Origin of the sequence: Roseibium alexandrii DFL-11 (genome assembly GCF_000158095.2) — a bacterium.
Classification (GTDB): Bacteria; Pseudomonadota; Alphaproteobacteria; order Rhizobiales; family Stappiaceae; genus Roseibium; species Roseibium alexandrii.
This window is the reverse complement of sequence record NZ_CM011002.1, coordinates 399600-486785: the sequence shown is the minus strand read 5'-3', so window position 1 is coordinate 486785 and position 87186 is coordinate 399600. Positions and strand designations below refer to the sequence as shown.

Below are 87186 nucleotides of genomic sequence, written 5' to 3'. Positions count from 1 at the left end.
AGACTCGAACCACCAGCGGCTTGCCGCCCGTGCGCCATCATTTTCCCAGCTGGCAGCCAGCTGATCCGGCGTGCCCACCTTGGTGCTGTTGGCGTAAACGAAATTGTTGAAGAACGGGATGATCGTCCCGCCGTCGTCTTTCGCCAGGATTGCCATCTCGCGGTACATGTCCGCGCGCTTGGCGTCGTCCAGTTCCGCTTTTGCCTGCAGCAAGAGCTTGTTGAACTGCTCATTCTGCCAATAAGACTCGTTCCAGGCTGCATCGTCCTTGTAGGCCAGCGTGTACATCACATCCGGTGTTGGACGCGCGCCCCAGGAGACCAGACAGAACGGCTTTTTCAACCACACATCGGAGTAATAGCCGTCGTTTGGTTCACGCACGACGTTGATGTTGATGCCCGCCGCTTTGGCGTGTTCTGCGTAAAGGACGGCCATATCGACGGCGCCGGCATAAACACTATCCGCCGTCGACAGGTTGATGGTAAGGCCTTCCGCGCCGGCTTTCTTCAGCAGGGACTTGGCTTGATCCGGATCATACTCGCGTTGCGGAAGATCGTCCGGCCAATACGGCTGCGCCGGGGAGTGGTGGAAGTCGTTGCCCTTGGTGGCGGCGCCGAAGGCGATCTTCTCGATGATCTCGTCGCGGTTCATCGCCAGTTTCAACGCGTTGCGCACGTCGACGTTGTCGAATGGAGCGGCATTACAATGCATCGGCATTGTGATCGCGCCCGCGGACGGGATATTATGAATTTTGATGTTCGGATTGCGCTGCAGCAGTCCCATCGTCTTCAGCTCGATCAGCGAGACTGCGTCCACGTCACCGGTCATCAGAGCGGTCTGGCGGGCATTCGGATCGTTCAGGACGATGATCTCGACCTTATCAAAATAGGCGCCTTCACGGTGCCAGCCGTCGTGCCGGCTCAGGTTGAACTGAACGCCAAACTCACCACTGTCGATCTTGTACGGACCCGTGCCATCGCCGGATTCCCAATCGATCGTGCCGTCTTCCTTGGCCGGGCAAATACAAAGGTGATAATCGGTCATCAGCCACGGGAAGTCCGCATTGCCGCCGGAAAGCGATACTACAACGGTGTAATCGCCATCCTTCTTGATGTCAGTCACACCAGCAAGAAGAGCTTTCGCGGCAGATGTCGATGCGTCTCCGCGGTGGTGGTTCAGCGACGCGATGACGTCGTCTGCCGTCAGCTTCTTGCCACTGTGGAAGCTGGCATTTTCGCTGAGTTTAAAGGTCCACTCAGAGGCATCTGCACTGGCTTCCCAACTGTCCGCCAGATCTGGTCCGAGAGAGCCGTCGCCCATGATCATCGTCAGGAAACTGCGATACGTGTGCGCCATGAAGATCATCTGGCGGGTCAAGTAGGTGCCCGGGTCATGGCTGTCCGACGTGTTTCCGTCATGCAGACCCCAGCGGAAGGTGCCACCGCTTTTCGGTTGTGCCTTGGCCTTGGTGGACCAGAGGCCCGTAGCGGTTGTCGCTGTCAGGCCTGCCAGCACGGAGTAGCGGATGAACTCACGTTTTGTGATGCCTCCGGTACGGGCCGCGCTTTCAAGGCGATTGATCATGTCTTGGTCTTTGGTTTTGGTCATCTGTCTCCCCATCTGGATTATTCAAAGCTGTCGACAGTAAAATTCCCACACGTAGCATCCGCAAATTCTTGAGTAACTGCGATGCTCGTTTGCGACATGTAGATAACAAAACACGAACTCCACCACCGCGACTACCCCTTTGGCAAAATTCAACGTTTAAAATTTTTAATGCTAACAGCGTGCCATAGAATTGTGCAAAGCAACATTACTTCAGCACAACATTGAATTTTGACCGAACGGAAAAACAAAAAAGCGCCATTATTATTATCTGCTTCGAGGCTTCTGAAAATTATTTCGGCTCCGAGCAACGAGAATTTTCCGGCAATGTCGGAAAATGCTGTTCAAGTTCGGTTTACCGCGCGTTGTCGCGCCTCATCCCGCGCATCCTGACGGAAGTGAACCACCTTCGGAGTCCCCTATGAGTGTCGCAACGCGCAGCCGAAGCGGTGGCCGTGCCGGCCGCCGTGCACTTCGCACCGCACCTGATCACCAAATGCTGCCGGGTCTCACCCGAAAGCTGCCTTTGTGCGAACCCTTGGATCAGGATCAGATTCAGCGCCTCGACGATGCCTCCATGAAAATTCTGGAAGAGGTCGGGATCATATTCCGGGACGCAATCGCACTGGACGACTGGCGCAAAGCCGGTGCCAAGGTGGAAGGAGAACGGGTTTATATTGACCGTGGCCTGGTACGCGAGCTGATCCGCACGATCCCCTCCAGCTTCACATATCACGCTCGCAACCCGGCAAAGAACGTTCCGCTTGGTGGAAACCGGTCGATGTTCGTGCCCATGACCGGAGCCCCTTTCATTCGGGATCTCGACGATGAGCGCCGCAACCCGACGCTGGACGATCTCGCGATGTTCCATAAACTCAGCCATATGCTGCCGGCGATGCACTCCAGCGCGCACCATATCGTCGAGCCGTATGATCACCCCATCAGCCACCGCCACCTGCGTATCACCTATTCATCGATCAAGTATTCGGACAAAACCTTCATGGGCATGACCACAAGCCCGAAGAATGCCGAAGACGTGGTGGAGATGTGCGCCCTCCTCTTCGGTGAGGATTACCTGGAAGATCACCCGGTCACGACCGGCAACTGCAACGGCAACTCACCTTTGGTCTGGGACGAGACAATGCTGGGGGCCATGCGGGCTTTTTCCAGACGCAACCAGCCGGTGCTGTGCTCCCCCTTCGTGCTCGGAGGCGCCAATACACCAGCCTCTGTCGTGCCCGCCGTCGCCCAGCTCAACGCCGAAGCCTTGAGCGCACTCGCCTACACCCAGGTGATCCGCAAGGGCGCACCGGCGATCTATGGCCATTACTTGTCGACAGTTTCCATGAAATCGGGCGCGCCGATGGCCGGAACACCCGAAATCAGCCTGATGAATTTTCTGATCGGGCAGCTTGCGCGCTACTACAATGTGCCCTGGCGGACCTCCGGCTCGCTCGGCGGCGCCAAGACGTTCGATGCGCAGGCAGGTTATGAGAGTGCAGCAACTTTGAGCGCTGTGATCCATGCCGGTGCCAACTACATCTGGCACGCCGCTGGCTGGAACGAAGCCGGCATGCACTGTTCAGTAGCCAAGTTCATTGTCGATGCCGAACAATGCGCCATGGCCTATCGCATGGCCGAAGGACCGCGCTGGGATGATTTCGATGAAGCGTTGTCGGCCGTCCGCGACGTCGGCCCGGGCGGTCACTATCTAGGCCATCCTCACACCCAGGAAAACTTCCAACGGGCCTTCTTCATGCCAGACATGTTCGACAACAACTCGATCGAACAGTGGAAGGCCGAGGGCGAAGTCGAGATTACAAAGCGTGCCCTTACTCAAGCTCGCAAGCTCTTGTTGGAGTATCAGGAACCGAAACTCGACGAAGCGAAGAACGAGGCTCTTTTGGACTACATCGCCCGTCGCGAACGGGAGATCCCTGCCGAAGATGCCCTGAACCAGGACTACTAATTCTTCCGCTTCCGCGACGCCTGATTGAGCCGTCTAGCGCTGATACTATTTGAAGGCATTGCCGCATGCGCATTCGAGAAATCCATGTCTACAGCCATACCCTGCCGGTCAAAGACGGGCCCTATGTCATGGCTTCGACCGTGGTGGACGTGCTGGAAACCACATTGGTCAAGATCGTCGATGAAACCGGCGCCGCTGGCTGGGGAGAGACCTGCCCGGTAGGGCCCGTCTACGCGCCCGCGCACGCCGCTGGTGCGCTGGCGGCGATCAAGGAAATCGCACCCGGCCTGATCGGCGCCGACGTAACCGGCCTGCGCGCCTTTCAGCGGCTGATGGACAAGCGGTTAAACGGACACGCCTATGCAAAGGCAGCCTTCGACATTGCAGCCCATGATCTTCTCGGGAAACGCACGGGTCTCAGTGTTGCCGACCTACTGGGCGGTGCAATGACCGAAAAAGTGCCCTCCTATTTTGCCTCGGGCGTCGGGTCGCCGGAGGATATTGCCCGGATTGCCAAGGACAAGGCAGATCAGGGCTTCAAACGCATGCAAATCAAGGTCGGCGGTCGCGCGGTCGATCTGGATATTGAGACGATCCGCAAGGTTTGGGAAGCGGTCGGCACACGGATGCGGTTGATCGTCGACGGAAACCGAGGCTGGACATCGCAAGAGGCCTTGCGCGTGAGCCGCTCCTGCCTCGACATTCCTATCGTTCTGGAACAGCCCTGCAACACGATCGAAGAGGTTGCCCGCATCCGGCATCAGCTGGGACACGGGGTCTACCTGGATGAATCGGCAACCGACATTTCGGCAGTGGTGCGCGCCATCGGCGACGGGATCTGCGATGGCTTCGGCATGAAGCTAACGCGGATCGGCGGGTTGCAACCCATGTCAGTGTTTCGCGATATTTGCGAAGCCGCGGCTCTGCCCCACACCTGCGACGACAGCTGGGGCGGCGATATCATCGCTGCGGCTTGCGTTCAGATCGCGGCCACGGTCCACCCGAAGTTCCTCGAAGGAGTCTGGATCGCCCAGCCATACATTGACAGCAACTATGACAGCCGTAACCCTGTCAACATCGTTGACGGGCATTTGAACGTCCCGGCCGGCCCTGGTCTCGGCGTGGTCCCTGATGAAGCCCTGTTCGGGGCACCTGTCGCGTCATTCTAGGCTGTTTGGACCAATCGGAGGTGTCATGCGATTTTCAAACAAAAAAGTGCTCGTGACCGGCGCCGCCGGCGGGATGGGTCATGTCATCACCAGGATGCTGCGTGATGAGGGTGCCGCCGTCGCAGTTGCTGATTTCAAGTGCAATGGCCTCTCAGCTGAGGTGGCTCTGCCCGGCGACCTGCTGGATCAGGCCTATACGGACGATCTTCCAAACGCTGCGGCCAAGGCTCTCGGGGGTCTTGACATCATCATCAACAACGCCGGAGTGATCACGCGCGGCCCGGTTACGGACACCAGCGACCGTGACTGGGATCTTTCGGTGGGCGTCAATGTCGAGGCCCCGTTCCGGATCTGCCGGGCGGGCATCCCGATCCTGGCAGAAGGTGGCGGCGGCGCCATTGTCAATCTTGCCTCCTGCTGGGGCGTTCATCCCGGTCCAAATCACGCTGTCTATTGCATGACAAAGGCGGCAATTGCCTCACTGACCCAATGCATGGGCCGGGACCATGCCCAACAAGGTGTTCGCATCAACGCGGTCTGCCCGAACGAGGTCGACACTCCGATGTTGCGCAGCGGTTTTGAAAAACGGGGGTTCGATCCTGAAACCGCGATTTACGAACTCGGCAATACCGTCCCGCTTGGCCGTGTCGCAAAACCGGATGACATTGCCGATGTCGTGCTGTTTCTGGCCTCCGATGCGGCCCGGTACATGTGCGGCGCGCTGGTCGAGGTCAATGGCGGGAAATCGGTTGCATGACACGCTTTGAAGGCAAGACGGCGCTGGTCACCGGCGGGCGCAGCGGGATCGGGAGGGCAATTGCACTTCGTCTGCGCGATGAAGGCGCCCGGGTCTTCACAGCCCAGCGCAGTGAAGACACAGAATTCGAGCATGTTTGTGCCGATTTTTCAGATAGCGCCGCACTCGCCAAAGTGATCTCGGCGGTCATAACCGCGTCAGGGCGGCTTGATGTTCTGGTCAACAATGCCGGGCTGATGCAGGAAGCCAGTGTCGAGGACATGACACTGGAAGATTGGCAGCGCAGCCTGACCGTCAATCTCACGGCCCCCTTCCTGCTTGTCAAGCACGCCCTGCCCCATTTGCGCGTCACCAAAGGCACGATCGTCAATGTGGGATCAATCGAAGGTATTGGATGCAATCCTCATCATGCCGCCTATGCGGCCTCCAAGGCAGGACTGCACGGGCTGACCCGTGCGATCGCAGTTGACCATGGCCAGGACGGCATCCGCTGCAACGCCGTTGCCCCTGGGTGGATCGACACCGACCTGAACCTCGATTTCATTTCAGCCCAGCCTGACGTGGAGGCCTTCAGACGGAACATCGGCAAAATCCATCCAGTCGGCCGCACGGGAGCCCCGAAAGAAGTGGCAGCGCTTGTTGCCTTTCTGGCTGCGGAGGAGAGCGGCTTCATCACCGGCCAGATCTATACCGTTGACGGCGGTCGCATGAGCCGGCTTAGCCTACCCTGATCGCCAAGATTGCGGCATTCTCAACTCTTAAACGCCATGCGAATAGCTTCCGACATGGTAGCTACCAGATCCTTGTCGCCGCCCTCCGAAGTGCCGATAACCAGCCGGGATACCGGCGTCCCACCAAACCCGTCCTTCTTACCAAGCTCCTGCATTTGCGAACTTATCGACGACCTGCCGAGCAAGCCGATTGCGATGCCCGCCTCGACAGCCGCGGTCACACCGGCAACACTCTGACTGGAAAAGACTATCCTGTACGGCCGACCACTTCTCTCAAGCGCAGCAATCGCGGCATCTCTCCACCAGCAGGCCCGGTCAAACAGCGCAACCGGCATCACCTCGTTCTCCAGCAATGACTGATGCTTGGCACCCACCCAACAGGTCGGGTCTTCATGGATCACTTCTTCAAAGGCTTGCGGCGTCTCAACTTCGTAGACGGCGAGATCGAGTTGCCCCTTGGCAATCATTTCCGGAAATTCCGTGCTGATCGAACAAGTCACCTCCAATTCGACTTGCGGGTGCGATTGCGCAAATGCGCCAAGGATCGCCGCAAGCTTGACCTGCCCGTGATCATCCGGGATTGCAAGCCGCAACCTGCCGCGCAAACCATCGGAAGTAATTTCGCGGAGCGCCCCATCAAGACGCCCGATTACCTCCCGCGCGACCGGTAACAATCGTTCACCTGTTTCCGATAACGACACCCCGCGCCCTGTCCGGTCAAAAACTGGACGCCCCACAACGTCTTCCAGACGCATGATCTGCAAGCTGGTGGCAGATTGCGACCGGCCGATAACCCGGGCACCTTCCGTGATGCTGCCGGTTGCCGCAACCATCAGGAAGGTCCTGAGCAAATCACTGTCGAGATTACTCATCTATTATCCCGATATCTGATATTAAAGATATTCGTTTTTCTTATGAAGGCTGCACACCTATCCTGCTCCCGTCAAGTTCAGGAGATCGACATGGCAGATCAGTCAGCCGCCTCAGTCCAACGTCCGACGCGCATGCATTTTGCCGGGGGCGGTTTTTTGCTCCTCGCGGTTATGTCATGGCTTTGGCCACGTTTCGCCTGGAATGGCGTGGTCTTCACCATTGAGGGGCTCATTGCTGTTGCCCCACTGGTCGTGCCGGGCATCCTCCTCACAGCCTGGATCATGGCCAGCGGCGCCGACAAGATCATCAGCCGGGCCTTTGAGGGGCATATGGCACGTGCCGTCTTGGCCGCCGCGGCGATCGGTGCGATCACGCCCGTGTGTGGCGTCACGGTTCTGCCCTTGATGGTCGGCCTTCTCGCAGCCGGTGTGCCGCTCGCACCCGTCATGGCTTTCTGGCTGTCTTCGCCGGTCACCGATCCGGCAATGCTTGCGACAACGGCGGCAACTCTGGGCCTTGCTTTTGCCATTGGAAAAACTGTTGCAGCCTTCGGGCTCGGCCTGTTCGGCGGCACTGTGACGGCATTTTTGACGGCCGGGCAATCCGGCCAGTCCGCTTTGCGTGATAACGGTTTGGCTTCGTCCCTCGCGACGAGATCCTGCTGCGAACTTGCCACCTTTTCGTCAGCAATCTGGCGGGACGCAAACCGGCGCGAGGCGTTCTATCGTCAGGTATTTGTCACCACACGCCTGATCCTGTCTTGCCTGATCCCGGCCTTCTTTGCCGAATTTGCCTTGAACCAGGCGCTGACGCCAGGCTCTCTCGCTGTATATGTCGGCGCCGACAAATGGTGGGCGATCCCTGCTGCCGTTTTTGTTGGGGCGCCTGCCTATATTGACGGCTACGCCGCCTTGCCGCTCACGCGCGGTCTTGTCGATAACGGCATGTCTCCGGGCGCGGCGATGGCTTTCCTCGTCTCTGGAGGCGTCGTCAGCATTTGGGGCGCACTCGCAATCTTCCCCGTGCTCAAGCTGCGGCCCTTCCTGCTCTACCTGGCGCTGGCCATCACAGGCTCGCTACTCGCCGGTTATGCCTTCGGTTTGGTCTATTGAGTTTTGAACAGCCAAAGGCTGATTGTTTTTTGGATGCTTTCGGCGTGGCACGGCTATTCTTCAGCAGCCCGCCATTCCTTCCAGCGCAATACGACATTGGCTCCGAGTTCGCGAAACGGCTGCGGCGGCAGTTTATTGGGCGAAGCCTCCGCCCCGAAATGCCGTGTGATGTCGCTCTCGATACCAAGGGTAAGTTCCGCGGCGCCCATCCCGGTCAGGGTTCCACGTGCTGTGCCGAGCCCGTTCTGAACACAGCCGGAATAGACGCCGTCCTCAAGTTCGCGCATCACGGCCACACCGTTCATAGACAGGCACAGGTGTCCGGCCCAGCTATACTTCATCTTCAGTCCGGCCAATTTCGGGAAACGCCGGTCGAACTTGTCCTGCATAACTGCGGCTGCCCGGTCGACATGCGCTTGCGTCAGCCGCATATCCGGCTTCAGAACTGCACAGGTGCGGGTGATAATCCGATTGCCTCCCTGACCGGTATCAATCCGCCTCAGGGTCGTCCCCATCGGGTCGGACGGGGTGATCCCCCAACGCGGTTGGCCACCGAGTTTCAACAAGACATCGTCGCCCAGATCCGGTGTCATGACGGCAAATAGAAACAGCTGCATCAGCCGGTTCCGTTCATAACCGAAACTTTCTAGATGACCGTTGACCGTCAGGATGATCTTACCGGTTGAGACCTTGCCTCCCGGCGTTTCAATAAGCCAGCCTGTGTCCTGTTCCGAGAACGAGGTAACCGGGCTCTCTTCAAAGACTGATACACCGGTCCGCCGGAGCCCGGCGGCCAGACCGCGGATATAGCCTGCTGGCTGCAGCATCACAGTGCCGGGCGTGTAAAGCCCGCCAAGATAGTGCCTGCTTCCCGTCAGCTCCGTCATTTGGCGCGGGTCAAGCAGTTCATAGTCTTCGCCGAGGCTGGCAAGGTGTAGCGCATAGCTCTCGTTATGAGCGGCAGCCTTCAAGCTGGCTGCACCATTTACCTTGCCCGCCGGGTCGAAATAATTCGCGTCAATCTGGTATTCATCAACCGCTTCGCGCGCGAAATGGATAGCCTGTCGGTTGAGGGCTATCAGAGACCTGTCGTCACCAGCACCGGCATAGTCCTCTGATGTCAGTTCATGCGGCAGATCGATCATGAACCCGGAATTGCGGCCGGCAGAGCTCTCTGCAACAGGCAAGGCGTCCAGCACCACCACCTTGACGCCGGGATCGATCTGGGTCAGCCGCCGGGCCGCGCTGAGCCCGGCGAACCCGGCGCCGATAATGGTAACGTCCGCAGTGATATTCTCGTCAAGACGCTGTGCCGCTATCGGTGCCGGGAGGATCCGGTTCCAGGCCGCCGGTCCTTGTAAATTCGGCAAGGTCTTTGCGGCCCGCAGCATCAGCCGACCGCCTCGTCCTCGTCATCGGACAAATCCACCCAGATTGTCTTCAGTTGGGTGTATTGGTCATGGGCAGAAAGGCTGTTGTCACGGCCACCGAACCCGGACTGCTTGTAACCTCCGAACGGCGTCGTGATGTCGCCTTCACCGAAACAGTTCACCGTGACGGTCCCTGCCCGGATGGCGCGCGCACCGCGCAAGGCCTTTTTGGTGTTGGATGTGAAGATCGATGCAGCAAGGCCATAGTCCGTGGCGTTGGCCATCGCAATCGCTTCGTCAAACCCGCGCACCGTCAGGACACTCAGGACCGGACCAAAGATTTCCTCCCTGGCGAGCGCCGAAGACGCATCCACCTCCAGCACCGTCGGCTCCACATAGGCTCCGTCATGGCTCTTGCCGCCCATCAGGACATCGGCGTCTGTTTCCAAGTAGGAACAGACCTTCTGGAAATGCGCGCTTGATACAAGCGCACCGACCCGGTGCTCCGGATCAAGCGGGTCGCCGAGCGTCCATTCGCGGGCATGGGCCAGGATGCGCTCCATCAGCGCGTCCTTGATCTCCTCTTCGACTATCAAGCGGGAGCTCGCCGAACAGTTTTCTCCCATGTTCCAGAATGCGCCATTGACCACGTGAGCTGCAACACGGTCGAGATTTTCGGCATCTCTCAGGACAACGCTGGGGTTCTTGCCGCCCATCTCGAGAACGACTTCCTTCAGATTGCTGTCAGCCGCATAGTGCAGGAACCTGCGTCCTGTTTCGGTCGACCCGGTGAAGGACACCATATCGACATCCATATGCCGTCCAAGAGGTTCGCCCACCTCCGGACCGGTGCCCGGCACCACGTTGAAAACACCACGCGGTATCCCCGCTTCCATGGCAAGTTCGGCAAGGCGCAACGCCGTCAGGGAGGTTTCTTCCGCCGGCTTGACGATCACAGAGCAGCCTGCGGCAAGCGCCGGACCGATCTTCCAGGCCAGCATTAGAAGCGGGAAGTTCCAGGGCAGCACGAGCCCGACTACGCCGACCGGCTCTCGTACAATCATTGCGATATGGTCGTCAGACGCCGGAGACACCTGATCGTAGATCTTGTCAATGGCTTCCGCGTGCCATTTCAGGCAGTGGATCGTTTCAGGAACATCGACGGTTTCGCAGTCAAAGATGGTCTTGCCGCTGTCGAGGCTTTCCATCACGGCCAGTTCCCGGCGGTTTCGGGTGATCAATTTTGCAAAACGGATCAGAACGTCCTTGCGGTCACCGGGAGGTAGCTTCGACCAGCGCCCGTCTTCAAAGGCTTCGCGCGCTTTTATAACGGCGAAGTCAACATCCTCCGAGCCGCAGGCCGCTATATCGGCCAGGGTCTCGCCCGTGGCCGGATTGACACTTGAGAATGTCTTGCCCGATTGCGCTGGCCGGTAGCTGCCGTCAATAAAGGCGTTTACTGGCAACGTGAGCTTGGTGGCCAGAGCCTTGTACTCATCACGTGTCAGAAGATCGGTCATGGTCACGCTCCCGCCGTGATGTCGGCAATTGTGGATTTCAGCACACGGACAACCTGCTCGAGCTGGCGTTTGTCGTCCTTGTTCAGCGCCTTCAGCGGCGGGCGCGGTGGCCCGGCATAAAGACCGCTCATCTCAACACCGTGTTTGACGCACTGAATGAACTTGCCGCCCTGTTCCAGGACGCGCATCAAAGGCATCATCGCCGACATGATCTTGCGCCCCTTGGTGAAATCCCCTTCAACCGCACAGGCCTTGTAAAGCGCGACGTGTTCCTCAGGCAGGAAATTTGAACCGGCGCAGACCCAGCTGCGCGCGCCCCAGGCAAAAAACTCCAGCGCCTGGTCGTCCATGCCGCAGGACATCTGGATATGCGGATAGTCCCGTGCCAGCAAATGCACCCGGTTGATGTCGCCAGAACTTTCCTTGATGGCGCAAACATTGCGGGACCGGCCAACCCGGTCGAGGAATTCCTCGCCCATATTGACGCCCATCCGGCCAGGATAATTGTAGAGCATGACCGGCAGATCTGCCGCCCTGTCGATGGTCAGGACGTTGAGCGCGTTTTCCCGCTCCGTCGGCACCGCATAAGGCGGCGTGGCAACCAGAATTGCCTCGGCATCCATCTTCGCGGCACCTTCGGCCAAAGCAATGGAATCCGGCGTCCGCATGGTGCCGGTTCCAACGATCAGCGGCAGACGTCCGGCCAGCTTGTCCTTCGTGAACAGCGCCAGTTCCAGACGCTCCTCCACCGTCTGGGTATAGTTCTCACCTGTTGAACCACCCGAAATCACGCCGTGAACGCCGCTGGCAACCAGGTGATCGATCACCTTCTCCAGTGCGTCCCAGACGACATTGCCGTCCGTATCATAGGGCGTCACGGCAGGCGTATAGATACCCTCAAAGGTTAGTCTTGGTGTCATCCAGATGGTCCCCGGCTTCAGGCGGATTTGAGTTTGGGAGGCTGGCCGAGTGGGGCTTCCAGCCCGGGCGGCATGACAAAGAGTTCGATCTGGTCGCGCGACAATGCCCAGTGTTCGAGCGCCAGTTCGGCGGCGCGGTCTTCATCGCCGTCCTCTATGGCAACGATCATTTCGTCGTGTTGCACGCTGGCCAGCTTGAGCCGCTCGTCCTTCGCACCGCGGTTCTGACGAAAGAACGTCATGCCGATACGGGTGTGATCGATTAGCAGTCGGTCAAGGCTTGCCATAAGGTAGCTGTTGCCGGCCATCCGCCCGGTGATGCGATGAAAACGATCGTTGGTCAAAGCACGCGCAGTGACATCGCCTGTGTCCATTGCCTCACGGAATGCGTCCTGTGCCGCCTTCAGCTCGTCGATCTGCATCGGTGTGGCGTTCTGCGCGGCCAGGCGCAAAATGGCGCTGTAAATCAATGGCGCGGCAAGGAAAAAGTCGCGCAGCGTGAAATGGGTCATGTCGGAGACCCGGGCGCCGCGGTTAAGCTGCAACGTGACATAGCCGTCTCCGGACAATTGCTGCAGCACTTCCCTCAAAGGAGTGCGGGACAGACCGTATAGATCGCACAATTCCGTTTCCTCCAGCGCACTGCCGGGCTTGCGTTCCAATGTCAGGATCGCTCGCTTCAGATCTTCATAGGCGACCGTCTTGGCCGTTCCACGCTGAGGGGGCATCACACCGCTCCGTTTCGATTTTGGTTGACCGATTTGTATACAATGTGAATACAATGACAACACATAAATCATACAATGATGCCCGATACTCGAAACGGGCCAAGGCGACAGGCTCCGGAGAAAAGCGACATGCCCAGAACGCGCGACGTCACCTTCCTGCTTCTCGACGATTTTTCCCACATCGCTTTTGCCTGCGCTGTCGAACCACTGCGCATCGCCAACCTGCTTCAGGGCGAGGAGATTTACCGCTGGCGGCTTGCATCGGTCGATGGAGAACGGGTCGTCTGTTCCAACAAGACCGTCACCTTGGTCGATCAGGGCCTGAAGGACTTGCCGCCGCGCAGCAGTTTGTTTCTGATTTCCGGTCAAAATGTCGGCGACCGGGCAACCTCGGACGTGCTCGCCTTTCTGAGGCGCGAACGGGCGCGCGGCACCCGGATCGGTGCCATCTGTTCCGGGGCTCATGTGCTGGCAAGCGCCGGGTTTCTGAACAACCGCCGGGCGGCCATCCACTGGTCTTTCCACGACAGCTTTCAGGAGAACTTTCCGGAAGTTGAACTGTGCCGCAACGTCTTTGTCGCCGATGAGACGTTTGTGACGGCCTCGGGCGGCACGGCAGCGACCGATCTGATGCTGCACCTGATTGGCGAAACACACGGTGAAGACCTTGCCGCAGCGATTGCCGACATGATGGTCTATTCCGGCGTCCGCCCCGCAGACGCGGCCCAGCAGATTTCCCTCCAGGCCCGCCACGGCATCCGCAATCCGCATATCGCCGAAGCCATCCGGCTGCTCAACGAGAGCGCACCCTACTACCTGCCAACCTCGGAGATCGCCCGTACGATCGGCATTTCCACGCGGCAACTGGAGCGCCTGTTCCAAAAACACCTGAAAATGTCGCCAAAACAGTTTGCCATAAACCAGAAGCTGACCAGAGCGCGGAACCTTTTGCTGCAGACGGAGCAGTCGATCTCCGAAATCGCCCTGGCGTGCGGCTACGAGTCTCCTTCGCACTTCATCCGCACCTATCAGAACCGCTTCGGCGTCACCCCGCACAACCAGCGGGTCTTCGCTGCGACACCCCTAACGGTATATCAAATAGCCTGACCTCCGCCGCAGGTCCGGTCTGGCAACGCCACCCGACCATCACCGCGGTGGATGCGGGATTGGCAACATTTTCCAGCTTTTGGGGACGGTTGAGTCGAGAAAAGACCTTCGCTGCGACTTGAACGAAGGTCTGCACTGCGGACCTTTCGGACCTTTCGCCGAGTGGGAACAACGGCCCGAAGCGGTCATTCGTTTAGAACGCGACGAATGTCCTTTTCTGTGCCAAATTGCCATTACTTCCATACATACTGAAAGTCTGCGTATTCCAGTTGATTGCTGGCACTGACTTCTGATGACTTCAAACCATTTATTGGGAGGCATAGCCAACTCATTTAATCGGCTATTTGTTCTTGCCAGACATCTTCATTGATCATGTGAACGGGTTTGCCAGCAGCGTAGGCGTTGACCTGATCGAAAATATCCGAGAATTGCAGATCGAATTCGTCTTCGGTGACATAACCGACATGCGGTGTCGGCAACACGTTTGGATGAGTCAGAAGCACGTTATCCCGATCGCGTAGTGGCTCCTGGTCGAAGACATCAACGGCCGCAAATATCCGCCCACGGGCGACTTCTGCTTCAAGAACACCTGGCGCGACAAGGCCGGATCGTGAGGTATTCACCAGGAGCGCACGGGGTTGCATGTTCGCAAGGTCGGCCTCCGTAATGAGGCCGCGCGTTTCCGGCTTCAAGCGAACATGCAAGCTTACAATATCTGAGGAGTTGAAAAACACCTCCCGGCTTTCGGCAACCCTTGCGCCATCCTTGACCGCACGCTCGCGGCCGGCGTCAGATGCCCACCATTGGACGTTCATTCCGATGGCTTCAGCATAGCCTGCAACGGCTTTGGCAATCCGGCCATACCCATAGAGCCCGAGCGTTCGGCCCCGCAGAGTACGTCCGACACCCATTTGCCATTCTCCGGCACGGATCGACGCCACCTGCTGTGGGATCTGGCGATAACTTGCCAAAATCAGCGCCAAAGTCATCTCTGCAGCAGCGTAAGACGGTGTCCCGGAATGCATGTTGGAACATAGGAGAACGCCGTTGGCAGTGCAGGCCTCAACATCGATATGCGGATAGACACTGCGCTGCGAAATCAGTTTCAGGTTTGGCAACCGCTCCAGCAAGTCCGCAGTTATTTTGGTGCGTTCGCGAAACAGGACGACGGCATCAGCTTCCTGGAGCCTTTCGGAAAGCGCACCAACGTCTTCGATATGATCGGTCCAGACTGTGACCTCGTGTTCTTTCAATTTTTGAAAACAAGGCAAACCGCGCAGCGTATCGAACCAGTCATCCAGTATGTGCACTTTCATTGACGTCACGCTCCAAACCAAAAACTAAAATCTGTTGCCCAGGTATCAAACTGATCAATTTCTCTGCCAAACAGACCCGGGAATGAAGACTTCGCCGGTGGCAAGCTTGCGCGCGGTCCGCAAAAGTCCTGCAGAGGTGACCTCAAAGTGACCGTTTTCATCCTTGTAGTCGATCACGACTTCCATCATACCCATTGGGTGTTCCAGTTTAAGGTCAGCTGGCGCACCTGGGCGCGGTTTCAGCAAACCTTCTGCAACCGTGCCAGGTGCCAAAAGACAGGCCGCAAGACACTGCGATCCGGTGACCGCCAAGGTCGGATGACATTTCCAAGGCATGAAATACCGGACACAGGCAGAACCTCCGCCCTTGGACGGAGCAAGCAGGCCGAATTTCGGCGTTACTGATTTTGTCACATCGCCGAGGCCCATGCGCTCACCTGCAATCAGGCGAACAGCCTCCATCTTCGCAAAGAGATCTTTGTTGGCATCGAGGTCCGCGGCACTTTCATACCCGGTGATCCCGAAATCGGACGCAAGGCCAATCACCATCGGCATGGCGACATCCATGCACGAAACGGTCACACCATTGATGACTTCCGTCCTGCTGCCGGTGGGAAAAAGAACACCTGTCAGGCTGCCTTCTACTTTCATGAAACGCAACTGGATTGGCGCCGCAGTTCCGGGCACACCATCGATTGCGGCATTGCCATCATACTGCACAACGCCGCCGGGTGTTTGTACAAGTTCGGAGACCAGCATCCCCGTGTTGACGGCACGGATCCGCACTTCGGTGACATCACCGGTTGGTTCCACAAGACCCATTTCAATGGCTGCAGGTCCTACACCGACCAGAATGTTGCCGCAGGACGGCTTGTAGTCGACCAGTTTTTCCTCAACACCGACCTGAGCAAAGAAGTAGTCGACGTCGGCCCAATCGTTGTCCGATTTCGACAACATCGCGATTTTTGTAGTCACGGCAGTTCCGCCGCCGATGCCGTCGATGTTGAAGGGATGCCCAGCACCAACAATCGATGTCAGAACATTGGAAAGGTCATCCAGATTTTCCGGTAGATCGCTCCGCTTGAGGTAAGGACCGCGGGAAGACCCTCCACGCATAAAAATGAATGGGGTGGAAGTTTGCATCATGACCTCACCTCCTCATGAGATAGATGACAGTTCTTTTGAATGCGGATGTGCCGGGCGTGCTGGTGGCCAAAGGCGTCAGTGGACCTGGCCAATGAAGGCCCTTTCCGAAAGACGTCTTTGGGTTGGATAAAACTCATGTCAGCGGCCACGGGAGCTTCACTACGGACTGAAGCAGTCCCGGCGGGAAATCCCGGTTCAGCAACCAAGCCATGCCGCACATGAACGCGATTCCGCAGGCGGCGTATCCAATCGCATAGACCCAGTTCCGACCGGCTCTGAATCGAATGAACGCAACAAGAAACGCGCTGAGGGCAAGGATGAAACCGACCAGGGACGTAAGCAGCAGGAGCCCCGCGAACCAGGCGAGTGTTTGCCAGAGACCTCGCTGATTGCCATCTGCGTTGCCCACTTCGCCATCACAAAAGAGAGGATCGGATTCCGGCCGGAAACGCATCTGGAAAAGCAGGATCACACAGCCGACAATGGAAACGAGGCCGACGAACTGCGGGAAGACCCGGTCAGCGGACGCATAGTCCGGAATGAGCGAGGCATTGGTGAAAGCAAAGACCAGGTAACCCAGAACCGCCAGCAGGAATATGAACGGCGCGCGCTTGGTTCCGTTCGGGATATCGCCCTCTGCGCGGATATTCTTTGACTGCTTGAGGCCGACGACAACAGAGACGACGGTAATGATGATCAAAATGATCACAATGGGCGAGAAGATGTAGTCGATCCCCTCCGAGAACCCTTTCCGGAACCGGGAGGCCGCGATCTGGACAGCCTGGTTCGTGTAGGTCTCAGCCGGATTTGAAAGAACAAACCCGATCAGAAACGCCGGGCGAGACCAGTCGAAGCGCCGCATTAAGATGCCGAGAAGGCCAATGGCAAACAGTGCCACGAGATCCATCAGGTTCTGGCCGGATTGAAACGCGGCAAACGAGATGATCATGAAGAGGAACGGCGCAAGCAATGCGAACGGGATCGTTGTAAGGCGCGCAATCACCCCGGATCCGCCAATGCAAATGATTGTTCCAACCACGTTGGCGAGTGCGAGCAGCCAGACGATCGCATAGGTGACATCAAGATTGTTCTTGAGCATCGACGGCCCGACTTCGATCTGACCGGACCCGAGCAAAGCAACGGCCCCGATGAAAACGGCCATGGATCCAGACCCCGGGATGCCAAACAGGAGCGTCGGCACGAGACCGCCGCCCTCTTTGGCATTGTTGGAGCTTTCCGGGCCGATCACGCCCCGGATGTCGCCTTTACCGAACTTGGACTTGTCCTTTGAAGTCTGCACCGTGTGCCCGTAGGCGATCCAATCCACGACAGACCCGCCAAGGCCAGGAATGACGCCGACAGTCACACCGATCAGCGAACACCGGATGCTGAGCCAGATGTTTGAAAACCAGTCACGCACACCATGGATCCAGCCACCACCGAGCATGGACCGTTCAGAAATTGCCCGGTCCTGCCGCAGCAAAGCAACGATTTCGGGTATTGCGAAGATTCCAAGACCAACGATGACAAGCTTCAACCCGTCCGTCAGATACGGCATGTCGTAGGTTGCCATCCGCAACGCCCCCGCGCTGTCGCCTTCGCCGATGGTACCAACCATCAATCCGAGGCCTGCAGCAACGATGCCTTTAATAGCGACTTGCCCTGCCAGAATGCCGACCATCGACAACCCGAACAGGGTGATCATCAGAAGTTCGGGAGTGCGGAATTCAAGAACGACCGGTCGGGCAACAAGAATGAAAACAGTCAGAAACGCAGCCCCAACCAACCCGCCGAACAACGACGACGCAAAGGCAGCAGACAAGGCACGCGCCGCCTCCCCTTTCTTTGCAAGCGGAAATCCGTCGAGAACGGTTGCCTGCGACGCAGACGATCCGGGAATGCCCATCAACACCGACGCGAACGTGTCGGACGTAGGAACCACAGCGACCATACCGATCATGAGCGCAAGCCCCAAAACCGGGTCCATCCCGAACATGAAGGGCAGCAGAAGCGACAGTCCCGCAATACCGCCAAGACCCGGGAAAACGCCAACACAGAGGCCCATGACCACACCGAGAACCAGGTAGCCTAGAACCGCAGGTTGGAAAATCATCGCAGACGCCTGGGCGAGCGCAGGCATAGCGGTACCGAGAATGTCCACTGGATCGTCTCTGATTTTAGTTTGGGAAATGAACCCGCCCGATCACACTCGGGCGGGTATTTGGAAAAGTGCCGTTATTTCAGAGATACGCCGTAGCGATCCTGGAGCCATCCAACGATAAATTCTTTCGCGCTGGTCGGCACTTCAGTTGCACTCTTCAGAGCTGCATCCGCTTTGGCCCCTGTCATCTGCGGATACTTGCCGAGACGCCCAGCGGAGATTTCGGCGAAATCACCGCGCGCTTTGACAGCTTCAAACGCCTTGGCATAGGTGTTGATCGCGTCCTCAGATGCTCCGTTTGGCAAGAACACCATTTTCTGTGCCGGGAAGCCTGCGATGAAGAACGCCTTCCATGCATCCCACTTTTCACCGCTTGTTTCGCAGCCATCGGTTGCCTCGCAAACTTCCTTGAAAGTCGGCATGTCCGGGAAGGTTGGATCTCGGACAATATTGCCCTCATCATCCAAGGCACCCCAGCTCATCATCGGAACGGCTGTTCCAGCTTCAACGAGTGGCGTTACACCTTTTAGATAGGATGAGGACGTTTGGTAGTCGATGTTGGCTTCACCCCGTTCGAACATCAAACGGCCGTCGCCGCGGCCTTTGATACCGAACACTGGCTCAACATTGAGACCAAGCATTTCCCAGGCGAGAAGCGGAACGAGATCAAGACGGGTAGCGCCCTGTGATCCATAGATGAAGTCCGTTTCGCGCAGTGCGCTCGCATCGTTGCCATTCATCTTTTCAGCAAGATCCGGCGGCAGGTAGGCGACGCCACCTGTGCCTGATGCGAGAACCACATTCCAATCCTTGTACTCGTACCGGACACGCGGATCGCCGAGCAGATATGGAAACTGCGTTGAGCCTGAAGACCCGAAAATCAGCGTTCCGTCACTGTCAGAGTATTCTTGTCCCTGGAACCAGTTAGCACCCTTTGTGGATCCGGCACCTGGCATGAACTTCACAACCACGGTCGGCTGTCCGGGCAGCGCTTCACTCAAAAGAGGTGCGTAGAAGTTTGCCCATTTTGCAGACCCACCCGTTTCAGAAAACGGGATAACCCACTCAACAGTTTTTCCGGTGAGATCGAGACCTTCCGCAAGCACCTGAGAAGGGGCAAGGGTGCAGGTAGCAAATGCCACACTCAGCGCAAGGCGCTGTGTAAGCTTCTTCAAAACCATAATTTCCTCCCAATGGCGCAGCAGTTTTGGTTTGACTGCCGCACATTCAGGCCACTCAAAAGCAGCTTGATGCCCTCAGATTTCCCTGCGAAGCTTGCAATAAGCTTTCATCGAAAAGAAAAAGAAACAAGTGATGCGGATTGCCCTCGTCGAAGACAACGTCAACCTTGCAAAGGGAATTGCCTATCAGCTCCGGGACGCCGGGCACTCGGTGGATGTGCTTCACCACGGCGACGATGCTGATACTTTCCTGAGGCAGGAAACGGGCGATCTCGTTATTTTGGATATCAACTTACCAGGTAAAAGCGGCCTGGATCTTCTTGCAGATCTCCGGGAACGGAGTGACCCGCGCCCGGTCATACTTCTGACTGCCCGATCTGAAACACAGGATCGGGTAAAAGGGTTGGATGCAGGCGCAGACGACTACCTAGTAAAGCCATTCGAAATGGAAGAACTGGCCGCGCGTATCCGCGCACTCGGACGCAGAAACACGGCTGTATCTCCATCTCTGGTGAATGTGGGACCTCTGAAATTCGACGCGGGTAGCATGCAGTTGTTTGACGGTGATGTTGCACTGGAGGTCCCGAGGCGGGAACTGTCCTTGCTCTCCGCTTTAATCCAGGCAAACGGGCGAACCCTGTCAAAGGCCAGTCTGCTGGATCAGCTTTATGGAGCTGGAAGTGAAACCGATGAAAAGGTGATCGAAGTCTATGTCTCGCGCCTGAGAAAACGGCTTTCGTCGTTCGACATCAACATCCAGGTTCATCGCGGAATTGGATATTCGTTGAACAGAGCGTCTTGATGAAACGGTCCTATTCCCTACGCCTACGGCTGACCCTGATCATCCTACTGCCTCTTTTGTTGGTCGCGGGGCTCGCCGGCGTCTGGCAGCTTAACAATGCGCGTTCAACGGCGAGCGACGTATTCGACCGCAGCCTGCAGTCTGCAGCTCTTGCAGTTACCAACGACGTCGCGCTTTCCGGCGGTGATGCCTTAGTTGCCAACACGCGAAAAATCCTTTCCGATACGTCCGGCGGACGGGTCTATTATCACGTCTACGCGCCAGACGGCGTCATCGTCGCAGGCTATGCGACGCCTCCAGTCGGCATCCCCACCAGTGCAGATGGTGGCCTCAGCCCGGTTTACTTCAACGGTGAGTATCTGGGACGTGAAGTGCGCGGGTACCGAATGCGAACCCGAATGCAGGTCGATGGTTTCAGCGGAGTTTTCACGACGACCGTTTGGCAGGATGTCTCAATACGCGCCGCATTTGTTCAGGATCTGACCTTGAGGTCCCTCTCGGTTATTTCATCAATTATCCTGTCACTCGCATTGATCGTTTGGTTTGGCATTCGTATCGGTTTGTGGCCGCTCAGCGATTTACAGCAAGCCATCGACTTGAGATCAGGTGAAGATCTCAAACCGATCCGGCGCCCGGTACCGGTGGAAGTACAAGGCATCGTGCAAACGCTAAACCGGCTGCTGGGGCAGGTTACAGAAGTGATGGCAACTCAAAACGAATTCATCTCGAATGCCGCACACCAATTGCGCAACCCCATCGCGGGGGTGCTGGCGCTTGCTGAAGCAGTGAGATCCGCCAAATCGGAAGACGCAATGCGTGAACGGGCGGAAGACCTCGTCAACGCTGTAAAAGACACAAGCCTTCTCGCTCAAAAGCTTCTGACCTACGAACGCGCAAAGGCCATTGACCAAACGTCATTGAAAGAAGCTTTCTCGGTCAACAAGTTGCTTGACCCGCTGGTTTCAGAGTACCGGAACCGCTTCCCACCCGACGTCGAAATCATCTGGACACCAGCTCCAGAAGACGTTCGCATTACCGGTGACCGGACAATGATCCGTGAAGCAGTGTCTAACCTCATCGATAACGCCTTCCGGCATGGCGGACCAGAGCTCGACACCATCACTGTCGGCTTTGAACGACTGGGCCCGGACCTTTCGATTACCATTGCTGACAACGGGGTAGGTCTTACGCCAGACCAGATCCGCACCGCTCGCATGCGGTTCGGGCAAGTATCCGAAAACAGCGGTGGGAGCGGCTTGGGTCTTCCAATTGTTGAACGGGTCGCTGAACGTCACGGAGGCCGGTTGGAGCTTAAGGATCAAAACCCGGGGCTTGTGGTGCGAATGATCATCTCTGTCGGGACTTGCGCCGCTGCGTCTCAGCCTGCTGATTTCACTCCAACGCAGCTTTCCGCTGCTCATCCCGAATGAGCGCAGCCAGCCGGTAAAACCCGTGGGCCATTTTTGTGTAAGGAGTCAGCAGGAAAAAGCTGAGCACAGACCCAAGGTGAATTGCGAGCATCAGCGGCATGAGTTGCGTTCCGCCAAGCCAGTACAGCAGCAGACCACTGAGAGCCACCAAGAAAAGGAGAAGCACGAAGCCCATTTCCCCGCCCCAGGCTGACGAAGCTCCAAGGTTCCTGTCAGCCTTCAATTTAAGGCGCGCAAGCTCCACCGTTCCGAGAACCATCAGGATGCCACCTGGAACACCGAGTAACTTGGGAAACGACCAGAGCGGGTAAGGTGCGGGCATATTGAAGGCATAGTGAAGAATGGTCCCGGCCGATGTAGCTGCAAAGCAAAGAAGAAAGCCGTACATCACCGCCTGATGCGCCAGTCTCCGCGCGTTGGAAAACTTGTCTTCGTCCTCGAAGTTGCAGCCATCACCGTGTCCGCCAGCAAGATTTTTCATGTTGGCTGCCGATCCAAACGCACCGACGATGTGAGCCAGCGTGATACGTTTTCCGGCTGTGCCTTCCCAATATCGCCGAAGACTGATCGTAATGCTGAGAAGTGGAAACAGAAATGCCGGCAAGAAGATCGCCACCATCGCATTGTGGGAAAGCACTGCATAAAACCCTTCGCCGCCGGCAGACCCAAGCGTCCGCATCGCGAGAAACAAAACCGCAAATCCCAGAACGGTGGCGACAGCGATCATCACACCGTTTTTTTGAAAGATTTGCGCCAGTGGATGAGGCCAGGCAAAGCTCTCCCAACTGTCCTGACGAACTTCGGCCAAGGCCATCGGAAGATTAAGATCGAACTCGTGCGGCGCAGTGTACTGGCAGGCATAGTAGCAGCCCCGGCAGTTGTGGCAGAGGTTTGCAAGCTGCGTGAGATTGCCGTCTGTAAAAAAACGCTCTTGATGGAGAGCTGGAAAGACCGAGCAATACCCCTCGCAGTATCGGCATGCATTACAGATTTCCGCTTGGCGGCGTGCTTCCTGGCGAAGATCAGTTTGCATAGTTTGCTGCCTCCCGGCCTGCGACACGGCCAAAGACGGTGCCGATTGTCATGCCAAATCCTGCCAGATATCCCTGGCCGAGAATGGAGCCGGCCATGGTCTCACCAGCGGCCCAAAGGTTTGTGATCGGGCCATCTTGTGTGCTGCATTGTGCGTTCTCGTCGACCTTGAGGCCGAGATAGGTGAAGGTCACACCGGTCTTTAAGCTGTACCCGTAAAAAGGAGGCGCATCGATCGGCCGGGCCCAATTCGTTTTCGGCAGGTTGATGCCGGTGGTCTTTACCCCGTCCAATTCAGTCGGATGGAACTTCGACGTGTCTCCGCATGCCGCATTGAAAGTCTCAACCGTGTCTTTCAACTGCACAGGTGGCAGGCCCATCTTTTCGGCCAGCTCTTCAAGCGTATCGGCCTTGATCGGCGGAAAGACGGACGGCATGAACAAGTCCAAAGACTTGGAATCGATGATCACATAGCCCACCTGGTCCGGCTGATTGGCGACCAGTCGCCCCCAAATCGCATAACGTTTCGGCCAGACGTCCTCGCCCTCGTCATAAAACCGCTCGGCATTCTTGTTGACCACGATGGAAAACGGAACGCAGTCCAGACGCGTTACAATACCGCCGTCGAATTTTGGCGCCCGTCCGTCGACTGCCACGGCATGACACTGGGTCGGATCACCGACCGATTGAACGCTCTGGTCCAGCAAATCAGCAAGAACTATACCGCGGTTATAAGGCGTTCCCCGGATCAAGAAATTCTTCGCAGGCGGCCCCCACGCACGCGTGAGCCAGTCCGTGTCTGCCTGAAATCCACCGGATGCGACAACGACGGCCTTGGGGGCGATCCGCTTGCTTTCGCCCTCATGCTCATAGTCGAGATGCGCAATCCGGTTCCCGTCCAATTCAAGATGCGTGACATTCGCCTCATAAAGAACTTCAATGCCAAGTTTTTCGGCGGTCCGGTAGTAGGCATTCACCAGTGACTTGCCGCCCCCCAGAAAGAACGCGTTGGTGCGAGCGAGCGACAAGGTACCTGACAAAGAGGGCTGAAACCGTACGCCGTGCTCTTCCATCCAGGGTAAGCATTCCTCAGAGGTTCTTATGGCTAACCGAGCAAGCCGCTCATTCGTTTTGCCGTCAGTAACTTTGAGAAGATCTTCAAAATACTCTTCTTCCAAATAGTCTTCGACAAGCGGGCCAAGCGGGCCTGAATGCATGCAACGGAAGTTGCGCGTATGCCGGGAATTGCCGCCTCGATAAGCCTTTGGCGCAGTCTCGAATATGACGACGTGCGCGCCCAGTTCCGCGGCCGTAATTGCCGCGCACAAAGCAGCATTCCCTCCGCCAATGACAGCGATATCGTAACGATTGGTCATGGTACTTCCTCTCCAAGCAATTTTAAGGCGGGGAATATTGATTTGACCAATGCCAAGTGTTCAATAATTATTGCGCCATGCGCATCAATTTTGATTTTGGCGATCTGGAAGCGTTTCTTGCGGTCATGGAAACGGCCTCCTTTCATCTGGCTGCCGAGCAGTTACACTTGTCTCAATCAGCCGTTACGCGGCGGATCCAGAAGCTTGAACAAGTGCTTGGCTCCAAACTGTTCGAACGTACAACCCGAGCAGTCAAACCGACACTTGCCGCGAAGCGTTTGCAAAGCCGGGCAGAAGAAATGCTCGACAACGCCGAAGAAACGACACTGGCCATGCGAGATGAAAGCGTTGCTTTTGCTCATCAAAAGGGCGCGGTCGTAACCATCGCCATGATCCCGACTTTGATTGCACCGCTGTTTCTACCAGGCCTCAGCTCAATGCGTCAGGCTGATGAAACCGCCCGAATTCGCTTGATGGATCTATCGGCAAATGATGTAGCAGAGGCAGTATCCTCAGGAGAAGCCGATTTCGGGATATGTTCCATTGGTTCCCTTGAAGCCAACACGCATTTTGAACCCTGGTTCGACGATGAGATCGTCTTGGCAATACCGATAGAACATCAGTTGGCAGCACAGGACAACGTCAGTTGGCCCGACCTCCTCAACGAGGATCTGATCCTTCCTGCGCGCGGAACAGGAAACCGGTTGTTGATTGATGATGCCATGGCAAAGGGCCGGATTTCAGCCCAGTGGACCTATGAAGTCGGCCGGTCGACGACGGCCATGGAAATGGTCAGCGGTGGTGTTGGCATTGCCCTGTTGCCAAGATCCGCAGCCACGTCAACATTCGCTCAGGGTCTGCGATTCAAGAAACTACCAAAACCCGTTGTGACCCGACCGATCGGTTTACTAACCAGAATGGGCGTTTCTGACACCCCAGTTGTCTCGTCAGTAAAAGACAGCCTTCGGGAGTATGCGGCCAATATATGAACTTCTGCCCTTGGACCCCGTGTTTACAGAGCCGTTAGATCCAATATTTACGCAGTACTCGAAACAACCAACTGTCACTTCAGTGTTTTAAGTGCTCAGCGCCGAAAACTCCCAAAGTGGCCACTTATTCAAACTGCAACGAAGGACCGCTTCCCGCCCGAGTTTCGAGCTCAGCGCACCGCACCGAAGGTCTTGGATGGAGCTCAGTTCAGGCATTTACTGCACACTGCACCGAGGTCTGCTCAGCGATAAAATACCCACCAGCAGCAATTGCGCAAAGATCAGCTTAGGCTGAGATGTTTTGCAAGGTTGTCAATTTCGGCCCGCATGGCTCTTGCTGCCTGCCAAACCAGAAAATATCCCTTGCCGGTCTTCAGTGGCTTATCAACCAGCATCAAAAGCCGCCCGGACGCCAGGTCCGCTTGCAAGAACGAACAGCTTGCCAATGCGATGCCTTTGCCCTCCAACGCCAGACCGATGGAATGGCTGTAGTTTTGGCACAGTGTTTTGGACAAACCATCAAAGCCGCTTTGGTGTTCCCGCTGTTGCCAAACGTCCCAGTTGATCCAATCCGGTGCGTGTCTGTGATAGTCCAGCAAACTCGAGTTTTGGGGCGCGTTGGCAAAGCGCTCGGCTTCGGCGGGTGAGGCAACAGGGGCCAGCTCCTCATCCATCAGCAGATGCCCTTCCCAACCTTCAGGAACCTTGTCGGCATAGATAATGGCAAGGTCGTTGCTGGCGGCCAGCAAGTCGCGGGGATCATCCTTGACGACGGTTTCGACAGGACAGGATGCGGAGCTCAGCGCAAAAGACCGCAGGCGCTCAAACAGCCAAAAGACTGACACGGCTGAATTGGCTGCAATGCGAACGGAAGACGCCGCCGGCGACCTGACCTGGTCAAGCGCGCCTTGAAGATAGTCCAGCGCCATGGCCACGGGATCGGCCAGTTGCGCGCCGGCCTGCGTGGGTTTGAGGCTCCGTGCGCCACGTTCAAACAAGTCCGCACCCAGCCAGTTTTCCAGTTGCTTTACGCGTTTGCTGACCGCGGCTTGCGACACATAAAGATCAGACGCTGCAGCACTGAAGCTGCCAGCGCGCAGTGCCGTATCAAAGAACACAAGCGTGTCGAGCGGCGGAAGTTTTTTTCGTCGGCTTTCCATTCCAATTTGTTATAGCTATGCCTGAGAATTTTCAATATTCACCGCGTGCCGATGTCGAATTAGTTTTGGCTCAAACTTATTGGGCGAAACGACATGGCGAACTTTGACTGGCATGCAGAGCGAAGCGACCTGGATGGAATCGCATTGCTGGATCGCGCACCAGAAGGTGAAGGGATCGATCTGAAAGCCGTCAGACTTTACCGCCTTGGCCGGGTGCGGGAGCAGATGGCTAACTTTGGTGTCGACGCCGTCATCCTCTCGGATCCCATCAATATCCGCTACGCCACGGGCGCGCGGAACATGCAGGTGTTTTGTCAACGCAATGCACCGTCGCGCTACCTGGTGCTGACCGCCGCGCAATCCATCCTCTTCGAGTTCACCGGATGCCTCCATCTTGGGCAGGGATTGGAGACGATTGACGAGGTTCGCCCCGCCAAGACCGCCAGCTTTGTCGCGGCCGGTCCCGGCATTCAGGCCCGGGAAAAAGCCTGGGCAGCTGAAATGGCAGACCTGATTGAGGAGCTTGCCGGGAAAGGGGCAACCGTCGGGCTGGAGCGGCTGAATGCCGGCTCTGCGATTGCGCTTAGAGACTGCGGTCTGCGCATCGTTGATGCCCAGCAACCCGTTGAAATGGCGCGTTCGGTCAAATCCAGCGAAGAGATGAAATGCGTGAATGCCTCATTGCGGGCGACCGAGACAGGCGTGGCCAAGCTGCGGGACGCAATCCGCCCCGGCATGACGGAAAACGAACTGTGGTCCGTCCTGCATCAATCGGTGATCGCGCAAAACGCCGATTATTGCGAAACACGGCTTCTGAACGCAGGCGCCCGGACCAACCCGTGGTTTCAGGAGACCTCCGGCAATGTCATTGGTGAAAACGAGTTGATTGCACTCGATACGGATGTGGTTGGCTGTCACGGCTACTATTCCGATTTCTCGCGCACATTGCATGCTGGACCGGGAAAACCGACGGAAGCGCAACGCGAGCTCTACAAGGTTGCGTATGAGCAAGTCCAAAGCAACATGGACATTCTCCATGCAGGCATGAGTTTTCGGGATTATGCGGAGCGTGCGTGGGACATACCGGAAAAATTTTACGAAAACCGCTATTACCTCTCGGCCCATGGCTGCGGCATGACGGGCGAATACCCCTATCTGTATCACAAAGGGGATTTTCCCGATGCCGGATATGACGGAGAAATCGCCGCCGGCATGACGATCTGCGTTGAAAGCTATATCGGCGCAGCTGGCGGCCGCGAGGGCGTCAAACTTGAGCAACAGGTTCTCGTGACAGAAACGGGCATTGAGCTGCTGTCCCGGTTTCCCTTCGAAGAAGAACTACTGCGGTAAATTCAAGGGACGGGGCGTTTCTTGACAACAAGAGCTTGTTCCAAGTTTCAGCAGCCCTCAATCCGGGCTCAAAACTAACTTTGGAACAGGCACAACTCAGCACCGGTTCGTGCTGATATGATTCGATAACGCATTGCCTGATATCGGCGAGTAGGGAGATAAGGTTCCCCCTCGCCGCCCGTTGCAAAGCCTCCCTGCGGGAAAAAGGATAAGATGACTTTGGAAGACCCGGTCCGGCGAAGGCAGCTTCAAGCTGAGATGGCGCATGCGGACAGCCACTTGTCTCCCAACAATTGCCGACACCCAGACTGACGGATCTCTCGAGGGAAGCATTTTTATTGCGCAAGTGGAGCGCAAAACTTCACCAATCACTGGTCAATCAAGTTGATTGCATTAAGCTACTTTGCAAACAACACGCGATTTTTTTTGCAACACGGTGATCGATCATGACCAACCTCAGATCTGAATTGGATCCAATTGTCTTCAAACGTGCCTGGGGTACTCTAGACAATACTTTCACTGATAATGGCTTGACCCTTCAACGGGGTTATGACTTTGACCTTATTGATGCATTGGCCCAAAAAAGCGGCATCAAGCCGCTTGAAGCCCAGTTCTCGACAAAGATGCATAGCCACACCTCCGGCCGGTCATTCTGGCTTGGCGTGTTTGATACAGACGGCCTTCTTGCCGGTAGGGTCTGCGCCCGCCTCGATTCACTGCGGTCACCGGAAAGCCTTGTTGATTTCTGGCGCAAACACTTTCACCGCTGCTACCCGACGGAGACAGGTGCCCAAGTTGAGCTCGCCGCCAAGCAACCGAGATTTGCGCAGAAAATTACAGGCGAAACTGTGTATCTCGGAGGGACCGAAGTGCGCTCGGATTGGCGCGGTTACGACCTTGGTGGCTTGCTGAACCGCGTGGCGCAGCTTGAGGCACTCGCAGATTGGGACGCTGATTTCTATTATGGCTGGATGGAAAGAAAGGCGTTCAAGGACGGCTTCTTTCGAGCCTGCGGGTTCACAAAACTGTACGCCAACTCGATACACTGGCAAGCTGGCGGGCCTGCCCGCCTCGACAATGATCTCTATCTCGTCGCCAATCACCGGGATGATGTGCTGGACATGATTGATCAGGTACTTGCAGAGCCCCCAAAGGCCGCGAGCGGATCATCTGCCAAAACCTATGAACCGCTTGAAGTTGGCGACAGCATATCATCAACCACCCAAAATTAAGGAGTTTTGGCGCGCAGCCCCGTTGTCAGGGTCAAAGGGACAAAGCAATGGAGGCTTTATTCAAGGCCCTACCCCAGAACAATCACCTTGGTGCCGAGTTCAACACGATCATAAAGATCAATGATGTCCTGGTGCCACATGCGGATGCAGCCGCTTGAGGCGTTGGTTCCAATGCTCCTGGGCTGATTGGTGCTGTGGATGCGGTAGAGCGTGTCCTTGTTGCCCTGCCACAGGTAAAGACCACGCGCGCCGATCGGATTTCTCGGCCCGCCTTCCTGGCCGTCCCGGTAGCGCTCCAAATCCGGATCGCGTTCGATCATCTCATCGGGCGGAAACCATTTCGGCCATTCGCGCTTGAAGCGGATGACCGCCTCGCCGTTCCAGGCAAAGCCGGCCCTGCCAACCCCTATGCCATACCGGATCGCCCGCCCGCCCGGCTGAACGAGATAGAGGAACTTGTTGTTCGGATCGACCACGATTGTTCCGACGGGATGTGAGGTTGGATAAAAAACCGTCTGGCGCAGGTACTTCGGATCGAAGGTAAGGTAGTCGATTGGAGGCAGGTCGAAACCGCCATCTCGAACCCCAGCATAGGCCAGGGAATAATTCGGCGTCCCATCGGAAAAGGGTGTCAGACCAGCTTCCACCGTCGCGCTTTTCTTGCTTTGGCAAGCCGCCAGCGCCAAGGGTAGACCGATCACAAAACTCCGGCGGGTAAACTTCAGCGCCATGCTCACATCCTTTCACCGGCACATTTCCGGTTTTCTAATATCACCCCAAGTCACTTCAGACCTGGATGCTTTGTGAAAGACCGGACGATGGATCCAACGTTAAATACCGAACCTGTTGCAGGAATGAATGCCAACATCATTATGGTAAACACCCCCTTAACAGCAACGCAATCTGACAAACAAACCGGTGACACACACGCCAATTTGATCATCAGGGTTGAAATCACCGCTATCCTGCTTTCTTGCTGTTCCCAACACATGCGATCCAGACATCCGGAGCCGACCCATGATTGACCTTTACACCTGGACCACCCCGAACGGCCGTAAGGTGTCGATCCTTTTGGAAGAGCTCGGCGTTGATTACACTCCCCATGCAATCGACATCACCAATGGTGATCAGATGGCACCGGAGTTTCTGGAGATCAGCCCAAACAACAAAATCCCGGCAATTGTGGATCGCGAGACTGGTCTGAAGCTTATGGAATCCGGGGCAATCATGATCTACCTCGCCGAGAAATACGGCAAGTTTCTCGCCCCGTCCGGACAACAACGGGCCCGGACGCTAGAATGGCTGATGTGGCAAATGGGCGGGTTTGGACCGATGCTTGGCCAGGCGCATCATTTTGTACATTTCAATCCGGACAAGTCCGATTATGCCAAGGAGCGCTATTCCAGAGAAGCGCGCCGGCTCTACGGCGTGCTCGATAAACAGCTTCAAGGGCGCGATTTTATCGCGGGCGATTATTCGATTGCCGATATGGCATGCTGGCCTTGGGCATCGCGCTATGAATGGCAGGGTGTCAGCCTCTCTGATTTTCCAAATGTCCAGGCTTGGTATCAGCGCATAGCAGCCCGTCCGGCCGTCCAGCGCGGATATCAAGTGCCGAAAGACATGGGCCCAATTCCAGCCGGGTAAACAAGCAGAGATGGACGCCCCAAACCGTATCAAAAATCCGCTCAGCCTCAGTCAGTTGCGCGCTCTGGAAGCTGTTGTACGCCGAGGTAGTTTTTCTGCGGCCGCTAAGGAGATCGGGGTTTCTCAACCGTCAATTTCCAACCATGTGCACGGACTTGAAAACCGCTTCAAGACCCGGCTGATCGCCAAATCCGGATACTCGGTCTCTGCTACGCCTGCTCTTGAGGCGCTCTTGCCGAAAATACGGGCGATCCTCGCTCTCACCAGCGATCTGGAATCGGAACTGCTTCATCAAAAGGAGCTGGCCGCTGGTGAGCTCAGGATCGGCTATTCGACCTATCAGCTGGCGATCCCGAGAATCTCTGCCTTTATGGCGCGTCATCCGGAAATAACCATCGAAGCCCGCGCCTTGGCCACCAGCGATATTCTGGACCTGTTTGACAATGGGGATATCGACATCGGCTTTGTGACCGGCCGGGAAATCCCGGCGGGTCTTGACGGTGAATTGCTGGTCCAGACGCGCATCGTTATCGCCGCACCCGCCGACCATCCGCTGGCATCCAAAGGCGCTGTCAGCTGGAAGAATGTGGAGACACTTCCGTTGCTGCAGCGGGAAAGTTCATCTGGAACCCGCAAGATGTTCGAGGCAGCTGCCACTGTTGCCGGGATCAAACCCAAAACGATTCTTGCGCTCGGGTCCTGGGGCTCCATCGCCACCCTGATCCGGTCCGGCATCGGTGTCGGGATTGCAATGGAAGCAGAGATCACAGACCGGGACGGCTGTGTTGCAATCCCGATCGACAGCCCTTCCCTGATCGCGAACCATTATGTTGTCTGGCAAAAAGACATGGCAGGCGTTGCTGCGATTGAAGCGTTCCGGGCCAGCTTGAACCCTGCCGCCTGACCCGTTTGCCAACACCGCCAGCATCAAGTCTATAACTAATAATTATAGACAAGACTATTTCATTAAACTGTTACCCGAAGGGGGTGTTAAGGGCGCACAGGCTTTGGAGATGCACTCGGCGAGTCCACGGAACCGAGAGGCATATTCGACGCTGCCTGCAGTTCATATCATGCCCCAAAGGGACCACTCATGACCCAACAGCCGACGGCCTTGCCAAAACCGAAACTCGGCGAGCCATATCTTTTGACCCCTGGGCCGCTCACCACATCGATAGATGTCAAGGAAGCCATGTTGCGGGATTGGGGCAGTTGGGACGGCGATTTCAAGGCAATGACCGCCGAACTCCGGAAAGGCCTTATTTCTTTGCTGGGCGACGGCAGTGAAGCCTATGACTGCGTCCCGATCCAGGGAAGCGGCACCTTTGCCGTCGAGGCTATGCTGGGCAGTTTCACGCCGAAGACCAAAAAGACCCTGATCCTGTCCAATGGCGCCTACGGCAAACGCGCGGTTGAAACGATGGCCTACCTGGGCCGTCCGGTAGAAGTACTGGACAAGGGCGACTACCTTCCGCCACGTGGACCGGAAGTCGCCGCCCTCTTGAAGGCGGATCCGGAGATCAGCCACGTGTTGATTGTCCACTGCGAGACAAGCTCCGGCATTCTCAATCCCTTGCAGGAAATCTCTGATGCCGTTGCCGCCGCAGACAGAACCCTTTTGATCGATTCCATGTCAGCTTTTGGCTCCATTCCCGTCGAGCCGTCAAAGCTCCAGTTTGCAGCGATGGTATCGTCTGCAAACAAATGCATCGAAGGCGTGCCGGGCTTCGGTTTTGTCATTGCACACAGGGCCGAGCTCGAGGCTGCCAAGGGCAACAGCCATTCCATCAGCCTCGATGTGCATGCTCAGTGGGCGCACATGGAGAAATCCGGACAATGGCGATTTACACCGCCAACTCATGTCGTCGCAGCGTTCCTTGAAGCGTTGCGGGCGCACAAAGCCGAAGGCGGCGTTGCAGCGCGCGGCGCGCGCTACAGAACAAACAGGGACGCCATGGTTTCAGGGATGCGGGCACTCGGATTTGAAACACTGCTGGACGCTGAATGGTTGTCGCCGATTATCGTCACCTTCTTTTGTCCGGCAGACCCCGCATTCAGTTTCCCGCGGTTCTACGAGCTCATGAAAGCACGTGGATTCATACTCTATCCGGGCAAACTGACTGTCGTTGACAGCTTTCGGGTCGGCTGCATCGGTCAAATGGACGAGCACGTCATGCGCGGCGTAACCGCAGCAGCGTCTGACGTTTTGAAAGAAATGGGCGTTGAAAGTGCCGCCCCACCTGCAGAAGCGCTCGCAGAACGCGCAAAACTTGCAGCTTGAGCAAACACGAGAAAGAGAACCAATGAGCAAATTTAAAGCTGTCGTTTTCGACTGGGCCGGAACCATGATCGATTTCGGATCCTTCGCACCCATGGGTGTGTTTGTGAAAGCATTCGAAAAATTCGGCATCACCGCGAGCATTGATCAGGCCCGTGGCCCAATGGGCATGCCGAAGTGGGACCATATCCGGTCCATGATGGACGATCCGGACATTTCTGCTCAATGGCAAGCAAAATACGGCAGCGCCCCAACTGATGCCGACGTCGACAAGATCTATGAGATCTTTGTTCCGATGAATGAGGAAGTGGTCACGGATTATGCCGACCTCGTTCCAGGCGCTCTCGATACGGTCGCTTACCTGCGATCGAACAATGTGAAAATCGGCTCCACCACAGGATACACCCGGTCGATTATGGAGCGCGTGCTTCCAAGAGCTGCTGAACAGGGATATGAGCCAGACAATCTGGTGTGTTCCGATGACCTGCCTGAGGGCCGTCCGGGTCCGCTCGGAATGTATCAGTGCTTCGTTGATCTTGTCGCCCACCCGCCCAGCGCCGTCATCAAGGTTGATGATACTGAGCCCGGCATTGCCGAGGGTGTGGCAGCTGGTTGCATCACCGTTGGCCTTGCTCTTTCCGGCAACTTCGCAGGGAAAACCCCGGAAGAACTGGCGGCTCTGTCTGAGGCCGAGATCGATGCGATCCGGCAGGAAGCCACAGCCAAACTCAAGGAAGCGGGTGCCGACCATGTCATCGATACCGTTGCCGATCTTCCCAAACTGATGGATCAGATGGAAGCTGCATGACTTCGCGTCCGAACATCCTTCTGATAACGGCCGATCAGTGGCGCGGCGATTGCCTCGGCACTGTTGGCCATCCGGTGGTCAAGACTCCCAACCTTGATGCCTTTGCAGAAACGGCCACCGTTTTCGAGCAGCATTATGCGACGACTGCGCCCTGCTCTCCGGCCAGGGCATCTCTCTACACCGGCCTATATCAGATGAACCACCGGGTGATCTGGAACGGGGCTCCGCTGGACGACCGTTTCGACAACATTGCCCGCGCAGGACGCCGGGCGGGTTATGTCCCGACCTTGTTTGGTTATACGGACACCTCGCCGGATCCACGAGTGCACGATCCAAACGATCCGGCCCTGTCCACCTATGAGGGGGTTCTGCCCGGGTTCTCCGTTCGTCAACCGCTGCCTGAAGACGACAAGCCCTGGCGCTCCTGGCTGGCCGCCCGCGGCCATGATCCGGCGTCTTTCGACACGCTGCACCAAGTTGAGCCGGAGGATGGCGAGCTTATCTCGTGTAAAGCCCCGCGCTATTCCAAGGACGAAACGCAGACCGCCTTTCTAACGGACAGTTTCTTCAACTGGCTTGGCGAACAGGACGCAGGAAAGCCCTGGATGGCGCACATTTCGTTCCTGCGTCCACATCCGCCGGTCACCGTGCCCGAGCCGTATAATGCGATGTACGATCCGGAAAACGGGCCTGAGTTCAAGGGCGCCGAAAGTGCATGGCAAGAAGCAGCATTCCATCCCCTTGTCTCCGCCTTGCAAGAGTACCAGCATCTTTCCAGCCATATTCCCGGCGCCAATGGCCACGCGCGCGACTTGACCAGACAAGATCTGAAGCGGCTTCGTGCGCTCTACTATGGAATGATCACCGAGGTTGATGCCCAGCTTGGCCGCATCTTCACCGCCCTCGATCAGATCGCAGACGATACGGTGATCATCTTCACCTCCGATCATGCGGAGATGATGGGCGATCATTGGATGCTCGGCAAAGGCGGGTTTTACAAAGAGAGTTATCACATTCCCCTGATCATCCGGGGACCCGGCGTGGCCAAGGCGGGCCGGGTTTCCGCCTTCACATCAGCCGCAGACATCTTCCCCACCCTTCTGGACGTCCTGAGCCTCGAGCCCAAACACAAACCTGACGGAAGCAGTCTTGCCCCGTATCTTAGAGGCCAAACACCAACCGGTTGGCGGGATGCCGCGCTTTATGAGTTCGACTTCCGGCGTTTGTTGCAGTTTTTCCCCGAAGAACTCCGCAGGAGCTGTCAAGCTGGCGGTGCCTCAGCACTGACGCGCCTTGGAACCGATTGGCAATATGTTCACTTCAGCGGTTTGCCCAATCTGTTGCTTGCTGCAAACGATGAAAAGGGCGGGATCGAGAACAAGGCCGAAAGCGAACCGGCAGCTCTTATCCAAAACATGAATGCCCTGCTATCCAGTCGCATGCGCCACAATGACGAGACACTCGCCCGGACCATGGTTTGGGAGTATTATTCCAACTAGCAAAGCTTTCAGCGATCGACTTTAGGCCACGTTAAACCCGTTCAGCGACACTGCGTATCGGGAATGTAGTCAGATCAGGTTCTCCGGAGGTTTTGAGACGTGGCTGGTCCAAGCGGGATCATATCGGGAAACGGAATAATGCGGCGCACGCTAGCGGTCGCTTATGCGGCCGTGTTGGCACTAGCTTGTCTTGCCCCCTCGGACACTGCAGTTTCCGCAGAACCAGCTCTTAAGGTCATCGACAGCACGGATGCCCCCTGGCCCTCCATTGGCCGGGTAAATGTGGCTGGTTACCGCACAACATCCATGTGTACCGGCACACTGATTGCGCCGAATATCGTGTTGACTGCAGCACACTGCCTTTACAACAAGGCGACGTTGAAGAAGTTTCCGGAAGACGACATGTTCTTCATTGCCGGTGTCCGCCGAGACGAGTTTTCTGCGCGCGTGGAGGTGGCCTGCGCCTTGTCTGCCGAGGGCTATACTCCGAAGAAGCAAACGAAACTGGCTGATGTGCATACCGATGTCGGGATCTTGATTTTGAAAGAAAGCGCCAATCTGCCTGCGGTCCCGGTTCTGGCACTTGAGGATGCTGGTGTGTTGACGCGGGACACCCAGTTCGATTCCGCCGGCTATCGCCGCAGCCGCCGTTTTCTGCCAACCGTCGTCTCAGCCTGCCAGGTGATCGGCACCGTAGAAGACAGCTGGGTTACCAACTGCTCCTCGGAAAGCGGCGCATCAGGCGGGCCCTTACTGGTCGAAACACCGGATGGGCTCAGAGTGGCCGGTGTAATGTCCGCAAAAATCGACGACATCCGATCCGCGATCGTCCCCTTTTTCGAGTGGCAGGAACTTTTGGCCTCGCCTGTTTGTCCGGCAAGTGGCGATGCAGCCCAAACGGCTCTGCGTCCCACCATTGACTGAGCGGTCCGCTTCACCCTCGACTGCGAACCTGTTTCCAACCACCGGCACTTGCTAATTTTTCTAAGGCATGGCCTAGTCCATAGACAGCTGGCGCCACTGCGCCGTGGCGGTACAAAATCCGTAAGACCACTCTCGTCCAGGCCCTTGTTGATCAATGAACCGTATTGTTTCTTCCCCGCAGCCGGACGATGCCAGCCAGATCACTGACAAGAAGCTCGCCTTTGTCTCCAGTGACACGGATGAGGCAAAGCATGCGCGGGAAACATTGGCGGCGCAGTATGGCGAAGTTCCGCACGCTGATGCCGATATCATCGTGGCACTTGGCGGTGATGGCCTAATGCTGGAAACCCTCTATGCACAGATGGGAACAAACAAGCCGATTTACGGCATGAACCGTGGCTCGGTCGGCTTTCTCATGAACGAGTACCGGGAAGATGGTTTGCGCGAACGTCTCGCCAAAGCAGACACCACGGCGATTTACCCGCTGGAAATGACCGCCACCGATGACAACGGCGTTGAGCATTCCGCGCTCGCCATCAACGAAGTCTCCCTGCTCCGCCAAACATCCCAGGCTGCACGCCTGAAGATTTCGGTCGACGGCCGCGTCCGGCTGGAAGAACTGATTTGCGATGGAATCATTGTAGCAACACCCGCCGGCAGCACCGCCTATAACCTTTCCGCACACGGTCCAATCCTTCCGATCACCGCGCAGTTGCTTGCCTTGACCCCAATCAGCGCCTTCCGCCCGCGCCGTTGGCGTGGTGCATTGCTTCCCGATTGGGCAGCGGTTGATATCGAAATCCTGGACCCGGAAAAACGGCCGGTCAGCGCGTCCGCGGATCACCGTGAAATCCGCAGCGTCACAAAAGTGTCGGTTCGAGAGTCCACGGAAAAAGAAGGCCGGATCATGTTTGATGACGATCACGGCTGGGATGAGCGGATCCTGACGGAAATGTTTAGATACTAGAGCCGCGCGCGAGTTGGCAGGTTGCCGCGAAAGACTTGGCGGCGGGAAAGGCCCTGTTAAAGTTGTTTACGCATACTGGCGACCGTGAGTTACCGCTCACTGCAACGATGAGGACCCTGCCGCAATGGCTGAAACCGCTCCGGATCAAGACTACGAAGTTCTGCAGCCGCCGACAGATTTGCGGAAGAAAGTCCGTGAACTGACACCTCGCGAGGCGCGCAAGTTTGATCCGGTGAAAGCTGCAGAAGCTGCACTGCAAAGGATCGCTCCTCATTTTGGCAACTGGATGGAAAACGAAGCCAAAACCCTCGTGGGTGCTTGGGACTCCGTCAAGACAGACGGCATTTCCTCCGAAACGATTGATGTCCTTTATCAATCGGCCCACAACATCAAGGGCCAGGCGCTTACGCTCGGTTTTCCACTCGTAGGCGACGTTGCCTCAAGTTTCTGTCACCTCTTGGAAAACATTCCAACACCGAACGATCTGCCAGTGGGGCTCGCGGAAGGATTTGTGGAAGCAATCCGGGCGATGGTGATTGAAGGCGCAAAGGACACCGCCAACAAAACCGGTGTCGAGCTTTTGGAAACGCTGCGCACTGCGACCAACACCTATGTTGCCCAGTTCCCGGCCAAAGAAACAGACGAGAGCTAAGAGACCACGATCAGCCTAAAGGCTGACTGGTTACCTGTCGTATTTTGGATAAGTCTCCTGCTCCGCACACCAAAGCTATCCGGTGTTGGCAATCACGCAGCATTGACCGAGCGAAGATCTCCGGCGCTCTTCTTCAGAACCGAGCGTGCCTCAAGGCGGGCGACATCGATCGCAAACCGGCGCAGGAATGCATTGATATCCTCATCAGCCCCAAAAGCACCGTCTTGCATTTCAGACAGCAACGCTTCGGTTAAAGACCGCGCTTCTTCCAGGGCAAGGTCATAGCTGAAGTCAGCCTCAGCCTTGCGGGTAATGTCGATCGCAAGCAGGAACGCCTGGTGTGACCGGATCGGCAAACCGGCCTTTCTCAGAACAGCTTGCAGTGCCGCCCGGCGGACAGTCAGCAAAACTTTGCACAGGCGTGGGAGCGGCATGTTGCCAAGGTTTGCCAGAGCTGCCGCAAAAAAGCGTAGACGGCCGCAACAAACGGCCCGAAGCAACAGACGCGTGTTCAGGCGGCCACATGCCCGCAAGTGTTCCACGAATTCGGGAAGATCGTCATCTTTTGCCTCAAGCGCGAGGCGGAGGACGACTTTATCAATTGCATCCGACAGGAACACATCGCGCTGATGCTCTGGAACACGCTCCAAAACAACGGGATGGTTTTCAAGGTTCTGCGCAAGCCCCATCAACAGCTCGTAGCGCACAGGAATTGGCAGATCGCCGAGTTTCAGCAACTGATCGCAGAGATCAGGGTGTTGCTCAAAGCGTTCGGCAAGCCGCACCAGGGACGATTTTAAAACTGTAGCCCCAGGATTCTTGAGCAAGGCCATACAGGCCGCTTCGTCAGCAACTTCGCACATAGCCGCGCTGACACCAGCAGGGACAAATTCGCGCTCTGCGATGGCGCACTGAACTGCTGGACTGCCCTCGGCCAGAAGATCCACCAGCTCAGTTTCGTTCAAAAGCGGGGAAGATTTCAGAACAAGGACTGCAATCTCGTCCACGTCCTGCGCGAGAAAACGGATAACGTGTCCGGGTGCATGCGCGCTCGCAGCCAGTACCTTTGCGACGGTCTTGCGAACCGGCCGGCTCGGATCATCCAGAAGAACTGTAAGTGCTGCCGCCATGGTTTTCCGTTCCAGGCTGCCCTCTTCGGCAGCCAAATAACGTTCTGCGTAGGTCCGCGCCGCCTCGATATCGAGGCCGCCTTGTTCAGTGTCGGTGAGGTGCAGAATGTCGTGAACGGTCATGCTCTTAACGTCAGTCCTGAATAGTATTTCCAGTATCCTGACATCAAAGACTTAACGATCCGTTCACCATAAATTTGACATGCCCCCGCCTGTCTGCAGCCTCCGGAACTTAAGCCGGAGGCAGTAGGTCTTTCTGCTCTTCCTGAGCCTTCAATCGTAGAAACCGTGTGAGGTCGAGTGGACCACCCTGATTGACAAGGGCCAATTCCTGCGCAGCCACCTGTGTAGATGCTCCGGACACGGCGCTGTAAAGCGCAGCCTCTTCAACAGCCGCAAAGGCAGAGGCAAACCTTGGATTAACGCCTGCCTGATCGGAACCGGGATCATTGCGGAACAAAGCTTCAAACGGATTCGCGGTCTGGGCTGCCTGGAACGCCGACAACACACGGCTCGCGGTTTGATCCGGGGCCTGGTTGATGCTGGCATCACGCGGGTCATCCGGATCAGGCCGCTGCGCGCTCGCCACCTGCTGTGCCTGTGCTTGAGGTTGCGCCGGATCGATCGCATCCGGATCGGCTTCCGCGACTGTCTGCGGACGCCCCTCCGGAACAGGCGCCTTTGCAACCGTTTCAGGAAGGTCCAGCGGCAGTTCGGGCTGGACGGGCACTGTCGCCGCCGCCATTTGCACCGGTGCATTCGGCTTGGACCGCATCGCGAATTGCGCGGCCGGATCCCCTGCCAAATGATCAAAGTCCTTCGGCTTTGCCGCTGCCATCATGCTCGGCGGCTGCGGTTTGGACCGCATCGCAAAAGCTGCAGCCGGATCACCTGCCAGATCATCAAACGGAACCGGTGCCGTTACCGGTGCTCCAGATCCCGGCTTTGCATTGGGCAGAGCTGCAACGTTCAAAAGCTCGCCAGAGGTCCTAAGGTTTTTACGTCCGCCGGCTTCAGCAATCATGTTGACTGCATCATGCTTGGACACAATCACCTGATACACTTCTTCCATGGACCGGGCCTGGCCATTGCGATGGTAGAAGATCGGCTTGTTGGCCCGCGCTTGTGCGGAAAACACCTGATCGGCGCGCATATCGGGATTGGCAGCTGTCTTTTCGATCAAGCGGCTCGCACCATTCGCACCAAGGAAATGCGCCATGTAGAGTTCGCCGTCAGTCGGCTCACGGCCAATCCGGCGCTCAAGATACTGTGCGTTCTTCTGGGTTAACGCCCCCGCCATAACAGACGAAATTTCCGGATCCTTGCGAAGATCGAGGATTTCCCGGCGCATCTGGGGATCGTTGACATAATACTTGCCGCTTTTGGACCGCTGAATATGGTCCGCGTACTTGTCCAACCCGTGCTTGGGACCGGCCTGTTTCATTGTTTCGAGCCAGGTGGACTCTATGAATTGAAATAAGCCTGTAGCACTCGATGTTTTTGCCTTGGCCGACGGATTAAACGAAGATTCCCGTGCGGCTGTTTTCACAAGATAGTCAAACGACGTTCCTGTGGATGTACTCGCAGACTGAAACGCAAGCTCGATCCTAGACGCGACCGAGGTAGTGTCAGCAACCCGCATGACTGGCCTCCTCGACGAAAATAATTATTACTTCGTTAACTTTCGCGCCAAAAAGGTTAACAAAACCTTAACAAGCCACAGGTGGGACCGATTCATTTATTAGAGAAACGAAAACCTAACGGCTCCTACGTAACTATGCCAATGCGATCTCAGGCATTTGTGGACTTTGGCTGTTTCCTGCGATTTTTCTTGGGAAAAAATTGCCGAGTTGGTCCGGAATTATTTGGGACAAATTAGTTGCTGGACGGAAAATTCATTGTTTCATAATGAGACAAGACGCTGACCACTGCAGCGCCTTGTCGATTCTCGGTCAGATACTCAGACTTTGGGACGGCCCATCTGAAATACTTCCGTCACAACGGCGTAATCCATGTAGCCGAGGCGGGAGAGCGGCTTGTAGCGGGTCACGTCCACCATGCCGTTGACGATCACATCATCGGAAATATGCACCCCGACCACCTGACCGAAGATGACCCAGCTGTTCGTGTCGGTTCCGTCGAGACCTTTCATACGGATGGTCTGAAGATGCTTGCACTCCAGAGCTGTTGCCGCTTTGGCAACCCGGGGGACGCTAACGAGATTGGATTGAGCCATTTCCAGACCGGTCAACTCAAATTCAGACTTCTCGTGCGGAACTGCTGCGGATGAAAGGTTCATCTCGTCTTTAAGATCGTAGCTTGCCATGTTGCAGACAAATTCGCCGGTCGCATCAATATTGGCAGCGCTGTCTTTATAGTTGGACGAAGAGAACATCACGATCGGCGGTGTGTCGCAGACACAGTTGAAGAAACTGTAGGGAGCCAGATTGGTTTTCCCATCCGTGTCGACGCTGGAAATCCAGCCGATCGGCCGCGGTGCGATGATCGCCTTGAAGGGATTGTGCGGCAGTCCGTGATCGTTTTTTTCCGTTTCGTAGAACATGTTCAGTCCGTTTCCGTCCAGTTGGAAGTAATTTCGGAAAGATCCGGCCGCGGACGTTCAACGGGCGGCTGCGTGGCTGTTCCGATATGAATAAAACCTGCAAACCGCTCACCGTCTTGAAGACCGAGATAACGTCCCGCTTCTTCGTCAAAGGCATACCACTCCGTCAGCCATTGGGAGGCAAAGCCAGCAGCAGCGGCTGCAGAAACAAGGGTCATGCAAACTGCGCCGGCAGAAAGCTGCTGTTCCCAGATGGGTATTTTGGGGTGCTCTGCGGCCTGGCTGACCACACCGACAACCACAGGCGCGCGCGTAAACCGCGTGCGTTCCTTGTCGGTCTGGGCTTCATCAAGCGGTCCGTTCTTTCTGGCATAAAGCTCTGAAAGGAAGGCCCCGATCCTTTCGCCCTGCGGTGCCCGGTAAGTGATGAAGCGCCAAGGCGCGAGTTTTCCGTGGTCAGGAACGCGTGCGGCAATGGTCAACAGATCTGTGAGCTGGGCATCATCCGGGCCAGGCGCCGACATGGTGACAGATGGGTGTGACCGGCGGGTCCGCAAAAACTCCAAGGTTTGAGGTGATCCCCTGCCAAACTCGGACATTCGGTCTGCCTTTCCGCAGATAGTTTCATTTGCAACTATCTACCTAATTGATTGTTGGGATTTGTCAACTGCACTCTTCAGGTCTTGAATTCGCCAAATTTTAAGGTCCATTACAAGAAACAAGCTGGAAGGCACCGCTGACCAGATGACATCGCTTGGCCAAAACGATAATAAGTGGGCATGCAGAATCCAACGACTTTGTTGAACCGGATCAAAGACACGCGCGCCAAGGTGCAGCGATTTGTGATGACTGCGCTCTGCGCGGTGCTGATTTCAGCGCTTCCTGGCACAGCACAGGCCCAGACCAATGCGCCGATGCCGCCTGCCATGAAGCCGGATCCGAACGCACCGTCCGCGGCGTCTCAAGAACCCATTCAGAACCTTCTCGATCGTGAACCGGAACCATTGTTCTCGGACAATACGCTCGTTCCCTACGCGCCCGCATCCGGGAGCATTCAAGGGACAGCCGAAGGGCTGGATGGCGGCGCACTTTATCTGATGGCGAAGCTGACGCGGGACAGCCAACCTCTGAACGACAATCTCATTTGGCGCATCTACTCCGAAACGACCAACGCGGATGGCCGGCTTCAGTTGATTGCCACGTCGAAAGGCGGGGACGCCGAGTTCCGTTTGGATCCAGGTGCCTACATGATCCACACATCCTACGGCTACGCTCAGGCTACCAACCGGATCGTGATCGGCAAGGAAGTCCTGTCGAAGATGGTGACGTTGAATGCCGGCGGCATCAAATTCGACGCCACGCTGCCGGACGGTGCTCCTTTAGAAAGCGGACCGGTGACGTTCGACATTTACAGTCGGGAATTCGATCAGCGCGGCGAACGGGATCTGATCGCCAGCAGCGTGAAGCCTGGTTCAATCATCCGGTTGAACGCAGACACTTACCACATTGTTAGCCGGTACGGGGATGCGAACGCCGAAATCCGCGCCGACATCCAGGTCCTTCCGGGCAAGCTCACCGAAGCCACGATTTTCCACAAAGCGGCCGACATCACCCTGAAGCTTGTCAATGAGCGTGGCGGAGAAGCCATCGCCAACACCACCTGGTCGGTTCTCTCTCCAGGCGGTGACGTGGTCGTCGAAGCAACCGGTGCCTTTCCGGACTTTGTTCTTGCGGCAGGTGAATATGAGGCAGTGGCCCGCAACAACGGCAGGACCTATCTTCATACATTCACGGTCGAGCCGGGCGCAGACCGGGAAGTGGAAGTGGTCTCTTCGATCAGCGAATTGGTCAGTGGATCCTCAAGGGCGAACTGATCGCCCTTGGCAAAACTGTTTCAGGACACGCCGGAAACAAAATGACCGATGATCAATGACGGCTGAGCAGCCGCTCTTTTTGTTCGGCCGGTGCCATTTCCATCACTTTGGACTGGAGGAAGTCCATGACTTCTTTTTGGTCCTTGAAGCCGGAGATGGTTTCATAAGGGATTGGCGCCCCTGCCCTTGCCCGGATTGCCTGTCCGAGTGTCCGGCGGAACTCGCGGACGTAAAGCGAAAGACGAAGGGTCAGCGAGAACCGGCTGACCAGATGGAACAACCAGGAATTCTGGCCTTCAAAGTGGATCGGCAAGACGGTCGCTTTGGATGAGCGGATCATCTTCGCGGTAAAGGTTTTCCATGGCAGTTCTTCAGCACGGCCGAACGGCTTTTGTGCCGTTGCCACGCCTCCACCTGGAAACACGATAATCGTCGTGCCTTCTTCCAGGAGTTTCAGCGCCTCCTTGCGGGTCGCCATATTTGTCTTGAGCGCTTCTTTTGGTTCCTCAAAATGACCGGCAAGGAGAATGGCCGGATCTCCGGAAGCTTTGAGCACTCCTTGTTGATCATGATCTTTGAAGGACGGCCAGTTGTTCGGCAAGGGACAGAATCGCCAGACCATCGCCAATGCCGTACGGGTGGTTGGCAATCAGAACCAACGGCCCGTTCGGTACATCCTTGGGCGGCCATTCTCCACTATCCACCGATACGCGGATATTAATGAGACGCAGAAGTTCGCTCCACATATAGTCTGTGGTCACGATGGACTGTTTCCAGATCTCATAGAGATCAAGAAGCTTCCGGCGCCCTGACAGGCGTTCAATCGACCGGATCACCATGCGCTTCAGTGGATGGTGGTCTGGGTTGGCGTAGCTGAATTCTGCGTAATCCACGGTATGCCGACTTCGTTTGTTACATTGTTTGCACCCGCTGCCCGCGTCCGGACCGGCGGAATTAAAACGCTCTAACAGACTCTCTGTTGCAGCCTTATGACAGCACACTGCCCTTAAGTAAGGGCAGTGTGCAAGCTGGCATTTTTTCCGTTAACAGAACGGAAGTTCAATCATTTCAGATCCGGCGGCGTCGCTTCTTCGACAAATGCGGCGACCGCTTCGTCCAATCCCATCGGCGTCTGGTTTTTGGAACCAAGACGACGGATGTTGACCGTACGCTCTTCCGCTTCCCGCATGCCGCAAACCAGGATCACCGGGACCTTGGCAAGCGAATGCTCGCGGACCTTGTAGTTGATCTTCTCGTTGCGGAAGTCGGTTTCAACCTTCAGCCCCTTGGACTTCAGAAGATCGGCCACTTCCTGACCATATGAATCTGCTTCAGACGTAATGGTCGCAACAACGATCTGCAAGGGTGCGAACCACAGCGGGAAGTGCCCGGCATAGTTCTCGATCAAGATCCCGAGGAAACGCTCCATGGAGCCACAGATGGCCCGGTGGATCATCACAGGCACTTTTTTCTCGCCGTTGTTATCGACATAAAAGGCGCCAAAACGCTCCGGCAGGTTGAAGTCGACCTGGGTCGTCCCGCACTGCCAGTCCCGGCCAATGGCATCCTTCAAGGTGTACTCAAACTTCGGCCCATAGAAGGCGCCCTCGCCCGGCAAGATGTCGGTCTTGATCCGGCCCTCGGATTGCTCCTCGATGGTTTTGAGAACGCTGGTCATCACTGCTTCAGCGTGATCCCAAACCTCATCCGAGCCAACACGTTTTTCAGGACGCGTCGAAAGCTTCACAACAATCTCTTCAAACCCGAAGTCCTCATAGACCGACAGGATCAAGTCGTTGATCTTCAGGCACTCTTCCGCCATCTGCTCTTCAGTACAGAAGACGTGCGCATCATCCTGAGTAAAGCCGCGCACGCGCATCAAGCCGTGCATGGCACCAGACGGTTCGTAGCGGTGAACAACACCAAACTCCGCCATCCGAAGCGGCAGGTCACGATAGGATTTCAAGCCATGCTTGAAGATCTCGACGTGGCCTGGGCAGTTCATCGGCTTCAACGCAAAAATGCGGTCATCTTCACTCTCAGGATCCGCACATTGGACAGAGAACATGTTGTCCTTGTACCAAGCCCAGTGACCGGAGGTTTCCCACAAGGACGTGTGCAGCACCTGCGGTGCGTTGACTTCCTTGTAGTCATCCTTCAGGCGGCGGCGCTTGTAGGCGATCAGGTTCTGGAAAATGTCCCAACCCTTGGGGTGCCAGAAGACCACACCCGGCCCCTCTTCCTGGAAATGAAACAGGTTCATTTCCCGGCCAAGCTTGCGGTGGTCGCGCTTTTCAGCCTCCTCCAGCATGTGAAGGTAGCCTTTCAGTTCCTTCTCATTGTGCCAGGCGGTCGCATAGATGCGGGTCAGCATTTCATTGTTGCTGTCGCCGCGCCAATAGGCACCTGCCACCTTCATAAGCTTGAAGGCGTCGCCGATCTGTTTGGTCGAGACCATATGCGGGCCACGACACAGGTCCAGCCACTGACCCTGCTTATAGATCTTGAGGTCCTGATCTTCCGGGATCGCGTCGATCAGCTCGACCTTGTAGTCCTCGCCCTTCGCCGCGAAATACGTCTTGGCTTCGTCCCGGGTCCAGACTTCTTTGGTGAACTGCGCGCCGCGCGCGATGATCTCGCGCATCTTCTTCTCGATGACCGGCAAATCATCCTGCGTGAACGGCCAGTTGTCCTTCGTATCCGGGTGAACACGCTTGAAATCGTAATAGAATCCGTTTTCGATCACCGGGCCGATGGTCACTTGTGTACCCGGCCATATTTCCTGCACGGCTTCTGCCATGACGTGGGCAGCATCATGCCGGATAAGCTCGAGCGCGCGCGGGTCATCGCGGGTCACGATCTCGATATTGGCGTCCGTATCAATCGGATCGGAAAGGTCTTTCAGTTCCCCGTCGAGGGTCATCGCGACAGCCTTTTTGGCCAGCGATTTGGAAATACCGGTCGCCACATCGAGACCGGAAGTCCCAGCTTCATAGGCGCGCACGGAATTGTCGGGGAAGGTCAGTTCAATCATGTCAGTCTCCTGCTCACTCCTGCACACACTGCAGGTAAGCGATGTCTTTGGTATTGAGATGTGTGCTGATACGGGATTAAGCCCAAAACGGCAACCTTTTCCGAAACCGGCGAGATGATCGTCTGGAACAATCCGCAGCATCAGAGAAACAGATACCTATCCGTTCGGCGGATCAGCCTTCTTGATTGCAGCCCACTCTCCGTCGTTGATCATGGCCCGGAAAGCTGCGTTGATCTTTTCGGCATGCAGCGCGCCGCACTCCGTTTTGGCGAACAGGATCCAGACGCTGAGTTCATTGATCGGGCTGGTTTCATCGTAAACGATGTTGTCGACACCTGCTTCTGCAATTGCCCTCAGGCCGGATTGCTCTTCGATGATCGATCCGTCCAGACGGCCCGCGGACAACATTCTGATATTGTCCAGATCTGAGTTTGGCTCGCGGCTGAAGTCGATTTCATCGTTGGCCGTCAGCGATTTCGGATAGGCGTATTGGGCGGTCAAGCCGATCCGGAGGCCTTCCAGATCAGAAACACTCGACGGCACCGAGCCACCCTTTCGAACAAACGCAAAGTCGCGCTTCGTTAGAATTGGCAGTGATTTGTAGGACGCGACATCCGCGCCAGCACTGGAATGGGGCATCAGCGCGTCGACCACCCCCATCTGAAACAATCCGAGAGCGCGTTTTTTCGGATAAAGCCTGATGTCCAAAGCCAAGTCCGCACGCTTTGCCGCGGACTGCAATAAAACGACGAACTCCCCTTCGCTCTCACTCTCAACAAAATGCGGAATCTCGGCGGCTGCAACGGTCATCTTGTTACAGCCATCTGCAGCAAGAGAGCCCGGCGCCAGCAGGAACGTTAGGCTCAACATTCCCGAGACTGTGAAAAACGATTTGAACCTATTCAGCAAAACACTGTGCCTTTGAGCGGCAAGCCAGCCTGGACTTGCCAGAGAGTTCCCTGATCGCGGGCGAATTCAAAAACATCTTAAGACGGCTAGCGTTCTAAAGCGTTAACGGCTCCGGTTTGGAAAACGTCACGCAGAACAAGGCACCGTTGGCCGCTAAAACTCTAAGGGCACTCGCCGGGGCACCGGTTGGGATTTGACGATCGACGTGCTCGTTTCAGCCTTGTCCGTGATCCGTTCAAGGATGCTGTCCAGTTCTTCGATTTCCCGGATCACCAACCGCACCACAAAACAATCGTCACCTGTGACTTTGTCGCACTCAACGACCTCTGGAATTTCCTGCAGCAACTCGCGGACGATATGGAGTTTTCCCGGCAACGGACGGACGCGAGTAATCGCCTGAAGCGCGTATCCGAGAGCTCGGGGGTCAACATCGGCCGTAAAGCTGCGGATGACACCGCATTCCTGCAAGCGCCTGAGCCGATCCGAAACGCTTGGCGACGACAAACCAACCTTGACGGCAATGTCCTTGATCGAACACCGGCCATCCTCGATCAGAATTTTCAATATTTCACGATCCTGGGCGTCCATATCTTTCTCTCTAAACTCAATTGGGTCTTTTACCTAATATTATGAGGCAAGCTACGGATAACACCTTTTATATCATATGGAGAAGCTCATCCAAACAGCAGATCCTTGAAAGCGTATTGATAGGAGTTGCTTAAATGTCAGAAAGAACCACCGGCATTCTGGAAATGACCTTCGCGATGACCTTGATTGGCACCTTGGGCATTTTCGTCGTTTTTAGCGGAGAAAGCCCGGTCACTGTCGCCTTTTGGCGCTGTCTGTTCGGCGCTATCGGGCTAGCACTCATATGTTCCCTCAAAGGCGCTTTTGCATTCAAAATCTCACCGAAGCAGTTTCTGCTGGCGGTCTTGGGCGGCATCGCACTGACCACCAATTGGGTTATGCTGTTTTATGCAATCGGGCATGCGTCCATTTCACTTACAACGGCCATCTACAACACGCAGCCTTTCATGCTGGTGTGTTTTGGCGTGCTCTTTTTCGGAGAACACCTGACGCTCAGAAAGCTGTGCTGGCTGGGTCTCGCCTTTTGTGGTGTCGTGGTGATCGCGCAATCAAAACCCGAACTGGCTTATGCGAACGGCAATTTTGCCGTCGGTGTCGCCCTGTCCATCGGCGCTGCGTTTCTTTGGGCCGTCGCTGTTGTTGTCACCAAAAAACTGAGCGGCATCCCCTCACACTTGATCGCGCTGATACAGGTCTCAGCAGGCGCGATCCTGCTTGCCCCATTCGCGAGTGTGTCGGACCTCCCATCGCAAAGCACTGCTTGGGCTTCCCTGCTCACTCTCGGCTTTGTGCACACAGCAATGATGTACACGATCTTGTACTCAGCGGTGCAGAAACTGCCAACAGACCTTCAGGGCGCGCTGACTTTTCTCTATCCGTCTGTCGCCTACGTCACCGACTATTTGGTTCTGGGACAGAAACTCGGAACCGTGCAGATCCTCGGCGTTGCGGTGATCATGCTGGCGGCAGCGGGCATGACACTTGGATGGCGTTTGCCGTTCTTTCGGAAAGAGAAAAGCTACCACCAGGCCTAGTTCTGTTCCTTAAGAGGCCAGCGCTCGTTTCTTCGCGGCCTTGACGATGGACGCGTCCCGGGCGGATTTGGCAACAGCGTCTTTTCCGCCCCGCGTTTCCGTGATCATCGCCAGATCCTCTTCCATGTCAGCACTCATCGGGGCGATCGCCACATCGGAATATGTGCGCCGGCCGGGTGCCGCTTTCACCCTCCGGTAGATCCGGTGAACCCGCCAGACCGCGGACACATATGCCCAGTGTTTGGAGATCACCTCCCAGACGTAGCGCGGATAGAAGACAAGCGGATTTTCAATTGGCAGTCCATTGCGCCGGTCTTTGCGGAATTTGAGCCGGAAGTACCCGCCCTCCAGCGGATGAACGCCCTCACACTCGATCATCAACTTGAACCACATCATCAAGAACAGCTTGTTGCCCGGCCGCCCCGTTTTGTGGGCTGCCGCACGGCGGAGAACCGTCTCAATGTGGCTGTCGGAATAATAGCTCGACCATGCCTCCCGATAGGCCTCCTCCCATTCAACATCACTCATCTTCGGATGATGGGAGACCCGGTGGTTGAGGTCATACTTGTTAAGATCCGGATCCATCCAGATACCCTTTTCAAGCAGAACCTTGTGATCTTCCGAGCCGGGCAGAGGCGTCAGGAAAAAGAACTCAAGAAGGTCGAGCGGCAACTCCTTCTTGATGATTTCGACATCCCGCAAGACGGCTTCCTTGGTGTCTCCCGGAAACCCGATGATGTATCCGGCATAGGTGGTTGCGCCGTGGTCACGCCACTTTTGCAGCATTTGCCGGTATTCGGTGATCTTGTTTTGCCGTTTTTTTGCAGCGAGCAGATTGTCGGGATTGATGTTCTCAAGGCCGATGAACACCCGGTTGACCCCGGCCCGGGTGGCCTTTTCGATAAAGTTCTCAATCCGGTGGCAGAGCGTATCCACCTGGATGATGAACTTGATGTCGAAATTCTCCTCTTCCCGCAACTGAATGAGCCGGTCGAACAGTGGCTCCCACTCGCGGTTGCGGGCGAAATTGTCGTCGGTGATGAAGAACCGGTCGATGCCCTGCGCATAGTTGTCGCGAATAATTTGCTCCAGATCGTCGGCGGACCTGAACCGGCTCTTGCGCCCCTGCACGTTGATGATCGTGCAGAAGGAGCATTGGAACGGGCACCCCCGCCCGAGATCAAAGCTGGAATGCGACCCGGCGGTGAACTGAATGTGCTTGGTCGGCAGGATCGGCGTCGGCTCTCCTTCAAGCGACGGCAGATCCGCCATAAAATTGTAGAGTGGCTTCAGGTCATCATTGAAGGCGTCCCGGAAAACCTGATCGAGGCGCCGCTCTTCTGCCTCGCCTGCAAAATAGCAAACGCCCTCTTCCTGCAGCGCCACCATCTCTTCCGGCATGTCGTCCAGCATCGAAATGCAGCCCGAAACATGAAACCCGCCAATCGCCGTCGGCAGCCCCTCGCGCATGAACTCCCGTGCAAGGTCCGTTGCCCTTGGAAACTGGTTGGATTGCACCCCAACCAGGGCAATCAGGGCTTTGCCGCCCCTGCGGCGGATATCCTGCGCAATCTTCTGCGGGCGAACGCGTTTGTTTGTTTCATCGTACGTGTGAAGATGGATCCTGACCTTTTCGCCGAGTACGTCGCGCTCGCGCGCCGCTTCGGCAAGCCCGTTCAAACTGGCCAGCGTGTTGGATGGAATGGCCGACCGCAACCACTGAATTGGATAGCCGTCGTCGTCGTAGTGGGTCGGCTTGATCATTACAAAATGAAAGTCCTGCACGTCCATCCGCCCTCTCCTTCAGTAGAAGTCAGTCAGAAAGACTTGCACTCACGCTAGGTAAGTTCAACCTTTTCTTAACGAGACGTTATTCTCGTTTCAAATCAATCCATTCGATGTTCTTCAGGAATATGGTCGCCCGTCCAGCGGCCATACCGCCAGGGCATAAACCACCTTGCAGTGTCTGGAAGTGTCTCCGGGAGCGGATCAAATCCGGATGCACCCCAAGGGTTACAACGCAGGATCCGCGACAATCCCAGCCAGCCGCCAGCCCAAAAACCGAACCTGCGGATGGCCTGGTCCGTATAGTCGGAACAGGTTGGCGCATACCGGCAGGTCCGCCCCATGAAAAGAGACAGAGTGTGGCGGTAAATCCAGATCAGTCCGATTGCGGCCCATCCGGCTGTTGAAAGCCTTCGGGTTTGATCCGGCTTATGATCGCAGGTTGAACACATCTAGGGGACTTACCTGGTATCAGGCCCACTGCTTGGCACCGCTTATGCGGCTGCGCCGTCGGCCTTTGTATCAGCCGCAGCTTGATCAAGCGCGCCCACAACTGCATCGAACGTTAGAAGCGTCGATGCGTGCCTGGCTTTATATTCACGAACGGGCAGCAAGAACTTCAGATCCTCAAACCGGCCAACCGGCGGCTCCCCACCTTCTTTCAACATGGCATGCATGGTTGTCTTTAAGGCCCGCAACTCTTCTTCAGTCGCGCCGACCACATGTTGCGCCAAAATGGACGACGATGCCTGACCGAGCGCGCAGGCTTTAACATCGTGCGCGAAATCCGTCACCACACCATCCGTGACGCACAAATCGACAACCACCGTCGACCCGCACAGCTTGGAATGCGCCTTGGACGTCCCGTCCGGATGCTCAAGCCGGCCAACGCGTGGAATGTTGCCGGCGAACTCCAGGATCTTTGCATTATAGATGTCGTCGAGCATTCTCGCCTCTTCGTGACAGCTAGTGAGCAGGTGCCGCATTGTCGGCACGCTTCTTTTATATATATAGATCAGACGCCACAGCATTTTCGCAAGGGGCAGAGTGGTCGCAGCCAGATGAAATGGTGCCGGATCGGCGCTTGACGCTGGCTTAACCCGCTCAGAAACTGTGCGTTCGCTTTTCGTGCGGAGTATGCTACATCTCCGCGCCCTTTTGATCGAGGCTCTTGATCTGAGCCAGAGCGGATGCCGTATGACGAGTGATAAGGGTAAAATCGCGAGGATCCCGATGGACGCTGTCCTAAAGCCGGTCGGAAAAACATTCGAACGTAAAACACCGGATCAACTTCAACGCCCGAGCCGTGAAGAGGCAGAGGCTGCTGTGCGGACCATCCTCGCCTGGACCGGTGACGACCCGGAACGCGAAGGATTGCTGGACACGCCCAAGCGTGTCGTGAAAGCAATCACACAGTTATATGGCGGATATTTTGAGGATCCGGCCGAGCATCTTGAGCGCACGTTTGAAGACGTCGGAGGATACCAGGACATCGTTCTTGTCCGCGGCATTCCATTCCACTCGCATTGCGAACACCATATGCTGCCGTTTGTCGGTGAAGCGCACATCGCGTATTACCCGGCAGAAGGTGTTGTTGGGCTTTCAAAGCTGGCGCGCGTTGTCGACATTTTTGCAAAGCGCTTGCAGACCCAGGAAAACCTGACGTCGCAAATCGCGTCTACCATCGACGACGCTTTGGCGCCGCGTGGCCTTGCCGTTATGATGGAAGCTGAACACCAATGCATGACAATGCGCGGTGTTCAAAAACCCGGTGTCTCCACGATCACCACGCAGTTCACCGGCATCTTCGAAGACGATCCGGCCGAACAAGCCAAGTTCATGACCTTGGTACGCGGATAATCATACCTATAATGGCCATCCAGATCCTTGGGTGGCCAAAATCGAGTTTACATGTCTGATTTAATTATTTCCGAACGCGCTGACAAAGCGACGGTCGAAGAAGGTGATCGGCTAATGCCGAAATTCGACCAGGACGGCCTGATTGCAGCTGTCGTGATCGACTTCAAAACATCTGAAGTCCTGATGGTCGGCTACATGAATGAAGAAGCCTTGAAACGCACCATCGAAACCGGAGAAGCCTGGTATTGGAGCCGGTCTCGTAAGGGCTTCTGGAAAAAGGGCGAAACATCCGGCCAGATCCAGAAGGTGCAGGAAATCCTCACCGATTGTGATCAGGATGCTCTGGTCGTGAAAGTGACCGTGGAAGGCAACGGTGCGACATGCCACGTCGGTTACCGGTCCTGCTTTTTCCGGAAGGTTGTCAACACATCAGATGGCACCGTCCGATTGGCAAACGTAGAAAAAGAGAAAGTCTACGATCCCAAGAAAGTTTACGGAAAGAATTAGAAAAACGGCTGACCAACGAGTCAGCCGTTTTGACTTAGCACGATGTCGTAGCTAGCAGCGTCAGGTCGTCGTGATGTAGCTGCGCATCTGCTCAGCTTCGTGTTCGACCTGGGCGATCTTGTGTTTCACGACGTCGCCGATGGAGATGACCCCAATCAGCTTGCCGTCTTCAACCACCGGCATGTGACGGAACCGGCCCCGGTTCATGCGCCCCATGACCTCATTAGCTGCATCCATCTCAGTGCAGGTCATCACATCCTTGGTCATGATTGATGATACTGGCTGAGATAACGCTGAAGCCCCCTGCAGACCGACAAGGCGCACCACGTCCCGCTCCGAGACAATGCCCTCGATATGCCGGTCTCCATCACAAAGCACCACGGCGCCGATCTTGTTCTTCGCCAGAATTTCAGCGATCTCACTCACCGGTGCGGACTTATCCGCCGTGATGGTGTCGTGGCCTTTCGTCTTCATGATTGCGGCAACGGTCATGTAAGCAAACCTCCCTTTGCATCCAAGGACCGGTCGCATCCGGCTCCCTGATCACCGCATCATGGCAAAAAAATATGGCAACGCAAAGCCTTGAGGATGCTCGTCACGAACCCCGCCGTTGCGGGACCGGATCAAAGAGTGGAAACAGAGCCAATCCGGCTACAAAACCGCCGATATGCGCTTGCCAGGCAATGGACCCTGCCTGCCCGCCGCTTGTCAGTCCGAAGAATATGTTCAATCCAAACCAAACGCCGACAAAGACCAAAACCTGCTGGTTCCGGAAACACTCGCTGAGCGGCTGCGCAGCTACAAAATAAGCACCTCGATCGGACCGGCGGAAAACTCCGAGCGGTCCGCCCATCTCAAAAACAAACCGGATAGCTGCCGCCATATGGCCTGATATGGCAGCTGACGCGCCAATCATGGGCGCAGATTCGCCCCAGTGCGTCGCGAGATGTGCAAACGCGCCGCCAACAGAGCATAGAGCAGAAAATGCCAGGAACCGCCCAAGTCCAAACCTGCGTACAACAGCGCTGCCGAAGATCGCCATCCAGAGCAGATTGAACGTCAGGTGCATGGCACCGCCATGCAGGAAACTATAACTGACAAAAGCCCAGATGCTGGACGCAAGGTCCATCGCCTGCAGACTGCTCAGCGCTGTATATTTCACCGGCCAGAATGCCAGGAAGTACAGCATCATGTTGTTCCAGCCAGTCGGGATGACAAAGGTCCGCACGACATGAATGGCGATCAGGGCAACGCTCAACCAGATAATCGCGGCCGGCAGATTGAGCGCCGGAGGCTCGGATGGGCGTTGCTCGCGCTCGCGCTGCTTGGTCTCTTCGTCGCGGCGCTTGCGCTCCTCATCAAACTGATAAACGTTCATGGAACCTCGCATCTCAATGTCCAGACTTTGTAGCCCGGCAACGGGACAAAACAAGGGCGCCGGTCAACAATCGCATACGCTTGCAGAAACATGGTGAACGCCATTGCGCTGGTTCGTTTTTGACCCTGCCCTTGTCAGCACATAACAAAACGCCGGCTATCAAAACGATAACCGGCGTTCGTTGAGCCCCCCGCAAAAGGTCGCGTCCCCACGCGCCAAATTGAGGTGTCTTGTTGCAATCGCCTCTTCGTTATCGGGTTCTTGTACGCCACTTTCGAAGTTTTTCGCGCTTACACGGGCTTAGGTTTTACCAACCACATGCCCTGAAGACGATCGGAATTTGCCAGCCACACTCTGCGCTGGCAAGCTTTACGAAGAATTAACCTTAACAAAGTGTTGCATGACGATTTTTTCATGCTTTCAGCGACTTGGCACACCCCCTGCTTAGTAGGAGGCAAACAAAAGGACGGATGACGGAGCGTCCCGTTTTGAAACAGTTACTGTCTTGAGACGAAACAGCGCTCCGGAGTGGGACGAAAGGCAAGTCAAATGAAACATGGCGTGACCCAGACACTATACTCCTATTGGGATTCTCTGCGCGGAGCTCGGCCCGCTCCGAACCGGAGCGAAATTGATCCGGGCGAAATCCGCGGTTTGCTTGGGGATACGTTCATCCTGGAGACCAATGGACCGAGTGATGTGCGTTACCGCCTTGCCGGGACGCGCCTCTGCTCTGCTCATTGCCGGGAACTGAAAGGCCGCAATTTTCTTCGGGGTTGGGATACCAAGGACCGTGAAGCACTGGAAAGCCTGATCGCAGCCATCACCGAAGACGGCGCTGCCGCGGTGGTTGGGATCAATGGGCATACGGAACGTGAACAGGAACTGCAGATGGAAATGCTGCTTGTTCCACTCAACGTTCCGGGTGAAGGCCGCATCCGGATACTTGGAAGCGCTGTCCCAATGGATAAGCCCTATTGGATAGGACTGCATCCGGTTTTGAGACAGTCCATCAGCAGCCTGCGGTTGGTGTGGCCGGATGAGCGTCCGTATTTCACTGGCGCAAGCCATTCAAATATCAATCCGATCATGCCCCGCTTCACAGCAGAAGACATGCCTATGCGTACCCCGGTTCTCCCCCAGGGTGCTGCAGTTCTTCCGCACGGAGCAGAACGGCAAGTTGGCCACCTGACAGTCTATTCCGGCGGCAAATCCTGACAGCCCGGTCAAAACCCTTAGTATTGGGCGATGTGTAGGGTACACTCTTACACATCGTTAACCCCATTGCACCTAAAGTGCTTGCGAGGATTGTCATGATTCTCTGCACGATCGGGGAAAGTGCGTTGCAAGACGCACAGGTTTGGACATTGCAGGCATGAGCGCCGGATTGGCAACAGCAGCACCAGAGGGAAGCAAATCGCTTCAAGTCACGGACCGCCGGCGCCATCAACGGGTTCAGGTAAATATACTTGGCCGCTTCATGCTTGAAGACCGCAGAGAGTATCCGTGCCAGGTGATCGACATGTCACCAGGTGGCATGGCAATGATCACCCCAGTTTCTGGCAAAGTCGGCGAACGCGTCGTTGCATACCTTGATCACCTCAGCCGCGTAGAGGGCCGGATTTCCCGGCTTATTGACGGCGGCTTTGCGGTCGAGCTGCGCAACACCGTGCGTAAGCGGGACAAGATCGCAAACGTTCTGACATGGCTCGCCAACCGCGATGAGCTGAACCTTCCTGAAGACCGCCGCCATGACCGCTTCGTTCCGAAAAACCAGATGACAAAGATGATCCTTCCAGACGGAACGGAACATGTCTGCCGGATTTTCGATGTGTCCCTCTCAGGTGCCGCGATAGCAACGGATATTCTGCCCGAGATGGGCGATCAAATTACGCTCGGCAAGATGCGGGCCCGTGTGGTCCGCCAGATAGAAGGCGGGATTGCGGTCGAGTTTGCTGCGGTTCAAAGCCGCGAGCTGCTCGAACACCACATTACGACGCCAGAATCCAAATAAATCGTCCTTTTCCTGAGTTTCACCCTTCAACTGCCGACGGCAGTTCCCGAGGATTGACGACAGTTGGCTTCTGTGAAGACGCGCAAGCTAGCGGTTAGATTTGTTCAGATCTCCGCCCGCGCGCAAGTCCGTACACTCGCCTCCTCCCAAAGCGACCAGCTGCGATAAACCTGGCCATAATCAGGTCTTCAAAACACTGGCCGAGTAGTTCCGGGCAGCCTCAACGCGTTTTTTTTCAACTTTTTTCAAGCTCCGAAACGGCTGAAAAAACGCAGTGTTTCGGAATCAGCAAGCCTGCCTCGACGAACTGACCTCCCATCGATTTATTTCCGGTTTTAAGGGGAACTATCACGAAATGAGCGACTTACAGAGGATCGATAAAATTTGACTCAAACTTTCCTCGAAATTGATTCAAATTCATTTCAAGTATTACTAAAATAAAAATCAAAATAAATTCAAATAATACTACAAGTTTATCACCTCAATTTCCGTGAAGTAAAAAACAGTAATGCATCGTGATGCCAGCCTTGGGGAGGGCGTTACGATGAAAACTCTTGGAAAATTTCTATCTACTACTGCAGTCTTGCTTGGACTCTTCGGACTAGCGCCAACCGCGCATGCCGATCCTGGCCGCTTTATGGACATGAAAACCGCGGTCAAAGCGCCAATCGGGCACCGGCAGTTTTGCCGTGACAACGGTTGGGCTTGCCAGAATGAACGCTACGAGCCGGTGGTTGTCAAACTGACCGAAAATCGGTGGAACGAGCTGATCGCAATCAACGCGGACGTCAATCGCCGAGTCCGCCCGATGACCGATGCCGACCTCTTTGGGAAAGAGGAGTATTGGACCTATCCTGTGGACGGATACGGTGATTGCGAGGAATACGTTCTTGAAAAACAACGTGTGCTTATAGAAGCCGGGTGGCCAAAAAGCGCTCTTTTGATCACGGTCGCAAAGGACATACAAAATGGTGGCCACGCTGTTCTGACTGTCCGAACGGACCACGGCGATATGATCCTGGATAATCAGATCGAAGCCGTGCTGCCCTGGTACTCCACACCTTATCGCTACATCAAACGGCAATCAGCAAGTTCACCGGTCAAATGGACCGGGATCTCGGATACGCGCGTGACGACAGTCAGCAGCATTTCGAACTAGTTCGGGAATTGGCCTGATTTTGGGCCGATAGGACGATCCGGTCGCGTCCCCACCCTCCCCATCCCTACCACGACCGGATCCAGGGAACCGGCCCGCCCCCGCAGGCCGGTTCCCGCTATTTTGGAACCTGAAAGCTTCAGCGGCGCAGAATAGATAGAAATGAGAGCCGGTATTGGGACTGATGGTATGGAAGACTGTTCAGACTTCGACCAGACCGGCCGCATACCGTTGCCAGTTGGCAACGTAACCGTCAGCTGATCTTCGAATATCCGCCGCAGCACTTTCTGGCAGCTCGCGAACGACCTTTCCAGGAACACCAACAACCAATGAGTTGTCAGGAATAACCTTCCCTTCGGCAATGAGAGCATTTGCGCCGATTATGCAGTTGGAACCGATCACGGCCCCATTCAGGACCGTAGCGCCCATCCCTATGAGGGAATTTTCGTTGATTATGCAGCCGTGCAAAATGACCTTGTGGCCGATGGTGCAGTTGGCTCCGACCGTGAGCGGATAGCCTGGATCCGCGTGAAACACACAGCCATCTTGAACATTGGACCGCTTGCCGATCCTGATTGGCTCTCTGTCCCCGCGCAAAACAGCGTCGAACCAAACGCTGCTTGCTTCTTCCAGATGCACGTCGCCGATCAGCGTTGCGGTCGGCGCAACCCAAGAGCGCCCAGCGTCCGGAACCTGCGGGCGCACTCCATCCAGTGAGTAGATCGGCATTGCTTACGCGTATCCGGCCACAATCAAGGCCACGTTCATGACCATCAGCCCGGAGCACATGCTCCACATGCCGGCGATGGTGGACGAAGCAACCAGCCAACCCAACGGACGGTTCTCAATACGCCGGCCGCGGATGGCATTGCGCATGATGATGAAGGGACCGGCAAAAACGCAGACGATCACCCCGGCTACAAACCCTAATGCTGTCGATTCCGGGAAGTTGAATTTCGGCGGTTGATTGGTCACCAGCTGATAGAGGCTTCCGAGCAAACCGGCGGCAACGAACCCCGCGCACGCAATGTATCCAACGATAAGTAAATCCGACATGGCCCCTGTTAACCTTCCGTTAACCCCTTCACTGAGAAAGTGATGAAGAAATTGTAAACGGTCAAGAGCAAACATCGTGCCGGTCTGGCCACGGGATAAAAACCTTCAGTTTTTAGTAAGTTACGCCGGATCGCACCAGTCCTGCGCTGAAACACGTGTCTCATTCTTGAACACTGTGTGCCAGCTTAGGTCATTAGAAAGGCACGGCACGTGATCAGGCCGACCCTGCCAGCACCGACCAATGCAAAGCCACTTAATTTCGCGATGCTGGCAACAGCCTTGTGTGTTCTGACCTTCGCGCATGTTGCCGAACGCGGATATCATTGGTTTATGCGTGCAGCCCCGCTATTCCAATCGACACCCCGACACGCTTTGGTGAGTGTCACGATGGGACCGGACCACTTTCAGATCCCGGCGGGCTACTTCAAATCCGCGACGCACCGCTTGTCGGCACAAGGCGAGGCAGATCGCTACCAGCAAGTCAGCTTGCTGATGACTTGGCCGGACCTCAGGATGCCCGGCGAAGACAAAGCCACGGCACAGCTCGGGACACCTCTGCCGCTTGTCCAAGTGGGTCTGGAGCATGATCCTTACCGGGAAACGCTCAGAACTCAGCTGGATCCTGTCTATAAGCGCCTTGCCCGCGGCGGTGCGCGGCCAACGACTGCGGGATTGAATATGTTGATGTTGTCTGCCCGAGCGGCGCAGAACCGGGATATCATCGTCTATGACCCCGAGGCCAAAAACGGTTTTATTGCCCGGTGCGTCAAGAAACGCAGCGGGGCAAAGGCGGTTTGCCATCGAACGGTCACGCCCGGCGGCGGCCGGCTGATCCGCTACCAGTTCGATCAAACCTTGCTTCCTAGTTGGCGCGAGCTTGATGCGGCGATCAAGGCGAAGGTTCGCGGCTTTCGCACCTAAAGACCCAACAAAAAAGCGGCCCGCTTGGGCCGCCTTTTAGAAACCTATCTGATGGGCCTTACACTTCGTCGAGATCGATCTCGAGAATGGCCATCTGGAAGTTCCAGCTCAGGTCTTCATCTTCGTCATCACGGAAGATAACACCGATGAATTCCTCACCGATATAGACCTCCGCGGAATCGTCCTTTTTCGGACGCGCCCGGACCTGCATGCTCGGTAAATCGAACTTTTTGCGCAGATAGGCTTCAAGCTTGCGGATTTCTTCGGGGTTCACGTGGCTCTCTCCTTGTCGTTCGCCAAATCCATCAGTCGTGGTGCGGACCCTACAAGAGAGCCGGGAAATGCCAAACCTTTTCGATCAGCTTTCCCCGTCTTCCTTCATACCGGCCGCCCCCTACTCACCCAGGAGCTGGTTCATGCTGCGGGCAGGCTCCGGACACCCGGCCTTCCCAACGATCTTCGCCGGAACACCTGCAACTGTGGTGTTCGCCGGAACATCGGTAAGAACAACAGAGCCGGATGCAATCCGGCTGCAATGCCCGATCTCCAGGTTGCCGAGCACGTTAGCGCCAGCACCAAGCAGAACGCCGTGCCGGATCTTCGGATGCCGGTCGCCGTCTTCCTTACCAGTACCGCCCAGCGTCACACCTTGCAGGATGGAGACGTCGTCCTCAATCACAGCCGTTCCGCCGACAACGATACCTGTGCCATGGTCAATAAAGATCCCGCGCCCGACCGGAACGGCTGGATGAATGTCGATCTGAAAAACTTCCGAGCAGCGGCTCTGCAGATAAAGAGCGAAGTCCTTGCGGCCCTTGCGCCAAAGCCAATTGGCCAGCCGGTGCGTTTGAAGGCCATGAAAGCCCTTGAAATAAAGAACCGGCTCAAGATAGCGGAAGCATGCCGGATCACGATCGAACACGGCGACGATGTCCACCCGGAAAATCTCGGCAAGCTCCGGCTCGTCCGCCAGCGCTTCCAGATAGGTCTGGCGAATAAGCGACGCTGAAACGATGTCCCGCCCGAGGCGGTCGCCGAGCCGGTGAACCACAGCTTCTTCCAGGCTGTCGTGATTTAGGACCGTCTCATAGACAAAGGACGACAAGGCTGGCTCTGCCGCCACCATCGCCTGGGCTTCGTCGCGCAACTGCTGCCAGACGGGATCGTGCTTCATCACGCGATCTTCGCCAGGTTGGCGTACCGGGGTCGACATGGACTGTCTCCTTTTCAAGCCCACTTCACATGGTCTTCTAAAATAGGCGCTGTGCGTGATATTCCAAACAAAACTTGCTCATATCAGATATCAATCACTCTAATGAATCGTTTTTTTACGATCAATAATCCGGCACCCGTCCTTTTGCCCAGCATCTGAGGTTCACATGACATCCGATCAATCTCCGTCTCAGTCCGAAGATACCAACCCATTCTTGCGTGTTTCCGGACAGATTGCCGAATTGATCCTGAATGCTCCGGACCGCAAAAATGCCCTGCCCCTTGCAGGCTGGGCCCGCATTCCCGAATTGCTCGAACCGCTCCGCGACAACGCCGGTCTGCGCGCCCTGATCGTGCGCGGCGCCGGCGGCAAGGCCTTTTGTGCGGGCGCGGACATTGCCGAATTCGAGGCCGTCAGATCAACGGCGGACAAGGCCGCCCATTATGATGCGGTCAATGTCGCAGCCTTCCGGGCCCTGAAGACACTCCCTGTTCCGGTCGTCGCGGCAATTGAAGGCCCATGCCTCGGGGGCGGCCTCGGATTGGCGCTGGCCTGCGATCTTCGCATTGCATCGGACACAGCCTTTTTCTCCATCCCGGCCGCCCGCCTTGGCCTCGCCTATCCGCCGGATGCGGTGGCGGACCTGATCGAGGCTGTGTCTCCGTCCAATGCGAAAAAGCTGCTGTTCACGGCTGAACGCCTATCCGCCGATAACGCCTTGCAAATTGGCCTCATCGATGAGGTTCACGAAGCTGGCGCACTGGATGACCGGATTTCCGAGTTGTGCCGCCACTTTGAACAAAACGCGCCGCTGTCCCTGAAAGCGGCCAAGACAACCATCAACCTCCTAGCATCGGCAAGTAGCGCAGCAGACTTGAGCGCCGCTCAATCGATGGCCCGCACCTGTGTCGACAGCGCCGACTACGCCGAAGGCTGCCGCGCCTTCCTGGAAAAACGGAAACCGGTTTTCAAGGGCAGATGAAGGAAGAATTCCAAAATTAGAACAGAATCTTGAAGAGGCTTTTTGATTCTATCCCGGAACAGAACTGGCACTGAATCGGTATTTGAGACGACGCCCACAACCGATTCAGAACACTGGCAGAATCAAGCAATCAGCGCTTCCGCTTTCAGGTCGGTGAGAAACTCTTCGACCGCTTGGGCGAAAACGTCATTCTTGTCGCCGGCAACCATATGGCCGGCGTCCTGAATGTCGGTGAACTTGGCATGGGGCACGCAGTCCAGAAATTCTTCCACGTGCGCCATGGACACCAGCTCGGAGTTCCGGCCGCGCAAGAGAAGCACGGGCACATTCAGGTTTTCCGCCGCTTCGATCATTCCGACCTGCACCCGTTTTGTGATTTCTTCGTCTGAATGTTCCCGCACCTTCAGGAACGCAGGGTCCCAATGCCAGCGATACCGGCCGTCAGAATGCAGGCGCAGATTTTTCGAAAGGCCCGACAGATCCTTGGGCCTTGAGCGGTTCGGCAAATACCGGGCGATGGCATCAGCGGCTTCTTCGACCGTGCCGAAACCTTCTTCCACCCTGTCGCCCATAAAACCGAGGATCTTGTAGACCCCATCCATATCGACACGTGGCGTAATGTCGACCAGAACAAGCGCGGCCTGATTTCCCGGCGCTTCTGTGCCTTCCGCCAGCATGCCGGCAAAACCGCCGAGCGACGCGCCGACCACAACGGGTTTGGCGCCATGCTTTGCAATCACCTGCCGGCAGAGCGCGACAAGATCCTGGGCGAAGTGGACAAACATGTAATTGCCGGACGGAACCCAGGCACTTTCTCCATGCCCCCGCTGGTCGACCGAAAAAACAACATGGCCAAGCGCTGCGATCCGTTCCGCCGCCGCCGCCCACGAATGACGCGTCTGCCCGCCGCCGTGCAGCAGGATCACAGGCTGACCGCCCGTTCCATATTGATCGGCAATCAGGGCGTTTTCCTCCGCCCCTTTGAATTCGATCCGTTTTGCGCTCATGTCTCCTCCCAATTTGCGCGCACAAGCTGGCGTAAAACCGCCGGTCAAGCGTCGACGTTGTTCAAAAACGCCAGAACCCCTTGCTTGTGAACCTTGTCTCCGACGGCCACCATGTGATCCCGCCCTGGGATCTCAAGCACGTCTGCATGCTGCATCAAGGCCGCCAATTTGTGCGGGGACCCGGCAATGTCATCGCGGGTTCCAACTGCCACCAGAACCGGCCGCTCGATGCGCGCAATATCTTCTTCGCTGATCTTCTGACGCGATGAGCGCATGCAGGCAGCAAGGGCCAGCCGGTCGGATTTGGTCTGTTCGGCGAACGCACGAAACGCCCGGCCCGTCCGGTCCGTGACGTCCTGCAGGCGGTCGGCCTCAAGCGCGGCGGCAATCGGCTCCGGGTCCCCCACCCCTTCGATCATGCCGTAGCCAAGCCCGCTGAAGATGGCCCGCTTGACCCGCTGTGGATGGCTAAGGGTCAAAAACGCACTGATACGCGCGCCCATCGAATAGCCTATGACATCGGTCTGCTCTATCCCAAGATGGTCGAGCAGTTTCCGGGCGTCTTCCGCCATGATCGGAGCACCGTAGGCCTCCGGGTCGTGGAATTTTTGACTGTCTCCATGGCCCCGGTTGTCGAGCGCGATTACGCGGCGGCCTTCCTTTACGAAAAGATCAACCCAGCCCGTGTTCTGCCAGTTGACCGCCTTGTTGGAGGCAAAGCCGTGGATCAACAGGATCGGATCCCCCTCACCTTCATCCAGATAGGCAATCTGAACACCATCCTGCTCAAAGACCGGCATAAAACTTCCTCTTACGTAAACGTAAAACCCAAATTTCAATCACTGTACTGAGAATGATCTCAATTGGCAAAGCCGGAATTCCACTGGGGTGGTAGCCACAAGTTGGTTGGTGACCGCGGCAAGGTTGCCCCTGTTCAACCGGGCATCAAATCGGTATGGTCCGGCCAAAAGAGCTTGGCGCAACCGCCACAAGAATTGAGGAAGTGATCATGGCAGATCAGGTCGTCCCGCATTTTCAGAACACCAGCGGCCACGATTCCATCGCGATCGGCGCAAAGGAATTCATGTGCATCGGCGCGCATCCGCCGTTCGATCACCCGCATGTCTTCCTCGACATGGGCAGCGAAAAAGAAGTCGTCTGCCCCTATTGCTCAACGCTTTACAAGTACGACGCCACACTGGCTCCGAACGAATCGTCACCTTCCGACTGCACCTGGGTGCCGGAAGCTGCGTGAAACTGCCTGATAGACCAGAGCTGTCATGAGCGAGACCGGCACACACCCCGCCCCGATCGTCATCGCCGGAGCAGGCATCGGCGGTTTGACCGCCGCTTTGACCTTGCGCCGGGCAGGTCATGAGATCGTGCTCATAGACAAGGCCAAGGCTCTGTCAGAAGTGGGAGCAGGCCTGCAGCTCTCCCCCAACGCGTGTTCGGTTCTCGACGGTTTTGGACTGCTTCAGGACCTTAAAGCGCTTGGCCATCAGCCGGACAATCTTCGGGTCTGGTCCGGCAAGACCGGAGATCAGATTTCCAAGGTCTGGCTCGGGTCTTATTTGCTCGAACGGCATGGCCAGCCCTTCATTGTGATCCACCGGGCGGATCTTCAGGGCACGCTTTTGAAAAAGGTCGAGGCGACCGACGGTATAACGTTGATGCTCGGGACCGCCCTCACCGATGCCAAAACGGGCGATGCCGGCAATCTGGTGTGCACATATCAAACCGGCGAAACCACCGGGACGCTCAACTGCAAGGCCCTCATCGGTGCAGACGGTGTTTGGTCAACGGTTCGCCGATTGATCCCGAACCACAAAAACGCACGCTTCAGCGGTCAGGTCGCTTACAGGTCGACGCTGCCGATCGACAAAGTCCCTGCCCAGTGGCGCAAGGATTCCGGGCTGTGGCTGCACAAGGACAGCCATCTGGTCCACTACCCGATCCGCAGCGGTGAGCAACTGAACATCGTCGCGCTGGCAACAGAAGACTGGCAGGACGAAACATGGTCGGCGCCAGCCGGCAAGGACGAACTCCTGCACCGTTTCAAGGACTGGCCTACGGACATCCGCAATCTGCTGAATGGGCCGGAACGCTGGTTGAAGTGGGCCTTGTGCACGGTCAAAGCCGACGGCCCCTGGACCCATGGTCAGATCGCCCTTCTCGGCGACGCTGCCCATGCAATGCTTCCTTATATGGCGCAGGGCGCGGCTATGGCGATCGAAGATGCCGCCGAGCTTGCGAACCATTTCCCGGTTGAAACAGAAAACACCGCAGCGGCTCTGAGAGCCTATGAGCGGACCCGCAAACCGCGCGCGGAACGCATTCAGGAAACCGGCTTCAAAAACGCAAAGACGTTTCACATGTCGGGTCTTCCAGCCACAGCCCGCGACATGGTGATGAAGTTTTCAAAACCGGAGAGCCTTGCTGCCCGCTTTGACTATGTTTACGGCTGGAAACCCAACCAAGCATTGCCTTCCTGACCGTCTTCCGCCGTCTTAATCATGAAACGCTCTAAGTTTCTGACGCAAAAGGTTGAGCCGGACCGCAAGCTGCGATAAAGCCAAGCATCCGGATCGAGGGAGCGCTGACATGACAGCTGATAAGGCCGATGACATTGTAACCGCTGCATTTCTTGTCATCGGCGATGAAATCCTGTCCGGACGCACCAAAGACAAGAATATCGGCTTTCTCGCTGACTATCTGACCGCTCTTGGCATCGACCTTAGCGAAGTTCGGATCGTGCCGGATGTTCAGGCTGAGATCGTCGGCGCTGTGAATGCCCTCCGGACGAAATACACCTATGTCTTCACCTCAGGTGGCATCGGGCCAACCCATGATGACATCACCGCCGAGGCCGTTGCTGCTGCGTTCGACGTGCCGCTGAATCTTGATCCCCGAGCCGTTGCGATCATGGAAAAGCACTATCCGCCGGGTCAGTTCACCCCTGCCCGCCAGCGCATGGCGCGGATCCCGGAAGGCGCGGATCTCATTGAAAACAAGGTGTCCAAGGCTCCCGGATTTCGGATTGGCAACGTCCATGTCATGGCCGGTGTTCCCGCGATCATGCAAGCCATGATGGATGCGGTCGCACCGACGCTGCAAACGGGCAAGAAGATGTTGTCTGAAACGGTTGCGGCAAACATGCCGGAGAGCCGGATTGCCGAACGCCTGGCCGCCATCCAGGACGCGCATCCTGAAACTCTGATTGGGTCCTATCCGAAAGCAACGGACGGAAAATTCACCACACAGATCGTTATTCGGTCCAGAGACGAAACCATTCTCGCAGCTGCAGCACAGGATGTGGCGCGCGCTGTTGATGATCTCTCTGGGTGACTTGAAGGAAAAGAAATGGAAAACCCTGCACAAGACAAAGCCTTCCCCGTATCCTGGGACATGTTCCACCGGGACTCGCGGGCCCTCGCCTGGCGCCTTTCAAGCGTGGGTGAATGGAAAGCAATCGTCTGCATCACCCGCGGTGGATTGGTCCCGGCCGGGATCGTGGCGCGCGAACTTGGCATCCGCACCATCGAGACTGTCTGCATCGCCTCTTATCACGACTATGACAGCCAGGGCCGTCTGGATGTCATCAAGCCGGTTGATCCGAAGGTCATCGACCTGGACGACGGCGAAGGCAGCGGCGTCCTCGTGATCGACGATCTGGTCGACACCGGGAAAACCATGAAAGTCGTCCGCGAAATGCTGCCAAAGGCACATTTTGCAACCGTCTATGCAAAGCCGGTCGGTGTTCCGATGGTCGACACATTTATCACAGAAGTGTCGCAAGACACCTGGATCTACTTCCCGTGGGACATGGGCTGGCAATTCCAGCCGCCGCTCTCAAAAGATACAGCGGGCTAATTTCGGGCTGCGCGCATCACAATACGCGGATTAACCTGAGTTCCATTCGACGGCTGGTTGACCGAGAGGTTCAACCGGCCGTTTATGTTTTTGGAAGCCTCACGATGATTCTCGCAAGGGCGGTACAGGATCCGGCATGCTGGACAGACGCACATTCTTGATTTCGGCGGCAGCGGCTATCGCAACTGGCTGTTCGGGCAACACGACCGCCAAACTGCCGCCCAAACCGAGCCTGACCAAGCCGGTCTCGACAGATTATGTGCAAATGTATGCGGCCAGACCGCAGGAGCGTTTTCCTGTTCCGGCAGTCGATATTTCCAAGATCGATCCGAAGTTTTACCGTCAGGTCGTTGACTACAACTCCTCCGCCCAACCCGGTTCCATCGTCGTGGAGACCCATGAGCGCTTCTTGTACCTGGCAATGGGAGATGGCAAGGCAATGCGTTATGGCGTCGGCATCGGGCGTGACGGCTTCGCCTGGGGCGGACGGGCGCGGATCGCCCGAAAAAAAGCCTGGCCGACCTGGACCCCGCCAACCGACATGATCAAACGCCAGCCGAAACTTGCCAAATACAAGAACGGCATGGACCCAGGGCTGGACAATCCCCTTGGCGCGCGGGCGCTTTACATATTTGAGGGTAACAAGGACACGCTTTACCGGATCCACGGCACATCAGAAACCTGGTCGATCGGCAAAGCCGCCTCTTCCGGCTGCGTCCGTATGCTTCAGCAGGACGTGATTGACCTTTATAATCGCGTGCCGGAGGGAACTCCAATTACAGTCTATCAGGTTTAAGGCCCAGACGGAGAGTCTCGATCAATCGTTGATCGCGACATCCTTTACGGCATCTATCCCGTCAAGGCGGACATCGCAGCCGATGGCATAGGCTTCAACACCCGCGGCCTTGGCCGTTTTGAAAGCCGCGGCATAGTTTGGATCAATGTCAGAGGCGAGGGAAAGCCTGTCGCAGTCAGGGCGCTGAATCAGAAACACCATCGCCGCCCGGTGACCTTCCGCAACCATATCTCCGAGTTCAACCAGATGCTTCGCACCGCGGGCTGTCACGCTGTCCGGAAATTCGGCTAAACCGGGTTCCCGCATCAGGTGCACGTTCTTCACTTCAACGTAAATCTTTGAGCCATCCGCCTTCTCCAGAAGAATGTCGATCCGGGAGTTTTTGCCGTATTTCACTTCCCGCCGCAGTGTCTCAAATTCCTTGAGCTCCAGGATACGGCCCGCCACCAAAGCTTCTTCTACCAGCTTGTTCGGATGGGCGGTGTTAATGCCAACCAACGCGCCGTCGGCTTCTATCACTTCCCAGGAGTATTTGAGTTTCCGCTTCGGATTGTCAGACAGTGACAACCAAACCCGGGATCCAGGCTCCTTCAGGCCCAGCATAGACCCCGGATTGGCGCAGTGGGCCGTAATCTCTTCGCCACTATCATCCAGAACGACATCCGCCAGAAACCGCTTATAGCGCTTGACGAGGCGCCCGATGGCAAGGGGGACAGAAAACTGCATGAAATAAGTTCCCGAAGTGATACGCAGACGAGCAGAGTGGCTTACTTCGACCAGAAATCCGGGTCGAGCAGAACCAAAACCGTGAACAGCTCCAAACGGCCGACAAGCATGGCAAAGGACAGGAGCCACTTGGCCCCGTCCGGCAATGGCGCGAAATGCCCTGCCGGTCCGATCATCGGTCCGAGCCCCGGACCAACGTTTCCAACAGACGTAGCCGCCGCCGAGATCGCGGTCACCAAGTCAAGATCGAAGAAGGACAAGGCAACGGTGATCACACCGACAGATCCCAGGTAGACCACCAGAAACGCCAAGACCGAGAAGGACAATTCCGGGGTCAGCCGCGTGCCTGCATATTCTTCCGACATGATCCGGTGCGGCCGAACCATCCGGCGCAAGTGGGCGCGAACCGTGCCGAAAAACACCAGAAACCGGAAAATCTTGATGCCGCCGGTCGTCGACCCGGTACATCCGCCAACAAACATCAGCAGGAAGCAGGTTCCGACAACCGGAGCACCCCATTGTTCGAAATCGCCCAGTGCGTAGCCGGTTCCGGTCACAATGGAAACCACCGTGAAGGTTGCCTTGACCAGGGCCTCGTCGAAATCAAAGTCCATCTTGACGCCAAGATGAACCGTGAGGGCCAGGGAAACGATCGCGAGAAATCCGAGCAGCACGCGGACCTGCGGATCCCGCCACAAAAGAAGCGGTTGCCCCCGGAGCGCCTGAATGATCAGCACAAACGGCATCGCGCCAATGATCATGAAGACGATGGCGACCCAGGCAGACGAATGGTTCTGGAAATACCCGAACGACAGGTCGTGGGTCGAGTACCCCCCCGTCGCGATCGTCGTCAGAGCGTGGTTGAAGGCATCGAAGAGCCCCATGCCTGTTGCCAGATACGCGGCGATACACAGAACGGTTAGAAACAGGTAGGCGAGCCCCAACAGCCGGATAAGCTCCACGGACCGGCTGACGATCTTTTCTGACCGGTCAGAGCTCTCACTTTGAAAGAGTTGCATCCCGCCAATGCGCAGGAACGGCAGCAACACGATGGCCATAACGATAATGCCAACGCCGCCCATCCATTGCATGATCGACCGCCAGACGAGCAACCCTGGCGGCAAACCATCCAGGCCAGTCAAAACAGTGGAGCCAGTCGTGGTAAATCCTGAGACTGCCTCAAACACGGCGTCTGCATAGCCGATCCCGAGCCAAAGGAAGGGCAACGCTCCAAATGCCGGTAGTGTTGCCCAGGCAAGCGTCGTCAAAATGAAGGTCTGCCGTGTGTCGAGACCTTCCTTAAGCGATCCGCCCATGGACAGCGACAACAGCATGCCGAACATACCGGTCAGCAAGGCAGAAAAGACGAACGCTTGCCAATCGGCATTCTTCTGCGCGACGTCGATGATCGCTGGGACGAGCATGGCGGTCGCAAGACCTACATACAAAAACCCAAGAACGTTCAAAACTGGTCTGAGTGAAATCAAGCGGAACGCACCCCAATGCCCATATCGCGCGCGCTCCGCAGAGACACACAATTCAACGTCCTAACGTTTTTCCGGACGATTTCCAATGCTTTGCAGCTCACTTCCCCCGGATGTTCTCTCCTACGTCGGGATCACATCACGTAATTCACTAGGGTTCTCTGATACCTACAATGCTTAGTTTAAAATTGGACCAATTGATTCAGATTTCTGTAGCAATTGCCCGGTAACCTTCGAGGGTATCTGTGTCGTGGGCTCGCACTGCGCGAATTTGACAAGGATAGCCGCCATTACAAGCTTTGGAATTCACTCGTTGGTGGTCCGGATCAGTCTGATACTTGGTGTCGCTGTCTTACTCAGCATCGGCCTTGTTTCCGGTATCAGCTATTTTGAAATTGCAAGGACGACTAAAGAAAATTCGACCATTCGCATTGACCGCGCGGCCAAGACCGCAGCGGCAGTGATCCGTTACGGCACGGACCGCGCAGTCGACCCCGTCAGCGACGAGGACGGCAAGCCGCAAGTCTTGACCTTGACCGCGCTTTACGAAGGCTCCTCAGAACTTCACCCAAATGACTTGTTTGATGAGCTCGTACTGGCGATCGGCAAGAGCAATCAGGGCGCGGCCAATATCTTCAGCTATTCAGAAAAGACTGGTTTGTTCGACCGGATTGCAACGACTTTCCGCAAGCCGGATGGCAGCATGCCACCACCGTTCTCTATCAAACCCGGACACCCCGCGTATTCAAACCTCGTTAACGGCGTTCCATTCATTGGGAACGTCCCTGTTCAAGGACGTCTGCGCCTTGCCTATTTGATGCCGATCGTCGACCGCGAAAGCGCCCTGAAGGGAGCAGCGGCTGTCGATGTCGGCTGGGCCGACGATCTGACGGTGGCGCAAAACCGGCTCAGCGCGCGCCTTTTCACAGCGGCTGCATTGGTACTCTTTGCCGTTATGCTGGTGGGCGGGATCTTGTTGCGCCAACAAATGCTGCCTTTGCGCCGTCTCGCAGCGGCCGCCCACAGACTAGCCTCGGGTGAACCTCAAGCTTCATTCCCTTGCGCGGACCGTCCGGACGAGATCGGCGACCTCGCGCATGGATTGGCCAGAGTGACCGAGCTTCAGGAACGGCTCCATAAGCTGGCTTATGTCGATCCGGTTACAACAGGCGGCAACCGCACGAAATACTTTGCAGATCTTGCAGACGCCCTCGAACGCGCAGCGTTAGACGACAAAAAGACGGCCCTTATTCAGCTGGACTTTATCGGCTTTGCCAAAATCAATGACACGTTTGGACAGAAGGCAGGTAACCGTGTCCTGATGCAAACCTACACCCGCCTCCGCCGCCTTTTGGGAGAAAGCGCAAAGGTCTCCAGAATTTCGGCCGATGACTTTTGTATTCTGCTTCCGCTTGATGAGCGCAGCGATCTAGCTGCTGACTTTGCAGCCGGTATCATTGACGCCCTGTCTGTGCCCTTCCAATTGGACGAAGGTGAAATCAGGGTCGATCCGCTCATTGGCATCGCGCTATTGCCCCAGGATGCCCACGATGTAGAAACCGCCCACCGGGTGGCTGGGATTGCTTTAAGGGCAGCCAAAGATGCGGCTCACCAACAGCATATGTTCTTCTCCGCGCCGCTCAATGACCGGGTTCAAAGCGAAATGCTCCTTGAAACCCGGCTCAGAACGGCGCTCGCTACAGGTCAATTGGAACTCCACTATCAGCCCCAAGTGAACCCTGCCAATGGCGACCTGATCGGTTTGGAGGCCCTCATTCGCTGGCCGGACGGGCAAGGCAACTGGATACCGCCTTGCGACTTCATTTCACTTGCAGAAAAGACCGGCCTGATCATCGATCTTGGTCACTTCGTGCTCGATGAAGCTTGCCGGCAGGCGGCACACTGGCTCACCGCCGGATTCGAGTTCGGGCATGTCTCGGTCAATGTGTCTCCGATAGAGTTTCAGCAACCGAACTTTGCGAGCAATGTCCGGAAGGTCCTGGAACGCTATCAGCTTCCCCCGCGCACTTTGTGTCTTGAAGTCACCGAGAACGTGTTTGTCGATACCAGCGAACGGCTTGTTCTTGATCTTCTGTTTGAACTTCAAACCATGGGGGTCTTGCTGTCACTGGATGACTTTGGGTCCGGATATTCGTCCTTGAGCTACCTGCACAAACTGCCTTTCCAGGAACTCAAGATTGATCGCGCATTTCTTCAAGATGCGGACCTCTACCCACAGAAGAAACAACTCTATCAAGCCATCGTCGGGTTGGGCAAAAGCCTTGGCCTCAGGGTCGTTGCTGAAGGCGCAGAGACTGAAGGCGAGTACTTGCTGACGGTGGGTTTGGAATGCGACAGCCTGCAGGGCTATTTCTGCGCCCGCCCGCTTCCGGCGAAAGACATTCCGGACTGCTGCCTCTCCATTAGTGAAGCACTGAACTCCGACCGGCTGCAATCTATACGTAAACGCGCTTGAAACCCGCGATGCAAGCGCATTCGCGCTACCTGACCTCGGGCTCGAATTCATGAAGACATCAGTTGCCGGTCTCTTTCATGGACAGAAGGAAATCCGCCTTTGCCTGATCAAGGCGCGGCAATTTCTGCTGGAGCCGGTTCCATGCATCAGTTTTTGTGCTGTTTTTCGAAAACGCGAGATAGATGTCTGACACGCCAACCGGCCGGGCAAAGGGAGCGACCGTGTCCAGATCGATCCGATGTGCTTCCTCAATCGTCATGAGATGCGGCGCAACAAAACCATCGAGACGTTCAAGATGCACCGCAGTCAGCAATTCCTCTAGGCTGTCACGTGAGGCGATCCGGGCCTTGCCACTCTCTTCCAGCGCCCGGAAATTTGGATGCATGCGCCCGCTTGCGATTTTTCCGATGGACAGACCGTGCAATTGGGTGACGTCACCGGTGAAATTGTAGGACGGGTTTTTCTTCGCGAAAATCATCATTTCAAATTGGGTGATTGGATTTGTTGGATAGTGGAGCCAATCCTCCCGCTCCGGTGTGTAGACCACCGGAAAAATCAGGTCCGCTGCGCCCTTGCGCACCTCGAGCTGAGCGCGGGGCCAGCTGGTTACTTCAAAATGGACCTGAACGTCAGATTCCGCTGCCGCCGTTTTGACCAGATCAACAAGCAGTCCGCGCGGCTCGTCATCCGGGCCGATTGAAAGATATGGCGGGGTTGAAAAGCCAACGATCAACAATCTGTTCTCGTCAGCAAGGCTTAACCCGCCAAACACCAGGGACAGCCACATTCCGGCAAGACATGCTGAAACCCGAAAAGCCAAAAAATCTGCTCCGCAACCGAGGGCTGAACGCCACCAATAGATACCGTAACGGAAATTTCGTTAATGCAAAACTGACAAGAGGACAAAAACAGAAGTAGACTTTTCCGGCACTTGGCCGTTTGAACACACTCTGGAAAGACGATCTCCCTGAAAACCGACCCAACGGCGACCAGCCACGACTACGAGAACATGCATCTCTTGGTTGATTGAGGTTCTGCAAGCCACGACAACGGCCGCAGTCTTACTGAGAATTGAAGGTCAGGAAGTTTTTTGGTGCAGCTGAGCGGCGCGATTTAGTCCTGCGCGCTAGTAAGCCGATGTCCGGTAGCACAACAGAGAATGGTGCGGGCGACGGGACTCGAACCCGTACAGCCTAGGGCCGAGGGATTTTAAGTCCCTTGTGTCTACCAGTTCCACCACGCCCGCAGTACCAACACCAAATCCCCTAGAGACTTTGCACCGTTTCTGCAAGCCAGCAGCGCAGTTTTCAAATGCTGTTTCTTTCCGGCCCTTTCACATCGGGGACTGGAAATTGCTACGTGCGGACTGTATGTGGACTTAAAGATCATGGTACGCTCCAACGTGCTGCAGCCGACAAGCTGCGCTGGGAGCCCAGAAGCGAGAACACAACTTTATGGTCACCTACATCGATGCCGCCGATGCCCCAATGAAAAACACGGGTCAGGTGCGCCTTTACGGACCTGAAGACTTTGATGGCATGATGAAAGCCGGGCAGCTGACGGCATCCTGCCTCGATGAGTTGGCCGATATGGTCAAACCGGGTGTGACCACACAAGAAATCGATGACTTCGTCTACCAGTACGGCATGGACCACAATGCCATACCGGCTACGCTGAACTATCGCGGCTACACAAAGTCCTCTTGCACGTCGATCAACCATGTCGTCTGTCATGGCATACCGAACAACAAGGCTTTGCGCGAAGGCGATATCGTCAACATCGACGTGACCTACATCCTGGACGGTTGGCACGGTGATTCCAGCAGGATGTATCCCGTCGGGCCGCTAAAGCGGGCTGCAGAACGCTTGATCGACGTAACCTACGAATCCTTGATGCGGGGCATTGAGGCGGCCAAACCGGGCAATACGACCGGTGATATCGGCGCGGCCATCCAGACTTATGTCGAGGCGCAACGCTGTTCTGTTGTCCGCGATTTCTGCGGTCATGGCCTTGGGCGGTTGTTCCATGATACGCCAAACATTTTGCACTATGGGCGCCCCGGCGAAGGCGTGGAACTGAAACCCGGCATGATTTTTACAATCGAACCGATGGTCAATCTCGGACGGCCGAACGTGAAGGTCTTGAGCGATGGCTGGACGGCTGTGACACGCGACCGCTCGTTATCTGCCCAGTTTGAACATTCTATTGGCATCACCGCGGACGGGTGTCAGAGTTTCACAACGTCACCCAAAGGTTTCCACAAACCAGGGCTGCCCAACGCCTAAGGAGGCTCATGAGCGAACCGGACGCCGGTTTCTCCGAAAAACCTTCGGCAGATACCGGTACAAAAGGACACCGCCAAAGACTGCGGGAACGGTTTCGTAAAACAGGTGAGAACAGTCTCGCCGACTATGAACTTCTGGAGTTTCTTTTATTCTCCGCCCTGCCCCGTCAGGACACCAAACCAATCGCCAAAGCCCTGTTGAAACGCTTTGGATCTTTTTCTGCCGCTTTGTCTGCGCCGCGCCCGAGATTGAAGGAAATCAAAGGCTTGTCAGACAACAGCATCGACACCCTGCACGCCATTCATGCGGCCATCGCCAGGTTCCATACCGCAGAACTGAGGGAACGGGAGCTGCTCGATTCCTGGTCCAAAGTGATGGACTATCTGCAAGCCCGCATGGCCATGTCCGAGGTCGAACAATTCCGGGTTCTCTTTCTCGACAAGAAGAACGGGCTGATTGCCGATGAACTGCAGCAAACCGGAACCGTTGACCATACGCCCGTCTATCCCCGAGAGGTTGTGCGTAGAGCTCTGGAACACGGTGCGACAGCAATCATTCTGGTCCACAACCATCCGTCAGGAGACCCCACGCCCTCGCGGGCAGACATCCAAATGACCCGGCAATTGGTCGACATCGCCAAGCCCCTTGGCATCGAGATTCACGACCACATAATCGTTGGCCTCAGATCTCAGGTGAGTTTCAAAGGATTACAACTCATTTAGGACTTGATCCAGCAGGCTAAAACGGATCCAAGGCCCTCTGTGCCAATCATTTTTTGGCGTGCATACAATTTACCTAAATACATTTTTTACCATCAATGTCGGTCAATCCTTAACTGTCTGTATCAATAATGCTTCTGTCAAACAGGGCCAGTCAATGCAGACCAAACTGAAGAATTCAGGTGGGCGTATCGCCAATGTCATCATCATACCGTTGGTGACACTGGTGTTTCTGTCCGTCGCCGGGATCTTCTTCCTCATGCACTGGTCGGCGCGCATCTCCGATGACAGCGCCCAGCAGTCACAGCTGCAACTGATCTCCGGAGCACTGCAACTGGTTTCCGACGATCTGGCACGCCAGCAATCCGGTGTCGCCACCTGGGATGCGGCTTTTCACATAACGAACGCGCCCAATCTGGATCAGGAGTGGGTGTTCGACAACATGACCCATTGGCTCTATGCCAACCACGGATTTACAAAATCAGCAGTGGTTGGAAAGGACTATGCCGTCAAGGCACTGTTTGCGCATGACCACAACAACAGTTGGCTCACACCGGACCTTCTCGCCCGTTTGAAGCCCGCCATTGCGAAAGTCCGCGCCCGCTATATCATCTCGTTCCGGAAGCTTCCCTCTGGACTTTACAGCTATGAACCGAGCCAACGGGATCAACGTTATTCGATCTTCGAAACCGGCGTTGTTTCAGTGAAGGGGGAACCGCATCTCTTTTCGGTTGCTGCAATTGCCCGGCAAATTCAGTCGGTAATTCCTAAGCGGGTTCCTCCGACGGTCATGATTAGCCTCGCGCCACTGCGCGGTGAAAAGATGTCTGAGATCATGCATATGACCAGGCTTGACGGCTTCATCCTTGCACAAAAACAGACTGACCGTGAGGGCATCGGCCAGCTGAGACTGCGCGGACCGACAGGAGCGCCCATCGGGGTCATTGCCTGGCAAGTGGACCGGCCGGGCACACAAATGCTGACACGGATCAATCCGTTCCTCGGGATGGCCGCCTTCATGATTACGGCGGTGGTAATCGCTGTAACGGCTTTCACCCGCCACATGACCAAGCGCCTTGCCGTCAGCGAAGCGCAGGCCGTGCATACGTCGCGCCACGACGCCTTGTCCGGTTTGCCCAACCGTGCCCATTTTCACCGGTTGTTGACGGATATGCTTCAGGACACCAACAGCCGGGGGCGGGAAACCGCTGTCATCTACATCGATCTCGATCACTTCAAAGATATCAACGATACGCTCGGTCACTCGGCTGGAGACATGGTCATCGTCGCCGTTGGCAAGCGTCTGACACACGTCTTGGGCGATAACGGCATTGTCGCGCGGATTAGCGGCGATGAATTCGCGATGGTGATTCCCAATTCCAAAAGTGACGAGTGGCTGGAATACATCCTCGATCAAATCCAGGATGAAATTTCCCAACCGATCAAAATCGGCGCCCGCGAATTGCATGCGAGCCTTTCTATTGGCGCGTCTGTTGCACCACGTGATGGCATCGACCCGGACGAGTTGCTGCGCAAGGCGGATATCGCCCTGTACGATGCAAAGGAAAATGGCCGGAACCGTCGCTCCTTCTTCGAAGCCAATATGGAAGACCATGTCCAGTCGAAGGACAAGCTCTCGCGCGAATTGCGGATGGCGCTGAAAAACGACGAACTCACTCTCGCCTACCAGCCGCAATCCGACACCGCGGCACAACGTATTGTGTCCGTGGAAGCGCTCGCCCGCTGGACCAAGGAGGACGGTACTGTCGTTTCTCCGGCGCAGTTCATTCCCGTTGCCGAAGAGACCGGTCTGATCAACGAACTCGGTCTTTGGGTTCTGAACAAGGCCTGCGCCAAGGCTCACGACTGGCCGGATGTGGTTATGTCGGTCAACGTGTCGCCCAATCAGTTCAAGCACCCACGTTTTGTCGAAAAGGTCATGGCGATTCTGGCCACAAACAACCTGGCACCTCAGCGCCTGGAAATCGAAGTCACGGAAAGCGTTTTTGCCGGCCGCAACGACACTGTTTTGAAGTCTCTGCGGCGCTTGAAGAACCTGGGCATCAAGGTCGCGCTGGATGACTTTGGCTCCGGCTACTCGAGCCTCAGCTACTTGCGCCGGTTCCCATTTGACACCTTGAAAGTGGATCGTGATTTCCTGTCTGACATGGACGGAAATCCGGAGGCAGAGGCCATCATCGTATCCATCATTCAGCTCGGCAAGGCCCTTGGAATGACGATCGTTGCCGAGGGAATCGAGACCATCGAGCAGATCCGTTTCCTCCAGGCCCACGGCTGTCATCGCATGCAGGGCTATTTCATTTCTCAGCCGCTCAATGAGACCGACCTTGCGAAGTTCCTTGAGGACTTCAAAAAGGAACATGGTGGCGATTTCGGACGCGAATTTGCGTTCAAGATGCGTGCAGCCGAAGTCTGACCACCTGTAACTTCAGGTTACCGGCGGCAGGCAGGCGTCCATTTTTTCCGAAAATTCGGAGAAACAGGAGAACGGCGCATGGTGTGCCTGACCCTCGGCAAGGTCTTGGCAGATCCTCAGACCCGATTGCCCATACTCAGACAGCACCCGGTCACGGAACCAGGCGCTGTGTTGCGAGGCCCGGCGGGCAGCCAACCTGCCATTGGTCTGCAGATAATCGAGATGGGCTTTGACCTGATCAATCAGCGCCTCCATCCCCTCTCCTGTTTGCGAAGAGACAAGACCCACAGGCACGATCCAGTTCTTTGATCCGGTGGGCGACAGCGTGAGTGCACCTTTGACATCAGCGGCTGCACGCCGTGCCGCAGCCCCCATATCAGCCTTGGTCACAGCGACCACATCCGGTAGTTCCATGATGCCGGCCTTCATGAATTGAAGACTGTCACCCGATCCTGGCTGAATACACAAAAGCACTGTGTCGGCAGCCTGTTTGAGGTCCCCCTCGGATTGACCGATCCCCACCGTCTCCACGATCACATGATCGAACGCAGCCCTCAACACTGCAATGGCGGCAACCGAATGATCAGACAACCCACCCAGGCGGTCGCGCGCGGCCATGGAGCGCACAAAAATCTGATCATCGTTAGGGTCTGTTTTCAGACGGGTCCGGTCTCCAAGGAGCGCACCGCCGGTAATTGCGGACGATGGGTCGACCGCAAGAACCGCAACACCGCCGCCAGCATCCCGAAAGGCACGGATGAGTGCATCGGTCAGCGTTGACTTGCCCACGCCCGGCGGGCCTGTCAGACCAAGGACATGGCCTTTGGCCTGAGCTGCAATCCGATCCAGAAATGCAGCCGTCTCCGGTTTATCGGTGTCCGTCTCGATCCGGGTGAGAACGCGGGATAAAACCCGTTTCCCCCCGGATCTTAACGCATCAACGTCCGGAAAAGGCTCAGGCATGATGCCGGCCCCTTTCACCAATGCGCTGCAAACGCCTGCTCATCAGTTCCCGGACGCCTTGCGCAGGGCAGCTTGTGCGGCGGCCAGACGCGCGATCGGCACCCGGTAAGGTGAACAGGACACATAGTCCAGATCGACGCTCTCGCAGAAGGTGATTGAGGAGGGATCACCGCCATGTTCACCGCAGATACCGAGCTTTATGTCAGGACGGGTGGACCGGCCACGTTCAACACCAATCTTGATCAACTCCCCAACACCTTCCGGATCCAGGGACACGAAAGGATCCTGCTCAAGGATGCCTTTCGTCTGATAGGTTCCGAGGAATGATGCCGCATCATCACGGGAGATCCCGAACGTGGTCTGCGTGAGATCGTTTGTGCCGAAGGAGAAGAACTCAGCGCTTTCAGCAATCTCCGCCGCCTTGAGCGCGGCGCGCGGCAACTCGACCATTGTGCCCACCTGATAGGTAAGCTCTGCCCCGGTTTCCTCAATGACGGCCTTGGCCATTGCCTCAATGCTGGACCGGACAAGATCCAGTTCCCCCTTGAGACCGACTAGCGGCACCATAATCTCCGGAACCACCGGAGCCCCCGTGGCCTTGGCTGCAGCGACCGCAGCTTCAAAGATCGCCCTTGCCTGCATTTCCGCGATTTCCGGATAAGACACCAGCAACCGGCAACCACGATGGCCGAGCATAGGGTTGAATTCTTCGAGCGACAGTGCGCGATCACGCAAAAGCTCTGGATCCGCACCCATCGCCGTCGCTACGTCCTTCAGTTCCTCATCCGTCTTTGGCAGGAACTCGTGAAGCGGCGGATCGAGAAGACGGATCGTAACCGGCAGGCCGTGCATGATTTCAAAGAGATCCGTGAAATCCTGACGTTGCATTGGAAGCAGCTTTGCAAGTGCCGCGCGGCGGCCTTCCTCAGTTTCTGCAAGGATCATTTCACGAACTGCAAGGATGCGATCACCCTCAAAGAACATATGCTCAGTACGGCAGAGACCAATCCCTTCAGCGCCGAATTCACGCGCGACCTTGGCGTCCTGCGGCGTTTCCGCATTGGTCCGGACAGTCATCCGGCGGCCGCGATCCGCCCAGCCCATCAGCGTTCCGAAGTCGCCGGAAAGCGTCGGCTGCAGCATCGCGACTTCGCCTGCCAGGATTTGACCGGTGGCGCCATCAATCGTGATGATATCGCCTTCTTTGAGCTGCCGGCCGCCCACATTGATAACCTGATTGCGATAGTCAATCCGCAGCCCACCGGCTCCGGCCACACAGGGTTTGCCCATACCACGCGCAACAACAGCGGCGTGGCTGGTCATTCCGCCGCGGCTCGTCAAAATGCCCTCAGCGGCATGCATGCCGTGGATGTCTTCCGGGCTGGTCTCAACACGTACGAGGATCACCTTCCGGCCGTCACCCTTGGCTTGTTCTGCGGCATCTGAGGTGAACACGATTGCACCCGATGCCGCACCCGGAGAGGCCGGCAACCCGGTCGACAGGATGTCACGCTCAGCCTTCGGATCGATAGTCGGGTGCAACAGCTGATCAAGTGCGCCGGGCTCGACACGGAACACAGCTTCTTCTTCTTCCAGCATGCCTTCTGCGACCATATCGACAGCGATCTTCAGCGCCGCCTTGGCGGTCCGCTTGCCCGCGCGGGTCTGCAGCATCCAGAGCTTGCCTTGCTCAATTGTGAATTCCAGATCCTGCATGTCCTTGTAGTGGCGTTCCAGCCTGGTGCAATAAGACCGGAACTCCGCAAAAGCCTCCGGCATCAGAGCTTCAAGCGACGGATTGGAAGATCCCGCTTCAACGCGGGCCTTTTCGGTAATGTCTTGTGGTGTCCGGATACCGGCCACAACGTCTTCGCCCTGCGCGTTCACAAGGAACTCGCCATAAAGGCTGTTCTCGCCGGTGGACGGATTACGGGTGAAGGCAACGCCGGTGGCGGAATTCTCACCCATGTTGCCGAACACCATCGCCTGAACGTTCACGGCAGTGCCCCAGGAGGCCGGCAGATCGTGCAAACGGCGGTAGGTGACAGCACGCGGTGTCATCCAGGAACTGAAAACGGCACCAATAGCCCCCCAAAGTTGCTCTTGCGGGTCCTGCGGAAAGGGTTTGCCGAGTTCCGCTTCAACCAGCGCCTTGAACTTCTCGATGATGCCCTGCCAGGCCTCTGCGGTGATTTCTGTATCCAGAGTGAGGTCGTTGCGTTCCTTGTATTCCTCAAGGATGTCCTCGAACTCGTGATTGTCGACGCCGAGAACCACATCGGAATACATCTGAATGAAGCGGCGGTAGCTGTCATAAGCAAACCGAGCGTCACCGGATTCGCGGGCAATCGCTTCCACGGTGCCGTCGCTGAGGCCCAGGTTGAGGACCGTGTCCATCATTCCAGGCATTGACGCGCGGGCACCGGAGCGAACAGACACCAGAAGCGGCCGGTCAGGATCGCCGAACTTCCGGCCGGTTGTTTCTCCAACCTTATCCATTGCCGCGGCCACCTCATCTGCGAGCGCCGGCGGATAGGACTTCTCGTTGTCGTAATAATAGGTGCAGACTTCGGTGGTGATCGTGAATCCGGGCGGCACCGGCAGACCGAGGCTGCTCATCTCAGCAAGGTTCGCCCCCTTACCACCGAGCAGGTTGCGCATGTCTGCTGCGCCTTCTGCAGAACCATTGCCGAACCCGTAGACCCACTTGGTCATATTCCAATTCCTCCGCATGGTGCCGGGAGTACTTTCGCCCCCGCCTGATATTGCACCGCACATACCTGCTACGGCGTTGAAACAGCATCAAGCCCTTTTTACCGGAAACGCGCCCTTTTAAGTCGTTAGTCTATGTTTTTCCGACGCAGGGCAAATGCGAAAGGATTTAAACCCTCAGAAAGTTATCCCCCTCACCTTGCCGCTCAGCCTTAATAGCGCCATTGTCGGTTTTCATACAGATGCGTCCCCCGTCACGGGAGCAATCAATTCTGCGAGGACCAATGACACAGTTGACCGGCGCCATTTCGAAGTCGATCCGAAAGCCGCTCAAATTGAAACTTCTGGCTCTTGCGAGCGCTGCTGCTCTGCTTCCGGCGACTGTTCTTGCGGACACAAATGCACAAGACGGCATTCCAAGAACGCTTGGAACTCCCGCCGAACTTCCCTTTACTTTGTCTGGCAGCTATCTTTCCGGGCGTCTCGCAGGCTTTCAAAAAGACTTTGCGCAAGCTGCTGCTTTTTACGAAGAAACCCTTGCCGCAGACCCATCCAATCCGATGTTGCTGGAGCGGACTTTTCTTCTGAAGCTCGCAAATGGTGATGTGGATGATGCGATCCGCTATGCCGCCGATCTCGATCGAGGCGTTCAGCGGAACTTCCTGGCACAGCTCGTCTTGGGCGCAAAGGATGTGCGCGACGGTAACTATGGCGCCGCAATCGAACTGCTGAAGGAGGGCCGGAATGGTCCGCTGGCTCAGCTTTCCGTCGGGATCGCGCGCGCTTGGGCCTATTACGGCGCTGGCCAGATCGACGAAGCAGCCGAGACCATCGACAACCTCCGCGGCCCGGAGTGGTTCGATGTCTTCAAGGAAACCCACAAGGCGCATCTTCTGTTTACAGCCGGCCGGAACGAAGCTGCACTTGAGGCTATCGAAAAAGCCTATGAGATGGATCAAGGGGCAATCCGCGTCGTTGATGCCCACGCCCGCCTCCTCGCAGCCAATGGCCGCCAGCAGGATGCGCTGAAGGCGCTTGATCAGTTCGACCGGCAATACCGGGGCCATCCGCAATTGGACCGGACCCGTGAGATGATTGTATCAGGCGCTGTCATCCCGCCGACTGTTAGCGACCCGTCTGTCGGCATGGCCGAGATCCTATACGGACTGGGCGCCGTGATCGGCCGTGATGGCGGAGAGGAATTGTCTACCTCCTACCTTCAGCTGGCACTTTATCTTGATCCAGCTGCAGAATATGCAGCGGTTGCGCTCGGCAACGTCTTTGAGCGGATGGATCAGCCTGACCGTGCCATCGAAGCCTTGATGATGGTGCCTGACGACAGTGCCTTGAAGCGGGAAGCCGAGATTCAGGTCGGGCTGAATTTCAATGCTCTCGATCAGGTGGACGAAGCCCGCGCTCATTTGGCGGCGCTCATCGAAAACGACCCGGGTGACTTGGAAGCCGGGATTGCACTCGGCAATGTCCTGCGGTCTCACGAACTCTACGAGGAAGCCGAACAGGTTTATTCTGCATCCATCGACACGATTGAGACTCTAGAACAGCCGCATTGGCTGATCCTTTATTTCCGAGGCATCAGCCGGGAGCGCCTGGACAAATGGGACGAAGCTGAAGCCGATTTCCGCAAAGCGCTTGAGCTGGAAGAAGAGCAGCCTCTTGTCCTGAACTACTTAGGCTATTCCCTCGTGGATCAGGGCCTGAAACTCGATGAAGCGCTTCAGATGATCAAGACGGCCGTCGAACTGCGTCCGACTGATGGTTACATCGTCGACAGCCTGGGCTGGGTCTACTACCGGCTTGGCCGCTATGAGGAAGCTGTCACGGAGCTGGAACGCGCGATCGAACTGCGGCCAGCTGATCCGGTGATCAACGACCATTTGGGCGACGCCTACTGGAAGGTTGGCCGGCGTAACGAGGCGCGGTTTCAGTGGAACCATGCCCGGGATCTTGACCCAGAAGACGATGAACTTCCCAAAATTCTCGACAAGATCGAGAACGGCTTGCCGGACCCAGCGAACACGGACGCTGCGAACGCCGCCAATGACAACAACGGCGGCTGACCGGACTAATCATGCCAGACCACCAGCAAACGGCTGTCCGGGCAGAACTCGCCCGGGCCAAAGTGAACCTTGCCCTTCACATCACCGGTCAACGCAATGACGGCTATCATTTGTTGGAGTCGCTCGTTGCTTTTCCGCAGATCGGTGACCGGATTGCTCTTGAGCCGTCCGAGAAGCTGGAGCTGGACATAGACGGCCCGTTTGCCCGGGAACTGGATCTAGCTGGAGACAACAACCTAGTCTTGCGCGCAGTCCGGGGATTTGCCGAAAGGGCAAAGATCGACGTCCCGTCCGTCAAAATCACTTTGACCAAACGGCTGCCTGTAGCGTCCGGAATTGGGGGCGGGTCAAGCGATGCTGCGACCACGCTCCGCCTTTTGGAGGACGTGACCGGTGTTTATTTGAGCGATGCTGATCTTCATGAACTCGCCGCATCGCTCGGCGCAGATGTTCCGGTTTGCCTCACCCCCGAACCGCAAGTGATGCGGGGGATCGGCGAAGACCTCGCTGCTGCCCCACTCCTGCCTGCTTGCGGCATTGTTCTTGTCAATCCGAAGGTCACCCTCGAAACGCCGGACGTCTTCGGAGCCCTGGACAAAAAAAACAATCCGCAGCTGGCAAAAATGCCGGATGCGTTTGATGATATTGCCGCGTTAATCGCCTATTTGACGAACAGCCGCAATGACTTGCAAACGCCTGCCATGTCGGCATGTGGCGCGATCGGTGAGGTATTGAATTTCCTGCAAGGGGACAGCCGGATCCTCTTTTCACGAATGTCCGGTTCCGGCGCGACTTGTTTTGGCCTCTGTGCTCCAACGGAAATGCGCGCGATTGAAACCGATCTGCGCACCGCGCATCCCGATTGGTGGATCGCCTCTGGACCGCTGAGCTAAGGGAAGTGCCTCTCACAAATTAAAACGGCGCCCCAAAAGGACGCCGGATTAGTTCAGCAACAAGCCTGTAGAGCAACTACCGCCTTTTGCGGTCAACCGGGCGTCAGACTTCGCTGCCTTTACGCTCCGCTGCATACGCAAAGCCTGACAAGCAATGAAGCCAACGAACCGCAACACGCTTTAGCTTACACGCGCGATGCAGAACGCCACGGCATCTGCGAGAGCGTCCGTGTGAGCACACGCAGGCAATTGATCCAACGCTTTGAGGGCATTGTCGCCATAGGTCCGGGCCCGCTGAACGGTTTCCGCAATAGCGTCGAATTTTTTCAGGAGCTCGATGGCCTCGGCGAGATCATCATCCGTGACATTGTCGCCTTCCATACAGCGCTTCCAGAAGGCCCGATCCTGATCGGTGCCGCGCGCGACTGCAAGTACCACCGGCAGAGTGATCTTGCCCTCCCGGAAATCGTCTCCAACATCCTTGCCGAGATCCGCGGATGAGCCACCATAATCGAGTGCATCGTCCACCATCTGGAATGCGTAGCCAAGCTCTAGGCCGTAAGTTCGTGCAGCTTTGCGCATCACGTCATTTTGGCCGGCGATTTCCGGACCGACTTCGGCTGCAGCAGCAAACAGTGCTGCGGTCTTCGCCTCAATGACCCTCAAATACTCGGCTTCTGTCGTCTCGATGTTTTTCGACGCACCGAGCTGAAGCACTTCCCCTTCAGCGATAATGGCCGATGCCTCAGACAGAATGCGCAGTGCTTCCAGAGAGCCGGTGTCGACCATCATCTTGAACGCCTGGCCCAGGAGATAATCCCCCACCAGAACACTCGCCTGATTGCCCCAAAGCTTGCGGGCCGCAAGTTTGCCCCGGCGCATGTCGCTCTCGTCGACGACATCGTCATGAAGCAGCGTTGCTGTGTGCATGAACTCCACGCTGGCCGCGAGGATCACATGACCACTGCCTTGGTATCCGAACATGTCGGCAAAGGCGAGCGTCAGCATCGGACGCAAACGCTTGCCGCCAGAAGAAATCAGATGCTTTGCTATTTCCGGGATCAGATCCACATTGGACCCGGCCTTGGAAAGGATCAGTTCATTCACGTCCGCCATGCCGGGCGCCACCAGGTCCACGAGAGGCTGGATGCTTGCGCGAGGCGTTTCATTGTCAGACAAGGTTGCGACCACGGCCACTGACGGCACTCCTGTTACGATTTGTGCGGACAATATGGCGCGAATGTCTCCGGGGCAAGCCGCCTATCCGTTGACAAACTGTTGAAATGCCACAATCAGCATATTTTGCTGTAAAGCAGTTCCATGGAGAGCGTCCGGCAGCAGCGCGGGACAAAACCGGCAAGGGTCAGATTTATAATGGAAGAACTTGTAAGAACAAACGAACCTGTCCTGATCTCGTTTCTGGAATCGCTGCTTGGAGAGGCTGATATCAAGCATTTTGTCGCAGACGGCAATATGAGCATTCTGGAGGGCTCACTCGCCATGATTCCACGTAGGATTCTGGTCGACAGTGATCAGATCGAAAAAGCACGCATGCTCGTACGCGAAGCGGGATTGGAACACGAGTTGCGTCTTGAAGGCGAATGACGGCGGATATGACGGGCCAAAACCACCCCTCCAGCTCGGACAAGGATGTGGAGATTACCAGGGATGCCTTTTTGGGCGGCAAAGTCTATGTGCACCAGCCCAAACATGGCCGCCACCGCGCGGGACTTGATGCGGTTTACCTCGCCGCGGCTTTGCCCGATGGCCTGAGCGGTCACATTGTGGATCTCGGCGCAGGTGTCGGGACAGCGGGTTTTTGCGCAGCTGCCCGCTTGCCGGAGATTTCGGTCACCGCGGTAGAGCTCGATCAGACGGTCCTTGATCTTGCGCGGGAAGGTCTCACCGATCCTGCCAATAGCGCATTTGCCGACCGTATCCACCTCCTGGAAGCTGATATCACGGCCAAGGGACGTATGCGCCATGCAGCGGGACTTAAGTCCAGCATGGCTGATCACGTCATCATGAACCCGCCTTATTATGAGGCGAACCGGTTCCGCGCCTCGCCCAAGACGGCCCGTGCCGGAGCACATATGCTCGATGAGCGGGGCCTGGAACCCTGGGTAAAAACTGCAACTGACATTGTGAAAGTTGGCGGCACACTGACCATCATCTTTCGCGCAGACGGCTTAAGTGAAATTCTGAACGTCCTCTCTGGCCGGTTCGGTGCGATTGACGTGATCCCCCTGCGGCCACGTCCTGATGCAGCGGCAACACGTGTTCTGGTCCGGGCAGTGCGGGCGAGCAAAGCGCCGCTCACACTGCTGCCAGGCTTCGTTCTTCACGACGGTCCCGGCAACGAATTCACACCGGAGGCAAAAACCATCTTGCGGGATGGTCGCGGGCTCGGCATTCCGCTCCGCCGCTGACGGCTGACGCTCTAGTGCATCACGAATTCACCGTCGGCGTACCGAAATTCCGCTGGCTCGATCAGGTTCTGATGCGCAACGCGGACCGCATGGATCCGGCCCTCGATCTCCCGTTCCCAGAACGTTAAAAAACGGGTCAGCTCAGGGAATTTCGGTGCCAAATCCTCTGTCTGCCACAAGAAGGACTGCAACAACCTTGGGTGATCCGGCATCCGGTAGAGTATTTCCGCGGTCAGCAAACCGTATCCGAGCAACCGTTTTTCAAAGTCTGAATCAACTGTCATGCCACGTATTCCTTTCTCCTTAAGAAAAGTGTCGCAGCTAACAGGTTAACCAATTCTATGAAGGGGTGACAATTAGGCGAATTCTTGAGCTTTGGCAGCAAACTCAAATGAGTGCTAACAATTCACAAGATTTCCCGCTTAAAAATTGTCATTTTGCTTGGATGGACGTCAGATAGCCCAAAAAGGCATCAATGTCACCCGGCTCGAAG

General features: G+C 56.3%; 83 protein-coding genes and 1 tRNA gene (1 of these 84 cut by a window edge). 41 read left to right on the top strand and 43 right to left on the bottom strand.

Annotated features, from left to right (window positions below):
* The coding region (locus SADFL11_RS02265) for an ABC transporter substrate-binding protein (protein ID WP_134853148.1) at positions 1 to 1608 on the bottom strand (1608 nt) is incomplete at its 3' end.
* Between the two features lie 418 nt (positions 1609 to 2026).
* Between SADFL11_RS02265 and SADFL11_RS02260 the strand changes: the two genes are divergently transcribed.
* The 4 genes from SADFL11_RS02260 (at position 2027) to SADFL11_RS02245 (ending at position 6231) form a co-directional block, all read left to right on the top strand.
* A complete protein-coding gene (locus SADFL11_RS02260; protein ID WP_008193245.1) occupies positions 2027 to 3574 on the top strand; it encodes a trimethylamine methyltransferase family protein in 1548 nt (515 codons plus the stop codon).
* A gap of 65 nt (positions 3575 to 3639) precedes the next feature.
* Positions 3640 to 4743, top strand: coding sequence for a mandelate racemase/muconate lactonizing enzyme family protein (locus tag SADFL11_RS02255; protein ID WP_008189416.1), 1104 nt, complete (start codon positions 3640 to 3642; stop codon positions 4741 to 4743).
* 25 nt (positions 4744 to 4768) lie between these two features.
* Complete coding sequence (locus SADFL11_RS02250; protein ID WP_040450755.1) at positions 4769 to 5500, top strand: SDR family NAD(P)-dependent oxidoreductase; 732 nt, start codon at positions 4769 to 4771, stop codon at positions 5498 to 5500.
* Positions 5497 to 6231, top strand: coding sequence for an SDR family NAD(P)-dependent oxidoreductase (locus SADFL11_RS02245; protein ID WP_008188970.1), 735 nt, complete (start codon positions 5497 to 5499; stop codon positions 6229 to 6231). Before SADFL11_RS02250 ends, SADFL11_RS02245 begins: the two co-directional genes overlap by 4 nt.
* A 20-nt stretch (positions 6232 to 6251) precedes the next feature.
* Here the strand turns inward: SADFL11_RS02245 and SADFL11_RS02240 are convergent, their stop codons facing one another.
* Positions 6252 to 7103 (bottom strand): LysR substrate-binding domain-containing protein, encoded by an 852-nt coding sequence (locus SADFL11_RS02240; RefSeq protein WP_008192444.1) that lies wholly within the window; start codon positions 7101 to 7103, stop codon positions 6252 to 6254.
* Between the two features lie 90 nt (positions 7104 to 7193).
* Here SADFL11_RS02240 and SADFL11_RS02235 point away from each other — a divergent pair, with 90 nt between their 5' ends.
* Positions 7194 to 8216, top strand: coding sequence for a permease (locus SADFL11_RS02235; protein ID WP_040452241.1), 1023 nt, complete (start codon positions 7194 to 7196; stop codon positions 8214 to 8216).
* Between the two features lie 53 nt (positions 8217 to 8269).
* On the opposite strand, the gene SADFL11_RS02230 is transcribed toward SADFL11_RS02235, so the two are convergent.
* The 4 genes from SADFL11_RS02230 to SADFL11_RS02215 are packed head-to-tail and all read right to left on the bottom strand — an operon-like array spanning position 8270 to position 12754.
* Positions 8270 to 9607 carry an NAD(P)/FAD-dependent oxidoreductase gene (locus tag SADFL11_RS02230; RefSeq protein ID WP_008196955.1) on the bottom strand — a complete coding sequence of 446 codons (1338 nt, stop codon included), beginning with the start codon at positions 9605 to 9607 and terminating at the stop codon, positions 8270 to 8272.
* A complete protein-coding gene (locus tag SADFL11_RS02225; protein ID WP_008196315.1) occupies positions 9607 to 11106 on the bottom strand; it encodes an aldehyde dehydrogenase in 1500 nt (499 codons plus the stop codon). Before SADFL11_RS02225 ends, SADFL11_RS02230 begins: the two co-directional genes overlap by 1 nt.
* Positions 11107 to 11108: 2 nt before the next feature.
* Positions 11109 to 12026, bottom strand: a complete 918-nt coding sequence (locus SADFL11_RS02220; protein WP_040450756.1) for a dihydrodipicolinate synthase family protein — start codon at positions 12024 to 12026, stop codon at positions 11109 to 11111.
* Positions 12027 to 12043: 17 nt separating this feature from the next.
* Complete coding sequence (locus SADFL11_RS02215; RefSeq protein ID WP_008189285.1) at positions 12044 to 12754, bottom strand: GntR family transcriptional regulator; 711 nt, start codon at positions 12752 to 12754, stop codon at positions 12044 to 12046.
* Between the two features lie 129 nt (positions 12755 to 12883).
* Here SADFL11_RS02215 and SADFL11_RS02210 point away from each other — a divergent pair, with 129 nt between their 5' ends.
* On the top strand, positions 12884 to 13861 hold the full coding sequence (locus SADFL11_RS02210) for a GlxA family transcriptional regulator (RefSeq protein ID WP_008191427.1): 978 nt from the start codon (positions 12884 to 12886) through the stop codon (positions 13859 to 13861).
* A gap of 332 nt (positions 13862 to 14193) precedes the next feature.
* Here the strand turns inward: SADFL11_RS02210 and SADFL11_RS02205 are convergent, their stop codons facing one another.
* The 4 genes from SADFL11_RS02205 to SADFL11_RS02190 all read right to left on the bottom strand — a co-directional run bounded on the left by SADFL11_RS02205 (position 14194) and on the right by SADFL11_RS02190 (position 19665).
* Positions 14194 to 15177: a D-2-hydroxyacid dehydrogenase family protein gene (locus SADFL11_RS02205; protein ID WP_040450757.1), complete on the bottom strand. Its 984-nt coding sequence runs from the start codon at positions 15175 to 15177 to the stop codon at positions 14194 to 14196.
* A gap of 54 nt (positions 15178 to 15231) precedes the next feature.
* Positions 15232 to 16323, bottom strand: coding sequence for a 4-oxalomesaconate tautomerase (locus SADFL11_RS02200; RefSeq protein WP_040450758.1), 1092 nt, complete (start codon positions 16321 to 16323; stop codon positions 15232 to 15234).
* 133 nt (positions 16324 to 16456) lie between these two features.
* The gene (locus SADFL11_RS02195) at positions 16457 to 18484 is read right to left on the bottom strand and encodes a tripartite tricarboxylate transporter permease (protein WP_040450759.1); all 2028 of its coding nucleotides are present in this window, start codon (positions 18482 to 18484) and stop codon (positions 16457 to 16459) included.
* Between the two features lie 74 nt (positions 18485 to 18558).
* Positions 18559 to 19665, bottom strand: a complete 1107-nt coding sequence (locus SADFL11_RS02190) for a tricarboxylate transporter (protein WP_008194520.1) — start codon at positions 19663 to 19665, stop codon at positions 18559 to 18561.
* Between the two features lie 133 nt (positions 19666 to 19798).
* Here SADFL11_RS02190 and SADFL11_RS02185 point away from each other — a divergent pair, with 133 nt between their 5' ends.
* Together SADFL11_RS02185 and SADFL11_RS02180 are read left to right on the top strand one after the other, a co-directional pair.
* Positions 19799 to 20467 carry a response regulator transcription factor gene (locus SADFL11_RS02185; protein WP_008190006.1) on the top strand — a complete coding sequence of 223 codons (669 nt, stop codon included), beginning with the start codon at positions 19799 to 19801 and terminating at the stop codon, positions 20465 to 20467.
* The gene (locus SADFL11_RS02180; RefSeq protein ID WP_008196660.1) at positions 20467 to 21897 is read left to right on the top strand and encodes a sensor histidine kinase; all 1431 of its coding nucleotides are present in this window, start codon (positions 20467 to 20469) and stop codon (positions 21895 to 21897) included. Before SADFL11_RS02185 ends, SADFL11_RS02180 begins: the two co-directional genes overlap by 1 nt.
* Here the strand turns inward: SADFL11_RS02180 and tcuB are convergent.
* The gene (gene tcuB, locus SADFL11_RS02175) at positions 21860 to 22930 is read right to left on the bottom strand and encodes a tricarballylate utilization 4Fe-4S protein TcuB (protein ID WP_040450760.1); all 1071 of its coding nucleotides are present in this window, start codon (positions 22928 to 22930) and stop codon (positions 21860 to 21862) included. The genes SADFL11_RS02180 and tcuB overlap by 38 nt on opposite strands.
* Entirely contained in the window at positions 22920 to 24305 is a 1386-nt protein-coding gene (gene tcuA, locus SADFL11_RS02170) for an FAD-dependent tricarballylate dehydrogenase TcuA (protein ID WP_040450761.1), read from the bottom strand. Before tcuA ends, tcuB begins: the two co-directional genes overlap by 11 nt.
* A gap of 77 nt (positions 24306 to 24382) precedes the next feature.
* Between tcuA and SADFL11_RS02165 the strand changes: the two genes are divergently transcribed.
* Positions 24383 to 25294, top strand: a complete 912-nt coding sequence (locus SADFL11_RS02165; RefSeq protein WP_008193031.1) for a LysR family transcriptional regulator — start codon at positions 24383 to 24385, stop codon at positions 25292 to 25294.
* A 281-nt stretch (positions 25295 to 25575) separates the two neighbouring features.
* Here the strand turns inward: SADFL11_RS02165 and SADFL11_RS02160 are convergent, their stop codons facing one another.
* Positions 25576 to 26454 (bottom strand): LysR family transcriptional regulator, encoded by an 879-nt coding sequence (locus SADFL11_RS02160; protein WP_008193046.1) that lies wholly within the window; start codon positions 26452 to 26454, stop codon positions 25576 to 25578.
* 93 nt (positions 26455 to 26547) lie between these two features.
* On the opposite strand from SADFL11_RS02160, the gene SADFL11_RS02155 reads away from it, so the two are divergent.
* Together SADFL11_RS02155 and SADFL11_RS02150 are read left to right on the top strand one after the other, a co-directional pair.
* Positions 26548 to 27804, top strand: coding sequence for a M24 family metallopeptidase (locus tag SADFL11_RS02155; protein ID WP_008192006.1), 1257 nt, complete (start codon positions 26548 to 26550; stop codon positions 27802 to 27804).
* 446 nt (positions 27805 to 28250) lie between these two features.
* A complete protein-coding gene (locus SADFL11_RS02150) occupies positions 28251 to 29036 on the top strand; it encodes a hypothetical protein (RefSeq protein WP_081450471.1) in 786 nt (261 codons plus the stop codon).
* Between the two features lie 68 nt (positions 29037 to 29104).
* On the opposite strand, the gene SADFL11_RS02145 is transcribed toward SADFL11_RS02150, so the two are convergent.
* The gene (locus SADFL11_RS02145; RefSeq protein ID WP_008189747.1) at positions 29105 to 29767 is read right to left on the bottom strand and encodes a L,D-transpeptidase; all 663 of its coding nucleotides are present in this window, start codon (positions 29765 to 29767) and stop codon (positions 29105 to 29107) included.
* Positions 29768 to 30053: 286 nt separating this feature from the next.
* Here SADFL11_RS02145 and SADFL11_RS02140 point away from each other — a divergent pair, with 286 nt between their 5' ends.
* The 8 genes from SADFL11_RS02140 (at position 30054) to SADFL11_RS02105 (ending at position 37811) form a co-directional block, all read left to right on the top strand.
* Complete coding sequence (locus SADFL11_RS02140; protein WP_008196659.1) at positions 30054 to 30683, top strand: glutathione S-transferase family protein; 630 nt, start codon at positions 30054 to 30056, stop codon at positions 30681 to 30683.
* A 10-nt stretch (positions 30684 to 30693) separates the two neighbouring features.
* Positions 30694 to 31587 carry a LysR family transcriptional regulator gene (locus SADFL11_RS02135; RefSeq protein ID WP_008192401.1) on the top strand — a complete coding sequence of 298 codons (894 nt, stop codon included), beginning with the start codon at positions 30694 to 30696 and terminating at the stop codon, positions 31585 to 31587.
* A 189-nt stretch (positions 31588 to 31776) separates the two neighbouring features.
* Positions 31777 to 32964 (top strand): 2-aminoethylphosphonate--pyruvate transaminase, encoded by a 1188-nt coding sequence (locus SADFL11_RS02130; RefSeq protein ID WP_008189685.1) that lies wholly within the window; start codon positions 31777 to 31779, stop codon positions 32962 to 32964.
* A 22-nt stretch (positions 32965 to 32986) separates the two neighbouring features.
* Positions 32987 to 33769 (top strand): phosphonoacetaldehyde hydrolase, encoded by a 783-nt coding sequence (phnX, locus tag SADFL11_RS02125; protein WP_008193759.1) that lies wholly within the window; start codon positions 32987 to 32989, stop codon positions 33767 to 33769.
* Positions 33766 to 35268, top strand: a complete 1503-nt coding sequence (locus tag SADFL11_RS02120; RefSeq protein WP_008196700.1) for a sulfatase-like hydrolase/transferase — start codon at positions 33766 to 33768, stop codon at positions 35266 to 35268. Before phnX ends, SADFL11_RS02120 begins: the two co-directional genes overlap by 4 nt.
* Before the next feature lie 138 nt (positions 35269 to 35406).
* Entirely contained in the window at positions 35407 to 36192 is a 786-nt protein-coding gene (locus SADFL11_RS02115) for a trypsin-like serine peptidase (protein WP_134852873.1), read from the top strand.
* A gap of 154 nt (positions 36193 to 36346) precedes the next feature.
* The gene (locus SADFL11_RS02110; RefSeq protein ID WP_008189609.1) at positions 36347 to 37159 is read left to right on the top strand and encodes an NAD kinase; all 813 of its coding nucleotides are present in this window, start codon (positions 36347 to 36349) and stop codon (positions 37157 to 37159) included.
* Positions 37160 to 37283: 124 nt separating this feature from the next.
* On the top strand, positions 37284 to 37811 hold the full coding sequence (locus tag SADFL11_RS02105; protein ID WP_008192993.1) for a histidine kinase: 528 nt from the start codon (positions 37284 to 37286) through the stop codon (positions 37809 to 37811).
* Between the two features lie 92 nt (positions 37812 to 37903).
* On the opposite strand, the gene SADFL11_RS02100 is transcribed toward SADFL11_RS02105, so the two are convergent.
* The 4 genes from SADFL11_RS02100 to SADFL11_RS02085 all read right to left on the bottom strand — a co-directional run bounded on the left by SADFL11_RS02100 (position 37904) and on the right by SADFL11_RS02085 (position 42103).
* Entirely contained in the window at positions 37904 to 39064 is a 1161-nt protein-coding gene (locus SADFL11_RS02100; protein ID WP_008194071.1) for a DUF2336 domain-containing protein, read from the bottom strand.
* Between the two features lie 109 nt (positions 39065 to 39173).
* A complete protein-coding gene (locus SADFL11_RS02095; protein WP_081450472.1) occupies positions 39174 to 40583 on the bottom strand; it encodes a transglycosylase SLT domain-containing protein in 1410 nt (469 codons plus the stop codon).
* A gap of 318 nt (positions 40584 to 40901) precedes the next feature.
* On the bottom strand, positions 40902 to 41504 hold the full coding sequence (locus SADFL11_RS02090; RefSeq protein WP_008197095.1) for a flavin reductase family protein: 603 nt from the start codon (positions 41502 to 41504) through the stop codon (positions 40902 to 40904).
* A 2-nt stretch (positions 41505 to 41506) separates the two neighbouring features.
* A complete protein-coding gene (locus SADFL11_RS02085; protein ID WP_040450763.1) occupies positions 41507 to 42103 on the bottom strand; it encodes a nitroreductase family protein in 597 nt (198 codons plus the stop codon).
* A 180-nt stretch (positions 42104 to 42283) separates the two neighbouring features.
* Here SADFL11_RS02085 and SADFL11_RS02080 point away from each other — a divergent pair, with 180 nt between their 5' ends.
* The gene (locus SADFL11_RS02080) at positions 42284 to 43378 is read left to right on the top strand and encodes a hypothetical protein (protein ID WP_209002716.1); all 1095 of its coding nucleotides are present in this window, start codon (positions 42284 to 42286) and stop codon (positions 43376 to 43378) included.
* A gap of 52 nt (positions 43379 to 43430) precedes the next feature.
* Here SADFL11_RS02080 and SADFL11_RS25745 read toward each other — a convergent pair whose 3' ends face one another.
* The 5 genes from SADFL11_RS25745 to SADFL11_RS02060 form a co-directional block, all read right to left on the bottom strand.
* The gene (locus SADFL11_RS25745; protein ID WP_322962267.1) at positions 43431 to 43934 is read right to left on the bottom strand and encodes a lysophospholipid acyltransferase family protein; all 504 of its coding nucleotides are present in this window, start codon (positions 43932 to 43934) and stop codon (positions 43431 to 43433) included.
* Positions 43935 to 43944: 10 nt separating this feature from the next.
* Positions 43945 to 44271, bottom strand: coding sequence for a GNAT family N-acetyltransferase (locus SADFL11_RS25740; RefSeq protein WP_322962266.1), 327 nt, complete (start codon positions 44269 to 44271; stop codon positions 43945 to 43947).
* A gap of 170 nt (positions 44272 to 44441) precedes the next feature.
* Entirely contained in the window at positions 44442 to 46412 is a 1971-nt protein-coding gene (thrS, locus tag SADFL11_RS02070) for a threonine--tRNA ligase (RefSeq protein WP_040450765.1), read from the bottom strand.
* 156 nt (positions 46413 to 46568) lie between these two features.
* Complete coding sequence (locus SADFL11_RS02065) at positions 46569 to 47282, bottom strand: substrate-binding periplasmic protein (protein ID WP_008193832.1); 714 nt, start codon at positions 47280 to 47282, stop codon at positions 46569 to 46571.
* A 192-nt stretch (positions 47283 to 47474) separates the two neighbouring features.
* The gene (locus tag SADFL11_RS02060) at positions 47475 to 47909 is read right to left on the bottom strand and encodes an Lrp/AsnC family transcriptional regulator (RefSeq protein WP_008195928.1); all 435 of its coding nucleotides are present in this window, start codon (positions 47907 to 47909) and stop codon (positions 47475 to 47477) included.
* 134 nt (positions 47910 to 48043) lie between these two features.
* On the opposite strand from SADFL11_RS02060, the gene SADFL11_RS02055 reads away from it, so the two are divergent.
* Positions 48044 to 48943 (top strand): DMT family transporter, encoded by a 900-nt coding sequence (locus SADFL11_RS02055; RefSeq protein WP_008191019.1) that lies wholly within the window; start codon positions 48044 to 48046, stop codon positions 48941 to 48943.
* A 9-nt stretch (positions 48944 to 48952) separates the two neighbouring features.
* Here SADFL11_RS02055 and SADFL11_RS02050 read toward each other — a convergent pair whose 3' ends face one another.
* The 3 genes from SADFL11_RS02050 to SADFL11_RS02040 all read right to left on the bottom strand — a co-directional run bounded on the left by SADFL11_RS02050 (position 48953) and on the right by SADFL11_RS02040 (position 51675).
* Positions 48953 to 50734, bottom strand: a complete 1782-nt coding sequence (locus SADFL11_RS02050) for a B12-binding domain-containing radical SAM protein (protein ID WP_040450766.1) — start codon at positions 50732 to 50734, stop codon at positions 48953 to 48955.
* A 95-nt stretch (positions 50735 to 50829) separates the two neighbouring features.
* Positions 50830 to 51180, bottom strand: a complete 351-nt coding sequence (yidD, locus tag SADFL11_RS02045; RefSeq protein ID WP_008194939.1) for a membrane protein insertion efficiency factor YidD — start codon at positions 51178 to 51180, stop codon at positions 50830 to 50832.
* 42 nt (positions 51181 to 51222) lie between these two features.
* Positions 51223 to 51675 carry an iron-sulfur cluster assembly scaffold protein gene (locus tag SADFL11_RS02040; RefSeq protein WP_008195066.1) on the bottom strand — a complete coding sequence of 151 codons (453 nt, stop codon included), beginning with the start codon at positions 51673 to 51675 and terminating at the stop codon, positions 51223 to 51225.
* A 286-nt stretch (positions 51676 to 51961) separates the two neighbouring features.
* Here SADFL11_RS02040 and folE point away from each other — a divergent pair, with 286 nt between their 5' ends.
* Positions 51962 to 52588 carry a GTP cyclohydrolase I FolE gene (folE, locus tag SADFL11_RS02035; RefSeq protein WP_040452249.1) on the top strand — a complete coding sequence of 209 codons (627 nt, stop codon included), beginning with the start codon at positions 51962 to 51964 and terminating at the stop codon, positions 52586 to 52588.
* A 51-nt stretch (positions 52589 to 52639) separates the two neighbouring features.
* On the top strand, positions 52640 to 53095 hold the full coding sequence (gene hisI, locus SADFL11_RS02030; protein ID WP_040450767.1) for a phosphoribosyl-AMP cyclohydrolase: 456 nt from the start codon (positions 52640 to 52642) through the stop codon (positions 53093 to 53095).
* A 60-nt stretch (positions 53096 to 53155) separates the two neighbouring features.
* Here hisI and SADFL11_RS02025 read toward each other — a convergent pair whose 3' ends face one another.
* Both SADFL11_RS02025 and SADFL11_RS02020 read right to left on the bottom strand, forming a co-directional pair.
* Positions 53156 to 53587, bottom strand: coding sequence for a CBS domain-containing protein (locus SADFL11_RS02025; RefSeq protein WP_008190618.1), 432 nt, complete (start codon positions 53585 to 53587; stop codon positions 53156 to 53158).
* A 103-nt stretch (positions 53588 to 53690) separates the two neighbouring features.
* Positions 53691 to 54473 carry a rhomboid family intramembrane serine protease gene (locus tag SADFL11_RS02020; protein WP_134852872.1) on the bottom strand — a complete coding sequence of 261 codons (783 nt, stop codon included), beginning with the start codon at positions 54471 to 54473 and terminating at the stop codon, positions 53691 to 53693.
* A gap of 561 nt (positions 54474 to 55034) precedes the next feature.
* Here SADFL11_RS02020 and SADFL11_RS02015 point away from each other — a divergent pair.
* The 3 genes from SADFL11_RS02015 to SADFL11_RS02005 all read left to right on the top strand — a co-directional run bounded on the left by SADFL11_RS02015 (position 55035) and on the right by SADFL11_RS02005 (position 57646).
* Complete coding sequence (locus SADFL11_RS02015; protein WP_208981212.1) at positions 55035 to 55691, top strand: PAS domain-containing protein; 657 nt, start codon at positions 55035 to 55037, stop codon at positions 55689 to 55691.
* A gap of 157 nt (positions 55692 to 55848) precedes the next feature.
* Positions 55849 to 56487 (top strand): PilZ domain-containing protein, encoded by a 639-nt coding sequence (locus tag SADFL11_RS02010; RefSeq protein ID WP_008195637.1) that lies wholly within the window; start codon positions 55849 to 55851, stop codon positions 56485 to 56487.
* Positions 56488 to 57031: 544 nt separating this feature from the next.
* Positions 57032 to 57646 carry a transglutaminase-like cysteine peptidase gene (locus tag SADFL11_RS02005; protein ID WP_040452251.1) on the top strand — a complete coding sequence of 205 codons (615 nt, stop codon included), beginning with the start codon at positions 57032 to 57034 and terminating at the stop codon, positions 57644 to 57646.
* A 198-nt stretch (positions 57647 to 57844) separates the two neighbouring features.
* Here SADFL11_RS02005 and SADFL11_RS02000 read toward each other — a convergent pair whose 3' ends face one another.
* Both SADFL11_RS02000 and SADFL11_RS01995 read right to left on the bottom strand, forming a co-directional pair.
* Entirely contained in the window at positions 57845 to 58372 is a 528-nt protein-coding gene (locus SADFL11_RS02000; RefSeq protein WP_040450769.1) for a gamma carbonic anhydrase family protein, read from the bottom strand.
* Positions 58373 to 58375: 3 nt separating this feature from the next.
* Positions 58376 to 58699, bottom strand: coding sequence for a DUF6949 family protein (locus tag SADFL11_RS01995; RefSeq protein WP_008193987.1), 324 nt, complete (start codon positions 58697 to 58699; stop codon positions 58376 to 58378).
* 210 nt (positions 58700 to 58909) lie between these two features.
* Between SADFL11_RS01995 and SADFL11_RS01990 the strand changes: the two genes are divergently transcribed.
* Positions 58910 to 59620 (top strand): hypothetical protein, encoded by a 711-nt coding sequence (locus tag SADFL11_RS01990; RefSeq protein WP_008191507.1) that lies wholly within the window; start codon positions 58910 to 58912, stop codon positions 59618 to 59620.
* 58 nt (positions 59621 to 59678) lie between these two features.
* On the opposite strand, the gene SADFL11_RS01985 is transcribed toward SADFL11_RS01990, so the two are convergent.
* Both SADFL11_RS01985 and cysE read right to left on the bottom strand, forming a co-directional pair.
* Complete coding sequence (locus tag SADFL11_RS01985; RefSeq protein WP_008189983.1) at positions 59679 to 59894, bottom strand: DUF3126 family protein; 216 nt, start codon at positions 59892 to 59894, stop codon at positions 59679 to 59681.
* 120 nt (positions 59895 to 60014) lie between these two features.
* Positions 60015 to 60833, bottom strand: coding sequence for a serine O-acetyltransferase (cysE, locus tag SADFL11_RS01980; protein WP_050775975.1), 819 nt, complete (start codon positions 60831 to 60833; stop codon positions 60015 to 60017).
* Positions 60834 to 60999: 166 nt separating this feature from the next.
* Here cysE and SADFL11_RS01975 point away from each other — a divergent pair, with 166 nt between their 5' ends.
* Positions 61000 to 61815, top strand: coding sequence for an enoyl-CoA hydratase-related protein (locus SADFL11_RS01975; RefSeq protein WP_008188778.1), 816 nt, complete (start codon positions 61000 to 61002; stop codon positions 61813 to 61815).
* Positions 61816 to 61937: 122 nt separating this feature from the next.
* Here the strand turns inward: SADFL11_RS01975 and SADFL11_RS01970 are convergent, their stop codons facing one another.
* Positions 61938 to 62822 carry an alpha/beta fold hydrolase gene (locus SADFL11_RS01970; protein WP_040450771.1) on the bottom strand — a complete coding sequence of 295 codons (885 nt, stop codon included), beginning with the start codon at positions 62820 to 62822 and terminating at the stop codon, positions 61938 to 61940.
* Between the two features lie 44 nt (positions 62823 to 62866).
* On the bottom strand, positions 62867 to 63622 hold the full coding sequence (locus tag SADFL11_RS01965; RefSeq protein ID WP_008190884.1) for an alpha/beta fold hydrolase: 756 nt from the start codon (positions 63620 to 63622) through the stop codon (positions 62867 to 62869).
* 209 nt (positions 63623 to 63831) lie between these two features.
* On the opposite strand from SADFL11_RS01965, the gene SADFL11_RS01960 reads away from it, so the two are divergent.
* From SADFL11_RS01960 to SADFL11_RS01940, 5 genes are all read left to right on the top strand, one after another.
* Positions 63832 to 64077 (top strand): zinc-finger domain-containing protein, encoded by a 246-nt coding sequence (locus tag SADFL11_RS01960; RefSeq protein WP_040452254.1) that lies wholly within the window; start codon positions 63832 to 63834, stop codon positions 64075 to 64077.
* Positions 64078 to 64102: 25 nt separating this feature from the next.
* Positions 64103 to 65317 carry an FAD-dependent monooxygenase gene (locus SADFL11_RS01955; RefSeq protein WP_008191027.1) on the top strand — a complete coding sequence of 405 codons (1215 nt, stop codon included), beginning with the start codon at positions 64103 to 64105 and terminating at the stop codon, positions 65315 to 65317.
* A 109-nt stretch (positions 65318 to 65426) separates the two neighbouring features.
* On the top strand, positions 65427 to 66170 hold the full coding sequence (locus SADFL11_RS01950) for a competence/damage-inducible protein A (RefSeq protein ID WP_040450772.1): 744 nt from the start codon (positions 65427 to 65429) through the stop codon (positions 66168 to 66170).
* A gap of 15 nt (positions 66171 to 66185) precedes the next feature.
* Positions 66186 to 66695 (top strand): xanthine phosphoribosyltransferase, encoded by a 510-nt coding sequence (gpt, locus tag SADFL11_RS01945; protein ID WP_040450773.1) that lies wholly within the window; start codon positions 66186 to 66188, stop codon positions 66693 to 66695.
* A gap of 136 nt (positions 66696 to 66831) precedes the next feature.
* Positions 66832 to 67491: a L,D-transpeptidase gene (locus SADFL11_RS01940; protein ID WP_008191494.1), complete on the top strand. Its 660-nt coding sequence runs from the start codon at positions 66832 to 66834 to the stop codon at positions 67489 to 67491.
* Between the two features lie 21 nt (positions 67492 to 67512).
* Here SADFL11_RS01940 and sfsA read toward each other — a convergent pair whose 3' ends face one another.
* Together sfsA and SADFL11_RS01930 are read right to left on the bottom strand one after the other, a co-directional pair.
* The gene (gene sfsA, locus SADFL11_RS01935) at positions 67513 to 68217 is read right to left on the bottom strand and encodes a DNA/RNA nuclease SfsA (protein WP_008196327.1); all 705 of its coding nucleotides are present in this window, start codon (positions 68215 to 68217) and stop codon (positions 67513 to 67515) included.
* Positions 68218 to 68258: 41 nt separating this feature from the next.
* Positions 68259 to 69683, bottom strand: coding sequence for a TrkH family potassium uptake protein (locus SADFL11_RS01930; protein ID WP_008192452.1), 1425 nt, complete (start codon positions 69681 to 69683; stop codon positions 68259 to 68261).
* A gap of 334 nt (positions 69684 to 70017) precedes the next feature.
* On the opposite strand from SADFL11_RS01930, the gene SADFL11_RS01925 reads away from it, so the two are divergent.
* Positions 70018 to 72177: a bifunctional diguanylate cyclase/phosphodiesterase gene (locus tag SADFL11_RS01925; RefSeq protein WP_008189324.1), complete on the top strand. Its 2160-nt coding sequence runs from the start codon at positions 70018 to 70020 to the stop codon at positions 72175 to 72177.
* A 58-nt stretch (positions 72178 to 72235) separates the two neighbouring features.
* On the opposite strand, the gene SADFL11_RS01920 is transcribed toward SADFL11_RS01925, so the two are convergent.
* Together SADFL11_RS01920 and SADFL11_RS01915 are read right to left on the bottom strand one after the other, a co-directional pair.
* Positions 72236 to 72997, bottom strand: a complete 762-nt coding sequence (locus SADFL11_RS01920; RefSeq protein ID WP_134852871.1) for a substrate-binding periplasmic protein — start codon at positions 72995 to 72997, stop codon at positions 72236 to 72238.
* 340 nt (positions 72998 to 73337) lie between these two features.
* Positions 73338 to 73423, bottom strand: a tRNA-Leu gene (locus SADFL11_RS01915).
* 208 nt (positions 73424 to 73631) lie between these two features.
* Here SADFL11_RS01915 and map point away from each other — a divergent pair.
* The 3 genes from map to SADFL11_RS01900 all read left to right on the top strand — a co-directional run bounded on the left by map (position 73632) and on the right by SADFL11_RS01900 (position 77618).
* Positions 73632 to 74462 (top strand): type I methionyl aminopeptidase, encoded by an 831-nt coding sequence (gene map / locus SADFL11_RS01910; RefSeq protein WP_008195120.1) that lies wholly within the window; start codon positions 73632 to 73634, stop codon positions 74460 to 74462.
* Positions 74463 to 74470: 8 nt separating this feature from the next.
* Positions 74471 to 75184 (top strand): RadC family protein, encoded by a 714-nt coding sequence (radC, locus tag SADFL11_RS01905; protein ID WP_008194292.1) that lies wholly within the window; start codon positions 74471 to 74473, stop codon positions 75182 to 75184.
* 154 nt (positions 75185 to 75338) lie between these two features.
* Positions 75339 to 77618 (top strand): bifunctional diguanylate cyclase/phosphodiesterase, encoded by a 2280-nt coding sequence (locus tag SADFL11_RS01900; RefSeq protein WP_008191971.1) that lies wholly within the window; start codon positions 75339 to 75341, stop codon positions 77616 to 77618.
* A gap of 12 nt (positions 77619 to 77630) precedes the next feature.
* Here the strand turns inward: SADFL11_RS01900 and SADFL11_RS01895 are convergent, their stop codons facing one another.
* Both SADFL11_RS01895 and ppdK read right to left on the bottom strand, forming a co-directional pair.
* Complete coding sequence (locus SADFL11_RS01895; protein ID WP_040452256.1) at positions 77631 to 78581, bottom strand: ArgK/MeaB family GTPase; 951 nt, start codon at positions 78579 to 78581, stop codon at positions 77631 to 77633.
* Positions 78582 to 78623: 42 nt separating this feature from the next.
* On the bottom strand, positions 78624 to 81296 hold the full coding sequence (gene ppdK / locus SADFL11_RS01890; RefSeq protein ID WP_134852870.1) for a pyruvate, phosphate dikinase: 2673 nt from the start codon (positions 81294 to 81296) through the stop codon (positions 78624 to 78626).
* 281 nt (positions 81297 to 81577) lie between these two features.
* On the opposite strand from ppdK, the gene SADFL11_RS01885 reads away from it, so the two are divergent.
* Positions 81578 to 83371, top strand: coding sequence for a tetratricopeptide repeat protein (locus SADFL11_RS01885; RefSeq protein ID WP_008197004.1), 1794 nt, complete (start codon positions 81578 to 81580; stop codon positions 83369 to 83371).
* 11 nt (positions 83372 to 83382) lie between these two features.
* Positions 83383 to 84264 (top strand): 4-(cytidine 5'-diphospho)-2-C-methyl-D-erythritol kinase, encoded by an 882-nt coding sequence (locus SADFL11_RS01880; protein WP_008192671.1) that lies wholly within the window; start codon positions 83383 to 83385, stop codon positions 84262 to 84264.
* A 180-nt stretch (positions 84265 to 84444) separates the two neighbouring features.
* On the opposite strand, the gene SADFL11_RS01875 is transcribed toward SADFL11_RS01880, so the two are convergent.
* On the bottom strand, positions 84445 to 85461 hold the full coding sequence (locus SADFL11_RS01875) for a polyprenyl synthetase family protein (protein ID WP_050775976.1): 1017 nt from the start codon (positions 85459 to 85461) through the stop codon (positions 84445 to 84447).
* 177 nt (positions 85462 to 85638) lie between these two features.
* On the opposite strand from SADFL11_RS01875, the gene SADFL11_RS01870 reads away from it, so the two are divergent.
* Positions 85639 to 85869 carry a putative signal transducing protein gene (locus SADFL11_RS01870; RefSeq protein ID WP_008191267.1) on the top strand — a complete coding sequence of 77 codons (231 nt, stop codon included), beginning with the start codon at positions 85639 to 85641 and terminating at the stop codon, positions 85867 to 85869.
* 8 nt (positions 85870 to 85877) lie between these two features.
* The gene (locus SADFL11_RS01865; protein WP_040452259.1) at positions 85878 to 86693 is read left to right on the top strand and encodes a tRNA1(Val) (adenine(37)-N6)-methyltransferase; all 816 of its coding nucleotides are present in this window, start codon (positions 85878 to 85880) and stop codon (positions 86691 to 86693) included.
* Positions 86694 to 86704: 11 nt separating this feature from the next.
* Here the strand turns inward: SADFL11_RS01865 and SADFL11_RS01860 are convergent, their stop codons facing one another.
* On the bottom strand, positions 86705 to 86977 hold the full coding sequence (locus SADFL11_RS01860) for an usg protein (protein WP_008191401.1): 273 nt from the start codon (positions 86975 to 86977) through the stop codon (positions 86705 to 86707).
* Between the two features lie 148 nt (positions 86978 to 87125).
* Positions 87126 to 87186: the end of a c-type cytochrome gene (locus SADFL11_RS01855; protein WP_209002715.1), read on the bottom strand. It continues 242 nt past the right edge of the window; only the last 61 of its 303 coding nucleotides appear in the window; its start codon lies beyond the right edge, outside the window — the gene reads right to left on this strand; its stop codon occupies positions 87126 to 87128.

Coding starts and splice junctions, on each gene's coding strand:
- SADFL11_RS01975 (WP_008188778.1), top strand. CDS start 61,000: ATGACATCCGATCAATCTCCGTCTCAGTCCGAAGATACCAACCCATTC.
- SADFL11_RS01885 (WP_008197004.1), top strand. CDS start 81,578: ATGACACAGTTGACCGGCGCCATTTCGAAGTCGATCCGAAAGCCGCTC.
- SADFL11_RS02205 (WP_040450757.1), bottom strand. CDS start 15,177: ATGAAAGTGCACATACTGGATGACTGGTTCGATACGCTGCGCGGTTTG.
- gpt (WP_040450773.1), top strand. CDS start 66,186: ATGGAAAACCCTGCACAAGACAAAGCCTTCCCCGTATCCTGGGACATG.
- tcuB (WP_040450760.1), bottom strand. CDS start 22,930: ATGCAAACTGATCTTCGCCAGGAAGCACGCCGCCAAGCGGAAATCTGT.
- SADFL11_RS02185 (WP_008190006.1), top strand. CDS start 19,799: ATGCGGATTGCCCTCGTCGAAGACAACGTCAACCTTGCAAAGGGAATT.
- SADFL11_RS02190 (WP_008194520.1), bottom strand. CDS start 19,665: ATGGTTTTGAAGAAGCTTACACAGCGCCTTGCGCTGAGTGTGGCATTT.
- SADFL11_RS02000 (WP_040450769.1), bottom strand. CDS start 58,372: ATGCCGATCTACTCACTGGATGGAGTGCGCCCGCAGGTTCCGGACGCT.
- SADFL11_RS02225 (WP_008196315.1), bottom strand. CDS start 11,106: ATGACCGATCTTCTGACACGTGATGAGTACAAGGCTCTGGCCACCAAG.
- SADFL11_RS01870 (WP_008191267.1), top strand. CDS start 85,639: ATGGAAGAACTTGTAAGAACAAACGAACCTGTCCTGATCTCGTTTCTG.
- map (WP_008195120.1), top strand. CDS start 73,632: ATGGTCACCTACATCGATGCCGCCGATGCCCCAATGAAAAACACGGGT.
- SADFL11_RS02260 (WP_008193245.1), top strand. CDS start 2,027: ATGAGTGTCGCAACGCGCAGCCGAAGCGGTGGCCGTGCCGGCCGCCGT.
- SADFL11_RS01995 (WP_008193987.1), bottom strand. CDS start 58,699: ATGTCGGATTTACTTATCGTTGGATACATTGCGTGCGCGGGGTTCGTT.
- SADFL11_RS02085 (WP_040450763.1), bottom strand. CDS start 42,103: ATGTCCGAGTTTGGCAGGGGATCACCTCAAACCTTGGAGTTTTTGCGG.
- SADFL11_RS02135 (WP_008192401.1), top strand. CDS start 30,694: ATGGACGCCCCAAACCGTATCAAAAATCCGCTCAGCCTCAGTCAGTTG.
- SADFL11_RS01865 (WP_040452259.1), top strand. CDS start 85,878: ATGACGGGCCAAAACCACCCCTCCAGCTCGGACAAGGATGTGGAGATT.
- SADFL11_RS02155 (WP_008192006.1), top strand. CDS start 26,548: ATGGCGAACTTTGACTGGCATGCAGAGCGAAGCGACCTGGATGGAATC.
- SADFL11_RS02040 (WP_008195066.1), bottom strand. CDS start 51,675: ATGCTCGACGACATCTATAATGCAAAGATCCTGGAGTTCGCCGGCAAC.
- SADFL11_RS01860 (WP_008191401.1), bottom strand. CDS start 86,977: ATGACAGTTGATTCAGACTTTGAAAAACGGTTGCTCGGATACGGTTTG.
- SADFL11_RS02150 (WP_081450471.1), top strand. CDS start 28,251: ATGACCAACCTCAGATCTGAATTGGATCCAATTGTCTTCAAACGTGCC.
- SADFL11_RS02180 (WP_008196660.1), top strand. CDS start 20,467: ATGAAACGGTCCTATTCCCTACGCCTACGGCTGACCCTGATCATCCTA.
- SADFL11_RS02240 (WP_008192444.1), bottom strand. CDS start 7,103: ATGAGTAATCTCGACAGTGATTTGCTCAGGACCTTCCTGATGGTTGCG.
- SADFL11_RS02060 (WP_008195928.1), bottom strand. CDS start 47,909: ATGGACGCCCAGGATCGTGAAATATTGAAAATTCTGATCGAGGATGGC.
- SADFL11_RS01955 (WP_008191027.1), top strand. CDS start 64,103: ATGAGCGAGACCGGCACACACCCCGCCCCGATCGTCATCGCCGGAGCA.
- SADFL11_RS02065 (WP_008193832.1), bottom strand. CDS start 47,282: ATGTTGAGCCTAACGTTCCTGCTGGCGCCGGGCTCTCTTGCTGCAGAT.
- SADFL11_RS02025 (WP_008190618.1), bottom strand. CDS start 53,587: ATGACCGTTGCCGCAATCATGAAGACGAAAGGCCACGACACCATCACG.
- folE (WP_040452249.1), top strand. CDS start 51,962: ATGGACGCTGTCCTAAAGCCGGTCGGAAAAACATTCGAACGTAAAACA.
- SADFL11_RS01900 (WP_008191971.1), top strand. CDS start 75,339: ATGCAGACCAAACTGAAGAATTCAGGTGGGCGTATCGCCAATGTCATC.
- SADFL11_RS02140 (WP_008196659.1), top strand. CDS start 30,054: ATGATTGACCTTTACACCTGGACCACCCCGAACGGCCGTAAGGTGTCG.
- SADFL11_RS01895 (WP_040452256.1), bottom strand. CDS start 78,581: ATGCCTGAGCCTTTTCCGGACGTTGATGCGTTAAGATCCGGGGGGAAA.
- phnX (WP_008193759.1), top strand. CDS start 32,987: ATGAGCAAATTTAAAGCTGTCGTTTTCGACTGGGCCGGAACCATGATC.
- SADFL11_RS01965 (WP_008190884.1), bottom strand. CDS start 63,622: ATGCCGGTCTTTGAGCAGGATGGTGTTCAGATTGCCTATCTGGATGAA.
- SADFL11_RS01960 (WP_040452254.1), top strand. CDS start 63,832: ATGGCAGATCAGGTCGTCCCGCATTTTCAGAACACCAGCGGCCACGAT.
- SADFL11_RS02235 (WP_040452241.1), top strand. CDS start 7,194: ATGGCAGATCAGTCAGCCGCCTCAGTCCAACGTCCGACGCGCATGCAT.
- SADFL11_RS02220 (WP_040450756.1), bottom strand. CDS start 12,026: ATGACACCAAGACTAACCTTTGAGGGTATCTATACGCCTGCCGTGACG.
- SADFL11_RS02115 (WP_134852873.1), top strand. CDS start 35,407: ATGCGGCGCACGCTAGCGGTCGCTTATGCGGCCGTGTTGGCACTAGCT.
- SADFL11_RS02230 (WP_008196955.1), bottom strand. CDS start 9,607: ATGCTGCGGGCCGCAAAGACCTTGCCGAATTTACAAGGACCGGCGGCC.
- thrS (WP_040450765.1), bottom strand. CDS start 46,412: ATGATTGAACTGACCTTCCCCGACAATTCCGTGCGCGCCTATGAAGCT.
- SADFL11_RS02105 (WP_008192993.1), top strand. CDS start 37,284: ATGGCTGAAACCGCTCCGGATCAAGACTACGAAGTTCTGCAGCCGCCG.
- SADFL11_RS01940 (WP_008191494.1), top strand. CDS start 66,832: ATGCTGGACAGACGCACATTCTTGATTTCGGCGGCAGCGGCTATCGCA.
- SADFL11_RS02100 (WP_008194071.1), bottom strand. CDS start 39,064: ATGACCGTTCACGACATTCTGCACCTCACCGACACTGAACAAGGCGGC.
- SADFL11_RS02005 (WP_040452251.1), top strand. CDS start 57,032: ATGAAAACTCTTGGAAAATTTCTATCTACTACTGCAGTCTTGCTTGGA.
- SADFL11_RS01970 (WP_040450771.1), bottom strand. CDS start 62,822: ATGAGCGCAAAACGGATCGAATTCAAAGGGGCGGAGGAAAACGCCCTG.
- SADFL11_RS02055 (WP_008191019.1), top strand. CDS start 48,044: ATGTCAGAAAGAACCACCGGCATTCTGGAAATGACCTTCGCGATGACC.
- SADFL11_RS02160 (WP_008193046.1), bottom strand. CDS start 26,454: ATGGAAAGCCGACGAAAAAAACTTCCGCCGCTCGACACGCTTGTGTTC.
- tcuA (WP_040450761.1), bottom strand. CDS start 24,305: ATGACCAATCGTTACGATATCGCTGTCATTGGCGGAGGGAATGCTGCT.
- hisI (WP_040450767.1), top strand. CDS start 52,640: ATGTCTGATTTAATTATTTCCGAACGCGCTGACAAAGCGACGGTCGAA.
- SADFL11_RS02130 (WP_008189685.1), top strand. CDS start 31,777: ATGACCCAACAGCCGACGGCCTTGCCAAAACCGAAACTCGGCGAGCCA.
- ppdK (WP_134852870.1), bottom strand. CDS start 81,296: ATGACCAAGTGGGTCTACGGGTTCGGCAATGGTTCTGCAGAAGGCGCA.
- SADFL11_RS02215 (WP_008189285.1), bottom strand. CDS start 12,754: ATGCCCCCTCAGCGTGGAACGGCCAAGACGGTCGCCTATGAAGATCTG.
- SADFL11_RS02110 (WP_008189609.1), top strand. CDS start 36,347: ATGAACCGTATTGTTTCTTCCCCGCAGCCGGACGATGCCAGCCAGATC.
- SADFL11_RS02120 (WP_008196700.1), top strand. CDS start 33,766: ATGACTTCGCGTCCGAACATCCTTCTGATAACGGCCGATCAGTGGCGC.
- sfsA (WP_008196327.1), bottom strand. CDS start 68,217: ATGCAGTTTTCTGTCCCCCTTGCCATCGGGCGCCTCGTCAAGCGCTAT.
- SADFL11_RS02095 (WP_081450472.1), bottom strand. CDS start 40,583: ATGCGGGTTGCTGACACTACCTCGGTCGCGTCTAGGATCGAGCTTGCG.
- SADFL11_RS02250 (WP_040450755.1), top strand. CDS start 4,769: ATGCGATTTTCAAACAAAAAAGTGCTCGTGACCGGCGCCGCCGGCGGG.
- SADFL11_RS02050 (WP_040450766.1), bottom strand. CDS start 50,734: ATGGACGTGCAGGACTTTCATTTTGTAATGATCAAGCCGACCCACTAC.
- SADFL11_RS02020 (WP_134852872.1), bottom strand. CDS start 54,473: ATGAACGTTTATCAGTTTGATGAGGAGCGCAAGCGCCGCGACGAAGAG.
- SADFL11_RS02080 (WP_209002716.1), top strand. CDS start 42,284: ATGCAGAATCCAACGACTTTGTTGAACCGGATCAAAGACACGCGCGCC.
- SADFL11_RS01880 (WP_008192671.1), top strand. CDS start 83,383: ATGCCAGACCACCAGCAAACGGCTGTCCGGGCAGAACTCGCCCGGGCC.
- SADFL11_RS02255 (WP_008189416.1), top strand. CDS start 3,640: ATGCGCATTCGAGAAATCCATGTCTACAGCCATACCCTGCCGGTCAAA.
- SADFL11_RS02165 (WP_008193031.1), top strand. CDS start 24,383: ATGCGCATCAATTTTGATTTTGGCGATCTGGAAGCGTTTCTTGCGGTC.
- SADFL11_RS02210 (WP_008191427.1), top strand. CDS start 12,884: ATGCCCAGAACGCGCGACGTCACCTTCCTGCTTCTCGACGATTTTTCC.
- SADFL11_RS02090 (WP_008197095.1), bottom strand. CDS start 41,504: ATGTTCTACGAAACGGAAAAAAACGATCACGGACTGCCGCACAATCCC.
- SADFL11_RS02200 (WP_040450758.1), bottom strand. CDS start 16,323: ATGATGCAAACTTCCACCCCATTCATTTTTATGCGTGGAGGGTCTTCC.
- radC (WP_008194292.1), top strand. CDS start 74,471: ATGAGCGAACCGGACGCCGGTTTCTCCGAAAAACCTTCGGCAGATACC.
- SADFL11_RS02145 (WP_008189747.1), bottom strand. CDS start 29,767: ATGGCGCTGAAGTTTACCCGCCGGAGTTTTGTGATCGGTCTACCCTTG.
- SADFL11_RS01950 (WP_040450772.1), top strand. CDS start 65,427: ATGACAGCTGATAAGGCCGATGACATTGTAACCGCTGCATTTCTTGTC.
- SADFL11_RS02010 (WP_008195637.1), top strand. CDS start 55,849: ATGAGCGCCGGATTGGCAACAGCAGCACCAGAGGGAAGCAAATCGCTT.
- SADFL11_RS02245 (WP_008188970.1), top strand. CDS start 5,497: ATGACACGCTTTGAAGGCAAGACGGCGCTGGTCACCGGCGGGCGCAGC.
- cysE (WP_050775975.1), bottom strand. CDS start 60,833: ATGTCGACCCCGGTACGCCAACCTGGCGAAGATCGCGTGATGAAGCAC.
- yidD (WP_008194939.1), bottom strand. CDS start 51,180: ATGTGTTCAACCTGCGATCATAAGCCGGATCAAACCCGAAGGCTTTCA.